This window comes from Arthrobacter sp. Soc17.1.1.1 (assembly GCF_036867195.1).
In the GTDB taxonomy this organism is placed as follows: domain Bacteria; phylum Actinomycetota; class Actinomycetes; order Actinomycetales; family Micrococcaceae; genus Arthrobacter_D.
Map to the genome: position 1 here is coordinate 1 of NZ_JBAJII010000003.1, position 115343 is coordinate 115343.

Below are 115343 nucleotides of genomic sequence, written 5' to 3' on the forward strand. Positions count from 1 at the left end.
TCGCCGACCCCCGCGCTGGCCGGGGGCGGACAGCTGGACGTAGATGCCATCTATGGCGCGCGTGATCGGCATGCTTGGATTATAGGGTGGCGGGCAACCCGTCCACGGGCAGCAGCGGCACCCGCGGAGACTGAAACGCAGCTCTTTGTTGCGTCTCAGCAGCTAAGTCACGGCATCAAGGTGAGCAGTGAAGCCTATCTTCCGTGGTGGATGCGGGGCAGGCTGCGAAAGAGCCAGGCGAAGCAGATGAGCGACATGTCCCCTGCAAATCCCGCCGCATTTCATGGGGTTGGATAAGCCCGCCGGTACATTGATTCAGGGCATACGTTTTGAGCTGCGGCCACTACCCGCGGCGGTCAACATACCGAGAGGCATCCCATTGAACAGGAAACGGTCTCAGGAGAACCAGGACCGTCAGGCACGCCTGGCCGCCATCCAGGCCGAGCAGCGTGCCAGTGAACGCAAGCGCAACGCCTTGATCTTCGGTGGGATCGGCGCCGTGATCCTCGCCGTCATCATCGCGGTGACTCTCGTGATCGTGAACCAGGTCCAGGTGAACCGTGAGCGTGAGGCAGCCGCCGCGCAGCCCATCGAAGGCATCGAAGAATACTCCGACGTCACGTTCAACCACGTTGAGGGCGCCGTCGAGTACAACCAGTCACCCCCGGTCGGCGGTGACCATAGCCCGGTCTGGACCAACTGTGGCGTCTACACCGAGCCCGTCCCCAGCGAGAATTCGGTCCACTCCATGGAGCACGGCGCCGTGTGGATGATGTACAACCCGAACATCGGGCAGGGAGACATCGACAAACTCACCGGCCTCGTCGGAACTCGCTCTCACGTGCTACTGAGCCCCTTCCCGGGCCTCGACACCCCGATCGCGGCCAGCGCGTGGGGCCTGCAGCTGAAGGTCGACTCCGCCGACGATGCTCGGCTCGGCACCTTCCTCGACAAGTACATCCAGGGCGAGCAGACCCGCGAGCCCGGTGCCACCTGCTCCGGCGGCATCACCCCAGCAGGCCAGGCCTCCTGAGGCTCCTCCATCCCGTTCTCTGTAGCGCCAGTCAGTGCCAGAATCCATGTTGCGTTTAGAGACCTTCGCACTGCTACCTACCGACAACGGACAAACCATAGTTATCAACCTCGCTGGCATATCAAAACATCGCATCACAAAACCAAAACTTGCGGGGACCTCCTAGTGAAGTTCGGCGCAAAACCAATGCACCCCGAAACGACGGAAATTCCCATGTCTCGGAATCCTGTTTTGCGCTGATATTCTCATGAGAACTCTGTCGCAGCGAATAAATAAATCAGAATAGAGGGTAAAGTATTCCAAGAGCCTACTAAAGTGCACCACCATTCACACCGGCGCGCAACCCGCCACTCAAACGCTCTACTACCCTCCTGCTCAACACTGTGAGCCATGCTTGGGTCGAATTGTTCGATGAACGGCGCGTGCCGTCTTTCAAACCGCCTACGAAAGTGACGCTGAATGCGTCAGAGTGGTCCCCCTCAATCATCCTGCGTACTTTGCGACCGCCAGTTGGCGCCTGATCATGTCACTCATGAAGTCGGTCACGGCCGTTTCCTCTCGGATCAAGCCCTACCCTCACAGACTGCTTTCCAGTCATCTTTCGGGGGCAGCACCTGCCGCCCCCGAAACGAAAAGCTCAAGAGGACTTCGGACCTTCAACCGGTGGAAGACAATGCCGAACGCCACCGCAATCACCACTTGAACCCAGAACAGTTGCACCGCTTAAGGTGATGGATTTAGTTGGTCGGCCAGACTTACAACGGCTATCGACCCTCACACTTCAGGTAAGTACCGGAGATGAGCGGTGACCGGCCCCTGCTACGACCCATCTAGATCTCCAGGATTACGGGCCGGAGAGGCACGTCGGTGGAGCGCGGTCAGTACGGCAATATCACTGTGAATCAGCTATCACACGCACTTGTCTTTCAGCAGCTGCAAGTGCAAAACCCCACAAACCCCCCTCGTGACTCCAGTAATTGACCTCATCTCAACGCATGTTGCAGATCTGTGTTGATGGCCTGTCCTCAAGGATGCGAGAACAGGTTAGAGGGTGCCGGGACAACAAGCAGGGGCTTGTTGGCCGGTGCGTGCTTTGTGGCTGTGCAACCCTTGAAGGGGCCCTTGCTATAGAAAAGGGCTCGCATCGTCGGGTCTGCGTAGTTCCGCCACCAATCAGCCATGCCCGTGCCCCCATCCAGCCGAAGGGTTTCCCAGGCCCTCCACAGGGCGCTGAGGCGGCTGACAGCCTCTGTGTGCGCCCACCAGCTGCTGCACCAGGTGAACTCCTTGTCATGCCCCATCGGATCCAAGGGGCGTGCATAGTGACTGACGAGGAAGTCAGTAACGAACACCTCGAGGTTCGGAAAGAACAGCCTGGGCTCATCCTGCGAGGCGTCAGCGCCTTCTGACGTCTCATCCTCGTCCCTGCCGTGGACGAGTCGGTCGAACTCGTCGTCAGGCTCGAACTTCTCGGGCTGAAATGGCGAATGCATCTCCATACGCGGCTACTCCTTCACCATGGCCGACCAGCGGTTCCCACCGGCAGGTACGGTAGTTGGTTCTTGCACCTCAACCACAGGTCCAGCTGCAGGTTTGACTGCAGGTTTAAGGGCAGCGGGAGGCGCGGACCGTATGGTCTCGAACCCCGCCACCTTGTCTGCGTAGGGCCGGTCGCTAATCGGCACTGTGCGGAGCAGGGCGGCGCGGGAGCCGGAACCGAGCATGACGGCCCGGCCCTTGGGCATCGCGGCGAGATCCGCGACGGAGAGGATGTCGTCAGTAGAGTCCTGGCGGCTCGTGGAGCGGCTGTCCTTCTGCCTCGAGGTCGACACCGCCGTGTACCGGTACTGGCCCACGAGGTCGGAGAGCATCTTCAAGAAGCCCTCTTCCTTCACGTTGCCGCCGTAGGTGAAGACGTTGGCCGTGGAAAACAGCTTTTTCATCCCTGACTCGCCCCACACATCCACCCCTTGAGACCAGGATTGTAGGAATGTAGAAACCACGATCCCTCGGGAACCGTAATGGCTGTAGAGGTCGGGCAGGTTCCCCCACCGGCACACGTTCGCAGCCTCATCGAGAACACAGACCATCGGAACAGCCAGGCGGCCACCTGGCTGGGTGGCCGCGTATTCTTCGGCTGCGGTCGCCGTGGCCACGGTCAGGGACGTCACCAGCGGACCTGCAGTGCCGGCGCCTTCCTTGGACAGCGCATAGAGGGTGTTCTTGCCCTTAATGAACTCCTCGGGGATGAACTGCGGCCGCGGATCATTCGGCCCGCTGGGGTTCACCCAGGGGGCGATCTTCTCGTTCTTCAGGCACGTGGCCATCTGCCGTGCGGTGCCGTAGACGCCTTCGCGCTGCTTGTCCGGGAGTGACATCGTGCTGCCCATGGAGTCGGCTTCTTTCAGCCACCCGGCCTCGAGGAGCAACGTGGAGGCTTCCCTTTCCTCGGGGTGGGACAGCCACGAGTGGACCTGGCTGATGGGCCGATCACCAGCCGCTGCAGCGAGCAGGTATCCGGCGAGCAGGTCCTTGCCGGCTGTGTCGAAGTACGCGTCAGCCTTGGCCCCTACGGGCCGGGAGCCGAGGGCGAAGTTGTTCGCCATCTCCGCGGCGCGTTCGGCGTCGATGACGTAGCTGAGGGGGTTCCACCACCAGGTGGGCTTTTCGTTCGCGACGCCCTGCGGGTCGAAGATCCACACGTCGCCATTCTCGGCGCGGATGTCGCGGGTCAAATCCGACAGGTCACGCTTGTTCGACGTTGCGATCACAGGGCCGGGTGCCTCGATGATCGAGGGTGCGGCCTGCGTCGTGGTCTTACCGGTGCGGGTGCCCCAGATGTGCAGGAGGGTGTCCTCCCACGACGCGTAGAGCGTGTTCCCGCCGCGCACCATGCGCCCGATCATCACGCCGGATGACTGGTCAGCACTGAGGCCGAAGCGGGCGGCTTTGGCTTTGACCTGCTTCTCGGTGAAGGGTGCAACGTCTTTCAGGGACGCCATCTTCACGGCGGCGCGGTCGTGCTTGACGATCTTTTTGCCCTTGCGGATGCTCATGACGATATACAGGACGAACAGTGCCAGGAGCACGACGCCTGCGATGATCGCCAGAGTGATCTCGGTGGAACGCCACGGCATGATGCCGGTGAAGTTACCCAGAGACCGCGGCCAGAACCCGGTCGGGATTCCGTCGGGCCTTGGTGTGAGCTGGTGCCCGAGGGTGTTCAGCCCGTACAACGCTCCCGGGACGCCGACGAGAGCGACGATAAGAATGACCAGCAGTGCGGCCTCGCCGCCGAGTCCGGACGTGTGTTTGCGGTCCAGTGAGCTCACAGCTCGCCTCGTTCCTCTGCCGCGGTTCGCTTGGCCTTGTGCCACTTCTTCTCGGTGTCGTGGACGCGCGACCGGCGCTCGGTGGGTGTGAACTCCATCGAGAACGGGATGCCGGCCCGGGAGCCGACCTTGATGAAGAACTTGCCCTGGCCTGGTGGGGGCTGGGTGGAACGGTCGTCGTTGTACCAGGCGGCGTTGTCGTCGTCCTCGAGCCACGCAGCCAGCTCATCGTCCGTGAACGACTGATCGGTCCGCCGGAACACGTCGTCGTTGGTGTAGCGCATCGCGTCCTCGCCGGCCCGGTTCCAGGCGGGTGGGTCCTGCCATGCTGCGAGCTGTTCCTGCTCCCGGTTGCTCAACGGCACCGACTGGGTGAGCAGCGGCATCTCGGAGCGGGCGAGACCGCCCAGGATCTTGATGCCGCAGCGGTCCATGATGCCCTGGGCTTTGTGCCGGTCCGCTTCGTCCTTGACGGCTTTGAGGTCCGATGGGGTGTGGGAGGCCATGATCTGCCCGACGCCCCACTCACGGTTCAGACGGGTGAGTGCGTTGACCTGATCCACGATGCCGGGACCGGCCGCGAGGGTGTTCCACAGCTCATCGAGGATCACCAGGAACCTTTGACGCTCGATCACGCCATCGTCAGCGAGCATGTTCGAGGTCGTGACGGTCCCGAACCCGGCCGACCAGCACGCCATGAGCGTTGCCGCCCGCAGGTCATTCTCGGCCTGCGAGATCCGGGACAGGTCAAACGCCATCGGCGTCGTCGCGTCGATCTTATGGGTGGACTGCTTGGAGAACATGTCCCCGAACGCGCCAGCGCCGCAGAGCGAGTTCAGCGAGGACTCTAGGCCTTCGGTGATCGTGTCGTACCGTTCGTCGCTGCCACGGTCCAGAGCGACCTCCCGCACCTGCGCGGGACGGCTTTTGAGGACGGCCCGCAGGTCGTCCATGAGGGGGACGGTGCCGGCGGGGTTGTGTTCGGCTTCGAGGACCATCAGGCACCGGTCGAGGATCGACTCCTCACGCTCGTCGAGGGGCTTCTTGCGCAGGATGGCGATGAGCGCGGCGATGAGTCCGCGACGTCGTGCGTGGAGTTCGGTGAGCAGTTCTTCCCGCTTTACCGGGGACAGTCGGGTCGCAGCTTCCAGGGCGCCGGCATCATCGAGGGGGTTGATGTGGCCGATGCCGCGACCGAGTGGCAGGCCCTTGCCGCCGAGCTGCACGATCATGTCGATGTGTTCGCCCTTGATGTCCCCGAGGATCATCGGATTCACCCCGAACGCGCACAGCCCGATTGCCATGCGGCGCAGCAGCGAGGACTTCCCCAGACCGGGGTTCGCCATGACGAACGCGGACGGGTTCGAAATCAGGCGGACGTTCTGGAACCACGAAATCGGGTCACAGCACACCGGCTCGTTCGAGAGCAGGTTCCGGCCCAGCGGCACACCTTCCAGGGGTGCGCCGCCGCCCATCGGGAACGGGTACAACCCGCAGACCTGATAGTTCGTGCCGCGCATCTCCTTCACCGGGTGCAGCAGCTGCGCCTCACCCATCCCACGGCCCTTGAACCCACGGGGCCCCGGACGCATCGCGGCCTTCACCGCAGTGCTGCCGGTCCGAGCCTTCTTCGCACCCTTGGTGCCGCTCTTGCCTCGGCCCTTCGCTTTCGACGGAGCCTTCGTGCCTAGCTTCGCGAGAACCCGAGCCCAGGCTCCGTCAGGAACCTGCCCCGGGCTGCCTGGGTTGAAGGAGCCGGCAGCGGGGTTGAGTGCGGCCATTAGAGTGCGTCCCTTACAGTCTTGGGCAGTGCCAGGTGGTCGGGAATGACGATGCCCAGCGGCAGTCCGGCGGCGAAGGTCGAGTCCTGCGCCCCGTAAGCCTCCTCGAGGCGGATACGAGCCGACGCGCCAAGGTTCTCGATCGCGGCCTCTGCCTCGGGCAGGTCCTCCTTGTGCCGGACAGTCGCGGTGACGATCATCGCGAAGTTCAGCAGACCTGCTCCGTCGGCCTCTTCCTCCGCCGTGGCTTTCGCCGCCCGCGTCTCACGGCTGTCCCGCGACGTCGCGCGGTTCCGTGAAGAGGCGTTGAACGTTGCGGTGTTGACGTCGTTCTCGACCAGCTGCGCGGCGCGCGCCGGGTCGATGGGACGGTAGAGCATCGTCACGCGCTTACGCACGACCTCAGGAGTCGGCGCGACGAGGGACTGCAGCACGTTCGCCTGAATGGTGGAGCGGGGCGGCACGGACATCGCCCACGTCTTCGACCACGCGTTGTTGTGGTGGTAGGTGTCCCAAAACGCGTCAGCGGCCTGCGGTCCCACCTCGTTCCAGTCCAGCTGAGGTGCCTTGCCTTCGGAGTGGGCGCGGTCGAACAGGATCGCCTCGGCCGGGTCGTAGGCCACCCGAATGACCTCGCACAGCTCCTGTGCGGACAAGGGGGTCGAGACGCCGGCCCCGGTATCCCCCAAGCTCAGGGTCAGGTTCGGCAGGCGCGCCGCGAGGTCGTTGGCGACCTCATCGGCCTTGCGAAGCTTCCCGCCCGGGCGCAGCGTGGCCTTGAACGTCACCGCGATGTACGCGCGGGTGACTGTCGCACCGGTGGGCAGGGCCCGTACGGTCTCGTTCATGATGTCGCGGGCGAACTGGGGTGCGTTCGGGTCCATCCGATTCTCGACCTTACGAGCGAGCCGGAACCCGGAATCCGGTGCGGTCTCGATCGTCGCGGACGCGGCAATCAGGCCGGGCTCGTCGGTAAGCATGCCCAGCCAATGCGACCACCGGTCGACCCAGCGGTTGATCTGCTCCTGGTCGACCATCCCGCCACCGTCAGGCTCGGAGCCGAGCACCACGGTGTAGTGGTTCTTCACCGGGATGTGGAGCAGAGCGAAGGGGCGACCGTAGCCGTCGGTGTGCTCACTGATGGTCGAGCGAGCCGAAATACCCGGCAGCTGCGTCGTTCCCGAGGGGACACGGCTGATCGGTCCCGCCCGGTACACGTTCGCCCCGGCATAGCGGGCGTTCATCCACCCGAAGCGGCGCATGATGCGCTCGATCATCGTGCGGCCGTGCTTGTTCTTTTGCATTGACAGCAGGATCAACAGTCCGATCAGCAGCTCGAAGACCAGGGCCAGCATCCACTGGCCGAGCATCATCAACACCACCCCGACGACGACGCCGAGGATCAGGATCACCGTGCCGGCCGTAGACAGCCCGGCCAGACCCTTGCTGGTCGGCAACCGGTAGTTGCCGTAGATGCGTGGTCGGACGTCGGGGGTCTTAGCTTCGGTTTGCGCCATCAGTGCGGTCCTCGTTCCCAGTGTTGTTCGAGACTTCGTTCTTCAACTGCTGTGCCTGCTTCTGAATCTGCGCAGCTCCCTGCCTCAGCGCAGCGCCCGCCGGGCCAGCTGCACCGGATGCACCCTTAGGTCCAGCTGCTCTCGCACCCGCCGGCCCTCCAGCTGTCTGGGGCGGAATAGCCCCCTGAGCCGAAGGCTTAGCCCCCGACTCCCCAGCTGACGGCGCGGGAGACTTCGGGAGGCTGCTCGAACCGCCCTGTCCGCTACCCGAACCGGTTTGAGCGCCTTCCTGGACGGCACCCTGGACGGCTTCGCCGCCCTTCTTGATTGCCTGCCCAGCAACCATCGCTGCAGCTACGGGAGGCGCGGCAGCAGCCGCACCAGCGCCTGCCCCTGCCCCTGCGGTACTGCCAGCCCCTGCCGTAGTGCTCGTTGCTGATCCGGTCGGGACTGCTTTCGAGCCGCCGCCGGTCACGTCTGCGCCCTTTGGTGCGGCACCGTCACCGCTACCGTCCCCGCCGCCCTTCGGAGCGGCTGACGACTTCTCCGACTTCGCCGGAGGTCCTTGCGGTGGTGCCTGGCTACCGAATCCTTGTCCTCCACGCGGAGTGCGGGACGCACCCTGCGGGATCGCCGCACCCAACGCAGCGAAGCCCATCGCGGCCCCACCACCGCCACCGGAGGACGCCATGGCGCCCAGCGCCGGGCTAAGAAACCCGATGAGAACCGGCAGAGCGACAACGGACGCGAGGATCAGCATGAGGCCAGCGGAGAACTGAAGGAGCGCCTGACCCGAGAACAGGCCAGAGGTCGTCATCTGGATCCCGGTCGCATAAATCAGTGCTGCGGCTGGCTTGTAGAAGGCAAAGGCGAGAGTCCACGCGATGATCTTGCTGAACCAGCTCTTACCCGTCTCGGTGTTCATGAACGCCGCCGACAGTGGCAAGACACCTGCGATGAGGAACAGCATCGCCGTGCGCAGGACCATGAGCATGATCTGCACGATGTTCACCAGGACCGCGAGCAGCCCACCGACGATGATGAGCATCTGGTTGCCCATCAGGAACGTCGCGCTGGACGTGCCAGTGTCCTCCATTCCCAGCAGCATCTGCACATCAGCCTGGAAATCATTCCCGACACCAGCCTGAATGATCTGCTCGGCCAGAGCATCGGTCGCTCCGAGGAGCACGTTGAGGAGGGCGACACCCGAGGCGGTCACGATAGCCAGCGTCAGGAGTCCCTTGAGAAGGTCCTGCGCCGGTTCGGCGCGCTGGGACCACACCATCCGGACGCCGGCGACGATCATGCTGATAGCCGCCAGCGCGAGAGTCAGATAGAAGGTCTGATCCTGCACGAAGCCAACGGCCGGAGCCGACGAGGCTGCGCGTCGAGGAACGATATAGCCGACGAGAGAGGTGGCCCCACCAACAAGGGTTGCCCCACCGAACACGATCGTGGCCGTGTTTACCAGGCCCGCACCATCCCCACGTCGAGCATTCGTCACCAGCGCGATGCCCAGCAGGATGATGGCGATCGTGCTGATGCCCAACCCGATCCACGTCGCATAGCCGAGGATCGTGGCAACCTGATCGTTGAATGCGCCCCCAGCAGGAGCGTCCGCGGAACCAGTCTGACCTGTTGTCAGGTCACCAGCGTCGATCGTCGTCCACAGCGTGCCGAGCTGCGCGATCGTCGCGACGAGGGCAGCCTGAACGGCATCAGCAATGGCTTCGATGGCATTACCAGCTGCACCAGTGATTGCGTTGGATACGCCTTCCTTGACGGTGCAAAGGGGATCAAACCCATCACAAACATCCTTGGCAACTTCAGCCACTGGTGGGACCCCACACAATGTAGCCCGACAGGTCGGATACCTGTCCTTGGACAGGTCCACTTGATCCGTCGTTGTTGTACCTCACGTACCAGTCACCTTCGTGCCATTCCATGATTCCGGAGGTTGTGAAGTAGATAAGCTCAGAGCCCGAGTCGCCTGAGTAGACAATCTCAACTGTCGCTTCATCCTCGGCATAAGACAGAAGGCGAAAGCCTTCGATCTTGATCGGGGGAGCAGCTCCGTCATCGGATGCAATGCGCTGCTCAATCCGGTCAACACCGATGTCCTTACCAGGGCCTTCGAGTGAAAGGGCTTTGGTGGTTTCCAAGAACAACTCAGCGTCACCCCCGGAGGCCAGCCTTCCAGCCAATGAAAGAAGTGCCCCCTCCGGTGTGTGGGAGTAGCAGGAGCGGACCCCTGTCTGACCATCAACGACACCGGGGCCGTGTTCAACCGACTTAGGTGCTGCAATGCCTCCAAGGAACTCCCACTCGACCCCTTCGGGTGCAGAGGTCAGAGTCGTTCCTCCCGTGGCGTCTAAACCGCACACGGATTCGTCCGATGCCACCTGTGACGCAGATGGAGCGGGTGCTGCCGACTGCGTCTGAGCCGGTGGTGCGGCATCGGATTCGTCGTCGTTGCCAACCCAAACGAAGAGGATGATCCCGACGATGATGAGCAGCAGGACGGCAACCGCTGACATGAGGAAGCGGGGTGCGGCCCACCAAACGTTCTCGGTTTCTTCGGTTTCGGCCATGACTACTCCTGTAGGTAGGGCTGATTCTGCAGGGTGGCTACGCCGTGCCGCCGCCGGAGATGAAGGTCAGCAGTGAAGCGCCGCCGGAGATGAGGGCGACGGCGAGGACGATCTTGATGATGCCGGAGATCTCCTGAGTGGTTTCGCCGCGGCTGGAGTCGAACGCCATCTTGCCGCCGACAACCAGCAGACCCAGGACGCAAATGCCCAGGGCAATCCACTTGCCGACACCGACCATCCGGTTCCACGCATCCCCGATACCGGGAGGGGCCAGCGGTCCGCTGTCGGGCAGGGTGTTGGCGTTGATCAGGACATCCTGTGCGATGAGCAGCAGTTGCATGGTTCTAATTCCTTCCAGAATCACGGTGTTCAATGACCTCACTGAGACTGGTGAGGACTTTCCTTGGCTCGCGAGCCAGCGACTCAGGGTCGACTGTGCCTTCGAGCCGAAGCTCTTCTATCCACGGCAGCGTCCACGTCTGTGGGACACCGCCGGCGGTGATGCGGGTCAGGTTGTGCAGGACCCTCGGCAGCTTGCCGGGTGCATCTGCAATCACGACGAGGCCGCGCAGTGTGATGGTCGGGTGCGAGCCTGCGGCCCAATCGCGGGCGGCGAGCTGAGCGGCTTTCAGCCCTCGATGGTTCTGCCGGGCGACGAGGAAAACATCGGCCGGTGGCACGGTCGGGTCAGCGTCCGAGCGAGAGGGCCAGCGGTGGTGGCAGGGGACGCCGCCCAGGAGGCCGGCCATGGTGTTCTCGCCGGCTCCGCCGTGCACACCAAGCCAAAAAACCTCGGGGTTGTCCGTGATGAAGCGGGCCATTCCTTCGCCAGCGGCGAGGCCAAGAATGCCCTGCTGCGGACCTGCGACACCGCGTAGAACCTCAACGGCGTCGCGAATTTCGGTTTCTGTCACGACGAGTGCCTCGACGGACTCGCGCGTGACGAAGTCACCCCAACGATTGTTCATTTAGCTATGCCCCCAGCGGCTTCCCATAGACTCGGCTTCGATCATAGTAGCTCACTTAATGAATGGAAAGGCCGTTGTGCGAACTGATGTGAACCCTAGTGAATCAAAACGCAATTTAGGGTATTGTTCCCGGCATGGGGGTTGGAGTGGTCATTGTGTCTAGAGCGCTTGATGTGCTTTTCGCTGACCTACCCGCGCGACTCAGTGTCGAACAGCTCACTGACGTTCTTGGTTTGTCTGACAAGACGGTCACGTACCGATGGCTGCGCGAGGGTCGGATACCTGCAATCAGGCTCGGCGGGACATGGCTCATCTTTCGCGATGACATCAAGGATCACCTCGAGGCGCACTACAACACGCCCGGCCCCAGCTCTGCACCGGAACCAGGTACAGAGTCCGATACCGAGGATGAGAAACCAGAGGATCTTGAGGGGACATGATGACGACGGAAGCGCTGGCCAGACCTGTATGCACGGCAACCATCGGCGATGACGACACCGTGAGCGTCACGGTCGATGGAGTCGACCAAGCATTCGGCTCCATGCCGGAAGCGATTGGCTTTTTCGCGAGCACGGCTGGCGATCTTGGCCGTCCCCTCAAAGTCACCGCCTACGATCCGTCATCGACAACGCAGCCGGAAACCTACCTCATCGTCAATGAGGACGGTTCTGTCGATGCAGACACCAGCGTGCCCGTGAAGAAGCGACCTCCCCGCCGCACCATTCCCCGTCCCGCCAAGGCCGCAGCTACAAGCCGGCCCGAGCACCCGGCAGAGCGTCCCATCACAGCAGACGTGGACCCGGCTCCCGTAGCCCCCGCACCTGTAATCAAGGATGCTCAGCCCGAATCAGCGGAGCCACAGGCCTCACGTCAGGTGCCTCAGCCGGCCGTTGACCAAACCCCTGACCTGCCCTCAACGGCATCCACTGAACCGGCTCGCACACCGCAGACCCCGCAAGCTTCGCAGGGTGCACCAGTGACGGTGCAGGTGGAGCCCGGCGATGAGCGGATCAAGCTACGCCCCGAGGTGAGGGCCGAGAAGACTGCAGCACCGGCCCGTGAGGGCTTCCGGGGCTGGCTGAACACCACCTTTAAGGCGAACCTCGCCGCGTCCCCTGCAGAGCAGGCAAGCAGGGCCCGCCGGGCACGCATCCAGCGGCCGCTAGAAACCCACTGCACCATGGCCGTGGTCCAGCTCAAGGGCGGAGCGACGAAAACCACCGTCGCCTATCACCTGGCCGCGACTTACGGGCGGATCCGCGGAGGGAACATCCTCGCCGGTGAGTTCAACGAGAACCAGGGCACCCTCGGTGAGCGAGCCCTGGCAGGCTCGCACGACCGCACCACGCTGGACCTGATCCGGAACCTCGGCACCGTCACCCGACGCACCAGCGACCTCGTGCGCTACATCCGCCCCCAGGGCGACGACAGGATCCACGTCCTCGCCTCCCCGCCCGAGGGAGCTGACCGCCGCCGCGTCGACGGCACCTCCGTGAAAGCCGCGCACGATGTGCTGCTCTCGCTCTACAACCTGATCCTTCTCGATACCGGCAACTCAGCCCAGGCATCGACCTGGCAGGCAGCCGTCGACGTCGCTGACTCGCTCGTGTTCGTCTCTCAGAACAAGGCCGATGACTTCCGGCTCCTCGAGGCGACCATCGAGGGCGTCAAAGCCCAGGGCCACGCCGCGAAGTTTGCCCGCTCGATCCTGGTCATCACCAACACCGCCCAACCCAACACTGAGCGCCTCGCCCAGCTGAAGGAGTACGGGGAGAGCATCGGCCTCGCGGCCGTCGTCGTCGTGCCGTTCGACCGGTCCCTGCAGGAGGGCCAGAACTTCGACTACGACGCCCTGAACCCGGCCACCCGCCGGGCCTACGAGGAAGCAACCGCCGCCCTCACCGACCAGCTCTAAACACACATCATCCGGTCTCACATTCGGTCTCTCAATCGGTCTCAGTTCAAACGCAGGGGTTAGGAAGGCATGGCAGGGGGGAAAGCCATCGGGTGCGGCATCGCCGCGCTCACCCTCGCGCCCATCGGCGCGGTCGTGGCCATGACCATGCTCGTCGCCGGCATAGCCGAGGACGAGGAAGCCAACCAGCTCGAACGAGCATCCTGCACCGTGTCCGCAGACACTCCCGGAGATGCGGGCGCGACGCCGGGTGCCCTGCAGGCTGTCCCCAACGGGTGGGGGCCCTTGGTCGACGCGGCGGCGAAGGAAGCAGGGCTTCCGGCCAGCGTTGTTGCCGCGCAGCTGAATCAGGAATCCGGGTGGAACGAGAACGCCACCAGTCCTGTCGGAGCGCAGGGCGTCGCCCAGTTCATGCCCGCAACGTGGGCGAGTTATGGCAACGGAGGCGACCCGTTCTCCGCGAAGGACGCCATTCCCGCCTACGGCCGGTACATGGCCGCGCTGAAGGGTGAAGTGCAGTCGATCGCAGGCAGTGATGCGAATCTGCTCGTGCAGCTCACCCTCGCCGCGTATAATGCCGGCCCGGGAGCCGTGCAGCAGTACAAGGGGATCCCGCCGTACCAGGAGACGCAGAAGTACGTCAGCTCCATCCTGGACTCCGCGCAGGGCGGGTTCTCCATGGACTGCAAGGCACCGACCGGTGGCAAGCCGTGGGACGGCGACCTCGGAGACGGCGAGTGGACCACTCCCCTGCCCGGAGGCGTCTTCACCTCCGGCTACGGGAAGCGCAACGTCATCGGCCTGCCTGCGTGGGCGCAGGATCACGTCGGCGTGGACATCTCGAGCCCCGGCGCCGGCTTCGGCAACGGCGGACCCGTCGTCGCGCCCACAGACTTGCGCGTCACCGGGTTCAATGACAAGGACGGGTGTGTGATCGCCAAGGAGGACGGCGACGATCCGGACTTCGGGTTCGCGTTCTGCCATCTCAACGCCTACTCCGTGAAGGTGGGCGACAAGCTCGAACGCGGCGACATCGTCGGCACCGAGGGCAACAAGGCCGACCTCGGCAGCGTTCCTACACATCTACATTTCGAGATTTATACACCCGAAGCACCAGACGTCACCTTCCCGTACGAGGGCTTCAACATCGACCCCGAACCGATCCTCAAAGAGAAAGGCGCGTGGCCATCATCATGACCCCGACCTCCACGCACCACCGACCCACACGCCGGCACCTGCGCCAGTCACGCCACACGGTGGCTGCTCTGTGCCTGGTGGCACTGCCCCTGACGCTTTCAGCCGTCGCCTGCAGCAACAACGAGGGCCAAGCAGGGTCAACACCTGAGCCGACGCCCACGACCATCTACGAGGGCTCCTACACGACGGCGGCCGCCGACGAGATAGCCGGCAACGGCACCTTCACCACGCCAGAGGACGCCGACCGGACCGACGTCGACTCCACGGCCGAGGTCGCCGCACTCATGCTGCACTCGTGGGACACGACGACCGATACCACCCAAACGGCCGCCGCCATCCGGGCAATTCCACTGATGAGCAATGAGTGGGCCTCCAACCAGGTTGAACCCGAGCGCAACGGTGCACAAGGTGAATGGCTGAAGCCATCAGAGCACCAGGCATACAGCGCACCCTCGATCGTCCCCGCCCCTGGCGACGTCTCCGAAGATGTGGCCGATGACAAGGCCATCCGTGCCTACGACGTCAGCTGGCGGTGGATCAGCCGCAACGGCACCGACCTCACAACCACCGGCCGACAGATCGTCACGATCTACCTCGAAAAGCACGACAACCAGTGGGACGTCGTAGGCCACCAGTTCCAGAACATGGGCCTGTGAGCAGCGTTCGGGAAGAAATAAACCGCGACACGCCCGAACTTTTCGTGCTTAAGCCGTTTCAGAAACCTAGAGTGAACAGTATGGCTATTCAGAGGCGCGCGTCAGGCGGACGACCATCTAAGGGCGACCGCCATGTACTGACTACTCGCATTCCCACAGCCGAAGCGGAGAAGCTCTTCGCCGTGGCTGATGCACTGGGGACGTCAGCTAGCTCCTTCATCGCCGAAGTGATGGCGGAGAAGCTAGCCTCCATAGATTTGGACAAGCTAAGCGGCCAGGAGGCGTTGCCCTTCAGCAAGGCCTCATAAAAAAGAAGGCCCGCCGTAGCGGGCCTTCTCATATCCAAGAATCCAAGCTTCACACCGTCTTATCCGCCAAGACTGCCGGTGAGTAGCTCAACCGAGTACGGCCTTTTCAGGTCGTGCCCTTAGTTGAAAGTGTACACCGAGTGCTCGAAGCACCTCCAGCTCTTTATGCTGCGCCACGCCGTGATGATTCCCACCATGGTGCTGCATGGGTCCTCGCACCGCTGATCGCAGGTCAGCCGTCCTATCGCCTCGGGCGATGGAAGGACGGCCGGTTCCAGTACCCGCAGCCCACCACTGCCCTGCGGATCACCGGGACGCTGCCGGCAAGACCGGCCGCCGTGATGATCCACGACGTCGACGGCACCGTCCGCACGCTCTGCCTTGACCTCGACACGTCCAGGGCACGGAAAGCCGTCGTCGACGACGACGCCAACCGCCTTGGGGGTCTCCTGCAGGCGGCCGGCCTCGCCTATGTCGAGGACCAGTCCCTCAGCGGTGGCCGCCACCTGTATGTGCCACTGCAGGAAGCAATCAGTGCGGCCGAGGCACGCCAGCTCGTCGAAGCCCTCGGCCGGCGCGCGCCGAGCCTGGACCCGAGCCCGCACCAGAACGTCGTCCACGGTTGCATTCGCGTCCCCGGATCCGCCCACAAGTCCGGCGGGCACCAAACGCTCATCACGCCGCTCACCGACGCCTACGGCATCCTCACCCGACGGAACCCCGCCACCGCTCTGGCCGCACTACGCAAAGCCCTCGCCCCCGAGCTCTACCGGCTCGAGCAGGACCGGCGACGCGCCCAGGCCCGCGCAGCAGCCGCCATGACCGCCCTGCACGCAGCAACCACACCGGGAACCAGGCCAAGCGTCGCCTCCATGGCCCGCAACGACTCTCCCCTGCGCACGGCCGCCCGCACCGGGCTGTACGACACGAACCGGTACGCCAGCGACTCAGAAGCCCGCATGGCCGTGCTGAACCACTTCGCTGCCTGCCACTGGACCGTCGACCAGGTCCGCGCCGGCATGGCCGGCCCCTACGCCGGCCTCGCCGCCCTCTACGGCACCAAAGCCGAGCGGCTCCTGCCCCTCGAATGGGCCAAAGCCCAGGCCTGGACCGCCACCCGAACCTCCACCAAAAACCCCGCCCGGCGTCCACGGGAAACGACCGCGCATAACTTCAACACAAGCCATACTTCAATCACGGGGGGCAGCCCCAGCTCATCACCGGACCTTAGCCACCACTCCATCCACCAGCTCGTGAACGATCTCGAGAATGTCCTCTACGCGATCCTTGATCAACGCCTTCAGGCCCAAGGCAGGGTCGGTATCAGCCTGCGGTTCCTCATCCGGTCCGTCCTGGCGTACATGCGCACGAACCAAACCAATGTCCTCGACGTCGGCTGCCGCACCTTCGCTGTGGCACTGGGCAAGGACCACGTCACTATCTCCCGCCTCCTGCCAACCCTCGAGGCCGTATCAGCAGGCATCCTGACCCGCATCGACCGTGGCCGCGGACGCAACGCTGACACCTACGTCGTACAGCTCCCCCGGCAGTTCGAACAGCTCGCCCGCGAGTTCACCTGGCGCAAGGGCAAGATCCACGCCATCCGGCCCGTCTTCCGGGTCCTAGGGGATGTTGCAGCCCTCGCCTACGAAGGCATCGAACGCGGCCGCCACTCCCCCACCACCGCAGACTTGGCCCGTACTACTGGAATCTCGCGCCGCGCCCTCAGCTATCACCTGGCACGCATGGAGGCTCTGCAGATGATCCGCCGGCACCACGGCACCTGGGAAATCGTGGCCACCACCGGCCTGGTGGAACTTGCGGAGCGTCTCGGCGCCACCGATGACCGTGAGCAGCAGATCACCCGCTACCGCAAGGAACGCGCCGCCTGGCACGCATGGCTCGACCGCCACCTACTCCCCCACCTCGAAGAACACGAGCTGTACGACCCCGAAGTAGACGAATACTGGCAACCGCCCATCGACGACGAACATCAACAACAACGAATCCTCTGGCACGCTGCCTGACCGTATTGCTCCCCCGTTCACCAGAGACACCGCACAGGGATGCAGAAACACGGGTGTCTGTACACACGGCTTTCTGTGTTTCAGTGATACGATCAAGCTATGAAAGTCGCCCTCGTGAATCTCAAAGGTGGAGTAGCGAAAACCACCAGTTCGATCTACATCGCGGCTGCGCTAGCCCGAAAAGGTACCGTCGTACTCCTCGACGGCGACCCCCAGGGATCTGCCTCAGACTGGACAGGCTTGGTCGAGGACAGCGGCGAGCCGATGCCTTTCACTGTGAAAGTCGTCAATCAACGCACCATGAAAAAAGCTGCCCAAGGCTTTGACTACGGCGTGATTGACACTCCCCCGGGCAACCCACAAGTCATCGACGCGGCCATCGCCACCGCAGACATCGTCGTGATTCCCACCGATGCGTCAGCCATGGACATTCAGCGGGTCTGGCCCTCAATCGAAGCAGCCGCACGAGCAGGCAAGCCGGCGGCCGTGCTTATCGTCCGTGCGCGTCTGAACACCAGAAGTCTCGCCATCGCTGTCGAAACCTTTGAGCAAGCTGGAGCGGCTGTCATCGACGCCTACATTCCCTTGCGCGAGGACATAAAAAACGCCTACGGCACCATCCCAACCAACCTGCACGGCTACGACCAAGTAGCGACCGACCTACTGGAGGTACACCATGGCATCGCCAGCTAAGAAGCCATCACTCGCAGAACGAATGGCACCCAAGACGGCCACAACCACTTCCGCAGCTCCAGGTAATGGGCCCTCCGTGTCGACATCCTTCAAGAGCGTCAACGAAGACTATGCCAAGCGCCTCACGCTCGACCTGACACTCGCGCAGCACCGCAAGCTGAAACTGCGCGCCATGGACACCGGAGTTCCCATGGCACAGATTTTGCGGGACTACATCGACGGAATCACCGACTAAAATCACCACTCCACGCGGGACATTCCCCCGCTACCCGGCTGTCCCGCCAGCACTCGATGTGGGCACGGAAAAGCAGGAACACGGAAAGACTGCAGGCGATCAGCTGTGGGGTTAGTACTCCCCCAGCCTTATGAGGGCCGGCCATATGGCCGGTCCTCACCTGTCGGTAGGACGATCCGCCACTCCCCCGTGGCGAAGCTTCAACCCGCAGCCGAGAGCATTTCTAACGCTCGACCAGCAGAACAAGGCATGCCGTGAACGGCGGGTCACAGAACTAAAGATCACCGTAGCCACAGATACACAGATACACCCCACCGGTGGCCCGCAGCATCATACTGATCTGTGGAGGCACATACACAGAAAAACTGAATCCTGTAAACACAGACCCCAAGGGTATGAAATGCAAATCAACCATTGCAGGAGTTAGCCGCGGAATCGGCATTCCCCAGTCAAGTGAGAGCCTGACATATGGCTGGCCCTCACTTGTTGGACGATAATCCCCACTCCCCCACGGTTCAGCACCACCCCCGCTGTTCAGGGCGTCCCTGAAGCTCTACCTCAGGACGTGACATGCAGCAGGTGCGTATACACAGAAACACAGAGTATCGTGAACAAGGAGTTCCATAGACACAGAAATACAGACGCGCGGCATGCGTCGAATTCAGGTCGCGGAAGGGCTGATGATCTGTGGATACGAATACACAGAAGCACTGCATCCTGTAAACACAGACCCTGAAGGTGTGAGATGCGGACCAGTGACAGCAGGAATGCCAGGCAGAGGAGGTCAGGCAGAGGAGGTCAGACTGCCAGTTGCGCCGATAGGTGGGCCAGAGGATGGAGCATTTAGGGCAAGGCGGAGCACGCACAAGCCAGATGAGCGACGGGGGAGTACGTGCCGTACCCTGTTGGACCCCGGGGAAACGGTCATATATCTTGCACAGAAACACGCTGATGCGGGGTATGTTTGCACAGAAATCTGTGTGGGGTTTACGGCTGTGGGCCCAACCAGCAACAACTCGGGCTCGTCGGGGATCTGTCATCCACTCCAGGACGCGGTTGCTCTGCACTTCGAGCTCCTGCCAGGAGTAATGTCGGTTCGATTCTGCGGGGCACTCGAGACGCCGCTCTTGATACACAGAAAAGCGTAATCACGGAACGGGCGGGTGCTGAAGTACGTGAAAACAGAAAGACGTAAACACAGAAGCGCGACAGGTGGGGGAGTGCCGCTTCGGGGGACACTGCTGTTGACTGTGTACTTCAGGCCTCACACAGGAACGGCATTCCATGTCGGGCCCTGAGTGTCTGAGAGCGGACCGGGGGAAGCTCATGTTGTAAACCGTGAGCATGGACCGGGCAGGCATAGTTGTCCAGGTTCGTTGCACCGGGGGAGTGGTATTAGTGAGTGACATGACATCGGCGGGCCATCCACGCGCCCCGCTCCCGCCGTCCGAGTGTTGAGTTGTCGCCACACTTCCGCCGCTCAGCAATCCGGCTGACACCAAAACTGAATTCTACATACACAGAAATAAAGATACACGGACGCCAATAAAACTGTGTTTCTGTATTGGTGCTGAGTCCGGGCACAATCGGCGAACGACCGCGCTGGCCAGTCTCACCTGCTGGGTACGCAGAAGACAATCCAGCTGAGAAGATCCCGCGAGATCACGTGGTGTGGGCTAGCTGCCGCCCTTCAAGGCGACACCGGAGGAGCTGATCAGCGGCACAGCGTTTGGTGGCTGGGATGCTGGGTATATGACAGACCAATCCCTTGAGGAGCAGCCCAGGCGGCTGCGGTTCCTGACTCTGCAGCGGGTAGCCGATGAGTTGAATACCAAGCACAACACCATCCGGGCCCTCATCGCTTCAGGGGAGCTGCCGGCCATCCAGATCGGCGGCCGCGGCCAGTGGCGCATCGAACGCGTCAAGCTCGAGGACTACATCAGCGCCGCCTATGCCAGAGCCCGCACTGACATTGCACGCGGCGCCATCGATGCTTCTGACAGTGCCGCAGAATGACGCAAGCCCCCGCCTGGGTTATTGCGGGCCTGGTGGTGGCTCTGCTGGCAGGCGTGGCGGTGGCGCTTCTCCAAGCCAACGGCGTGATCACTGATCCCGGGAGGCAGGTCTGCGAGACTGCGGTCCGTCGCAGGAACTGCGACTGATCCACGCGGCGCGCTGGTGCGCCGGGTCGACGACTCGTGGGCGGCTGCCAGCTACCGCTGGCCGGTTGATCAGCCGGCGGTGTCCGGTTCAGGCGCCCGGTGGCGCTGTAGCGGCGAGGAAACGCCCCTGGCGGTGAAAGCTCCTGACCTGTAGGACCGCCAGGACGGCGAAGGCCGCGAAGAAGGTCAGGTACACCCAGTCCAGGTTTCCCACGGCCTGGCCGATGAAGTAGGTGTAGGCGGGGACGATCAGGAGCGTGGTGGCGGCGTCCTTACGGCTGCGCACGGCAACGGCCCGTGCCACGCCGAGGTGATTTGCTGGTACCGGTTCCTTGCCGTTGATGCCGCGCATCAGGGCCTTCTGCTCGTCCTTCTCCAGGGGGAAGGTGATGGCAACGTCTGTGCCGAGTTTGACCCGGGGTTTGAGCCGCTGTGCGTTGTACACGAGCCCGCCGGTAAGAGCAGCGATGGCGAAAATGAACCACCCGGCCTGCACGAGAGTCGGGACCTGTTCTGGCCCGTCCGGAATGACAATGGGGCCCAGCAGGGACAGGAGAAGGACGATGGCGAGGGCGCCGAGCGGCAGATAGCGGGTGTAGTAGACCCGCAAGGCCGCACCCATGCCGTTGTCGGCGTAGCCTTGCGCGTAGCGCCCGGCTTTCGCCCACCGGGCATCGGCTGCCGTTCTTGGATCCTCCACCCCGGCCATCACCCCCCTGATCGATTGAGCCGGTCAGCTTCTAGTGGGCCTCGTTGTAGGCGTCGATGATGGACTGGGTGATGCGTCCGCGGGAGCTGGGGTTGTAGCCGTTGTCCTGCGCCCACTGGCGGATCTGCTGGGTGTCCTCACGCTTGGACCGGCCCGTCGAGGATGCGCCGGTAGCTTTCTGGCCGCCCTGGCCCCTGCGCCCGGTCTTGGCTTTACGGGCGTTGTCCACGTACTCGGACAGGGTTGAGCGCAGCTGCTGCGCGTTCTCCGTTGTCAGGTCGATCTCGTAGTCGGTGCCGTCGATCCCGAAACGGACCGTTTCCTGTGCGACGTCACCATTGAGGTCGTCGACCAATTGCACCTGTACGCGCTGCGCCATTTCTACTCCTGAGTTATTGGATATGAATCATTGATCCCCAGCCTTCCACCCTATCGTGTCGAAAAATGCGGTCTGTGCCTGCAATCTGTCCCGGTTTCATTCACGGAAGCCGTTGTTCTTCTTTTTGTCGCGATCGCCGTTGTGATGGTCGTCGTGATTGCTGTGGTTGGTGCTATTGGGTACGGGTGTAACCGAATTGAGCCACACCCAGCCCTCCCGCTGGATCTGAATGAGAGGTTCCAGGAAGCGGATCTTCACTGCAGTCCTGGTGTAGGCGATTGCGTGGGCCTGGATCCTGATGGCTTTGGAGGGGTCGCGGATCCACGCGTACACCCGGCGCGGTTCCGGGAAGTCGGTGGGCGGGGTGTTCTCGAGATCGAGTTCTGCGGCGGTGAGCATGATCAGCTCCTCGCGCATGACGAACTCCTCAATCCGATCGTCCATCAGCCTTGCGTACCGTTTCGCGTATCTCTTGTTCTGACCCATGGCCCTGCGATTCGCCTCGCGACCGGCTCGTCCTACCCAGTGACGTGGATGTGGTCGGTCAATGCGCTGAATGCTCAATGACTGATCAGTAGCCCTCTGTAGTCGTTAGTAGCCGTCGATGGTCGTGACGCGACGCAGCCGCCAGTCCTCCCACCGGGCATCGGCGTTCATGTCGAACTCCAGGACCGGGGACGCCGGCCCGGTCTGAGCCCGGAACCGCCAGAACCGGGTCGTCACAACACTGCCCAGACCGCTCAGGCCGCTCAGAGTGTTGTGCCCGCCCACGCTGCCGACGCTGCCATGGCGGGTCTGGCGAGCGTGGCTGTTGTCTGTGCCTGGGGGAGTGGTGTCGGATTCTGGCCAGGTGTCGGAGCTGGACCAGGCGAGGGGTTCGCCGATGACCTGCCAGATGCTGCCCCGCCAGCGCAGCGCCAACGGTGTGCCGGAAGGTAGGAACCGGACGGCTGCCGGCTCGTCCAGGACATGCCACGCACTTGCCCGTGCACCCTCGCGTGCAGCTTCCTGGGTCGTTTGCTGGGCTGTGTTGTGGGCTGGTTCTGTGGGTGGCGTGGTGTCCACTGGTTGCGCTGTCATCGGCTGCTTCTCCCTTGCCCTGGTGGTCCTTGTGCAGGCTTTAAAATAGAACACAGGTTCGATTATTTGGGAAGCCGGGATGCGGACGGGGGTGCGGGTTGCGGGTCATCCACCTGTGGGCGGGTGGAGCCCGGAGGAATGAGCTCAAAGCCGTCCACCTGTGGATGAGCCGCCCGCGACGCAAGTTGCGAACGTTGGTTACTGTCAACACCATGCATCGCACGCCGCCCGGGTCCAACGAAGGAGGGGTACGTTCGGTCCGTCGTGATCTTTTGCCGAGGTCGGACGCTGTGCAACGCTGGCCGGGGGACGGCCTGGGGTTGGGGGAGTAGCGGTGGCTGATCGGACAGGCGCGGGGCATCATGCGTTTTGATGACTTGATTCTGGCCGAGGACGACTATTCGCAGGGGGCGTGTGAGAGCCGGCAGGAGTGGCTGCTGATGTACTCCCGCGGGGTCCCGCCGGCGGTGATCGCCGCATGGTGCAGGGTCGACGTCCGCCGCGTCCACCGGACCATCAACCGGCAGGCGGAAAGGTGTCCGGGATGGTTCGGCCGGTGCTGGGTGCTCCACGACCAGCCCGCCCCCAGTGGCAACCGGCGCCGCCTCCGGCGGAGCCGGGAGCAGGTGTGGTGGGAGCACTACGCCCACATGAATTCGTATGTGGCCCGGGTGGGTGGGGTGCCGGCGCAGAACGACAGTACGGAGGCCCGGGTGTTGTACCGGTGGTTGGAGAACCAGCGCCGGAACCACGACATGGACCGGCTTGCCCAGGACAAGGTTGAGGCCCTGGACAGGCTGGGGGAGTGGATCGGTAGCCGGAAAGGCAACCCGGAGGAGTTGTGGGCGTTGCGTCTCGAGCAGGTGCAGCAGTTCCGGGACGAGGCCGGCCGGTTCCCGGTCTATGACCCGCAGCGCCACCCGGGTGAGAAGGTCCTCGCGGTATGGCTGGGCCGCCAACGCACCTGGTTGCGGAAGGGTCGGCTCCGCGCCGACCGGCAGGAGATCCTGCATCAGGTGTTGTCCGGCTGGGACAGGGTGGCCAGTGTTGGTGTGCTGTGCACCATCTAGGTGCGGCTGAGGACGATCAGCCAGGATCGATAGTGTTCCACGACAGAACCTCCTGCCTCCACGGCTGCTGCCGCCGCTTCGAGGACCTCCTGCCCATTCCAATCGCTGAACGTGCTGAAGAGATTCTGCACCTGTTGTGCATCAAGGGTCACTTCCCACCTGAACTCGCTGACCTCGTCGACACTGAAAAGGCCGGTCCGGACCAGCTCCCGTCCGGTGGTTCCGGCGTCCTCGGCGTCGGGACCTGGCCGTGGAGGTCCTGTCCGTGCGGCGACGATCCGTCCTATCTTGGTCCGGAACGGCGTCGGGTAGGTGGGATCGCCGAAGACGTTGCGCCATACCAGCAGCTTTCCCCCGGGGCGGAGGCTGGCGTGGACCTTCGGCAGCAGCTCATCGAGGTTCATCCAGTGGATGGATGTCGCGGCAACAGCGATGTCGAAGGCTTGTTCGGGCAGGTCGGCGTCTTCGGTGCGGCTCACGATGACCGATGCTGCCGGGTGATTCATCTTTAGCAGGGCTGCCAGACGCGCTCCGGGTTCGACCGCGGTCACCGTCAGACCGGCTTCAAGAAGCCGTCCGGTTGCCTGCCCTGTCCCGGCGCCCAGGTCCACGGCGTGACGGCCGGCTGTCAGTAGCCCGAGGTCCTCTAGCCTGTGCCACAGCGCCTCGGGGTAGGGCGGCCGGGCCTGCTCGTAGTTCGCGGCCTGGCGATCGAAATGCAGGGGGTCCACCATCGGCGCAACCTATCACCCCACATCCTGGTCCGGCCCAAGGGGTGGGCCAGCGTGCCCGGCCGCGGCGTTGTCCGCTTATAGGCAGACGCCGGCGGATGACGGGCGGGCTCCCCATCAGGCTTCTGCCTGGTTGGCAGCTGTCCCGTCGAACGTTTCCTTCCTCGGACGGGTCCAACTGCAGGGGACGCGGGGGGTTCAGGCGGGTCTAGGTGGGTTTAATGGTTCGCGGCACGGACGTGACGCCGGGGGCTCATCCACCTGTGGACGGCTTTGAGCTCCACCCTTCGGGCTCCACCCGCCCACAGGTGGATGACCTCAATGGGGCGACGTGGGCATGAACGGGAGGGGGGCACGCGGGGGTGTCAGTCGACGTGGGTGGCGGGGTTCCTTCGTTGCCGCGTGTGGTGGCTGGGATGCTGTGTACATGACAGACCAACCCCTCCAGGAGCAGCCCAGGCCGCTGCGGTTCCTGACCCTGCAGCAGGTGGCCGATGAGCTGAACACCAAGCACAACACCATCCGAAGCCTTATCGCCTCAGGGGATCTGCCGGCCATCCAGATCGGTGGCCGTGGGCAGTGGCGCATCGAACGCGCCAAGCTCGAGGACTACATTAGCGCCGCTTACGCCAAAGTCCGGATAGACGTCGCACGCGGCGACCTCGAGGTCGGCGGGACGTCTGCGCCCCTCACGCCGGAGTGAGCGGCCTCGATATGTACTACGGGCTGTGCCTGGTCGGGGGGCTAGGGCTGGCCATCTACGGGGCTGTTTCTATGCGCCGGCCTCGGCGGAAGCCTGAGACGCCGAACAGCTACCCGCAAGGCATGATCCCCATGATGCTCGGGAGTGCCCTGTTCTTCCTCGCCGTGTGGAACGCAGTAGGGCTCTAGGGTGCCGGAGTAACAGCATGGAGCCAGGCCCAGCCCTTTCGGTGAGTCGTGATCATGAGTTCCAGGAATCGGATCTTCACCGCTATGCGCGTGTAGGCGATCGCAAGGGCCTGGACCTGGATGGCCTTGCAGGGCTAGCGGACCCGCGCGTACGCCCGGCGTGGTTCCGGGAAGTCGGTGGGCCGGCAGTTCTCGACAGAAGCAAACGAGAGCGCCCATGAAGCTCCAGAGGTTGACCTCGCTGACCTTCGTCCGTCCAAGCAGGCCGAGGAAGAAGCAGGCAAGCCAGTCCCAGATGAGACGTTTAAGGGGTACACCGAGCGTCATAAGGACGACTAGGGGCATGATGTTGAGGCTTCAAGAAGCAAAGTTGATGCTTCTAGGGGCCTCAACACACCCGGAAGCCCCTTGAGTCCGTCAGGAAGCCCTACAGCGCCCCTACAGCGCCTCATAGTGTCTGATACTGCCGTGGTTCAGTCTGCACACCGTGGTTCAACGGTCCTCAGAGGCTCTACAACGGCGTGTTACAAGCCACAAACCTCTAGTTCCACCTGTCAACCGATGCTACAGTTTCAGTGTTGTCAGATTCAGCAGAGAAAAATTTCCATGGATTCATGGAAGTCAGAATCTTCGAAAATCTGACAGCAGGAAAAATCAGAGATGTTAAAACAGTGATGGCCCAAGCGCGAACTTGGACCATCACCAGATTGAGGGACTAGTTAAACAGGTCTTTCAGCTTCCAAGCAGAGTGCACAAGAGCCGTAATCACGTATACGACGTCGCCAAACAAACGTATACGCGGTGCGGCTCTTTGCGTTCCCGCAGACGTAGCCTTCATCACATGCTTTCCCATCCCACCCCCTTTCACTAGACACCGCCCCTGCCCAAGCGCGAGGGCGGTGCAGTCCCGGAAAGTGGAGACAGACCGATTCTACTGTGCAGATCGGATGATTTGGGGCGTGGTCACTTCCAAACTTGGACAAATTTCGCAGACGCAAGTTGGACAGAGAAAATTCGGCATCACGCTTGCCTTTTTTGCCTTGATCTGCTTTAGGCAGGGTAGGCAACATGGCGGCTGGCGGCTGGCGGCGGGTGAGGGTTTATCCGTCGAAGTGGGTGCAGGGGGGGTGCCTGTCCGATGGATGTAACAACTTTCGCGGCGACGGCGTTGAGTTTCATGTTCCGGCGGCTGGAGGCGGCTTTGAGGATGGTCATGGCCGTGTTGTGGCTGCACCGGTTCTGAACCATCGATCTCGTCGGTGTGCCGGTGTCCACGTTCCCGCCGCCAAGATTCAAAACCCGGAGGTTCACCTCGCGGAGTTGGTGCTCCTCGGCCCGAAACATAACTCGGGCCCCTAGTATTTACAGGGAATCGGCTGGCTGCACGGTGAATTTCATCTGCACAGGAATCGGGGGTCTCGTGGGTTTTTTGAGTTGGTTGCGGTCTTTATCGGGTGAAGCTGAGCGTCCGAAGGTGTTCTCATCCCCGGAGGCGCCGCCGGCTGTGGATCGCCCTCTTGCGGTACGCCGTGCATCGAATGCCCCTCCCGCACCCCAGAAGTCCAGCCGTGTTTCGGGTAAGGCGCGCTGGTATGGGTACGGCGAGGCGGCACGGGTCGGCGATTACCTGATCTCGGGTGGATTGATTTATGTCGGTTCAGTCCTGCCCTCTCCCAAGGGTGGCACGGAACCGTCCCTGATTAATCCCGCACTGAGGATTAATTCGCAGAACCCGGACTGGGCAGGGCAATCCCTGGACTACTGGCCTTCGTACGAATCCATCGCCCCGGCGGCGCGGGCCGCGTACCTCACTTGGCAGGCGGATGGACGGCGGTACCCTGAAGTGCCGATCGGCTATGTGTTCCTGTTCATGTACGGGCTTGAGCGGCGAGTCCTCATGGATATCGCTAAGGACCCTTCCCTGGCAGGTGAGCTGGTCCCGATCAGGGCTGAGATGCTCTCCTTGATCGAACTGCACGGTGACCGCAGCGATTCCTTTTCCGGGTATGCGTCCCGATTCCTGGAACTCATCGACTTCATTTTGATGCAGGCCCCCGCATCGGCGGAATGGGAACCGCCGGCCTTGACCGAGTCGCGGTGGCTGGTTCCGATCAGTCTCAGGGTCGGGCTGGGCGACCTGGCAGCGGACGGCAAACCGATTCCTGCGCAGTGGGCTCTGGCTTGGGCGTGGTTCCACCCCGACATCCCGGTGCGAACGCCTGCCTCCCGGTGCACCGAGGAGTTCACCCGGCTTTTCACTCTCAGGTACCGGCAGAAGTTCGCGGATGGGTTTATCGTGCGCCCGGGCAAGACCACAATTAAAACCAGCTATTACACGGCCAGTTCCCAGATCGGCCAGGCCAATCTGGAAATGGACAACATCCCGGATGTGTTCGCCCAGCAGGCACCGCTTAGGAAGCTCGCGGCACTCTTTGACAGTGTGACCGCTGAGCTGGAAGCCTACAGCCGGTGGCTCGGGCGCAACCCGGACAAGGCAGGAACCCTGGCCGCCGCCGCGCTTTTGCCGGGGGACCTGATCGACAGCAGTACCGGGGCCGTCCGGGACTTTCAAAACTGGTTGATGGAAAAACTAATACCTTCGGGGACTGCGCTGATCTCCGGAGCAGAGCTGTTCAACCACTGGCCCGCCGGTGTAACCGGCAAACTCAGCAAGCCCGAAACCGTTAATCTCGCGACCCTGCTGGACAGTTTGGGTGCCGCTCTGGAGCCCGATGTCCGCTTCGGGGGCGCTGCGGTCAGCGAGCTGACTCCAGTCGTGATCTTCCGGGTTCAACCCGGTAGCCCACACTCTCCAACCCCTGCCTACAGCACCGCCCTGACGATGATGCACCTGGCTGCTGCGGTGACCGCCGCCGACGGCCATATCCTGCCGGCCGAACTTGATCACCTCACCGCTCATCTGGAATCATCCCTGCAGTTGACCACGCCCGAACGCACCCGGCTCCGGGCGCATCTGCAGTGGCTTGGTGCCACCGGTGTGAAACTGACTGGACTGACCAAACGCTTGGAGAGCCTTTCGGGTGCACAGAAGGCCGCGGTGGGCGACATGCTCGTCACTGTCGCCGCAGCCGACGGACACATCGCACCGGCCGAAGTTACAACCTTGCAAAAAATCTACAAACTGCTGGGCCTGGAAGCATCAACGGTCTCCAGCAGGCTTCACGCCGCCCTGACGGGCTCCCTCGCTCCCGCTGGGGGGCCTGTGACGGTCCGACCCGCCGGAGAGCCGGAACCTGGCTACCCCATTCCCGTACCTCCGACCGCCGCCCCGGCCGAAACCGGCTTCGTGCTGGACCCGACGGTCATTCAAGCCAAGATGAGCGAAACGGCTGCAGTGTCAGCCCTGCTGAGCGGAATCTTCGACGAGGACCAAGCCCCGCCCACCCCGGGGCAGGGCGAACCGGAATGGCCGCAACAGCCCGGACCCAAGGAGCCAGCCGGGACCGGCTCTGGCGCTGCCTCCTCAGTGGCAGGCCTCGATCAAGCACACTCCTCGATGCTGCACGCTCTGGCAGGACGCAACCAGTTGGACCGCAACGAGTTCGACGACCTGGCCGCCCACCATGGGCTGCTGCCGGACGGGGCTTTGGACACGCTGAACGAAGCAGCCCTTGACGCCTCCGATGAACCTCTCATCGAAGGCGATGAGATCCTCACCATCAATGCCTACGCTCTGAAGGAGCTTCGCTCATGACCGGTCCCTCCGCTGCCGCCATCCGCCCCCGTGAACGGGACGCGCTGCTGCAGTCCCTGCGTGCAGGCGTGGTCCCGCGGATGGGTCAGCAGCATGTTCAGGTGGGCCGGGTCAACGAAGTGCAGGCGCTGCTGTCGGACATTAACCGCATCAATGACGGCGGATCCGGCAGCCGCTTCATCATCGGCGACTACGGCTCCGGGAAAACCTTCTTTCTGCACCTGATCCGCTCGATTGCCCTGCAGCAAAAACTCGTCACGGTCCACGCCGATCTCTCACCGGACCGGCGCCTGCAGGCCACCGGTGGGCAGGCCAGAAGCCTGTACGCCGAACTGATGCGCAACATGTCCACCCGAGCCAAGGCCGACGGCGGCGCCATGTCCAGCGTGGTGGAACGCTTCGTCACGCAGGCCCTTACAGAGTCCCGGGCCTCCGGCGAGGCCGTGGAAACCATCATCCGCCGCAACCTCGATCAGCTTTCCGAACTCACCGGCGGATACGACTTCGCCGAAGTGATCGCCAAATACTGGCAAGGACACGACACCGGGAATGAACAGCTCAAGGCCGACGCCGTTCGGTGGCTGCGCGGAGAATTCACCACCCGCACCGATGCGCGCGCCGCCCTGGGCGTGCGAACCATCGTGGATGACTCCAACTTCTATGACCAGCTCAAGCTGCTGGCCCTGTTCGTCCGTCTTGCCGGTTTCGGAGGTGTCCTGGTCTGCCTCGACGAAATGGTGAACCTGTACAAGCTGGCCAACAGCCAAGCCCGCAATTCCAACTACGAACAGATCCTCCGGATCCTCAATGACTCCACCCAGGGCACCGCATCCGGTCTGGGCTTCGTTTTCGGCGGTACGCCCGACTTCCTCCTGGATCCGCGCCGTGGCCTCTACTCATACGCTGCACTGCAGTCCCGGCTGGAGGAAAACAGTTACGCCGTCGACGGGCTCGTGGACTACTCCGGGCCCGTGCTGCGCCTGACCAGCCTGACCCCGGAAGACTTCTATGTCCTGCTGACCAAGCTCCGGCACGTCCAGGCCGGAGGGGAGGAATCGGCGTATCTCATCCCCGATGAAGGAATCACCGCCTACATGCATCACTGCGCCCAGCGCATTGGTGACGCCTATTTCCGCACCCCCCGCAACACCATCAAGAGCTTCCTGGACCTGCTCGCGGTACTGGAACAAAACCCCGGGCGGCAATGGGAAGACCTTCTCGTGGGAGTAAAACTCGAACACGAGTCCAACCCCGACCTCGCCCCCCTGGCACCCGCGGAGCCGACGCCACACCCCACGACGCCCACGCAGACCGTAGAGACAGCGGCCAATTCAGGGTCCGGCACTCCACAAGGCAATTCGCTGGCTGACAGGGACGATGACGAACTGTCCGCCTTCAGGCTGTGAGTTCATGAGCGATCCCGCCGCCGCGTTCGAAAGGCTGCACCGCCGTGTCCAGACCTGGATCTGGGAACAGAAATGGCAGCAGCTGCGGCCCGCTCAGGCCCAAGCAGTGGATCCCATCCTGGCCGCTGACACGGACGTCATTATCAGCGCCGCAACCGCCAGCGGGAAGACCGAAGCCGCCTGGTTGCCGATCCTCTCGGCCCTGGCCAGCGCAGCTGAGAACGGGCCCGTGCCCGCAGGGGTCAAGGCTCTCTACATTTCACCGCTGAAGGCCCTGATCAATGACCAGTACGAACGTCTCAGCAACCTCGCGGAACACGTCGAAGTCCCAGTACACCGCCGACACGGAGACGTCACCGGGGCGGCCCGCAAAACCCTCAGGGAATCACCCGACGGGCTGCTCCTGATCACCCCGGAATCGCTCGAAGCACTCTTCATCACTCAAGGCACCCGCATCCCGGCACTGCTGCACGGGCTGCAGTACATCGTGGTCGATGAATTGCACTCCTTCATCGGAACCGAACGCGGGGCGCAGCTGCAGTCCCTGCTCCACCGGGTGGAATTGGCGGTTCGCCGGAAAGTTCCGCGCATAGGTCTCTCCGCTACGCTCTCGGACCTGTCCGTGGCCGCGGACTTCCTCCGGCCGGACCGGGCCCTGCCGGTGTGCCTGATCGGTGGAACGGACGATGATCGTGCGGAGCTGCGCATGCAACTGCGCGGCTACCTTACCGCCGGCACCGGCCCTGATCCGGAAGCTTCCTCCCCGGGGGACGAGGAGGAAACGCAGAGCGACATCGATAAACGCGCGATAGCCGAACATCTCTTCCGTAACCTCCGCGGCCGGGACAATCTGGTCTTCGCCAACTCACGCGCCAATGTGGAAACCTATGCCGATCTTCTCCAAGAGATCAGTGAACACAACCGGGTAGCCAACGAGTTCTTCCCCCACCACGGGAACCTGTCCAAGGAATTCCGCGAAGATGTCGAATCCAAGCTTCGGAGGACCGAAACCCCAGCAACGGCCATCTGCACCTCTACTCTGGAGATGGGCATCGACATCGGATCGGCCGACACGGTCGCGCAGATAGGGTCTCCCGGCAGTGTCTCCGCCCTGCGCCAGCGGCTGGGCCGATCGGGACGGCGAAACGGTCCGGCGACCCTGCGCCTCTACGTGTCCGAACAGCCTCTGAACGAACGAACGCCGCCGGTGGATCAGCTGCGTACAGGAACCTTCGAAACCCTCGCGATCGTTGAACTGCTGCTCGAGAAATGGTACGAGCCCCCCAACACCTCCGGTCTGCACCTCTCCACCCTGATCCAACAAGTCCTGTCCGTGATAGCCCAGCATGGAGGCGCCCAAGCGGCCGAACTTTTCAGTGCCCTCTGCCAGGCTGGGCCGTTCCGGCATGTTGACCAAGGCATGTTCATCCAACTGCTCCGAACCTTGGGCAGCAAGGGGATCCTCACGCAGGCCTCGGACGGGACCCTGCTGCCGGGGCGAATCGGTGAGCGGTTGGTGAACCACTACAGCTTTTACAGCGCGTTCCAAACCGCCGAGGAATACCGCCTCGTGGCCTCGGGCCGGACCCTTGGATCCATTCCCATCGACCACCCGGTCACCGAAGGCAGCCTGCTCATTTTTGCAGGACGACGTTGGCGGGTCCTAGATGTGGACCTCGCCGGCAAAGTCATCAATCTCGCCAAGGCATCGGGCGGAAGACCTCCCACGTTTACGGGGGCGGGAGCGCGAATCGCCGACGGCATCCGCCGACGTATGCAGCGGCTCTATGAAAATGACACGGTGCCTGCTTACCTCGATCACACCGGCCGGCTCTTCGCTTCCCAAGGGCGCGAAGCCTACAGGCGCCTAGGTCTGCACCACCGGGCGATACTCCCCTGGGGCGATGACACGCTCCTCTTCCCATGGGCCGGGGACCGGATCATGAACACCCTCCATGTCCTGCTCTCCAGTGAAGGCATCGCGGCCAGCCAGGACGGGGTCGCTCTGAACTGCCGGAAAATCTCCCCCGCCGAACTCGCCGGTCTTCTCCACCAACTAGCAGCATCCGAGCAACCGACCCCCACCGGACTCGCCCAGACCGTACTGGTTAAAACCCAGGACAAACACGACGTCCACCTGAATGATGACCTGCTCACCCACTCCTACGCCGCCAGCTCACTGGACATACCGGGAGCATGGTCCACCCTGCAACGACTCGCTCAAATCGACCCCGACATACCCTCGGGCGAAAAACGCACCGGGCCTGCCAAACTCTTCCGGCCATCATCACCGGGGCTCCCGGTCGTGCCTGGGAAGACTCCCTTCGCGGTAATCGACGTCGAAACCACCGGATTCTCCCCACACAGGCACCGCGTCGTTGAGATCACGATCATCCGGCTGAATGCTGAAGGCGTGCGAGAGGGCAGCTGGACCACCCTCATCAACCCCTACCAACCCACCGGGCCCAGTCATATCCACGGCATAACCTCCGCAGACATCGCCGACGCTCCCGGCTTCGCCGACGTGCTGAATGAGATCGCCGCACAGCTCTCAGGTGCCGTTGTTGTTGCCCACAACGCCGCCTTCGACTTGAGCTTCCTGACAGCAGAATTCGAGCGGGCTGGCCTCACAGCACCGGCATGGCCGGTGCTGTGCACCATGCAGCTCAGCCGATACTTTCAACCCGGCGTCCCTGTCACTCTTGCTGCGGTATGCCAGCGGCTGGGAATCGATACCGGCAACGCGCACACCGCTTCTGCCGATGCGGCTGCTGCAGCAGAAATACTGCGGACCTACCTCCAGCAGATAGCGGACGAGAACCGGCACCTGTTCCAACCTAAGCCAGCAATCCTCCCTAATGCATGGAGCGACGAACGGGGTAGTGGAGGCTTAAGCCACCCGGGGAAACCGCGTGAAGACCAGCAGCACATCCTCTTTTGAGTTCGGGTTCCCGCATCCAGGACGGTCATTTCGGCCGTTGTGGCGCTGGTACCCAAGGCGTGAAGCTTGCTCAAAGGGGTGTGAAGAAGCACTTAATACATGCAGAGGTTTGACGACCTAGTTCTTGCGTCAAGTACGCCGGACAAAGAAGGGATCGACTATGTCGAGTAGGTCAGTCTCGCCAGCGGTCATTCCCGAACGATAGCTGACACGAGTCTATGGGTGTCGGTACATTGCAGAAATGGAGCGGGGCCACCACTGCAGTATGCTCAATTGATGAAAATTGGAGAGCGAATAGTTGGACTTGACCATGCCGTGACGACTGGACGGTATGCTTCATGGCATTTTGATGAGCTGGAGCTTCGTGCCTTCCTGCTGACGAGTGCGAAAGGTATGAGTGCCTGGTTCAAGTCAAAGGAGGAGGAAGCCGAGCGCGAGGTGCGGGGCTGTAGCGAACCAGACATTCACCAAGGTCCTGAGGCATACGACCACTTTATGGACGAGACAGGTATCTTCTGGGATCAGTACTGGCAGCAGCTGGCCGCGGCCGTGATCAAGGATGCCTTCACTCTCTTCGAGGTGTTCCTCGAGGAGTCGGCGCATGATCTGCTCCGCCGGTATGGATCCGGGCTAAAGAAGCTTTCCACCGAGGGAACATGGCTGCTCCAGCAGTGCAACGACTTTTACAGGGACTACTTGGGCGTCACTATCACAACGTCTGAGATTGATGACATCCAATGGATCCGGAACAAGCTGTCGCACCTTCGAAATTCCTTCCGAACAGTAGAGGGGAAAGGTGAGTTCGCCCAGAAGGTCGCGGCTCTCGGTATCCGCGGTGCAGAGACCAAGGACGAGGAGTGGTGGGGTCTTCCCAACCAGGAACACGACGGAAGTTCGCTGATGACGGGCTCCCTCGTGCTCACTCCTTTGGAGTCATGGCGCATCCTTGACATCATCAGGAAGAAGATAGAGGCACTCACCTTGGTGTTTCATGGCATCCAGTACGGATCCAACACGACGCCCGCCTTAAACGATCTGAGGGCAGGCAGAACCGTTCAGAGGAAGCGTGATGAGAAGCTTTTGTCCGTTCCGGTGCCGTAGGTTCGGCGAGTCAGGCGGTGATGCCGGCGACAGGACGTGGCATTCGACCGCAAACAAGATGATTCATCGAGCTGCAGCTATGTCGCCTCTGAGACGCCACGACAGTATTTACGTCGTCGTGCTCAGCTCGCGTTGACGTTCCCGCTACTGAACATATATGAAAACTAAGGTAGGGGACCCACATCGCACACCCACTAGGGAGGGCAGAGCTTAGTTCGTGTCGTAGCTAGTGGAAGCGGTCAGAGGGGGAGAGTTGATAGTGGTCAGCCGCGTCGACATCGCCGCGCACCAAGCCAACCATTCCGGTGCTTCACCCCGAGGACGGCCTAGAAGATGTTCAAGCGCATCTACAGCTGCCATGTACGCGTCGGTCGCATTCTCGACTGTGTAGGTCACAAACCTGCCTTCAAGTGCCACCCGGAACACCGGGTGACCCACCGGATCAACGAAGTCTGCCGAGGCGTGGACAGCCGCGTTTCGCAGCGCGAAAATTTGCTTTAGTGTGTTTTTAGTATTCGCGCTATTGGTGTTCGTGAGACGAAAAGCGCCGGTCCAAATCTGGTGATGACGAGCAGCCGCTGATGATTGACCGCCGTTGGATCTCACGATCGAAGGTCGTTGGACGTGGGGGTAACGCGCGACGACAGAGTTCGTGAAGGCTTCTAGCGTGAACGCAACTGCACAGATGCAAATCATGGCACTGCGGTACTCATGAAGGACAGCATTATCGAATTCCGAACCAGCATCGAGTCCCGGGTTGGCATCGCGCGCATCGCGGGCCGATGCCAACTCCTCACGGGCGGTTATCAACCACTGAGGCCATACTTCCGACCGAACAGTCACTCTGCCCGGGTGCAAGGCAGCGTCGTCAGCGTTGTAGGCGAAACTGTCGAGTCGGATCTGGCCATCCTCGAGGAGCCTTACCCCAACTCCCCGGCTAGGCTCCCCTATGTTCTGCATATTTGATCTCCGATCAACTCTGCTATGGCAAGATATCCTAGGTCTCCAAGAAAAGTATGAAAGCTATTCCTAGTGAGCACACTTTAACGACTTTGAACAAAAGAAGTCATTCGAAAGCATCCACCCCTAATTGCTTTGTTAACTCGAGATACGGTGATGGAGTTGTAACCCTCTGGCCATACCGGGTCTTACGTCGAAGTGCCCTAGACAGAAGAAGTACCCTTCGGGCTCTAGTGACAGCAACATAGAAGATGCGCAGTTCACTCTCGCGCTCTTTTTGCGACTTTGCCCGAAAATCGGGGATCTGGCCTTCGTTCAAACCGACAATCGCAACCGCACGAAACTCTCTTCCCTGAGCCTTATGTACTGTAAGAAGTTGAACACCCTGGGTAGCTGAACCTCGTTGCCGACGTGAGCAAAAAAGATGGAAGTCTGCCCAGGATCGAGATTCTCTATCTACAGATTCTAAGTATTCACTCCATGCGTTCTCTATTTCCGTAAGATCAGCACTCCACGAAGCGAGCCCCGATGTACCTGAGTCACGTTCAGTAATGAGGCTAGACAAGCTCAGCATGAATTGCAGTAGATTAGTTTCGCTAACCAGATCTGCTAATGCATTAACGAGTGGATTAGTATGAGCGCGAAATACACTGGCGACCTGATCGCGGGATTTCAGGCTATCAGGATCCTCATCGATAAGTCTTGCCAACTGCCATTGTGGTGCTACACGTCGCTCGGCGGCATTCAAGGCGATTAACTCTAACACTACTTTGCCCGCTAAACCCTCGAGCCAATCTCCGGCGTCGCTACTCGTTGAATGAATGATATTTCGCGCTGCTAGCTCTTTCGAGATTTCTCGAAGAGCTGAAGCAGACCGACCCAAAATAGCGATTTCTTCTGCTCGAACTGTTGGCGATTCTCCATTGGCGAGGGCGGCCTTGGGTATTCCATTGAGTATCAATCCACTCACCCAATCGCCTAGTTGCCTCGCCTCGTCACTCTCATCCTCCCCGCAAACCAACTGGATATGTCCTCGTGCTGCGTGGGGTTGCACATGCGACTGCTGCTGACCAAGTTCGCTCGCAATAACGCTTGAGAACTCGCTTATTAGTGCCGCTGATCTGAAATTCACATCGAGCGCGATGACTTCTGCCTGGTACCTCTGTGCGAACTGGTGCATCAACGATGGGTCAGCTCCTGCGAAACTGATTATGGACTGCTTATCGTCCCCGACAAGCATCGCCGCGGGACCCTCACCCGCCTCTCCTAACATCATGGTGAGGAGCCGATATTGAGCTGGTGTCAGATTCTGTGCTTCATCGACCACGACGTGCGTGTACGTGCGCCCTAGTTGTCTGCGAACCGATTTCAGCGTAAGTAGTTCGCTAGCCGCGTCAAGAAGACCCGGGTAGTCGAGAGCCGGAAGGCTGGCTAGCGCTCTACGCCAATCCTCCACCTCCGGACTTTCGATCAATCGTGCGCGGTCAAGATCGATGCGCCGGAGTTGCTCGAGGGGATCGTGAGCGGCCTCAAGGCCTTGACTGCCTAGCCACTGGCTGAACAGTTCAACTCGGTCCTCATCTCTCGACAGGATCTCCGGCTCGATAGGTAGTCCGATTCTTGTGGAATGCTGGCGAAGCAGTGAGTGCGCGAACCCGTGGATCGTTTCGGTTGTAACCCGCTCCGACTCAGCTCCAACACGCTTTCTGAATCGCTCAGCTAGCTCTTCCGCGCTTTTATTTGTATAAGACAAAGCAAGGACGCGCCCTAAACCCTGTTGCATAGTCAGCAATCGCTGTACTCGCCGCGCTAGCACCTCTGTCTTGCCGCTACCTGCGCCGGCTAGGACCACGATCGAACGCGCGTCTGAATCGATCGCTCTGTGCTGGAGAGAACTGAGGGAGACCTCGACACCATGGTCGTCAGATTGCATCATCAATTTTCCGAATCAGTTCTTGTAGTGGTGTCGGCCATGTTTGCCAGTCGTCGTACAACTCGATCATAGATCGTGCAAGGAACGTGCCCGAACTTCCTTTGAGCTTTTTCATTTGGTTCAACGTGTTCCCCGACAAGCCGGGCTGGATGGCTTGACAGGCTGCCAAACACATGTCTTGGTCAAACGTCATGAGCATAGATTCAATCGCCCCTGCCACAGGGCGACCCTCCCCGTCCATGCCATTGATCCAAATTACGTCAGGGGGCTTAACAGCATGAATACGCTGAAGCGACTGAACAGCAGTCGCTCCGTCCTGGTCACTATCTGCAAAAATAAAGCACGGCGTGTCTGTCATCACGGAGAACTTAACTGCGGCTGTAGCAAGCTCATTCGATAGACTTCCTGGGTCCACCACGGTGATACCGTGCGATTTTCCGCCAAGCGCGTGTCGGAGTGCAATGGGCAGGAAAGCTCGTTCGGTAGCTCCATCTCCAATCACTATGCAACTGGAGAAGAGAAGCTCCCCGAACGGCCGCTCGACCAGTCGTCGCAGCTTCTCCATCTCCTGTTTATGGAGACTCGGACGGAATGCGCGATGGACGGCCAACTCATCATCGGACGCTGGCCCAAGATCAACAATCTTGGTCGCGCTGCCTAGAGCCTGTACTAGACGAATTGAAGAGGGATCAACCGATGTGACTAGGTGGGCGGAGTGAGTGCTTACGACTTTCTGCCCTCGCATGCCCACCAAAAGTTCGGCCAGCTCCATGGCTGCTTGAGGATGAAGGTGTGCCTCTGGTTCCTCAACAAGAGTAATGGGTGTAGGAGGAACGGCGCTTCCATCGCGACTCAATCGCCGCTCGTAGAGGATGCCCTGCACCTGTAGCGACGATAGGCTTCGAGATCCAGCGCCATGGAAGCGGATAGGAAGTGGCCCTGCGCCGGTGTCTAAGTCGATAGATATGAGCCTGCCTAGTTCCTCAAGGTTTGTTGGAAGGGGATTGAGGGCTGGAGATCCCACACTTCCAACAAGTGAGTGCAGTCTTGCTAGCTCTGCGTCGACTGACTTCAACGTCTCACTGCCATCAAATATCTGCGAACTCAATTGACTAAGTTGTAACTCAAGGGACTCGCGATGGCTTTCTGGAATCTCGAGGTCTGAAAGCACTTTCCGTATTATTGACCCTTGCCGACCTAGCTCGTCGCGTAAGTCCCGCCCTGTATTTATCAAATCCACGGCGAAGGCTCTCCGTTGCCTAGCCGATAGGGCTGTCGGCGATATTACTTGCACCCATTTACTACTCGTGGTGTCGAATGTTAGAAAATAAGAGTCCGATCGTGCTCCAGTTCCGTCCCCCGACCGAGATATTCTAGTACGCCATGCTATCCGTTCGCGAATGGGTGTTTCACTCAACACCTGAGTTTTATTCTCAAACAGTTGCGTAAAACTCGGCTCGAACTCTTCATCATCTCCTGGGTCGGCGGGAGAACCAGGGGAGACGATCACATCGATTTCCGGCAAGGATTCGTTTCCGACAGTGAAATCGTCGGTATCGGCGGACCGCCCGCCAAGAGCAACTTGTAGAGCGGAAATAATTCTGGATTTACCTGCATTGTTACGCCCGGCCAGCACCGTCACCCGTGGTTCTAGCTCAACCTCGCAGGATGAGATTCCTCGGTAGTTTCGGATGATAATTTTCTCAATGTAAGGCCCGTTCGGACGAACAACATCCAATGGCCCGGCTGGCGTCGGGTTCATCCACCCAACATAGCCGTTCGTGGCTACCCGCGTATTCATCAACGCTAGCTGTCTTGGCGGTGACATCGACTTGGGCCCTGTCTGCTGTCAAGTTGTCATGAGAAACCTAATGGCTGATCAGAAGCGTCGATTGTAGTAGCTGCATGCCCCGCCAGAGTGAGCGAGATGAAGTTGAGTAGAGGTGTCATGAGACCGATGGGTTGCGAGACGAGAGGATGAGACACTGCCGCCGCCCGTTATCGTTCCTCCATTGTCTTGCTACCGTGGCTTCGCATCATGGGCAAACCTTGCCGAGAGGTCCAATCGTTGCGAGACGACGTGCAGCGACGCTGACGTAGTACAGATAGCGAGACTGGGAACAGCCGGAACCGTGGGACTCCCCTGTTCGTCTGCCGAGCCGTCAGTTCAGTCCAGCCAAAGGATCCTTTGATAGGACGAATCTGATGCTGAGTTGGTGGAGGAGAAGAACCCAGCCAACGCGGCAATCTCCATCCCAGCGCGTCGTCTCATTAATGCGTCTCACTTCCTCTATTCTCAGTAAAACTGAACTGTGCCTTTGATGAGCATGAGGAGTGTGGGAGTGGGAAGCATCGGATACGCCAGGGTCAGCACCTTGGAGCAAAACGCGGATCTGCAGCACGCGGCACTTACGGCAGCGGGTTGCGACCGGATCTTTACCGATCATGGCGTAAGCGGAACGAGGGCCAGTCGGCCGGAGCTCGACAAGCTGCTCGATCACTTGCGGAAGGGTGACGAGGTCGTGGTGTGGAAGCTGGACAGGCTGGGACGCAACACTCGAAATCTCCTCGCACTGATCGACGACCTGGAGCGCAGGGGGGTGCACTTCCGCAGCGTCACCGAAGGCATCAGCACCACCGGTCCCATGGGGAAGGCCATGCTCACGGTGATGTCCGCATTCGCCCAGCTCGAGCGAGACCAGCTCGCCGAGAGGACCAGAGCTGGCATGGCTGCGGCATCAGAACATGGGCGGAAGGCCGGCCGACCGGAAGTCACCATCGACCACGCCAAGGTCAAACGTGCCAGGGACCTAAAGGCCCAAGGCCTCGCTCCAGCGGACATCGGCAAGATCATCGGCGCGAGCCGCGCGACCGTGTACCGCTACCTCCACATCGAAGCTCGACAGGCTTCGCAATGACCAGGAGGACGTGATGATCCGGCTCATCCGCTGGCTGCTCACCTCGAGCATCCGGTACAGCTACCTATTCGTCCGCGCCGTCCTCCGACTTCCGCTGCTACTGCTGCCCATTCCATCGCGGGTCCGCAACCAGGTCGCCGGCGCCCTGGCGATCGCCCTCTGGTTCTTCCTGCTGCTCGTTCCAGTCGCCGTCTCCGACAGCCCATGGTGGGCCGAGTGGCTGGTCGCTGGCGCGGCCGCTCTGGTTATCGTCGGCGTGGTGCGAATGGAGGGCCGGCGGCCGATCCTCCGCCGACCTGTCCGGGTCCGATGACGTCCTCGCGGAGGTAGTCGGTGATGAGGCAGCGCAGGGGAGAGGCTGACCGGTTCTGGGAGAAAGTCGTCAAGGGCCCGCGGCCGCATGACTGCTGGATCTGGACCGGCGCCGTCGCCGACGACGGGTACGGACGGTTCTGGGTCGCGCGCGACGGCGCGCAACGCGCCCTGCGGCCGCAACGCTACGCCTACGAACACCTCACCGGAGAGACCCTGCACCCCGGCATCGCGCTCATGCATGTCTGCGACGTCCCGCTCTGCGTGCACGCCAGCATCGGGATCGACACGCACCTGCTGCCGGGAACGCAGGCGTTGAACATGCTTGACCGGTCCCAAAAGGGCCGGCATGCCAACGCCTCGACCTTCCGGTGGCGCAGCGTCGGCCGCGCCCAGTTCCGCGCCCAATCCGTCCAGCTGCGCACAGCTCTCCTCGAGCACGGATGGAACGAACCGATCATCCGTCCCCTACTCACCGGCATCGACCCCGAAGCCCCAACCCTGTTCTAGGGTTTCCCCAATTTGCACTATCAAGGTTGCTCGCAGTACACAGCTTCCGTACACGGCTCATGAGACACGACTACCGCTCCGGATGCAGCTACTGCTGGATGTCCTATGGACGGTCGTCTGTGAGAACCCGAGATTGAGGCTTGATCGGCAAACAATCGAGTCGGGGTTCGTTCACCCACAGGTGGACGGCTTTGAGCTCATTCCTTCGGGCTCTACCCGCCCACAGGTGGATGACCGACGTGGGGGCTGGTGCGCTGACTCTAGGGTTGTCGAGTGATTAGTGGTGGACAGGATCGGCCTCGCGGGGGCCTGGCGGCGATGTGCGTCGCGCAGACGACGAGCTGGGGGCTGCTGTATTACTCGTTGCCGGTGGCTTTGGTGCCGATCAGCGCGGACACTGGGTGGTCCGTACCTGCGATGACCGCAGCGTTCTCGGCCGGCCTGATCGTGTCGGCAATCGCCGGGGTCCGGGTCGGACGCTTGCTGGACCGCACGGGGCCGAAGCTCCTGATGACGGCGGGGAGCGTCGTTGGTGTCCTTGCACTGCTGCTGGTCGGGGCTGCATCAAACTTCGTCGTGTTTGCGGCCGCATGGTTGGTCGCGGGATTCGCGCAGGCCGCTGTGTTTTACCAACCGGCGTTCGTGGTCCTCACCCGCTGGTACGGAAGCCATCGGGTACGGGCGTTGACGACGCTGACCCTCGTGGCCGGGTTCGCGTCGACGATCTTCGCGCCCATCACGGCCGCCCTGGTCGACGGGCTCGGGTGGCGTACCGCCTACATCGTGCTAGCCGGGATCCTGGCCGTAGTGACGATCCCGCTGCACTGGTTCTTTCTCAACGCCCAGTGGACGCACCGAGCCACCGAGCTCTCCCAGTCCACGGATAGTGGGCCGGTGCAGGACGTTCGGGCTGTGGTGCGTAGTGCCCCGTTCCGGTTCCTACAGGCGACGATGGCTCTGTCCACACTTGCCCTGTATGCGGTGACGTTCAACCTGATCGCCCTGTTCCTCGAGCGGGGAGTGGATTACCAAACCGCTGCTGTCGCTTTCGGTTTGATCGGCGTGGGTCAGGTCATCGGGCGGGTCGCTTACTCGGCACTGCCCTCGAGCACCTCCACCATCACGCGAACCGTGGTCTTGACGGCTGCCGGCGCCGTAAGTGTGTGGGCTTTGGCCCTGGTGCCAGGGCCCACCGGCCTGCTCATCGTGGTGGCGGTCCTCGCCGGCATGGTGCGCGGCTGCAACACCTTGCTGCAGGCCACCGCCGTGTCCGAGCGGTGGGGCACCCGGAATTTCGGATCCCTGCAGGGTGTTTTCGCCGCCCCCGTCACCATCGTGGGTGCGCTGGCTCCCGCGGCCGGTCCAGCACTGGCCGTCGTACTCGGCGGCTACCCGGTCATGGGTGTGATCATGGCGGTCCTCGCCACGGTCGGCGTCGCAACCGCAACCCGCACCCGGACGACCGCCCAGCCGCAGAACTGACGTCCATGACCGCGGCCACGTTCGCCCGGACACGGTGACCAAGGGTGACCACGGGAGCGACCGTTCCCGTGGTCCTGCCGACTCCTAGACGCCGATGATGGTGAGCCAGCCGGCGAGGGCGAGGAGGGTGATGATCAGGACGGGGATGGTGAGGACGATGCCGGTGCGGAAGTACTGGCCCCAGCCGATGTGGATGCCCTTGCGGTCCAGGACGTGCAGCCAGAGCAGAGTGGCGAGACTGCCGATCGGGGTGATCTTCGGGCCGAGGTCCGAGCCGATCACGTTGGCGTAGATCATCGCCTCCTGCGTCAGCCCTGTGGCCCCGGCTGCTCCGATGGCCAGCGAGGCGATCAGGACGGTGGGCATGTTATTCATCAACGACGCGAGGACGGCGACGATCACACCGACGCCCAGGGCCGTGATGAGGACTCCGTTGGTGCTGATGTTCGAGAACACGCCGGCGAGTTCGTCGGTGAGGCCCTGATTCCTGAGCCCGTAGACGACGAGGTACATGCCGATGGAGAACAGGACGATCTGCCAGGGGGCTTCCCGCAGGATCCGGGGTACCGAGATCCGACCGTTCGGGAGTGCCGCAGCTCCACCAGTTGAGAGGGACATTCCGTCGCTCGCGTCCGCGTCGGAGGTCTTCATATCGGCGGTGGAATGAGCGCTGCTCGCGGTGCCGCCGGTGGAGCGGTGAGCTGCGCCGACGGTTTCGTAGTCGAGGTCCGCTGCCCGATCATCAGCATCAGCTGCAGGCGTCACCACCTGCTTTGTCGACGCTGTCACCGATGTGGTCACCGGTGCTGCCACTGAGGCTGCTACTGGGACTGCAGCCCGGGGGAACAGGAACGCGGGTTTGCGGGACGCGACGAGCATGAGGACCACGGCGCCGAGGCCTGCCACAGCCGAGAGAGGAATGTTGAGTGGCTCGGCGGCGAAGTAGCCGATGAGCAGGACACCGAGGATCACCCATCCGGTCTTGAACGTCAGGGGGTCCGCAATAGCTGATTTCGGTGTTCCCAGAACGCTCATGTCATAGGTACGGGGGATGGCTTTCCTGAAGAACAGGAACAGGACCCCGAGGCTCGCGGCCACCGACACGATGCCGACGGGAACCATGACGACGGCGTAGCGCGCGAAGCTGATGTCGAAGAAGTCGGCAGTGATGATGTTCACCAGGTTCGACACGACCAGGGGCAGGCTCCCGGCGTCGGCGATGAAACCACACGCGATCACGAACGCGAGGGACGCCTTGGCGGGGAACTTCAGGGCGATGAGCATCTGGATGACGATCGGCGTGAGGATCAGCGCCGCTCCGTCGTTCGCGAACACGGCCGCGATTGCGGCCCCGAGCAGCACGATCAGCGCGAACAGCAAACGCCCGTTGCCCCTGCCCCACCGGGCGACGTGCAGCGCCGCCCACGTGAAGAACCCCGACTCGTCCAGGATGAGGGAGATGATCACGATCGCGACGAACGCGAACGTCGCATTCCACACGATGTCCCACACCACCGGAATGTCGGACAGGCTCACCACCGTGGTCAGAAGCGCGAGGACCGCGCCGCCGAGGGCGGACCAGCCGATGCCGAGGCCTTTGGGTTGCCAGATGACCAGGGTCAGGGTGGCGAGGAAGATCAGAACAGCGACCACGGTCATGGCAGTCATAGCAGCAGGGCTCCTAACAGGAGGGCAGGAAAAAACGCACCGGTGAACTCGCTCATGAGCTCACCGGTGAGGAGGTGCTGGGGGTCAGCGTGTGGTGAGGGTGGTGTGAAGAGTGGTGACGCGCTCGAGGATGTCATCGCGGACCAGGCGCATCCGTTCGATACCGTCGATGCCGCGTTCGCTGGGTTCGTCGGTCTCCCACCGCTCGTACAGGGTGCCTTCGACCTCGTCGACCTGCGCCTCGGCGCCGAGGATGACGACGAGGTCCGCCTTCTCCTGGTCCTCGCGGGTGATCTGGCGGGGGACGTTCTGGCTGATGTCGACCCCTACCTCGGCCAGGACCTCGGCAGACAGGGCATTGACGGAGGATCCGGGCTTCGACCCGGCAGAGGCGGTGGTCACGGAGTCTCCTGCGACCTTGTCCATCAAACCGGCGGCCATCTGAGACTTCCCCCCGTTCTTCACACACACGAACAGGACAGAGGGCTTATCAGCCTTGAAACTCACAGGAATACTCACTTCTGGTCGGTAAGGAGGAAAGCAGGAATCAGGCAGGGGTCGGGCAGGCAACGGGCAGGACCCGGAGGGGCTGCTGGGGTGTTACTTGGGTTCGGTGAGGACGCCGGCGAGGGCGTCCAGGGCGCCGGGGACGATCGAGAAATACGCCCACACGCCGCGCTTTTCCCGGTGCAGGATCCCGGCGTCGACGAGGATCTTCAGATGATGCGACACGGTTGGCTGCCCGAGGTTCAGCGGCTCGGTGAGGTCACACACGCACGCCTCGTTCTCGGCGCTGGCAGAGATCAGTGAGACCAGGCGCAGCCGGTTCGGGTCGGCGATCGCCTTGAACTGCCTGGACAGCTCCTCAGCCCGCTGCGCGCTCATCGCCGGCGTCCCGGACGGCACGCAGCACGGGCCCTCATCAACCATCTCAGTGGTCGCGAGGTCCGTGGTTGCAGCCATGGTTCGGGGCTCGGAGATCGTCGTCATGCCACCCAGCATACCCGCACATTGACAACCATCGATATAGCTCCGCATACTCAATATCGAAGCTAGTCAATCTCTTCTGGGTGTCCGTACAGGCGCGTACCCGGGAGCTGTTCGACTCCTATCCACCACTTATCAGGACCCGTCCGGATTGTCGGCGGGGTGAGAACCAAAGGATTCCCCATGGCCACTGAAACAGCCACTGAAACAGCAGAGACCACCTCCAAGACGACGAACGCGACGGACACCGTGAGTGGTAAGAAGCCCTCGGTGCTGTTCGTCTGTGTCCACAACGCGGGCCGGTCTCAGATGGCTGCGGCGTATCTGCAGCATCTCTCCGAGGGCCGCATCGAGGTCCTGTCCGCTGGTTCTCAGCCTGCCGACCAGATCAACCCTTCAGCGGTGGAGGCGATGAAGGAGGAGGGTATCGACATCACTGCGGAGACCCCGAAGATCCTCACGACCGAAGCCGTGAAAGCCTCCGATGTCGTCGTGACGATGGGTTGCGGGGATGAGTGCCCGTACTTCCCGGGCAAGCGGTACGAGGACTGGGTCCTCGAGGACCCCGCCGGTAAGGGCGTGGAATCGGTCCGCCCGATCCGGGATGAGATCAAGGGCCGTATTCAGCAGCTCATCAGTGAACTTCTGCCCACCGATGCCGGCACCGGTATGCAGAGCGCCTGACCCTCAGCCCTTCCCGTTCGTCGCTTCCAGGATCCGAAAGGCACGCATCATGACAGAGCTGCAGCAGGAGAAAATCATCATCGTGGGATCCGGCCCTGCCGGGTACACGGCGGCGATCTACGCCGCCCGTGCCGGCCTGAACCCGAGGGTCATCGCCGGCGCGGTGACTGCAGGGGGTGCGCTGATGAACACGACGGAGGTCGAGAACTTCCCCGGGTTCACCGACGGCATCCAGGGACCGGAGCTGATGGAGAACCTCCGCGGCCAGGCCGAACGCTTCGGCGCGGTCATCGAGTACGACGACGCAGCCACGGTCGAACTCACCGGCACCCTGAAGACCGTCACCACCCTGAGCGGTCACACCTACCAAGCACCGGCGGTAATCCTCGCGACCGGCTCCGCCTACAAGGAACTCGGACTCGCGGACGAGAAGCGCCTCACCGGCCGGGGTGTGTCGTGGTGTGCGACGTGTGACGGGTTCTTCTTCCGCAATCAGAACATCATCGTCGTCGGCGGCGGGGACTCGGCCATGGAGGAAGCCCTGTTCCTCACCCGTTTCGCGGCCACCGTCACCGTCGTCGTTCGTGGCTCGAGCCTGCGGGCGTCGAAGATCATGGCGCAGCGGGCCATGGACAACGAAAAGATCCGGTTCGAGTACACCAGCGCCATCTCCGCGATCCACGGGGATGAGAAGGTCACCGGCGTCACCCTCACCGACACCATCACCGGGGACATCAGGGACCTCGCTGCGACCGGGATCTTCGTGGCCATCGGTCACCTGCCCCGCACCGACCTCGTCCAGAGCCAGGTCACCCTCGATGACGAGGGTTACATCGTCGTCGACGCACCCACCACCCTGACGAACCTGTCCGGTGTCTTCGCCTGCGGCGACGCCGTCGACCACCGGTACCGGCAAGCCATTACCGCCGCAGGATCCGGCTGCGCCGCAGCCCTGGACGCCGAACGGTACCTCGCCGCACTCGAGGACGCCCCCAGCATCGCCACCGCTCTCATCGAGGAGAACGCCCATGTCTGACACCACCACCAACTCAGCTACCAACGGCTCGACCGGGATCACTGATCTACCGGTCGCCGTCATCGGGGCCGGGCCAACAGGGCTGTCCGCGGCCGCGAACCTCCTCGAGCAGGGCCTGACCCCGATCGTGTTCGAGCAGGGAGAGAGCGTCGGAGCCGCTGTTCGGCAGTGGGCGCACATCCGCCTGTTCTCGCCCTGGCAGTACAACATCGACCCCGCCGCCCGACGCCTCCTCGAGACCGCCGGCTGGGCCGAGCCCCGCCAGACCGCCCTGCCCTACGGGCGGGAACTCGTGGAGGCCTACCTTGAACCCCTCGCCTGCCTCCCGGTCATCAAGGAGACCTTGCACTTCGACAGTCGCGTTACCGCGGTCACCCGACTCGGCATGGACAAGACCCGAACGAAAGACCGCGACACCACACCGTTTCTCGTCCGCGTCAGCAGCCCCGAGGGCACCACCGATCACCTCGTGCGCGCGGTCATCGACGCCTCGGGTACCTGGGACCAGCCCAACCCCCTCGGCCAGGCCGGACTGAAGGCTTCGGGTGAAGGCAGGGCATCCCGATTCATTACGAAGCCGTTGCCCGATGTTGTTGGCACCGAACGGGTCCGCTTTGCTGGTAGGACGGTCATGGTCGTCGGAGCAGGTCATTCCGCCGCGAACACCCTCATCAATCTCGGCCAGGTCGCCAGGAACGAACCCGGTACCCGCATCCTCTGGGCCGTCCGCGGCAGCGGATCCGCGCAGAAACTTTACGGAGGTGGGGACCTCGACGGCCTGCCCGCCCGCGGGCAGCTCGGCAGCCGCCTGCGCACCCTCGTCGGCGACGGCGTCGTCGAGCTCATCACCAACTTCACCATCACCAGCTTCAACACGACCGACACGGGTCTGGCCGTCACCGCGTCGACGCCGGACGGGCCCCGCACCATCGACGTCGACGTCCTCGTTCCCGCCACCGGATTCCGGCCGGATCTGAGCATGCTGCGCGAGCTGCGCCTGGAACTGGATCCCGCCGTGGAGGCACCGCGCGCCCTCGGACCCCTCATCGACCCGGAGTTCCATTCCTGCGGAACAGTCCCCGCCCACGGGGCCGACGTCCTGGCCCACCCGGAAAAGGATTTCTACCTCGTCGGAATGAAGTCCTACGGACGAGCACCGACGTTCCTGCTCGCAACCGGGTACGAGCAGGTCCGCTCCGTGACCGCCGCGATCGCCGGCGACACCGAAGCCGCATCCCGCCTGCAGCTCGAGCTACCCGAAACCGGGGTCTGCAGCACCGACCTCGGCGGATCCTGCGACACCCCCGCCGCAACCACACTCACCGCAAACACTGGGGCCGCCGGTGCGTCCTGTGGGACCGACGCAGCAGGTGAAGCGGCAAGCGACGCAGCATCTGAGATGGACGCTGTTGCTGGCGGGTGCTGCTCCGCGCCCGAGCCACAACTGGTCATGATCGGGTTCCCCACCGGCACCGCGCACGGCCGCTCCGGCGACTCCGACTACTGACACCGACCACCGATTGGGGCCGGCAGATTTGGACCATAGCCGGCAAGCAGGTTGAAGGAGGACCCGGCAGGCGGACCCGCCTACCGGTCAGAGCACCAGGAAGGACGGACACCATGAGCACGCTCTCGCCAGCTGATGATCCCACCGGCACCCACGAGCACGTCCTACACCGTATCTGCGACGAGCTCGCCGCCTCCTTCGATGGTGTGTTCGGGCCCGAAATGGTTGAACGCTACGTCTTCGAGTCCTACACGGCCCTCGCCCGCACAGCGAAGATCAAGACCTACCTGCCGATCATCACGCGCCGATTCGCCCGCGACCGGCTCAACGCCCTCGCCCACGCGCAGGGCAAACGCCCCAGCGGAGTTCCCGAAATCCTCTTCGTCTGCGTCCAGAACGCCGGCCGCTCCCAGATGGCTGCAGCCCTCCTCAAGGACCTCACCCAGGGTGCAATAAACGTCCGCTCCGCAGGCTCGATGCCGGCTGAGCACCTCGACGAGAACGTCGTCACGGCCATGAACGAGATCGGGATCAGCCTCGGCGAGGAGTTCCCCAAACCCCTCACCGACGACGTCGTCCGGGCAGCCGACGTCGTAATCACCATGGGCTGCGGGGACACCTGCCCCATCTACCCGGGCAAGAAGTACGAGGACTGGCAGATATCTGATCCCGCAACGATGACACTCGACGGAGTCAGGGAAGTCCGCGATGCTCTCCGAGCCCGCGTCGAAGGTCTCGTCTCACAACTCGTTAGCTAAGTTCCCGCTGTTTGGTGCCAGTTGTAGCTGCGAAGCCAACGCCACTTACCGCTGCACCGCACACGCTCGGCACGATACCGCCTCATTTGTCTGCCGTCAGACAGGTCGGCGACTCGGCTAGTGCTGAAACCCCGAGGAGTCAGAAAGACCTGCCGTGACAGCGGTGTGCTTGCTACACCGAGCCCCGCCCGGAGCAGTGGTGGCAGGGAGTGGTGGTGTCTCGTCGTGGTGTCTCGCATCCAACTATCGATTACAAGACAGGGAGGAGGAGACGCACCAGTTCGGTGCTCTCGAGTGAGTAGGTGGAAGTGCGATTAGCCCTGCTGGGTTCATGGTGCGAGTGCGGGGCGGCGTTGACGGTATTCGGTGGGGGTTGTTCCGCTCTGGCGTTTGAAGGCTGTGCTGAAGGCGTAGGCGTTGTTGTATCCGACGCTGTGGGCAACTGTTGCGACGGTGGTGTCAGGAGTGTGGAGTAAGTCGCCCGCGAGTGTGAGGCGCCATCGGGTGAGGTAGGCCATTGGTGGTTCTCCGACGCTCGTTCGGAAGCGGGCCGCGAGTGAGGCCCGTGAGATGTTCACCTGGCGGGCGAGAGTGTCCACAGTCCAGGGGGCCGCGGGCTCGGAGTGCAGGCACTCAAGGGCGCGGACAATCAACGGGTCATTGCAGGTGAGCCAGGTGGCTTCGACCGGGCGGTCAGGGTCGGCGATCCAGCTGCGGATGGTGTTGACGACGAGGACGTCGAGGAGGCGGTCGACGACGATCTGGGCTGCTGGGTCCTCGTTGGCGAGCTCACGCCTCAGCAGGTGGATAAGGGTGTTGTCGGCACGTTCGCGCGGGACGACAGCGAGACGAGGTAAGGCGCGTGTGACGAGACCGCCGGCGTTGTCAGGGCGTTGATACGTGCCGACAAGGATCGCGGTTTCCCCGTCCACCGCATTGCCCCATCGACGGACGCCATGCCGGAATTCTTCGCGGAGGTCTCGACCGTCGAGGGTGGTGCAGTGCTGTCCGGTACCGATCTCGATCGAGGGCGTGCTCGTGGCTGCGTCGGTCACTGCATAGGGCTCAGGGCCGCGTATCAGAGCTACATCGCCGGCGTTGAGGCGCGTCCCGTCCACGCGGGCCTCCCCACGGGTAACGACCAGGACGGTGAGAGCGGCACCATCGCGGACGGTAATGCCCCAGGGGGCACTCATACTCATGGCGAGAGCGAAGGCGTTGGCTGCTCGAGGGCCATCAAGGAAATGCGTCAGCGGATCCACGCGGGCAACGCTAGACGATAACGAAGGTCATAGCGAGCTTCGCCCATTCACCATCTAATCTCCTGCCGCTGTACTGGATGTATGACTACTCTCATCCTCGGCGGGGCCGGACGATCCGGCTCCCGCATCATCGACCGACTTGTCACCGCCGGACTACCGGTACGGTCCGCATCACGCCGCACCGGCTTCGATTGGGATGACCGCTCCACCTGGGAAGTCTCCTTACGCGGCGCCTCCGCGGCCTACGTCTGCTTCACGCCCGACCTCGCCTTCCCCGGGGTGCCGGAAAAGATGAAAGCGCTGGGCGAGCTAGCGGCGAAAGAAGGCCTCGAGCGGCTGGTTCTGCTCTCGGGCCGCGGAGAAGAAGGCGCTCGGATGAGCGAGGAAGCACTGCGCAAGGGCGGCGTGCCGACCACGGTTCTACGCTGTTCGTGGTTCCAGCAGAATTTCTCAGAACATTTCCTCACCGGCCCAGTCCGCAGGGGTCACTTGCGCCTACCCGCCCCTGATGTTCCGGAAGCTTTCGTGGACTTGGAGGACGTAGCCGACGCGGCAGTCGTTGCCCTGACCAGAACACCCCCGGAAGATGCGACGTACGAGCTATCAGGGCCGGAACTGCTGACCTTCGCCCAGGCAGCTGCAATCCTGGGTAACGCTTGCGGTAGACCGGTCGCCTTCGAGGCGGTTGACGTGGTGACTTTCGTTGACGATCTTGCAGCCGACGACGTACCGACCGCCGAAGCCGAACCGCTGGCCTACTTGTTCACCGACATTCTTGATGGACGCAACGCATCATTGGCAGATGGCGTCGAACAACTGCTCGGCCGCCCTCCCGCATCCTTGGCTTCCTACGCGCGGCGGACCGCCGACTTAGGAGTCTGGTCATGATTCAAGTCACCGCAGTAGTCGGAGCCGGGGTGGTCGGCGGCATCTATGCGGCCTTCTCGACTATGGTCATACCCGCACTCGGACGGCTCAACAAACACGATGCAACTGCCGCGATGCTCCTCATCAACCGCAAAGCCGAACGCGGCACCTTCATCCTGCTCTTCGGATCCGCCACCGCAGCTGCCATCGGCCTAGCGATCAGCGCGGTACCGCGCGGCGCAGTCACCGACATGGTCATCGCCGGCACATCCCTGGCAAGCACCGTCGTGACCATGACCATCAATGTCCCCCTCAACCGCCAACTCGCACGAGAAGGTGCAGACTTCTGGGCCGAGTACCGCCGCCGCTGGACAACCGCAAACACGGCACGAGCCGCACTCGCCACAGCCGCGGTAGTTGTTGCGAGCACCCACTGGATCCATAACACCGAAAGCAACGCATAGCGCCGTGGTCTACTGCCTCTTCAAACCCCTAGATTTTCGAGACTCGGGCGTACCTGCTCGGGGTGGTGCCGGTGATGCGGGTGAAGTGGGCCTGATCGGCGTAGCCCAACAGTACGGAGGTCCCGGCGAGAGTTCCTTGTAAGGGATCAGTGCTGCCTGGCTAAGTGATGCTAGGTGTTAGCCCTCGCACTCGGCGCAGTACTTATCGCCGTTCACCTCACGCGCTAGCTGGGTGCGGTGATGGACGAGGAAGCAGGACATGCACGTAAATTCGTCCTCCTGCACGGGGACCACGGTCACCGTGAGCTCGTCCTCGAGGATGGCACCTGGTAGATCGAAACCCTCGGCCGTATCCGTGTCCTCGGCGTCGATGACGGAAGTCTGAGTAGTGCTGCTGCGCTGGGCTTGAATCGCCTCGAGCGATTCGTTCGCCGGCATGTCCTCGGGCTTGACGCGTGGCTCGTCGTAGTCGGTTGCCATGGTGGTACTCAGTCCTTCTGTAGTGGGGGAGACGCAACAGAGTACATGCGCAAACAGGGGCTCTTGGTTATCAAGTCCAAGAACATGACCGACGCCACCTGCTGTACTGTGCCCAATCCTCTGCCTCACAAACCCCTGTCACCAGCACGTCACAGACGAAACATGGTGAGGCAAGTTGTCGAGACAGACGACAGCGCATGAGTCCTGACCCGCACTCGTGGAGGCTGTGCACGTCCACCGTTCGCTCGAGGTGAGCTATCCGGTGCGGTGACTCAAGGTGGGTGTGTGCAGGCGGTCCTTCGCTTCCTGCTGTCCAGGTGTGTGCGGGAAAAGCAGCGGAGCGTGGGGGAGCTTTTGCCGTGCACGGGTGGTCAGGAGGAGCGTCGACCATTGACTCGGTGGTAACCCGGCTTGCTTATGGGTGTTGGGCCAGTCCTAGGGCGCGGCGAGGGTCTGGAAGGTTGTTCCGTTGTCGCTGGAAACTTCGATACCTTCGGCGGTGGCGACCCAGATGCGGTGTGTGTCATCACCAGTGTGGGCTGCGGCGATGGCTGCCGGTTTCCCCTGAACGGAGCCTTGCTGTGGCCAGGTGAGGCCGGCATCGACGCTGGTGTGGACTGTTCCGTCGGGGGTGACGCCGATGGCGGTGTCGCCGGCGAAGGTCGTGAAGATCAGCAGGGGAGCGTCCGGCACGTTCTCCCAGGTTGTTCCGCTGTCCTCGGATCGATACAGGCCTTTTTCGGTCGTGGCCAGAACGGTGCCATTGCTGGCGGCGGCCAGGTTGTAGGCGGGGATATCGTCGGCTGTGACGGTCCAGTGCTGCCCGTCGGGGCTGGTGACAATCCGTCCTTCGTGACCGATGAGGCCGTCACTGGTCGCGGCGAGGGCGTGGAAGTCCGTTTCGCCCTGCCGGGACACAGGTTCCCAGGTGCGGCCGTCGTCGGTGCTCGTGATCAGACCGACAGGGTCAGGTAGGTCGGTGCCCGGCCCGGGGTGTCCTGATGCGTACAGGGTTCCGTCGCTGGTGGTGGTGAAGCCCATGAGATCGATCGTCGGCCCGATCCGCTGCGCAGGGGATCGGCTGACATCGAACAGTCCGTCGTGGGTGGCGAGCAGGATGCGGTTCGTGCCCGGATCGACGCTCATGCCGTGGACATGCCCGGACGGGTAGTCCGGCGCTGACGCGGACTCCGTTGGTGCATCCGCTGGTGCGTTCTGGGAGGTCGAGGCCGGGGTGGTGCAGGCGCTGAGCAGTACGGCGAGGGCGGTGATCGAGCCAAGGTGTGCGATGCGGGACAGGGACGAAGACAACAGGCAGTCCTTAGAAGATAGCGTCGAAAAAACAGTCGATACAGGAACGGTCGCTGAGTAACTGACCGGTGATCCGAGGAATCGGGGAGTGGTCAAAACGGTGCCGGTGTGGAGGGAACGGGGCCCCCACACCGGCACCTGTCAGAGGGCAATCACATGCCTCGAATCAGGTCCTTGGAGGACACCAGATCAGAGGGTGGACTGCGTGGTGGAGCTGGTGCGGTCAGAGGCCCGCGAGGAGCTCTTTCATCTGGTCAATTTCGGCCTGCTGGGTGTCGACGATGGTTTCGGCCAGCTCGATCGCTTCGGGGTTCTCACCGTCGTTGATCTCGGTCTGGGCCATGCCGATCGCGCCCTCGTGGTGGGCGGTCATGGACTCCAGGAACAGGCGGGACGCCTCGGTGCCTTCGGCGGATTCGAGGTCGGACATCTGGTCCTCGCTCATCATGCCGCCCATGCTGCCCATGGATCCTGCGTCAGAGTCGGAGCCCATGTTGCCCATGTCGTGGCCCTCGGACCCATCGTCGGAGCCGCCTTCGGGCTCCATGGGCTCACCCCAGGCTTCGAGCCAGCCGGTCATCGTTTCGATCTCGGGGCCCTGGGCGTCCTTGATCTTCGTGGCGAGGTCCGTGATTTCGGGGCTGATGCCGTCCTTGGTGAGCATCATGTCGCTCATCTCCACGGCCTGCTGGTGGTGGGGAATCATCATCTGCGCGAACATGACGTCCGCGTCGTTGTGTTCCTCAGACACGGCATCAGCACTGGGGGTCGCTGACGCGTCAGCGGACGGCGAGGTTTCAGCAGCTGCGCTCGAGGCAGGAGCAGCAGCTTCGGTGCTGGTCGTGTCGGTGCTGGTGGTGCTGCCGGAGTCGGTGCCGCAGCCGGAGAGAGTGAGTCCGGTTGCGAGGCTCAGTGCGGCAAGGGAAAGGTAATGCTTCATGATGGTCAGATCCTTCAAAGCTCAAAGTGGGTGTTGTGTCAGTCGCTCACCCCGCCCGGACAGGGCCAAGGGATGAGGCAGTGCCGGCTGCGCCGTCAATGAACATCGAGACGTCGAGGGCGCGCGAGCATACGAGAGAGCTGGCCCTGCCACCGGTTATGCCGGGGTGTGGGCCGCGGATTCTATGTGCGACTGATGCAGAGTTGAGTCAATGAAGGAGTAGGAGCTGGTCGGGATGCCCGGTGCGAGACGGGTGGTCCGCGGCGGAGCAGTGAGGACGTGAGGGCGCGTCCGGTCGGGGTGAGGAGCCAGGCGATACCGACGAGGACCATGGCCAGCACACACATGCTGAGTGCCATCTCGTCCGCGCAGTCCCCGCCGCACCCTGCAAGCACTCCCTGATCTGATGAGTCGCTGGCCTGCGTCAGGGCGGGCAGTAGTTGCGTAGTGGGCTGGTTGTGGTTGTGGTTGTGGCTGGACGACACTGTGGCGGAGGCGAGATGGACATCCGTGGTAATCAGCGTCGTGGGGCCGGTGGTGTGGTGGGTTGTGGCTCCGTGGCCGCCCATCCAGACGTGCATGGCGAGGATTCCGACGATCACAGCGGTTAACCCGACGAACGAGAGCATGGCAGGAAGCAGAGAGGTCAACGGCGACCGGAGCGTGGCGCGATGATGCATTCCGGTGTTGATTTCCGTCCTCACCGACCCCACCTTCCTTTCGCTTCCGGTACTGCCGTTCATGCGCTTGATGTCACTTCACGCCAGGTCACACCACGTCGGATCGTTCATTCGGTGCTGGTGTTCCGCGTTCTTGTCTTTCCTTCCAGCGTAACCAGATGCCGCTGCGAGCATTGACCCTGATCAACGAACAGATCGTCGAGCAGGTTCGATGCTCGGGTGAAACACTCACTGGCAGCGGTGACTTCAGTCGGCGCTGATCCGTTGTGGGCTGAGATCGATCCGCCGCAGCAGTTGGGCGTTGAGGGCGACAACGATGGTTGACACGCTCATCAGGACTGCGCCGGCGGCGGGGGAGAGGAGGATCCCTGCGAATGCCAGGACTCCTGCGGCCAGGGGGACGGCGAGCACGTTGTACCCGGTGGCCCAGATGAGGTTCTGGATCATCTTGCGGTAGCTCGCCCGGGACAGGTCGATCAGGGCCAGAACCGATCGTGGGTCGTTTCCGGCGAGAACCACGCCGGCGGACTCCATGGCGACGTCGGTTCCGGCGCCGATGGCGATGCCGACCTCGGCGCGGGCCAGGGCCGGTGCGTCGTTCACGCCGTCGCCGACCATCGCGACCTTCAGGCCGCGGGACTGCAGCTCGGTGACCTTGGTGTCCTTGTCCTGCGGCAGGACGTCGGCGAACACCTCGTCGATGCCGAGTTCCTTACCGACGACGTCGGCGACCTGGCGTGCGTCCCCCGTGATCATTGCGACTTTCACCCCACGGGCCTGCAGCGCCTTGACTGCTGCCCTGGATTCCTCGCGGACCTTGTCCTCGAGCCGAACCGCACCGATCACCGAGCCGTTGCGGATGACGTGGAGCACAGACGCACCACGGCCCACCCATTCGTCCACGGTCGTGGCGATGTCGGCCGGAGTGGTGAGGCCGAGCTCTGCGAGCATGTTCGGTCCGCCCACCGCCACGTCATGGCCGCTGACGGTGGCCCGGACACCGCGGCCGGTCATCGAACTGAATCCGGTCCCCGTGTAGCCAAGATGCGTTGCTGCGGAGTTGGATTGTGCGGCGGTGACGATGGCCCGGGCGACCGGGTGTTCACTGTCGGCTTCCGCGGCACCGGCCAGAGCCAGGAGCTCTGGCTCTGTGACACCGGTGACAGTGGTGGTCGCGGTGACGGCGTGCCGGCCCTCGGTGAGGGTGCCGGTCTTGTCGAACAGGACGACGTCGACGGTGCGCATGCGCTCCAGGGCGATCCGGTTCTTAATCAGCACCCCGGTCTTCGCGGCCCGCTCGGTCGAAATAGCGATCACCAAGGGGATTGCCAGGCCCAGGGCGTGGGGGCAGGCAATCACCAGGACGGTGACAGTGCGGATCACTGCATCATCCGGGCTCCCCAGGAGCATCCAACTGATGAAGGTCAGGATGCCGGCGCCGAGGGCGAAGTAGAACAGCAGGGCTGCAGCCCGGTCCGCGAGTGCCTGCGCCCTCGAGGAGGAAGCTTGCGCTTCGGCGACCAGACGCTGGATCCCTGCGAGGGTTGTTTCCGACCCGACAGCGTTCACTTGCACGCGGACCGCGTTATCAGTGGCTACTGTGCCGGCGACGACGGTCTCACCGATGGTGCGAGACACGGTGCGGGATTCGCCGGTGATCATCGACTCGTCGAACTCGGCCGTCCCGTCGGTGATTTGCCCATCGGCCGGTACACGGGCGCCGGAGCGTACGAGCACCACGTCACCGACGACCAAGGCACTGACCGGCACGGTCTCGGTGCCAGTGCCGGTCACTCTGTCAGCCTCGTCGGGGAGCAGGGCCGCCAGGGCATCCAGGGCCCCGGCGGCCGAGCCGAGGGCACGCATCTCCATCCAATGCCCGAGGAGCATGATGACGACCAAAAGGGCGAGCTCCCACCAGAAGTCCAGATCAAACCCGCCGATGCCGAGGGTCGTGATCCAGGAGGCGATGAACGCGACGCTGATCGCCATCGCGATCAGCAGCATCATGCCCGGCTGCCGGGACTTCAGCTCCGTCAGCCCGCCCTTCAGAAACGGTGCACCACCGTAGACGAAGATGACCGTACCCAGGATCGGAGCGATCAACGCAGAGCCGGGAAACTCGGGCGGCATGGCCCCGAACAGCATGGTGAACATGGGGCTGAAACCCACAACGGGGATCGCGAGGACCAGGTTGATCCAGAACCGGTTCTTGAACATCGCGGTCGAGTGCCCGGCATGCTCCCCATGGGAGTGCACCTGATGATCATCGTCCATCCCATGACCTTCATGACCCGCATGTCCGTGGTGATCCGCGTGCTGACCACTCGCAAGTTGTTCCTGGGTGGAAATTGCTGAGTGGGCGTGCTCGTCGGGCATGGCCTGACCGTGCGTTGATTCCGGTCGGCCCGGGTGATGCTGCTGGTTGTTGATGTTCTGGTTCTTGCTCATGATGACTCTTCCTTGGGCCCCTCGAGTAAAGGCGTGCTCGTGCCTAGGCGCGGTGGCTACTAGGCGGTCGCGAGCTGATAGCCGGCCTTCTCGACGGCGTCCTGAACGGACGACTCGACGAAGGGCTGGCTGCTGGTAACACTGACGGTTGATACGCCGCCAGGAACGAGAGCAACCTGGACATCCTCCACGCCGTCCAAGGCGCTGATGGCGCTGCTGACGCGGGCGGCGCAGGAACCACAGGTCAGGCCAGCCACTGAATAGTCAGCAGACACGCTGCCTTCGGTTGCCGGTTGCGCTGCAGTCACCTGCTGAGACGCGCAACACGCACATGAGCCACCCGTAGGAGGGGTTGCGTCGGAGTTCTGGATTCCGCTGATGTCGGTGAGGTTCATCGGGGTCCGGACAGTGTCGGTCATGGTGGTCTCCTGCAGTCGGTGAGCAGCGAAATTGTTGAGGGAGTCGCAGCGCAGAAAGGGAAGCCTTGATGAGGCCCGATTCCATCGCGCGGTGCAGTCGACCTGTACGGCGTATATCCCGGAAGCGGGAGACTACCTTCTGAGGTAGCACCAAATTTATACCCCCCGGGGGTATGGGTCAAGGTGTAGTAAGTCACAGGGGGAGTCCGCTGGTATCTGGTTCTGGGCGCGCGAGAAGAAGGTTCGGAGCATAAGATGCGTGCTGCTTGTGGGTCTGGGTGTGGGGCTCAGGTAGTGGTGGGTGTTAGCGCAGGAGCCGGCTGATGGCCTGGGTTGCTTCCTCCACCCTTGCGTCGACAGCAGCGGATAAGGCGCTGGTCACAGCTTCGTGGGCTGCGTCGACGACGAAGTGCTGCAGGTGGTCCTCCAGCAGGTCAAGGCTGACGGCGCGCATGGCGCTGTTGACGGTGGTCGCGCACACATCAGCACAGTCCGAGTCGGTGCGGATAGCACGCTGACCAGCATCACGTCTTCGGGCTGCTGGCACAGGCTGGTAGAAGGAAACCCCGGATCTCCTGCTCACCTCGAGGTGTGGTCATCGCCGCGCATTCGGACCGCGACCACGATGCCGGAGGCCGCTGTGAGTACGGCGACGGTAGTGATGGCTGCGGGGATCCCGTACCGGTCTGCGAGGAGTCCCGCGAGGAGGGCTCCGATGGCGAAGCCGCCGTCACGCCATAACCGGTAGATCCCGACGGAGCGGGCCCGCCACAGGGGGTGTGCGACGTCTCCGATCGCGGCCAGCAGTGCGGGGTAGACCATGGCTGTTCCTAGTCCCAGGAGGATCGCGGCGAACAGCCAGGGTCGAAACGTGTGGGCTGCGGCTACTGTTGCGAGTCCTGCGGCTTGGACGAGCATGCCGGCGACGATGAGCCATTTGCGGCCCCACTTGTCGGAGGCTGCCCCGGTGACGAGTTGTCCTGCGCCCCAGACCGCGGGATAGACGGCGGCAAGGATCCCTACCTGGTGCAGGCTCAGCCCGGAGCTGATGAACAGGACGGGGAAGAGACCCCAGGCGAGGCCGTCGTTGAGGTTGTTGACCAGTCCGGCCTGGCTCGCCGCGGAGAGCGAGCGGTCTTTGAAGCTGGTGAGCGCGAAGACCTGTCCCGTGGTGAGGTCGGCGTGCGCACCGCCTTGCGCACCGCCGGGTACATTTCCGCGTGCATGGATATAGGTGGCGTCGTGTTGGGAGGCTTCGGTTTTTGCGTGGTGGTGGGTTTCGCGGACGAAGAGGACGGATAGGCCCAGTCCGAGGGCGATGTAGGCGGCGCCGAGGAGGAATGGGCCGGGCCGCAGCCCGTGTTCGGCGGCGATGTAGCCGGTCGCGAGGGCTGTGATGGAGACTCCGAGGTAGCCGGCTGCTTCGTTCAGTCCCATGGCGAGGCCGCGTTGCTTCGGGCCGACGAGGTCCATTTTCATGATGACCGCTGTGGACCAGGTCAGGCCTTGGCTGACGCCCAGGAACACGTTCGCGGCCACGATCCATGCCCAGGTCGGCCCGAGGATGAGCATGAGTGGGACGGGGATCGCGACAAGCCAGCCTGCGACGAGGATGGGTTTGCGGCCGTATCGGTCCGAGAGGGTGCCGGCGAAGTAGTTCATCGCGGCCTTGGAGAGGCCGAAAGCGATGATGTATGTCAGCGCGCTTGTGTATTGGTCCAGGTGGAATGTCTGGGAGGCAAGAAGGGGCAGGACGGTGCGTTCCTGGCCCAACGTCCCGCCGACCAAGGCGTTGACTGCCACGAGCAGCATGAACTGCGCCAGGTTCTGCCGTAGCCCGAGCACCGCGCCCCGTGATCCTGATTGGTAGCGCGGGTGATAGCGCGGGTGATTGCGCGGGTGATGGTGTGGGTGTGTGCTGCCCGGCATGCGTGGTGCTCCGTTCAGGTGGCGGGCGTGGAAGAGCCCGGGCGCGTGGGGGCGGGCCCGGGCTCAGTGCCCGGAGCCGGTGGAGGCCGGCCCCGGGCGGTCTAGGGGGATTAGTTCGCGGCGGGTGCGTCCTGGTGGGCCTGCTGGTAGGCGTTCCAGGCGTTGTAGCTGCCGTCGAGTTCGACGATGTCGTAGCCTGCCCGGCGGAGCGCACTGGCGGCGACGGAGTTCCTTAGGCCGCTCTGGCAGTAGGTGACGATCGTTCCTTCGGTGGGGAGTTCGTCGAGGTGCCACATGACGCGGCCGCCGTTGAGCTGGTGGGCTCCGGGGACGTGGCCTGCGCTGTGTTCGGTGCGGTTGCGGACGTCGAGGATCATCGCGGCGTCGACCTCTGGAAGGTCTTCGGGCTGCACGAGGGCGGGTGTGGTGGTGGGCAGCCCGTCGATGTTGGTGACGTATCCGGCGACGTTGTCGATGCCGACGCGGACGAGGTGGTCCCAGATCTCCTGTGCGTGGTCCTGGCTGGTGGCGAGGAGGACGAGCGGGTTCTTGTCGGTCTCGGGGTTCACGACCCACGCCCCGTAGGTCGCGATCGCAGCAGCGGTGGGGATGTTCAGGGAGCGAGTCACCGTCCCGGTGTGGACCTCGTTCGCGGAGCGGGTGTCGATGAACGTCATCGTGTCCGCGGCGATACCAGCGGCGATCTGGTTCTTGTCGAGTTCGGTCAGGGGTGCACGCTCACCCATGACGGCCGGTCCCTGCCGGTTCTCGCGCTTCATGCGTCCGAAGTAGGCGTGGGCGTCGGGCTGGCCGTCGAGGAGTTCGTTGATGAAGCCCTGCTCGTCGTTCGCGGCGAGGTAGGGGCCCCACCAGGAGTAGAGGCGCTCGTATCCAACGGTGGTGGACGGGATCGCGCCGAGTGCTTTGCCGCAGGCGCTGCCCGCACCGTGGGCGGGGTGGACCTGGACGTGGTCGGGCAGGGTCAGGAACTTCTCCTGCAGACTCTTGAACAGCTGCTTCGCACCCTCGAAACGGGTGTCCACGCCGCCGGCGGCCTCGTCGAGAAGGTCGGGGCGGCCGAGGTCGCCGGAGAACACGAAGTCACCTGAGAGCAGGTAACCGGGTGCGTCGCTGAACGCGCCGTCGGTGACGAGGAAGGACAGGTGCTCGGGGGTGTGTCCGGGGGTGTGAACGGCCTGGATGCTGATGTTGCCGACGGTGATCTTGTCGCCGTCGAAGAGGCGCTTGCCCTCGAACTCGTACTGCCAGTCTTCTCCGCCTTCACCGGAGACGTAGATCTCCGCCCCGGTCGCCGCGGCGAGTTCGCGGGTGCCCGAGAGGTAGTCGGCGTGGATGTGGGTCTCGGTGACGGCGACGATCTTCATGTTGTTCTTCGCCGCGAGGTCCTGGTAGACCGCGATGTCGCGGCGGCCGTCGACCACGACGGCGGTGCCGTTGGCCTGGCAGCCGATGAGGTAGCTGGCCTGGGCGAGGTCTTCGTCGTAAATCCGTTCGATCAGCATCTGGTGCTCCTTCAATTCGAGAAGTTGGATACCCCCTGGGGTATCGCTCTGGTGTCTAGCGTAATACCCCTAGGGGTATTACGCAAGGCGGGAGATGCCTGCGGGTCAGGGTGCTGGGAGGAGGGTGCGTGACCGGGCCCGGGACGGGCCGGGTCCGGGCACGCACCCGGCTTGTGGGGTCCGTCGCCGCGTCTTCAGCGGCCTGCCCAACCTGCCTAAACCTGCCCGGTTGGCCCGGTGTGCCTGGTCTGCCTGGCCTGCCTGGTGTGGTGGGGGCGGCGTGTAGATGACGGGGTGGCCGCCTCGGTACCATTCGGTGATTCCGCCGGCGACGTTGACGGTGGCGTAGCCGCCGCTGGTGAGCATCCGGGCGGCCTGGCTGCTGCGCTTACCGGAGCCGCACAGCAGATACACCGCGGTGTCGGGTAGGTCGGGTAGGTCGGTGAGGCGGGAGGGCAGTTCCTCGAGTGGGATGTTGAGGCTGCCGGGGATGAAGGCCGTGGAATACTCCTGCCTGCTCCGGACATCCACCAGTGCGACACCGGGCCAGAGTTCAGCCAGGCTGTCGGCCGTGATCGCGCGCAACGGCCCGGGGGCCAAGCCCCTGTCAGGCGTTGTGTGGTGTGGCATCCGCGCGGAGTGTGTCCAGGTCCAGGTTTTTCACGGCCTGGACGAGTTCTTCCAGTCCTGCGGCGTTCAGGGCTCCGGGCTGGGAGAAGACCAGGGTCTTGTTCTTGAAGGCCATCAGGGTGGGGATGGAGGTGATGTTCGCGGCGGCGGCGAGGGCCTGCTCGGCTTCGGTATCCACCTTGGCGAAGACGACATCCGGGTGCCTTTCGGCAGCGGCACCGTAGGTGGGGGCGAACATGCGGCAGGGCCCGCACCATGCTGCCCAGAAGTCGACGAACACGATGTCGTTGCTCTCCAGGGTCTGCGCGAAGCTCTGTTCCGTGACGTCGATCGTGGTCGTCGTGGTGGTCGTGGTGGTCGTGGTGGTCGTGGTTGTCATGGTCGTGTTCTGTCCTTTCCGGGTTCTTTTGGGGCGGGGCGTGGTCGTACGGCGGGTTCAGGTAGTGGGCAGGCCCGCACGGGTCCAGGCGGTCATGCCACCGGCCATGGTGTCGGCGCTGAAACCGGCGCTGTTGAGGGCGTCCGCGACGCGGGCTGAGCGATTACCGCTGCGGCACACCACGATGACCGGGGTGTTCTGCTCGAGCTCATCAACGCGAGTGGGTAAGTCACCCATGGGCATGTGCAGGGCGCCGGGGATCATGCCTTCGGCGACTTCGAAGTCCTCACGGACGTCGAGGATCTGCGCTGACGGGCGGCGGGTATTGGTGTCATTGATCGTGATCTCTGCCATGGAGAGGTCCTTTCTGGGTGGGATGGGGTCGAACGCTGTAGGTGAGGTGGTGTTGGGATGGATCAGGCGGGTGTGGGTGTGTTGCGGCGCCGACCCCGCCGGCCCTGATCGTCCTGATCGTTACCGGTGCGGTGGCGGTTGCGGGTGTTCAGGGGGCATGCCGGGATGATGAATCGGCAGGCAATGAGAGCGGCGAGGGCGACGCCTGCGACGATTGCGGCGAGGACGAGGCGGCTGTCCGCGGGTGCCTGCTGGATGAGGACGAACGCACCCATGACCAGAACGAACCAGCCGAAACCCTTGCGCAGGGCAGCTTCGGGGATCCGGCCGGCGAGCTGGGCGCCGATCAGGGACCCAACGATCGCAGCAGCGGTCACGGCCAAGGTCAGCGGCCAGTTGATCTCCACGGTGGTGAGGTACCCGGCGAGGCCCGCGAAGGACTTCATGGAAATCACGACCAGCGACGTGCCGACGGCCACCGACATCGGCAGTCCACCGAGCAAGGCCAGGGCGGGGACGACGAGGAACCCGCCACCGGCCCCGACGAGGCCGGTGACCAGGCCGACGACCACACCATCGAGGATGACCCGCTTCAGGGGCAGCTCACGCTTCACACCCTCAGATGGGGTGGAGCTGGTGGTTTTTTTGCGGCCGCGGATCATCGCGATCGAGGTGGCGACCATCATGAGGGCGAATGCGACGAGCAGGATCTGTCCGGGGATGTACCCGCCGAGCAGCCCGCCGATGAACGCACCAGCCATGCCGGCGGCGCCGAAGATCAGGCCGGTCCGCCACATCACGCGTCCGTTCCGGGCGTGGCTGATGACGCTGATCGCCGAGGTGACACCGACGACGAACAGGGACGCCGCGATCGCTTCCTTGGCCTCGAACCCGGCCACGTACACCAGGATCGGGACGGTCAGGATCGACCCGCCACCGCCCAGGACACCCAGGGACAGGCCGATCAGGATCGACAGGGCCAGAACGAGGATCAGGGTCAAACTCACGCCACACCAACCGTTTCATCAGCCTTGCCGTCAGCCGAGTTCGCGGCCTGGGTGCTCTGGGCTGATGTGGCCGAGGTGGTGGTGGGGAGGGTGTGGATCGCGGATTCGCGGGTGGGTTCCTGGGCTGCCTTGTTCCACGGCATGACGGACAGGGCCTTGCCCATGGCGCAGGTGTTGGTCGCCGCGGAGAACGTGAGCCCGGTACCGATGACGCCGGCGATGGTGCGGACCTTGGGGGAGACGAACCGTCCGCCGGCGAGGCCGGCGATGACGAGGGACCCGGCGACCATGCGGACTTGGCGCTCGAGGTCCCAACGTGCCTTGCCGCGCACGACGTCGCCGCCGGCTGCGGCGTACCCGGGCACTCCGCCGGTGAGGACGTGGGCGGTGCTGATGCCCGAGGCGGCCAGGCGCTGCCGGGCCTGCTCCGCACGCACCCCGGACTGGCAGGCCAGGACGACCCGTGAGCCCAGGCGTGATGCGACCTCGTCGGTGTGCTCTGACAGCAGCGGCAACGGCACGTTGTAGGAGCCGGGGATGTGCATGGACTCGAACTCGGCCGCGGACCGCACGTCAATCACCACGAGATCCTGCCGCCCGCTTTCAGCGTTCTGGCCGTCGAGCCAGGAGCGCAGTTCCTCGGGTGCCAGCGCCGTAATGGCAGGGGCAGCAGGGGCAGCAGGGGCGGCGGTGGTGGCGGGAGCGGTGGCAGTGGGGGTGGGGGTGTTCATGGGAACCTTCCGGTCGGTGCTGAAGTGGATACCCCCAGGAGTATTCCGCATACCCCTGGGGGTAGTCAAAATACGGGTGGGGGTATAAGCTTGAGGGAGTAGAAACGACCTTTGGAGAACACCATGCAGCTGGACCCGACCGAACTGACCCCCGTCATCAACCGCATGAAGCGAGCACAAGGCCAGCTGGCCGCAGTGGTCCGCATGCTCGAGGAAGGCCAGGACTGCAAGGACGTCGTCACGCAGCTTTCCGCGGTCTCCAAAGCACTCGACCGGGCCGGCTTCGCAATCATCGCCAGCGGCCTCGAGCAGTGCATCGTCCAAAAGGACGCCAGCCTGGACAAGAAGGAACTCGAGAAGCTGTTCCTCACCCTCGCCTGAGATACACCCATGAGCCTGGTATCAGGCCCATGCTCGGGAATTCACTCGACAGCCCGCACCCCGTGTAAAGGAGATCCGATGACCTACACCCACTCGATCGCTGTCCCGCTGTCCTGGGAGGACGCAGTGCAGGGCACGCGTGAAGCCCTCGCCGCGCAGGGATTCGGGATTCTCACCGAGATCGACGTCCGATCAACCTTCACCACGAAGCTCGGCGCCGAGGCTGGGGACGCGGTGGGGGACTACGTCATCCTCGGCGCGTGCAACCCGACCCTGGCCAGCAAGGCACTGGCTGCAGAGCCGTCCCTGGGAGCGCTGCTGCCCTGCAACGTCATCGTCCGCCGCAGCGTCGACGCGCAGGTGACGACGATCGAGGCAATCGACCCGCTGACGATGCTGGAACTCAGCGACAGCTCCGCCGTCCGCGAGGTAGCCCAGGACGCGGCTGCCCGCCTGCGCTACGCCCTCACCAACCTCAGTGAACTCGGAACGGCAACCCGGCCAAGCAGCTAAGAACACAGGCAGCTATCGGCGGGGGTCCGGAAGGGCCCGCGCTGATGGTTGCCGACCGGGCTCGTTGTCCAGAAGGGACAAGAGGGATCGGGCGTTTGGCGGGGGTAGGCAAGCCATTCCTGCGTGGTACGGACGCCGCTGAGGTGGTTGACTGCTCGCCATGACCGACGCCCAGCAGACGCGTATCGAGCCGCACGACACCGGAATCGCCGCACGATTGAACTGGTTGCGTGCCGCCGTTCTCGGCGCCAACGACGGCATCGTATCGACCGCCGCCACCGTCATCGGTGTCGCAGGAGTGACGAACACCCTCACGCCGATCCTGGTCGCCGGCACAGCTGCCGTCGTCGGCGGATCCGTGTCGATGGCACTGGGCGAATACGTATCGGTCAGCAGCCAACGCGACAGCCAGGAAGCGCTCATCGCCAAGGAACGCCAGGAACTCGCCGACGACCCCGACGGTGAACTCGCGGAACTCGCCGGCCTTTACGAGGAAAAAGGCTTGTCCCCGGACACCGCCCGGCAGGTCGCCGATGAACTCACCGCGCACGATGCCCTTGCAGCTCATCTCTCCGCCGAACTGAACATCGATGAGCTCGAGGTCGCAAACCCCTGGCACGCAGCCCTCGCCTCCGCGGCTGCCTTCGCTGCCGGAGCTGTCCTGCCACTGCTGGCCATCCTGCTCTTCCCCGCCGGCATCAGGATACCCGCCACCTTCATCGCCGTCCTGATCGCCCTGGCCATCACCGGCGCCCTCAGCGCCCACGCCGGCGGCAGCTCCCGACGCAGGGCCGTCATCCGCCTCGTCCTGGGTGGGGCACTGGCCATGGGATTCACCTACCTCATAGGGAACCTCCTCGGAGCCACCGGCATCGCCTGACAAGCGGCGACTCCACCTGCCTGGTCTGAGGCGGCACCATCGTCGGATCCGCCGCGTCCTTCAAATCGGTTCACTCTGACATGGCGTCTCATCCGATCAGCACGTCATCTAACAGGTAGTAGCTGCACCAATTCTCAGGCGTGGCCTACTCTGGGTGCACTGGTCTCAAACCCTTGTCGTGCCGACTTCACGGTCGGGTATCTCCATGGAGGAGTGCGTCTAATGGATCAGTTCACCGTCCGTCGGGAAGCCAACGTGTTGTTCCTGCGCTGGGCGCCGGGGGCGCACATCACCTACCTTGTAGCGGTCGAAGCAGCACGGGCCCTCAGACACATCAGCGACGGGGGGACGTTGCCCCTGGTCGTCTCCATGGCCGGCATCGACGGGCTGGCATTGAAGGCCCGCATGGGAATGAACACGTACCCCGGGTTCAGTGCTGTCGCACTGATCGGTGACAGCTCGGTCGATGAGGTTCTCGCTGGATTCTCCCACCAGTCCCTCACCGACACCCGTTACTTCACCAGCGAAGAAGCCGCCCTGGCATGGCTTCAGACGAGAACCGGAACGGACACTGCACCGGCAAGACGCACGGGAATGTCATTGACGGATGAGCAGGAGGAATCCGCAGCCTGAGAAAACGCCAGCGGCTTCTGTAAGTGAGCCAGCGACAGAAGGAGATCGCTACTGAAGGTCAACGAGGAGTTCGCACACGCCTTCCATGAGCAGCATGTGCTCCAGGTCCGGCAGCGGCATCAGCCCATACAAGAAGGCTTCCACGTCGATCTCGTCGAGCCGACCGGTAAACGCGATGTACTGCAACCACACGCCCCACGGATCAATGCCCTAATTTTCGATGAAAAGACGGGGTGCAGATCCCGCCAAATCTATAGTTCTACAAACCAACATTTGTAGAACTATCTGTGGGCATGTACTACTGCTTATGCGACCCACGGGATGGAGCTCACCCACAGGTGGACGGCTTTGAGCTCCACCCTTCGGGCTCCACCCGCCCACAGGTGGATGACCCAACGCGCCAGTCTTCAACGCCTTCGAAAGCCTTATTGGCCGTGCCGGATTAACTTAGGTCGTATTGTTCACGACCACGCTGGTAGGAGGCTGTGCACGCCTACCGCTCGCTCGAGGTGATGTGTGACGTGTCGGTGAGGTGGTGGGTGTGTGCAGGCGGGCTTCTGGTTCCTGCTGTCCATGTGTGTGCGGGACAAGCAGCGGAGCGTGGGGAGCTTGTGCCGTGCACAAGTGGTCAGGAGGCGCGCCAACTACATCACCCCTGTCGACCCGCCCCGACCGTTTAAGAGCCAGTTCTTTTGCACCACTCGAGCTCGCGCTTTTTGGCTCTCTATCCAAGTGCGAAACGTGTATTGTCATAACGCGAGGGTGAGACGGATTCTGCGACCCTCCGAACTGGGGAGGGAACATGGAACGACCGGAACGTCTCGAAGGCGTCGAGGAGCCGCGGCTGGTGCCTGACGGGGTTCTGATCGGATACGCCCGCGTGTCTACTACGGACCAGAACCTCGAGGCGCAGACCCGTCAGCTGGTCGACGCCGGTTGCTACGACGTCTACGCGGACCACGGCAAGTCCGGCGCGACAATGACCCGCCCCGAGCTGGAGAGTTGCCTGCGGGCGCTGCAGCCAGGCAACACGCTCGTGGTAACCAAGCTCGACCGGCTCGGCCGGACAGTGCGCGGACTCGTGGAGCTTCTGGACTCTCTGCACGAGCGGGGCATCATGTTCCGATCCCTCGGTGAGGGCATTGACACCACTACGGCTTCGGGCCGGCTGATGTTCACCGTCATCGCGGACGTCGCGGAGATGGAACGCGAGTTGATTCGGGAACGGACGAAGGCTGGACTCGCCGTCGCTACAGGCAAGGGCGGTCGACCGCCACGCCTTCAACCCCACGACGTCGTGGAAGCGCGTCGGCTCAGGGAGGAGAAGTGGACTGTCGAAGCCATCGCCAAGAAGTTCAAGGTCCACCGCTCCACGATCATTCGCGCACTGCGCACCGATGGTCTCGCTGGTGCCGCCTACAAGGGTCAGCCCAGTGGTGATTAGAGGACTGAGGCTGATGTCTGTGAACCCTTCCCGATGAGTGGTCGGGCGCTGGGTACGGTGGGGGCAGGATTCGACCGGCACCAGGGGGACCGAAGATGGCGCGATCGCGCAGGCGCAACCAGATTGATGGACAAGCAGCTCTCGACCTAGACGCATTTCTTTTCGCACCACCAGAGGAGGTTCTTGATGAACAAGTACGGCAAGTTCGCGCAGGAGACGTGGAAGATGACCGCGCCGTCGCAGTACGCCCTGATCCCGGACCCGGAGGAGTGGTTCCGGAAGCTGGGGGAGGAAGCGGAGCAGAGGGTCGAGGATCTGACGCGGGAGATAGCGGGCCCGGACTCGACGACCGACTCGTTCTTGGAGAAGTACGGACGCTTGACGGCCTCGAGGATGCAGGCCGAGGAAATCGTTCGGGCCGAGATGCTGACTCCGAGCGAGATGGAGACGGAGGGCGACGAGACGGACGAGGAGGAGACGACCAGCTCGATCTTGCTGGAGCACCGGAAGGAAGTGAAGCGGATCCTGCAGGAGGGGATGGAGGAGGTCAGGGCCGAGGAGCTGGCCTATCAGGACGCGAGGGACAACTCTCAGAGCTGACGCCCGCGGTTGAAGCGGACGTCCGCTTCATTCCGGTACGCCAGGAGGACCTTGCACCGTCCGGTGCCCGTGCGCGTTTCCAGGCCAACGTTGCTGCGCTGCGTGTTCTGCGCGAGCTGCAGGAGCAGGATCGGGCGGCCACCGCGCAGGAGCGTGCCGTGCTGGCACGGTGGGGGAGCTGGGGTGCCACAGGTGTGGCTGAGGTGTTTGATGAGACCCGGATCGAGTACGAGGCTGACCGCGCCCAGCTGCGCGAGCTGCTGAGTGAGGACGAGTACCGGGCCGCGAACCGGACGGTCATCAACGCCCACTACACCGACCCCGCCCTTGCTGCGGAACTCTGGCAGACCCTGAACACTTTGGGCTTCACCGGTGGCCGCGTGCTCGAACCGGGATCAGGTGCCGGCACCTTCATCGGCCTCGCACCCGAGACGGCGACCATGACCGGTGTGGAGCTGGACCCGATCACCGCGGGCATCTCCCAAGCCCTCTACCCGGACGCTGACATCCGCGCCGAGTCCTTCGCTGACACGCGCCTGCCTACCGGTTACTTCGACGCTGCCGTCGGCAACGTCCCGTTCGCCAAGACCAGGCTGCACGACCCGCGACACAACGCGGGCAACCACTCGATGCACAACCACTTCATCATCAAGTCCCTCGACCTCACCCGACCAGGTGGCGTCGTCGGCGTCATCTCGTCCGCGTTCACCCTGGACGCGCAGAACCCGGCAGTCCGCCGCGAAATCTACGAGACAGCCGACCTGCTCGGCGCAGTCCGCCTGCCGACCGGTGCGCACCGTCGCGCCGCCGGCACCGACGCCCTCACCGACGTCCTGATCTTCCGCAAACGACTCCCGGGAGAGGCACCGCTCAGCCCGCAGTGGCTGGAGTCGCGTGTCCTGTCCGTAGGCGACAACCAAGACGCCGAGGTCGACGCGAGCCAGGACGTGGCCCGGATGAACGCCTACTTCATCGAGAACCCGCAGCGGGTGCTGGGTGAGCCCGTGGTGGGTAACGGCATGTACGGGTCAGCGACGCTCACCGTGCGCAACGAGGACCTGTCCGCCGTACCGGAGCAGCTGCACGACCAGCTGCGGGACATCGCCCTCACCGCCGTCGACGCCGACAGGGGAGCCGCAGAGCGTCAGGACGGGCAGGTCATCGAATCTGCCGCCATCGTCCCGGCAGGCAGTGACCTGCAGGTCGGCCATATCGCAGCCGTCCCGGACGGCACGTTCACCCAGGTTGGGATCGACGGCACGGTGGTTCCGCTGGTCGTGCCACGGACGGCGGCCGCCGAGTTGAGGTCACTGCTGAACCTCCGAGATGCTGGACGGTCGGTCCTCGTGCTCGAGGCGACCAATGTGGAGGACACACCCCAGCTCGGTGCTGCACGGCAGGATCTTCAAAGCTCCTACCAGGCGTATGTGGCCACCTACGGGCCGATCAACCGGTTCTCGGAACGGCGAACCGGTAGGACCAATGACGCTGGTGCGGACATCATGGCCAGAGTCACGCCGAAGGCCGTCGCGCTGATGAAGGGCGACCCGTTTGGTGCGCTCGTGAAGGCGTTGGAGAACTTCGATGAGGGTAGTCAGACGGCTACGCCGTCGGCCCTGCAGCGCGAACGCCAGGTCCAGCCGCGCCAGCCCATCCGCGGTGTCGACACCCCGGCTGAGGCGCTGGCTGTCACCTTGGACAACACCGGTGAGGTCGACCTCGCAGAGGTTGCTCGGCTGCTCGGCATCGAACGTGATGCCGCACGGCAGGCGCTGGGCGAGCTGGTCTATGACGTGCCAGGGGAGCCGGGTGCTTTGGAGACGCGGGCGGAGTACCTCAGCGGCAACATCAGGGAGAAGCTTGATCGTGCCGTGGAAGCTGCAGCCGAGGACGAGCGGTACAACCGCAATGTTCAGGACCTGCGCAGTGCGATGCCGCTTCCTCTGGGTGCGGATGAAATTGAGGCGCGCATCGGCTCTGTGTGGATCTCGGCCGAGGTGCATCAGGAGTTCCTGCAGCACATCACCCGCGACCCACGGGCCCGTGTGGATCGGATCACCGGCGCGAACTGGGATGTCCAGGCCAACAGGCACAGCTTCACCGTCCGCAATGACTGGGGAACGGAGAGGATGCCGGCGGGAGAGATTTTCAAGGACCTCCTCGAACAGAAGCGAGTTCAGGTCACCGACCCTGACCCTGATCCGCAGAGCCAGCGGCGCATCCTGAACCCCACCGAAACCGCTGCAGCGCAGGAGAAGGCTCAGCTGATGCAGGACCGTTTCGGGGAGTGGGTGTGGGAAGACGCCGACCGTGCTGTGGCTTTGACGGACGAGTACAACCGACGCTTCAACTCGCTCGTGCTGCGCGACTACACCGTCGAAGGTGAGCGGTTGACCCTGCCCGGGCTCGTGAAGAACTTCGAGCCTCGGCCGCACCAGCTGGCCGCTGTGGCTCGCATGATTTCCGAGCCATCGGTGGGACTCTTTCACGAGGTAGGGGCTGGCAAGACCGCCGAAATGGTGATGGGTTCCATGGAGCTGCGCCGGTTGGGCATGGCCCGTAAGCCCGCGGTGATCGTGCCGAACCACATGCTCGACCAGTTCGCCCGGGAATGGTTGCAGATTTACCCTCAGGCGCAGATCCTCGCCGCTTCCTCGGCCGACCTCGCCGGCGAGAAGCGCCGGGAGTTCGTGGCCCGCGCGGCCGCGAACGACTGGGACGCGATCATCATGACCCGCACTGCGTTCGAGCGCATCCAGCTCTCGGACGAGTCGCAGGTCGCGTACTCCAATAGGGAAATTGAACGGCAACGCGCCGAGCTGAACGCAGCGAAGCAGCGTGCCGACGCAGCAGGCCAAAAAATGCTCTCCGTAAAGAAGATCGAGAGCCGCCTGCAGGCGCTCGAGGAGCGGACGAAGGCCAAGCTGGACCGGCCAACCGATCCGGGGATCACGTTCGAGCAGACCGGAATTGACTACCTGCTCGTGGACGAGCTGCACGACTTCAAGAACCTCGAAACAGCATCGAACATTCAGGATGCCGCTATCGACGGGTCGAACCGTGCCACGGACCTCCACTCCAAGGTGGAGTACCTGCGCAGCGTCCACGGGGATCGGGTGATTACCGGTGCGACTGCGACGCCGATCGCCAACAGTGTCACGGAGATGTATGTGATGCAGCGCTACCTGCGTCCTGACCTGTTGGAGCAGGCTGGCATCAATGACTTCGACACGTGGGCTGCGACCTTCGGTCAGGTTGTCACCGAGATGGAGATGACCGTTGCCGGCGGCGACAGCTTCAAGATGAAGGAACGGTTCTCGAAGTTCCAGAACGTGCCCGAGCTGCTGAAGATGTTCCACACTTTCGCGGACGTGAAGACCGCTGAGGACCTGCAGCTGCCGGTACCCGACATCGAGCAGCGCGACGACGAACGACGGCTGCCACGCATGGTGGCCGTCGAACCGACCATCGAGCTCGAGGCGTACATCGCAGATATTGCTGACCGCGCCGAAAAGATCCAGGCACGTCTGGTCGATCCGACCGAGGACAATATGCTGAAGATTTCTACGGACGGCCGGAAGGCTGCCCTAGACATGCGCCTGGTCGACCCCGACCTCGACGTGCTGATCGGGGAGACGAAGATCAGTGCGACAGCGGACCTCCTAGCGAAGGTCTACGAGGAGAACAAGGACCGCATTTACGACGACCCGGCGACGAAGGAACCACACCCCACACCGGGCGCTTTGCAGATCGTGTTCTGCGACCTCGGCACACCGTCGGTCAACTGGAACGTGTACGGGCAGCTGCGTGAGGACCTGGTGCAGCGTGGGGTTCCAGCAGAGAAGATCCGGTTCATGCACGAAGCCAAGAACGACGCCGAGAAGGGCCGGCTGTTTGCGGCTTGCCGGACAGGGGACGTCGCGGTGCTGGTCGGCTCGACCCAGAAGATGGGCGTAGGCACGAACATCCAAGACCGTGCCGTTCACCTGGTCGACCTCGACGCGCCGTGGCGGCCGGCCGATGTCGCGCAACGCCATGGCCGCATCATCCGGCAGGGGAACCAGAACCCCGAGGTGGCCATCTCACAGGTGGTCACCAAGGGATCGTTCGACACCTTCATGTGGCAGACGTTGGAGCGCAAGAGCAAGTTCATCGACCAGATCATGCGCGGCCGCCTCGACGTCCGCGAGATCGAAGACGTGGGAGACAGCACCCTGTCCTTCGCGGAGGTCAAAGCCATCTCCAGCGGTAACCCGCTCATCCTGGAGAAGTCCAAAGCTGATCAGGAACTGACCCGCCTGCGGCGCCTCGAACGTGCTTGGCACCGCAACCAGGCGGCACTCACCCGCCGTAAGGACAGCTCACTCGTCCGAGGTCGCGCATTGGTCGCCGAACTGCCCGCGCTGAAGGAAGCCGCCGCACGCACAACCCACGATTTTGGCGGCGACGCGTTCCGTATGACCATCAACGGTAGGACCGTCGACAAGCGCACTGACGCAGTGGAAGCGCTACGCACGTGGGCGGACAGGAACGCCGCAGGACGACCCCCTATCCAGGGGTCGAAGGACCTTGGTGTGATGGCATCCATTGGTGGTCACGACATCAGGTTCGTGCAGGGCCAGGCGAACATGGTGGAGATGGGCGCATCCCGCGTCGAGTTGCAGATCGAGGGCGCGCCTGGCGTCGCGGTGGAGCTCAAACGAAACGATGCTCTGTTCCCGACTGTCGGGGTCGTTCAGCGCCTCGAGAATCAGATCACGCGCCTGCCTGACGAGGTGGTCAAGCGCGAGCGGCAGCTGGAGGAAGCACGGCAGGAGTACCGCGACGCGGCAAACGCACTGAAGCAGCCATTCAAGCACACGGAGGCACTTGAGAAGGCCAAGTGGGAAGTCGAGAGGATCAGTCGTGAGATGCGTGGAGAAGACGCCGCGCAGATAACGCTCACCCCTGAACTGGAGGATCTAAAGCGCCACATGCGGATGGCCTTCCCAAACTCTCCGAAGCCCGGACAAGCAGCTGACAGAACGGGAGCGCAGCCCCGGCCGAGCCATCTGCCGGGCCGGAACATTGAGCAGTCGGGTGGATTTGAACGCTAGGGTTCACACATAGAAAGAGGGCGGTTCCTACCGGGTAGGGACCGCCCTCTCGTCGTCTACGGTCAGCTGTTCGCCGCAGTGCTGGGGGCCGGCGAGGCTGCTTCCTCAGAGTTGGCAGAGCGTCGTGAGCGACGCTTAGCAACACCGCCGGCCTCCAGGCCGAGCTTCTTCAGTTCGTCCTCACTCCATCCGTCCTTCGTTGCTCGGACGTATGCCTTCTTATCTTCACGTTCGGCGTCGGCGAGCTGCTCGCGCAGCTCGTCTACGCGCTTCCGGGCGATCACCAGATCGGTGACAGATTCGATACGGGAGTCGAGGAGTTTACGTGCCTGGTCTTTGGTGGTTTCGAGGTCGATGGTAGCCATGCTCATCAGCCTAACCTTTGCCTATTGGGGTGCACAGACAGCCGCCACGGGGTGCAGTTTCTACCGGCCCGCTGGGTAGTCGTGGAGGTACCCGTTAGCGGGATCGTTGAACCAGTCCTCAATGTCGCCGGAGTCATACCGGACGGTGTTCCGTCCGAGTATGAAGTAGGGCGGTCCGAGGTTGGCCCGGCGCCATTGAGCTAGCTCTTGGCTTGTCACTCCGTACAACTCAGCCACGTCCTTCGGTGTCATCATCGTGCCCACCATGAGTCCCTCTTTCATCTTTGCCCCATTCCTTTCGGCAATGCCGTCATCACTTGGACGCGAAGTGAATTGGCAAGGTGGAGAGGTCGGACCGTGGAATACCGGAGCGAAGCGAGGATATGCCGCGAAAGCCGTCCTCGGAGCCTTGCCAAGAGAAGGGCGGACAGTACATTCACAAGCCGAAACGGAACGGCGCAGCCGTGAGGGTCAATCCAGACGCGAAGCGTCTCCCGAAAGATGGAACACCCCACGCGGCACACCCCGCCAGGAAGAGAGTTCCCAATTACCTACGGAGCAAGCTATGCGTTTATGTGCCATAAATATCGATTCCGCTGGCGCCTGAGGCTGAGCGGTGACACACTTGGGGTGTGGGGCCTCCGTTCGAGGGGCGCTGCGCTGGGCCTGAAGGGAGGACGAGCGATGAGCGAAAGTCAGGAGCAGGAATCCGCTGCGCGTCCTCCTAGTGCCGGCAAGCGGCACGTGTGGTCCTCGCGGCGCAAGCGCATTGAGGGTAAGACCGTGTACGTGCGGGTCTCGATGTCCGAGATGGAGCGTGCTCAGCTGCTGCAGCTGGAAGCTCAGACTGGTTTGTCGCCGTCGGCGATCCTCGTCGACGCAGCTCTCGGTTCGGGGGACCCGGCGGTGCTGACGGTGAAGAAGCAGGAGGTTGTGACCTTGCTGGCGATCCGTCGTCTCATCGCGACGGCGGCCAATAACATGAACCAGATCGCGCGCCACGCGAACGCGACCGGTGAGGTCAAGGACTACGCCGCTGCAGCGATGCAGGAGACCCGTCAGCTGATGCGGCAGATCGAATCGAAGATGTACGAGCTGAAGCCGTGATTCCGAACATCACGAAGGGCTCCCGGACCGTCGGCCTGATGAAGTATCTGGTCGGTCCAGGAAAGAGCAACGAGCACACCGACCCGCACCTTGTAGCCGGTAGCCCGACGATCATGGCGTGGTTCGGAGACGCGCAGCTCAACGATCAGTCGGCGGTTCTCGCGGCACAGGAAATTGACCTCAACAAGCGGATCAATGACGTCGAGATGGACCAGCACGTCTGGCACTGCTCTCTGTCACTACGTGCCGATGAACGGCCTGTCAGCGACCGTGAGTGGGCGGACATGGCGGAGAAGTTCATGGACGACATGGGCTTCACCGAGACGAGCGGGAAGGCCGCGTGCCAGTGGGTCGCCGTACAGCACGGCACGAGCACCGCCGGCAACGACCACATCCACATCGTCGCCTCCCGCGTCCGTGAGGACGGCACGAAGTGGAGCGACTGGTCAGACTTCCCGAAGGCGCAGACCGCCGCCCGGAACCTCGAGAAGCAGTTTGGACTCATCGAGCTGGGACAGCACTCCGAGCGCGGACTGAAGCCAGCCGAACAGCTGGCAGACCGACAGGTGGGAGGAGCTAAGGAACCAGCCCGACACCGCCTCGAGCGGACTGTTCGCTCCAGCGCCATCGCTTCCCTCTCCGAAGCTGAGTTCGTGCGCCGGCTTCGCTGCCAGGAGCTACTCGTCAGCGCCCGCTTCGCTGACGGCGGCCGCTCTGTCGTCACCGGCTACTCCGTCGCGGAGCGACCAACCAAGGGCATGGACCCCGTGTGGTTCGGCGGCGGGAAGCTCGCAAAGGACCTGACCCTGCCGGCGCTGCGCACCGCGTGGACCGACACCCCGGAAGCGTCCCAGGAAGCGGCCGAAGAATGGTGGGCAGCCAAGCGCCACCAAAGGGTCGTGCATAACCAAGCACCCGACATGAGACGCGGCATCCGTGCATCCATGGTCGGCGGGGTAGCTGTCGATGAGGTGGCGGCCAGAAAGCTTGCACTGGACATGGCAAAGGCACGCAGAGTTATGTCCCAGGTCGACCCGAGTGATCACCAGACATGGGCGCACGTTGCCCGTGAAGCCGCTGGTGTATTCGGTGCTTGGTCGAAGGCCACTGAGGCTGAGCCCGGGCCGCTGGCCCACGCCTCGCGTGTGCTGGCCCGTTCGGCACATCGGTCAGGGGTGACCATCAGCGAACCCGTGAAGCCAGCACTGCGGATGTCCGGCACCACAGCGTTCCTCCTCGCGGCCGCCACCGCCCCGTCACCGGTCGCGCAGACGCTCATCATGCAGCAGATGCTCCGCACCATCCGGCTCCTGCACGACATGCAGGCCAGCAATCAGGAGCTGCGCGAAGCAAATCTCCTGACCGAGACGGTGCGTGAGCACCTGAGCATCGTCGGAGCACCGCTGCCCGACGTCCCCGAACCGCGACTGCCAGCAGCATTGACCACTCAGGAGCACACCGCCGGTGTGGAACGGAAGGCGGTGCCGTCCTTGACAGAGGCCAAGCGCCCGCTGCGAGGACAGCGACCTGCGGAGAACTTCGAGACAGAGCTGCACGTGCCGGATCAAGGGATAGGGAGATAGCGCATGAACCATGACACACCCGATGGGGCAGAGGGGCTGTTCCGACCGCAGTTGCAGTCAGCCCTTGCCGTCGCAGGCAGGCTCGGCGAAATACTCGCCCGTCAGCGCGCAGAGCGGAACGAGCAGATGCTGCGCGCCCAGGACGCCGAGCGTCGACAGCTCCAGGAGCGGTTCGAAGCCGAACGAGCCGTCATGCGGACCCAGCTCGGAGCTGTCCACCAGCCGCAGTTCTGGGAAGCGGCCAGACCTGAGGACATCGCCTCCCAGCACGCCCTCGCACAGCAGTGGGAGCCGTTCGATGACATGGCCCGCCTTTCCCGCGAACACATACACGACGAGATCCGCACACGGTACAACCTGACTCCTGAGGAGTACCTCGAGGAGCACCGACAAGTACCACTACAGGTGGCAGCGGACGCTATCTCCGACGGTCCCGGAGCAGGCAATGATCAGGACGCCCAGCGTGACCACGCAAAGGCCCAACGACAGTCAGCGGTCGTCGCGGCCGGGGACCTGCAGAATGACCTCGACACGCAGCAAGCAGTAGCTAGAGCCGAGGAACTGTGGGACTCAGTGGACCGCAGGGAGAAACTCGCAGAGTTCCTCACCGAACGAGTTGGAACCACAGACATCGGACGCGAAGGAGTAGTCGCCGTTCTCGCAGCCGACCTCAGCAATGGGACACCACCATCGGCTGCGGTGAAGGCTGGCAGGCGCCCGGTTCGCCCCCATGATGTGCCTGAATCAGATCTTGAGAAGGAAAAAGGCTTTGGGGTGGGCTAGGCCCGAGACGGTGAACGCCGGATGGAGGGAAGCAAAAAGGGGGAGTGACTTTGGGATTGTGCGTGGAGGTCACTCCCGCAGCCAGGTTGAGGGTGCCGACAAGTGACCCTCGGGTAGCAGGGGAACGTTGTGAAGAGGGCCAGCTGTTATCTCAGTAGCCGGCCTATTGCCTTGGTTGCTTCCTGGATTTTTGCGTCGACGGCACCTGTGCTCGTGGAATCAGCTGTGTCGTTTGGGCGTGCGGTTTCATGGGCAGCATCTGCGACGCAGTGGGCGAGATGACTTTCCAGGAGCCCGAGGCTGAGGGCGTGCATAGCGCTGTTCACGGCGGCAACCTGCGTGAGGATATCGATGCAGTATTGGTCCTCATCAACCATGCGGGCTATTCCGCGGACCTGACCTTCGATGCGCTTGAGTCGGCGCAAATAGGCGCTTCTATCGGTCGCGTATCCGTGCTGATGGGGTGCTGCCTCATCGGGCGGGTCCGTCTGGTGGGCTGGTTGTGCTGCGGTAGTAGTGCTGACGCTGACTTCCGGTGCGATGTGGGTGGTCATGGTCGTTCCCCTCATCATCGTCGGCGCATTACTGCCCGGTGTAGGTTGCCGTCGATGCGGTCCTGGGTCATGTGAAATGCATGGCCCTCACCAGTATCCGCCAGCGATAGCGGGCGGTTGAACGAATAACAGGGCTAGAAGTTCCACGAGCGCCCAGTATCGAGTAATTCGTCCGCGTGTCGTGGCAACACGCTCAGTCTCGTTACGCGAACGTGACATCAAATACCATCCTGGGGTATTCTCCTCAGGTGATCCCGGCACCCGTCGAGATCGCTCTCCCGCGCAGAATGCCGAGCCCTGCCGCTGCTCCCGGGATCCGTTCGTACAATCCATATGGCAGGGACGGGGGAACCACGTTTCCACCGGGTCACCGCACGTTCGTGTGTTGACCCTCGGGGTTAAGTCGATCTATCAGCTCATTCCTGCACGGCGTCGCTGCGTGCTGCCATAGGACTGGATTGAGGACGGCCGGGTGACTCCCATCCGAACCCGACAGCTCACCCCGCAGGCATGGGAGAGGCAATCACCATGTCACGTCCGTCCATTTCTGCGCGCCACCGCGCTGTCGTCACCCACTCCATCGCCCTCGAGGGCCTGTCGTATTCCGCGAAGACCGGCGCTGTAGCGCTGGGCAAGCCGGCCATCATCGCAGCTGCTACCGGCGGCCTCGTCTTCGCTGTTGGAGCCCCTGCGGCCCAGGCCGGCACCTACACGCAGGACACCTCCAGCACCCTCACAGCGCAGGCCCCCGCCGCAGCTGCTGCAGGCGTCTACACGGTTGCCTCCGGTGACACCATGGGTGCCATCGCCGCCAAGCACGGCGTGAACCTCGATGCGCTGCTGGCAAGCAACGGCCTGTCCTACGCATCGGTTATCTACCCGGGCCAGCAGATCCAGCTTTCCGGCGGTGCCGCTGCCAGTGTCTCTGTCAGTGCAGCCGCGGTTCCCGCTGCCGCCCCCACCGGCCAGGTCTTCTACAGCGCCCCTGCCGCAGCACCCGCTCCCACGGCAGCCCAGCCCACGTACTCCCTGACCTCGGCCACTGTCGCCCCGATCGCCCCGGTGGCTCCCGCAGCCCCGAGTGTTCCCGCCAGCGGCGTCGGTGCGGCGATCGTGGCATCGGCCTACTCCCAGATCGGGTCCATCCAGGACTGCACTGTTCTTGCTGAGCGGGCACTGCGCTCGATCGGCAAGAACGTCGGAGACCTCGGCCCCATGCAGTTCCTGCAGTACGGAACTGTCGTCGCCACCCCGGCCCCCGGTGACCTCGTGGTCCGTCCGGGGCACGTCGCAATCTACGTCGGTGGCGGCAAGGTCATCAGCAGCGGCATGAATGGTGCGAACCTCACCATGGAGCACCCCCTGTCCGACCTCGCCGGATCGACCTTCGTGCGCGTCGCAGGCTAACTTCACCCTCTGGTGAAGTGGTCGCCCTCAAGCTGAGATAGCGGTGAGCGCCCTGGACGGGGGCACTCACCGCTATTTCATTGTCTGCTTGTCTCTTAGTGCGCTTCAGTCGCTACCTGTGTGGATGCCACTCCGGGCTGAAGGTCCGGCACGGATTGCTAGCACTGTTCGTTAGGTGTCTGCTTCCATTTTTGGGACTGCGGAGGGTGCGGAGTGCCGGTACCCGATCCGTGGGGATGAATGAGCTAGACGTTGGCGAGACCGTGAAGTTGGGATGGTTGTACATCAGTGAGTGATCCGTGGGTGAGTGGACCGGTGTGGATACCGGAGGCCCCGCCGTCGTGGGCAACCTACCTGGCGCCGACCCTGCAACCGATCCCGCTGATCCCCGGAATCGCTTTGGTCCTGGGTGTGCTGTATCTGGCTGGCGCGATCCGCCTGTGGTCGATGGGTCGTTCCTGGCCGCTGTGGCGGACGGCGATCTTCTTGGCGGGCTGCACCATCATCATGATCACCATGGGTGCCGGAGTCGAAGGCTACGGTCTGCGCATGTTCTCCGTCTTCATGTTCCAGCAGCTGACGCTCATGATGGCCGTCCCCCCGCTTCTGGTCCTGGGTCGGCCCGGCACCTTGTTGCTGCGCGCCACCCCTCACCATGGCGTTGGGCGCCCGATCCTCCGGCTCGCTCACGCGGGACTGCGCTCGAGATCCGCTCGGATCGCCCTTCATCCGGCATTCATGATCCCGGTGTTCCTTGTCAGCTTCTATGGGGTCTACCTCAGCGGTATTGCCGACGCGATGCTGCCGTCCTGGTACGGGCACATCACCCTTGAACTGCTGTTTCTGATCTCCGGGGTGCTCTTCACCGTCCCCGTGCTATCGACGGACCCTCTACCGGTGAAACAATCCCACTTCGGCCGGTTCCTCGACATCTTCGCCGAAATGCCCCTCCACGCGTTCTTCGGCGTCGTCCTGATGATGGCGACCACCCCTGTCGTCGATTTCTTCGGCACCCTGCCCGCAGGGTGGGACGTGGACCCGCTCACCGATCAGGGCATCGCCGGCGGCCTGGCCTGGTCCTACGGGGAACTTCCCTCGGTGCTGATGCTCCTGATCATCATGGTGCGCTGGCAACGCGACGACACCGTGACCTCACGGGCTATCGACCGCAAGCACAATCGGGAGGGAACCCCGGAGCTCGACGCGTACAACGCCTACCTCGAGCAGCTCAGACAACGCTCCGAACACCACGATCGCCGGCGATAGGAACCCCTTGACCCGCGAGCAGTACGACTGACGCAGCATCCCTCATCATTTGGCCCCTGGAGCTCTTGTGCCTCGGATTTAGGACGTTGGTGCTCGAAGGGAAGGCCTGCGGATCGCTAGCTTGCGACGAGTCGAACCGCCTCGCGGAAGTCATCTAGTGACGTCAAAGCATTGTGGTTCTGGTCATCGAGAAGGATCAGCGCGGGGGCTCGGGTCACGCCGACACCAGCAGCTTCGATCCGGTCGGCCTCGATGAGTGACTGCACCTCGGGGCTTCGCATGTCGGCTTCGAATCGTGCGCTGTCGAGACCTAGCTCACGGGCCACGCCCAGATAGGTGTCCACGGTGGCAGGGGTGTACAGGCGGGGAAGTTCCTGGGCGTCCGGGCTCAGCGTGATTGCTTCCAGGAAGGGAAGGAAGCAACCCTGACGCTCGGCGGCTTCCAGGGCCGTGGCACCCAGATGCGCCTGTTCATTTGAGGGCAGGTGACGCGCGACGAAAGTGACGCGTCGGGAGTAGTCCGCCCGGAGGTTGGAGAGGAACTCCTGGATGGAGATGGTGCCAGGCGCGTACAGGTCGATGAATTGCACCAGAACAGCCCGCTCGTGGGAGGCGCGCGAGACCAAGCGGTCGCTCGCGACGATCGCGCCCCGCAAGGCATTTTGTTGTGTCGCTCGTTCGGTCGAGCTCGAAGCGGACGTTGGCCGAGGGCCGGGGGAGTGCCTGGCGGTCGCGGGCGACGGTTCAGGGTCCCGGTCCAAGTCGTCGCGATCGTTCGACAGGTACCCCTTGACGCCAATGAAAAAGGCAATGGAACCCAGCACCACGATGATGGCCAGAGGGATCATTGCTGCAAACCAGGGGTTCATGAAAAAGGTGCCGATCCTGTCACATCCCACGACCGCGAACAGGTGAGCCTGTTCAGGTACGCCAGACGAGCCGTATATCGGAGCGTTCAGCTCCGAGATGGTGCCACCATGACCCATCGAATACATCTTACCGTGAACTATTTCGCAGAGCTTTCCCCACAGGACAGCACATCAATCCGCACCGAGCCTCAACCATCACTTACCGGCCAGCAGGTAGGGCAGGTGTAAAAGGCGGGTGCCTGTGCATGTGAGGCGCGGTGGGACAGGCCGCACGGAAGGGGCGGTGAGAGACGTTCGGGTTTCACCGTCTGGCCCTGGTGTAATCAGACGCGTTTGGCGTAGACGACATAGTTGTCGTCGAAGAGTCCGGTGTCGGGGTCGTAGCCGTCGCAGGTGATCAGGCGAAGCTCTGAGCCCGCGGTGTTCCCGTACACGGTCAGGGTGGGGAAGTTGTCCTTGGGATATTGCTCGCCGCGTTCGACGGCGAAGCTCGCCGTCGTACCGTCTTCGCGGGTGATGTCGATGATGTCGCCGGCCTTGAGCGTGCGGAGGTTCGCGAAGACGCCGGGGCCGCCGTCGGTGGCGTTGACATGCCCGAGCAGGACCGCTGGCCCTTGCTCGCCGGGGGTGGGGGACTGGTTGTACCAGCTGGCGGGGGCGCCAGGTCCGTCCGGTGGTACCTCGAGGGAACCGTTCTCTCGCAGCCCCAACGCGAGGAGGTCCGATCCGGCGCCGATGGCCGGAATGCTGAAGGAGACGGGAGCCGATTCCGGCAAAACATCCGGGGCGGCCGCGGTAGCAGGTGCCGGGGTCGCGGGTGTACTGGGCGCCGACGCCGGGCTCGAGGCGGAGGCATCCGCGGTGGGGGTGGCAGTGCTGCTGGGTGAGGTGCTGGGTGGTGTGCTGGTCTCTGCCTGCGGGGTGGCTGGCGCACCACATCCGGTGAGGAGAACAGCAGCGACCGCCGTCGAAACCAGAAGGTTTCGACGGCGGCCGCTGGGTGAACTAATCATGGTCTGAAAGGTATCCGATCAGTTCAGTGGTGCTGTGGTCAGGCTAGTTGGAGCCGCGACGACGGACAACGAACGTTCCGCCTGCTGCTGCTGCGAGGACCAGGCCGCCGGCGAGGGCGTACATGCCGACGCTGCTGTCGGTGTCCTGCGCGACACCGGTGTCGGCGCCACCGTTGGGCATGGCGCCCATCTGGGAAGCGGCGAGGTTTCCACACAGGGCCGGGGAGGTGGCGCCGAGGGGAAGCTTGGGGTCGAGGTCACTGGGGGAGTTGAACACTTCCTCGGAGACGCCGGCCGTTGCGGGATCCAGGCCGTGGACGACGACGACGGCGGTGCCGGCGTCCAATGCGTCCTGGGTTCCCTGGTTGATCTCGAAGGAACGCGAGATGGTGTAGCTGCCACCCTGGCCGCCGAGGGCGAGGTTCAGGCCCTCTTCGGGTCCGGTGGCACCGCTGGTGGTCAGCGTCGACTGGATTCCACCGTACTTGCCGGCACCTTCGGTGACGCTGACGATGCCGTCGCCGTTGGCGTCATCGGCGCTGGTCGGGCAGGTTCCCATGGCCAGGCCGTGGATGTGCTGGACGTGCGGGTAGGGGCCGTCCATGAAGGTCTCGGCGAGGCCGTTGACCTGAAGGTTGACGGTCGCGGTGGTGCCCTGGACGTCAACGGTGACGGTGCCGGTGCCGGTGGTGCCGTTGAGCTGGCCCAGCGTGGACGAGTAGGAGCCGGCTGCGTGGTCAGCCATAGCGGGGGCTCCGGCCATGGCGACGACGCCAAGAGCCAGGGTCGGAACTGCGAGAAGTCGCATCTTCTTGTTCATGGGGAACATCCTTCACTGTGCGGTGAGTCCGCGACCGTGGCGGGCGCGTCTGTATGTGATTCGGCACACTCGCCGTTACGGATGGGAAAGATGCGTCTGTTCTTTTTCACCTCGGTTTTTCGGATCACTTCTGCGCACGGACGCTCCGCCGGTGAACCTGACCAGCCCTGGTCGGGCCGGGCTGGTCAGGGGTGGTCAGGGTGTCTGGCGGCTGTCGGTGCGGTGAGCTTCTTGCGCAGGACGATGCGGGCGTCCCTGATCCGGGTTTTGACCGTGGCCAGTGGTACGGACTGCCGGGCAGCGACCAGTTCGTAGGTCAGCCCGTCGTAGAAGGCGAGGTAGAGTGCTTCGCGTTGTTTGGGTGCCAGGTGTTTAAGGAGCGCCCTGACACTGTCGTGTTCAACGGTGTCCAGCGCAGTTTCTGATGTCTGGTCGTACTCGCGGGTGAAGTTCCGGATGAAGTAGTCGGTGTCGTGTCGTGTGGTGCGTTCTTCGCTGTCCCGCCTATCCAAGGCGCGACGATGGGCCATGGTCACGATCCAGGTGTCGGGATGACCGCGCTCAGTGTCGTAGGTGTCGGCCTTGCGCCAGATCTCAAAGAGGACTTCCTGTGTGACTTCCAGTGCGATGTGGGGGTTGATGAGGACCTTGGCGCTTACCGCGAAGATCCTTGGCCCCATCAGAGTCAGCAGCATCTCGAAGGCCGCTTCATCCCGGGCCGCGACGCGCTCCATGAGCAGGCGCAGCCGGACTCGCAAAGGTGGTTGCCGTGCAACGGCATCGGCATCCTCAGTCAACTCGCCCACGATCTCCCTTTTGTCGGACGCGCATCAGCCTAGGAGCATCCCAGCTGACCCGTGATCATTGAGATGGTCCAGGCCCAACCCCAAGCCCAGATCCGGTTCCAACTCTTCCACGGACCGGTCATGGGTTCCTCAGAGGAGGTAACGGATCATTTGGTACGGGCCATTAGGGAACATTCCGGTGGATCTTCCAGCCCACACACAGGTACAGGTCATAACGTCGATGCATCCTCATGTGCGAGGGATGGGGTCAGGTGCCTGACAGCTGACCCCAGACGGCGCCCGGGGTGGGACAGACTGTTCATGGTGTTCCACCCCGGCTCCGCCCCCTTCGATCAGGGCCGCAGGTAACCCTTCCACATCTTGGGTTCTGATCTGACGATCGAACCAAGCCTTCGAGGTGGGTGGTTCGAATCACATTGGTCAGGGTTCCGGGCCTCGCCGGGGACTTCCGCACCACCAGGGGCTGTTCTCGCATGAACACACCGCACCATCGAACGATCCGCCTCGCGACAGGCGCACTCCTCATCGCCGCCCTCGCAGGATGCGCGGTCACAGAGGAAAACCCTCTTAACGTCAACGCGGCAAATGCAAACAATCAGGGCGCTACAGGTGAGCAGGAGGGCAGTTCTCCACTGCCCTCAAGCAGCGATACCGCAATACCGGACGGTTCAGCAGACGGTGGCGCGACCAGCGCCGCCGACGGTACGGAAAACGATGCGGCAACTTTCATCACCGAAAGCCTTGATGATGATCCCCTGAACATTCGTGCCGATGGCGCCACGCTGTGCGGCGTGCAGCCTCAGGACAGTTTCCTGCAGTACACGATCATGCTGTATAACCCGACACTTGAAACGTTCACCTTCGACAGCATTGACCTCGTCGACGCGCAGGGATTGCGACAAGTCGATGCCAAGGTGGCACCCGCGAACCGGGAGGGCCACGGCAACCACGGCGCTTCGCCCGCACAAGCCTCCGAGCACGGAAATGCGACCCACAACGCCACTCCCACCCCGTCGCCCTCCGCGTCGGAACCCAGCACGTTCTCGGTCACGCCGGTCCCAGCTGTTGGATACAGCTTCGAACCGGACCAGCACATCAACATCGTGGTATCCGTAGCGCTCAACGATGCCGCTACCCGTGGCACCGCCGATGACATCCTCGTCGGTTTCTCAACGGCGGGACGCCAGTTCTCGGTGCCCCATGACCTGAACATCACGATCGACAGGACCACCTGCTCCTGACAAAGGAATCCCTCTCTCGGGGACATGCTGCATCAGGGGACGATGGCTTTTCGCCTGGACTGACAAGACCCTTGTAGCTCAATGAAGGCAGGGATAACGAGTACCTGCGGGGGAAAGATTCCTCCCAGCACGCCACCTCTGTTTAGGTACGGCTAAAAATGCTAGCGTCGGCTCATGTTCCGGCAGCATTCCGCACCCATCTCTTCCGAGGAGTCCCTCGAGGCTGGTCCTGCGCCAGAGGTACCCCTCCGTGGGGGCAGGACGATCTGGCTGCTGGGACCGGCACTGGTAGCCGGGGTTGCTTACCTCGATCCAGGAAATGTCGCGAGCAACATGACCGCCGGAGCGCTCTACGGATTCCTGCTGGTCTGGGTGGTCGTCCTCGGAAACGTCATGGCCTGGCTCGTGCAGTATCTTTCCGCGAAGCTCGGCATCGTCACCGGCAAGAGTCTGCCGGAAATACTGGGGGAGCGGATCAGCTCACGCTGGGCGCGACGCGGCTTTTGGTTGCAGGCCGAGCTGGTTGCCATGGCGACAGACATCGCAGAGATTCTCGGCGGGGCCATCGCTTTGAACATCCTGTTCGACCTTCCCCTGGTCGTCGGCGGGCTCATTACCGGGGCAGTGTCTCTTGCCGTTCTGCAGCTCCAGGGCCACGGCCGGCACCAGGTCTTCGAACGGCTCATCATCTCGATGATGTTCATCGTCGCGATCGGCTTTTCCGCAGGAGTGTTCCTCAGCCCGCCGGAACCGACCGACGTCGCCGCAGGTCTCCTACCGGCCTTTGATGGCAGCCAGTCCGTCCTGCTGGCCGCGTCCATCCTTGGTGCGACGATCATGCCGCATGCGATCTACGCCCATTCAGCGTTGGCACGCGACCGCTTTCCGCGGCGTCCCCAGACAGCGGTGCCACGGCTACTCAGTGCCACCCGCTGGGATGTCACAATCGCTTTGACCATTGCTGGCGCAGTCAACCTCGCCATCTTGCTCCTGGCTGCCACGTCCCTGCAGGGCCGCGACGATACGGGAACGCTGGAGGGCGCCCACGGGGCGATCGCCGAGGTTCTCGGTCCTGTCATCGCGACGCTCTTCGCGATCGGGCTGCTCGCGTCGGGTCTGGCATCGAGCTCCGTCGGCGCGTATGCGGGAGCCGAAATCATGCACGGCCTGCTGCGGGTGAAGATTCCTCTGGGCACGCGGCGCATCATCACCCTCATTCCGGCGCTGTTGATCCTTGCCTTCGGGGTCGATCCGACGCAGGCGCTGATCCTCAGCCAGGTAGTGCTCTCATTCGGCATATCCTTCGCCCTGATTCCCCTGGTCTACCTCGGCACGCGCGCCGACATCATGGGAGATCACCAAGACAGGTGGTGGACGACCCTGATTGGCGCTGTCGTCGCAGCCCTGCTGGTGACACTGAATCTGACACTGCTCTACCTGGTGTTCACCGGTAGCGGATGACTCCACCGCGAGGCGGCATCAGAGGAAAACCAGGCCGACCAGCCGCGCGCAGCCTCGACGGCCACAGGCCGGTTCTGATACATCGCAGGTAAGGTCCGTCGATGGTCGGGGCTCAAATCCCACGTCAATCATCGATCGCTAATACGGCCGAATCAGCGCCTGTAGCCTGTTGCGTGCAGGTGACGTTCTCATGGTCAGCCCAAGGACCGGCCACCATCAGCCAACTGGCAGACGGATTGGCAGACCGACAGACAGACCGACAGACAGACCGACAGGCAGACCGCCCAGGCCACCGACAGCTCACGACAGCTCACGACAGCTCACGACATGGAACCTGTTTACTGATGACGACACAACGGCAAGGAACCCTGCCCAACGCGGCGGTCGAGGACTACCTCAAGACCATTTATCAGCACACGGAGTGGCAGGACGAGCCCATCCCTCCTTCGGTGTTGGCGTCGAAGCTCGCGGTCGCTCCGGCATCGGTGACCGGCATGGTGAAAAAGCTTGCCGCTCTGGGGCTCGTCGATCACGTTCCGTACGGACCCTTGAATCTCACCGAGGCAGGGGTCGCGCGCGCGATAGCGGTCGTGCGACGGCATCGGCTCATCGAGACCTGGCTTGTCCGGGATCTCGGTTACGCCTGGGACGAGGTCCATGATGAAGCCGAGCTACTCGAGCATTCCGTCTCGGACCGCCTACTTGAGGCGATCAACGCGCGTCTAGGCCATCCCACTCATGATCCTCACGGGGACCCCATCCCCGACGCCGCTGGTAGAGCGCCGGTATCCGCGTTCGTTCTCCTCGATGATCTCGGCCCCGACCGGCAGGGCATCGTGCTGCGTATTGACGACAGGAAACCGGAATTGCTGCGGCTCCTGGCCGTACACAACATCCGCCCCGGCAGCGCCATCACCGTGCACGAACGAAGCGAGTACGACCTCACGATCTCCACCGAACCATCCGGACCGCGCCCTGTGATGCGCCTCAGCATCCCTGACGCGCAGCGGATCTGGGTCCAACGGCCTTCAGAGGCGGAACATCACTGACCGTGCAGGCCGGTCCCTGCGGTGCGCCTAGCAGTGGTCGTGGCGGCCTGTCGCTGGCTCGAGTTGCAAGGTGGAGTGGCGGATATCAAAATGTTCGCTGATGCAGGCGTTGAGCTCGGCCAGGATTCGTTCGGCGCGGCCGCTGGTGAACGCGTCAGCGTCTATTTGTACGTGCGCGGTCAGTGCCGGCAGGCCTGAAGTAATCGTCCAGGCATGCAGATCGTCCACGAGGACGACGCCGGGTACTTCTTCCATGTGCCGGCGGACCTCGGCGAGATCCGTTTCCTCCGGCGTCGCCTCCAAAAGCACCAGGACCACGGCCTTGAGGAGGCTGTATGCGCGGGGGAGGATCAGGATGCCGATGGCAATGCTTGCTAGGCCGTCGGCGCGCGCGAATCCGGTGAGCCCGATGACGAGGGCCGCAACGATGACAGCAATGGATCCGAGCATGTCGCCCAGGACCTCGAGGTAGGCGCCGCGGACGTTGAGGCTTTCCTTTTGCCCTCCCATGAGCAGCCGCAGGGCGAAGAAGTTTGCGATCAGCCCCAGCGCCGCCGCGATCAGCATGATGGGGGCATCGACCTCCACGGGCGTGAGGAAGCGCTTCGTTCCTTCGATCAGCATCAGTACGCCGATGACGCCAACGATGAGGCCGTTGACGAGGGCCGCGAGCACCTCGACCCGCTTCCACCCGAAGGTGCGTCGCTCTGTTGCCGGTCGGGCCGCGAGCCAGGTGGCGAAAATGGCGATAGCCAGGCCAAAGGAGTCACTGAGCATATGACCGGCGTCGGCCAACAGGGCCAACGACCCGGACACTACAGCGCCTACCACCTCGATCAGCATGACCGAGAGCGTGATGGTCAGGGCGGCGACGAGCCGGCCCCGATGCGCACCTCCAGCTGTCAGACCATGAGAATGCCCATGCCCGCCACCAGAGCTCCTGCCGCCACCGTCTCCGTCGTGCTTGCCGGCGTTTCCGCCAGCGCCACGCCCGTCATCGGATCCCGCGTGTCCCGAGTGACTGCCGTGCCCGGCGCTCATGCCGACACCACGGGATCCGGGAGAGCGGCATCTTCTGTAGATCGACGCCCAGTGGACACCGGAGGCGCCGTATCCGCCGCAGGTGTGAGCAGGGGCTTGTCGTGGTGCCCAGGGTGGGAGTCGTCCTGAGTTTCCGGGGTGACGAGACGTTCACCGGCATGCAGGAGATCATCCAGGCCGGGATGGGCAAGCCGGTACAGGGTCGCTCGCCCATCGGGAGTCGCCGCAACGAGCCCGGCGTCCCTGAGCAGTGCCAAATGCGCCGAGACCGTTGATTGCGCGAGGCCAAGGTGTGCCGACAGCTCACCGACCCGGTGGGGGCCATCTGCCAGGCAGTGAATCAGTGTCAGCCGGGAAGGTTCGGACAGGGCCCGGAAGATGCGCGCCACATCCTCGTGTTGGTGCATCTCGTAGTTGATCGCCATATGACGTTTATATCGTTAAGTAGCGATGATATCAAGGTGGGGGCTGCACTACTCTTCGGCTGATGTCTGGGGTGGGTTGGTGAGGTGGTGCAGCAACCGGTCCTTCAGTTGCTGTCGTAGACGTCGGCGTGCCAGAAGTGCGGCCAGGGCGGCGGCCCAGGCGATGCACAGGCAAGCCAGCGCGGCGTAGAAAATGGCGGAGACAGGAGGCTCCACGGAATCCGTGTCACTGACAAGCAATGGTCCGAAGTACCACAGGAGAAAGACCGCGCTCATGAACGCTGCAAGAGCCGCTATGAGCATCAAGGGTTGCCGGCGGGAACGCGTTCCATTGGTTGCCAACCCGATGGGCAGAAGAAGCAGGCCGGTGAACGTGAGCAGGGGGCCGAAAGCAAGAAATGTGGAGGACAGTGCCCCAGCGAGCATCAGCAGCAGTGCAATGGCCACGATTCTGCGGTGCACCAAGGGCAGTCGGATGGCCTTCGGGCCGGCGGTGAGCAGCGCCTGGGCAAGATGTGCAGTGATCTGGTGCTGGCTCGGAATGGGATGCGTGGCATGGTGCGTACCGGGCTCCAGTGAGCCCGTGAGGGTACCTGGGATGGTGCTAGCCGGTTCGTCTGATAGGGGTGCTGGGGGAGTGTCTGCTGGAACGATCGTGTTGTCGATGAGCAGTGCAGGCAGGTTCTGCGGGACCGGCTTGGGCGGGGCTTTCCGGGCGGCGCTTCTGACGAGGGTGATATTGGCGTAGGGCGCAAGATCCGTCAGGGATCGTTCGGTTCGTTGCCGGAGCTCCACCATGTCAGCGTCGGTGCGGGCGAAGAGTAGTTCGATGTTCACGAAGTAGGTGACCTTCAGACAGTGATGCGGGATGGGGCAGGTGCTGCGCACTGATCTTTGGTAGGTACCTCTAAGGCCTGCTTCCCGCGTCCGCACGAGAGGCGGACGCGGGAGCAGGCGCCGGAGGTCGGGGGGGTTGTGCTCTTAGCGTTTGTTCAGGAGGCGTCGCGTGAGCAGCGCCAGGACGCCTGCGATCAGGATGCCGCCGATGGCCAGATAGATGACGAAGTCCGGCAGTCCGGTGGAGGAACCGGCCGGATCGGCGGCCTGTGGCGATGCGGATGCGGTATCGCCGGTTTCTGCGCTTGGGGCGCTTGACTCGGCCGCTGGTCCCGGGTTGTCTGCGGATCCTGTCTGAGCGGTGGTGCTCGTGAAGGAGTATGTCCCTTCGATGGGGTGGTCGTCGGAGGACACGACCCGCCATTGTGCTGTGTAGGTGTCGGCTGGTGCACCTGATCGAAGGGCCTGTCTCACCGTGTTGTTCACTACTTCGGCAGGGCCTTGTGACCATTTGGTGCCGGTGCTGTCCGAAACGATGATGTCCGCTCCGATGCCCGAGGGCGGGTTGGTGAAGGTAAGGACGATTTCAGTGGGAGCCACCTCAGGACTCGCGTCCGCCGCGGGAGAGCTGGCAGCCAGCTCATCATGCGCATTCGCTGCACTAACTGGCCCCAGCAGCAACAGGGTAGAGGCCAGAAGGAGGGCTGCCATCCGTGCGAAGCGCCCCGACCGAGGGCGAGAGGCAAAGACCACCGTGGAGGTGGAGGTGGAGGTGGTGCGTGGTTGTGGTGTCATGAGTGTTCCTTCCGGACAAAGCCAGGATGGGGTGACGTGAGAGACGGCACCCCACCCTGGCTTCAGCGCCGCTAGTTCTGGCGCTGACCGCGGGTACGGGCAAGGGCCAGGGCGCCGATCAGGAGTCCCAGGACGCCTGCGCCCAGACCGATCCATCCGACAGTGGTGCCCGTCATGTCGGTGGTGGTGGAGGCCTGCTCGGTGTCGACCTCGGTGGTGCCCGCCGCTGCTTCCTCGGTGGCTTCGGTGCTGGCCGCGCCGTGAGAGTCCGTGCCGTCGGATGCGGTCGTGACGAAGGACGGTGCCGGGTTCTCGGGCTCTTCCTCACCTTCGATGGCCGGTTCGTCCCAGACACGGACGGTCCCATCCGCGTAGGACTGCGTGACGGGAAGCTGGACTGTGGTGCCGGCCTCCGGGAGTGTTCCCACAGAGAGCGAGAACGTCTGGTACTGCTGGGCGTTGAGCTGGTGCTCCTCGTCCTTGGCCGTCCAGATCACGGTCAGCGGCGCCTCGGTCAGTGTCGCGCCGTCTACCTCGACCGAAGCGGGCAGATCTCCCCGGATCACCTCGGAGGTCCATCCCTCGACGGGCTTCACACGGACGGAGGTGAAGGGCGTTTCGGTGGGAAGTGCGACCTCGATCTTGTTCGTGGTGGTGTCGGTCGATTCGCTGGGAACGCTGAACGTCAATTGGGAGTAGCCGCCTTCTGTCGTCGATGCCGGTTCGACGCTCACGTGCGCGGAGGCGGCTCCGGCGCCGACGAGCAGCAGACCCGACGTCGCAGCGACAGCGGCGATACGGCGAAGGGTCCGGCGGGCAGGGCGGCCGGCAGCGCCTGCCCGGCGGACAATGCCGGTGCGGGTACGAGCGGAACCGTCGCATGACGGGTCGACGGGCAGGGCAGGAATGAATGAAGCAAGCATGGGGGTGTGCCTTTCGTGGGCCCCAGCGACAAGTGAGCCGCGGGCGCTGAACAGTGATGGGTTGAAGGGGTCGCGCAGGCAACCGACCGATCACGTGCATGCACGAAGGATCAGCCGACCGCTACTTTCCAAAGCATGAGCCCCGGGGGACCTCGTCGCACATCGGCAGGCAGATTCCGTCGGGCGGGAGGAGCGACAGGCCGTTCGGCGTATTCAGGCAGCTTTGGCCGACCTGTTACCGGCACCGTCACCGGGAGCCCAATCAAGGGCCGCAGCCAAGCCAGAAGAGACCAGAAAGTGTCCTCACCCCGTGAGAGGACCCACACCATTACGACGACGGCCAGCAGGTGTCCGATCACCATGACCGGCGCCGCGCCACTATCGATTAGATGCGGAACAAGGTGCTCGGATGCCGACCCCACCGGTGAGCACTGCGTCACGAACGCCGCATGATCCACCCCGGCGCCGTGCGTGCCCTGGGGTGCACAGGACGCCGGGCCGGCGAGCATCTCAAAGGCATGATGCAGCAGGACCTGCCCGCCCACGAGCAGCCCGCCCAGGACCGGGAGGGACAGCCTGCGCCCGGCTAAGAAGGCGACCGGCACCAGGGCGAACACTGCCAGCCCAGCGAGGAGGGGCCAGGCAGGCAAGGAGCCTTCACCTGTTACATGGGCGCCGAGCGCGAGGGACATCATGCAGGAAGTCACGATGATGGATCGGATAAGGCGCACCGAAGCAGTGACCTGCATGCCGCCGTCCTTTCCCGTCCCCATCAGTTGTTGACACTCCACTTAACGCCCGACCGTGCTCGTTCTTGCCCTGCTGACCTTACCGTCACGCTCGTGCCGTCCGGTGCTGTCTCTTCGTTCCCGGACGCGTTGCGGACCGCCCACATCTACGGCACTTTCGATGTAGAGGGGCTGCCAGCGCCAAGACGTCTGGGTGGTCTGCAGGAAGGAGTCGCATCCACCGGCACTCTTATGTGCGAGACCCCTGTATGCCCTGCTCATCCTCAATACAGACCACGGTGTATCATTTTGGGTGTGAAAACTTTGCAACAGCCAGCCGTCCTCGCGAAGTTCGGGTACGCCCTGTCCGATCCGACCCGCGCACAGGTACTTCTGACACTGAGGAAGGGTCCCGCCTACCCCAGTGACCTGGCTGAGCTGGCTGGGGTGAGTAGGCAAAGCCTGTCGAATCATCTGACGTGCCTGCGGGGCTGCGGGTTGGTTGTCGCCGTTCCCGAGGGTCGCCGAGTCCGGTACGAGCTGGCCGACAAGAAGCTGGGTGTCGCGCTCACAGCCCTGCTCAATGTCGTTGCCGTCGCAGACGCCGAGTGCTGCTGTACCACCAGGGAGGGCCACGTCGCCGGAAAGGCCTGCTGCTGATGAGCACTCACACCCCACCCGCAACAGTGCAGCCAGCACGCCCCACCCCGACCGTGGAGCGACGCGCAGTCCTGTCCCGGCGTATCCGCCTCTTCGTGGCCGCAACGATCACGTACAACGTCATCGAAGCGGTCATCGCGATCAGCGCCGGTACGGTCGCGTCCTCGAGCGCCCTGATCGGGTTCGGACTGGACTCGATCGTGGAGGTGCTGTCCGCGGCGGCCGTAGCCTGGCAGTTCGCCGGCCGCGACCCGGAAGCGCGTGAGAAGACCGCGCTGCGCCTGATCGCGTTCTCCTTCTTCGGCCTCGCCGCATTCGTGACCTTTGACGCCGTCCGGACCCTGCTCGGTGCGTCCGAACCCCAGCACTCCCTGGTCGGGATCATCCTCGCCGCAGTGAGTCTGGCCGTCATGCCGTTCCTGTCCTGGGCGCAGCGCCGGGCCGGGCGCGAACTCGGCTCCCGTTCCGCCGTCGCGGACTCCAAGCAGACCCTGCTGTGCACCTACCTCTCCGGCGTCCTGCTGGTGGGCCTGTTGCTCAACAGCACGCTCGGCTGGTCCTGGGCCGACCCGATCGCCGCCCTGGTCATCGCCGCCGTCGCCCTCAAGGAAGGCCGCGAGGCGTGGAAGGGTGACTCCTGCTGCGCACCATCGTTCGGAAACCTCGATGACGACGGACGCGTTGATACCTGTGGAAGCACCCCGGACGGCGGCACTGACTCGTGCTGCAGCACCGACATCACGGCAAGCTCGACCACTTCAAACACCACCACTTCCCCGGGGACCTCGCCGTTGACACTGACGGCACCGCCCACAGGGCCCGGCACCATAGCGAACAGCACGGCAGGCACCACCGCAGCCGTGACAGCAGACCCCGTCGCAGGCGGGACGTCGACGACCGCGAAGGCGTCCTGCACCTGCTGCACGCACGATTAGAACACCGAGCAAGACCAGATCCACCATGAGTTCCCTGCACTCGGCGGGGAATGAGCACGACCACGCAGTTCCATGACGAGGAGACACCACCGTGCCGACCCCCGCCCCCGCACCGACCACCACCCCTGACGCGAAAAAGGGCATGAGCCTGCAGAACCGGGTCGTGATCGGACTGCTCGCCGCCGTCGCTCTCGCCATCGGTTTGGTGATCATCTTCAACGCGCTCGGCAAAGATGAGGGTCAGGCCACCGGCGCGACGTCCACCGCGGCCGACGTCGTCCGTGAGGACAGCCACCGCCTGTCCCAGGCGCCCGACGAGAAGGCCGTCCTCGTCGAGTTCCTCGACTTCGAATGCGAGTCCTGCCTCGCCGCGTACCCGCTCGTGGAGGAGCTTTCCGAGGAATACGGGGAGAACCTCACCGTCGTCGCCCGCTACTTCCCGCTGCCCGGACACCCGAACTCCGAAACCGCAGCCGCCGCCGTCGAGGCCGCCGCGCAGCAGGGTAAGTTCAAGGAACTGCACTCGGTGATGTACGAAAAGCAGACCGAATGGAGCCACACCAACGAGGACCGTTCCCCGGTCTTTCGTGGCTACGCCGAGGACCTGGGTCTGGACATGGCCGCCTACGACGCGGCCATTGCCGATCCCGCCACCATGGAACGCGTCAACATCGACAAGAACGACGGCATGGCCCTGAACGTCGAAGGGACCCCAACGTTCTTTCTCGAAGGCCGGAAGATCCAGCCCGCCACGGCCGAGGAATTCCGCAGCCTCATCGAAACCGCCATCGAGGACTAAGGACCATGGTTCACACCAGCAGCGACGTCGGAGCGTCCCCAGGAAGCGGGCAGGATGAGCTGTCCGCCGTACCCGGATTCGCCCGCAGGACACCCTTCGGAATCATGCTCGTCGTCACCGGTGTCATCGGATGGGTCGCCGCCGGGATCCTGATCCTTGAAAAGCTCGAGCTCTACCGGAACCCGGACCACGTCACGAGTTGTGACATCAACCCGTGGGTGTCCTGCGGGCAGGTCATGGAGACCTGGCAGTCCGAGCTTTTCGGCTTCCCCAACCCCTTCATCGGGCTCGTCGGCTTCACGATCATCATCACCACCGGCATGGCCCTGCTCGCCGGCGCCCGGTTCAACCGCTGGTACTGGGCCGGCCTCCAAATCGGAGTCACCCTTGGGGCGGTATTCGCGACCTGGTTGTGGAGCCAGGCGCTGTTCGAGATCTATATCCTCTGCCTCTACTGCATGATCGTGTGGGCAGCCATGATCCCTCTGTTCATCCTCACCACCGTCCGGAACTTGGTCCACGGTGTCATCCCCGCCCCCGCCGCCCTCACCCGCGGCCTCGCCGCGTGGGTCGGACCAATCATCGTCCTAGCCTGGATTGCCGTCGCCGCATCCGTGTTCTTCCGCTTCCTCCACGTCTTCACCTAAAGCCACCGCCACCCGCCCCCGCGCCTCCGTAGACTCACCCAGCCCCGAGTAGTTGATGGAATTGAGGCCACCCATGTCCCTGCAGGCAACATCACTGCTCGCGCTGGTCCTCTACGCCATCGGCGTCATCACCACGTTCGGGGTCCGGTCCTGGATTCACCGGCGCAGAACCGGATCCACCGGTTTCCAAGGCATCAGCGGAACCCCCGGGTCCCTCGAATGGTGGGGCGGCATCCTCTTCATTGCAGCTATGGTGCTCGGCGCCGCAGGTCCCGCCCTGGCCGTCGCCGGCGTCCTCCTTCCACCCCGACTGCCCGGACTTGCCTGGGCCGGGTTCATCGTCGCCGTCATCGGCTTTCTTGGCACGTTAGCCGCCCAAAGCGGGATGGGCGCTTCCTGGCGCATTGGCGTCAATCCCACCGAACGCACCGACCTCGTCACCACCGGCTTGTTCGCCGTGGTCCGCAATCCCATCTTCACCGCCATGCTCACAGCCATGACCGGCATTGCGCTCATGGTCCCTACTCTGGTCAGTGCGGCCGCACTGGCCTGCCTGTTCCTCGCCGTGGAGATTCAGGTTCGATTCGTCGAAGAGCCCTACCTGAACCACACCCATCACAGCGCCTACGCCACGTACACAGCGAGGGTTGGTCGTTTCCTGCCCGGCATCGGCCGCACGGTTGATTGAGGTTCCGTCGTGGAACGACCAGGCACGCACACAGGTGGTCCTTAGTCACGAAGCAGTTGGCAGTACGTGTGGCGGCAGGAAAGCCATTCCTGAGGTCATTGGTCGGAAGGTTGATGGTGCTGGCGCAGGCCTCCGAGCGGAGGCGCCTGCGCCAGCACCAGCACCAGCACCAGTGGTGTTGCTTCTATGCAGTGCTGGTGGCGTCCTGTACTTCGCCGACGAGTTCTTCGAGGATGTCTTCGAGGAAGAGCATGCCGGTGGTGTTGCCCTCCGCGTCGAAGACCCGGGCAACATGCGCGCCCGTCCGGCGCATGGTGGCCAGGGCGTCCTCGAGGTCGCTGCTGCGGTACGCGGACGCGAGCCTGCGGATCCGCTTGGCCGGCACCTGGGCAGTGAAGGCTTCCGGGGTGGAGAGGTCGGTGACGTCCTTGAGGTGCAGGTACCCGGCCGGTTCCCCGTCGCGGGTGAGGATGTACCGGGAGTACCCGTGCTCTCCGACGGTGCGCTGAATATCGGCCGGGCTGACCGTCTCGGGCAGGTGCACGATGTCCCCGATGGGTACTTCGACGTCGGCGACGGTCTTCGAGGTGAACTCGAAGGCGTTCGTCAGGGTGCCGCTGCCGTCCGCGAGCATCCCCTCCCTGGTGGATTGCTCCACGATGGTCGCGACCTCATCGAGGGTGTAGGCGCTGGTCGCCTCGTTCTTCGGTTCGACCTTGAACAGGCGCAGGATTGCGTTGGCGATGCCGTTGAGCGACCAGATGACAGGTTTGACGACCTTCGACACGAACACCAAGGGCGGTGCCAGGATCAGGGCCGCCCGGGTCGGGACGGAGAAGGAGATGTTCTTCGGGACCATCTCACCGAGGACCACGTGCAGGAACGTGACCAGCAGCAGGGCGATGATGAACGCGATCACGCCGATGGCCTCTGCTGGGATCGGGGTCAGGGCCAGCGGGTACTCGAGCAGGTGGTGGATCGCCGGCTCGGAGACGTTCAGGATGACCAGGGAACACACGGTGATGCCGAGCTGGCTGGTCGCCAGCATCAGCGTGGCGTGTTCCATCGCCCAGAGGGTGGTTTTCGCGGCCTTGCTGCCCGCGTCGGCTTTCGGCTCAATCTGGGAGCGTCGGGCGGAGATGACGGCGAATTCGGCGCCGACGAAGAACGCGTTGACGGCCAGGAGGATGACCAGCCAGATCAGTCCGGGCAGGTACTCACTCATGGGTCAGGTCCTTCGTCAGCTCATCGATTGTCCGGTCGTGACGGGTTTGCGGATCGTCAGGGTTCTGTGGGTAATCGGCGGGGTCCGTGGGCGTGAACCGGATCCGTTCAACGTGGGATCCGAGGACCCGTTCGACGCGCAGCACGCCGTCGTCGAGGTTCACTTCGTCCCCTAGTTCCGGGATGCGGTCGAGTTCGTCGGTCATGTAGCCGGCGAGGGTGTCGTAGTCCTCGCCCTCGGGCACATCGATGCCGGTGCGCTCTTTCAGCTCGTCCGGGCGCAGCGAGGCGTCGAAGGTGATCGACTTGCCGGTGCGGATGACACCGACGCGCGTGCGGTCGTGTTCATCCTCGAGTTCTCCGACGATCTCCTCGATGAGGTCCTCGAGGGTCACGATGCCCGCGGTGCCGCCGTGCTCGTCGGTGACGATCGCGACCTGCAGGCCTTGCTGACGCAGCAAGCCCAGGAGCGTGTCCACGCTCATCGATTCCGGCACCCGCAGGGGTTCGAGCATCAGCTTTTCGGCCGTGGTGATGTTTCGTGCATCCAGTGGAACAGCGAAAGCCTGCTTGAGGTGGATGACGCCGCGGATGTCGTCGTTGTCCTGTCCGATGACGGGGAAACGGGAGTACCCGGTCGTTACCGCGGTCGCGACGATCTCGGCGGCCGTGTCCGTGGTCCGCACCGACGTCATACGCACCCTGGGGGTCATGACGTCATCGGCCGTATGGTCGGAGAACAGCAGGGTGCGGTGCAGCAGTTCGGCGTGGTCCTGGTCCAGGAAGCCTTCCAGAGCGGAGCGGCGGACCAGTGAGCTGAGTTCCTCGGCGCTACGGGCACCGGAAAGTTCTTCCTTCGGTTCGATACCGAAGGATCGGATGATCTTGTTCGCGGTGTTGTTGAACAGCAGGATCACGGGCTTCAGGACTGTAGTGAACAGGGCCTGGAAGGGGACGACGAATTTCGCCGTCTGTCGGGGCAGGGCCAGGGCGAAGTTCTTCGGCACCAACTCACCGATGACCATGGAGAAGATCGTGGCGAGGAAGATCCCGACGACCGCTCCGATACCCGGCACGATGGCCTCGGGGACGCCGGCACCGAGCAGTGGCCCGCGGAGCAGGGAGCTGATGGCGGGCTCGAACGTGTATCCGGTGAGCAGTGTGGTCAGGGTGATGCCGAGCTGGGCGCTCGAAAGATGCGTCGAGGTGATCTTCAACGCCTTGATAGTGGGCTTCAGGCCCTTTTCGCCACGGGCGTCACGGGCTTCAAGCTCGCCTCGGTCGAGATTCACGAGCGCGAATTCGGAGGCCACGAACATGCCGGTGCCGACAGTGAGGATCAGGCCGACGCCGATCATGACCAACTCATACATGGTGCGCCCCCCATCCTCGATCGGCCGACAGTGCGGCATTCAAGCGGGTGAGGGGCATGGGTCTATGCGTCGGGGGGTCATCCATAATGCCAACCAGTCTAACGAACAGCGAGCAGCGCTGTCGGATCGCGGAGGTGATCAGGGTTGCGCCTAGGGCCCAATTCGGGGCGTTTTCGATAGGATTTATCTATTCCGAGCCAATCTCAAGACCACCAATTCCTAGGCCTTTCAAAACGCCGATAACCATCGTTCTGTCAGCTCGCTGACTGCCGGGCTGCAAGACCTGCTCACGAGGCAGCCGTTATCTGCCGACGGATGGCCGTAATTTGTGAGCGAATCTCAGGGGTACAGAAACACAGAACCACAGACTTACAGAGTCCCCAGTGTGGATCTCAATAGCGCCACAGGCCGTGGCGCTATTAAACAATCAGTAACCCCCTGTCGGTTACCCTCGTGAACCCGAGGTGCGGGAGGCTGGGCAGCAACGATACGAAGCGTGGAAGACCCAAGGCCCGTACGCCTTGGGGAAGGAACTCCCACCTCAACTAGGGTGGGTTCATGCCTGAGCTCGAGCCGGATCTCCCGGGTGATTACGCTGCCGCCCTCACCGCCCTGAAGGTTCTCGTGCGCGAAGCCCAGCACCGGGCGCAGCGTGTGGTGAACACAGCCATGATCGAGCTGTACTGGAACATCGGCCGGTCCATTCTCGACCGGCAGGCGGACGAACCATGGGGGAGTAGGGTCCTTGATCGCCTGGCACGGGATCTGAAGGCGGAGTTCCCGCACATGAGGGGCTTCTCCCGGACGAACCTGTACAACATGCGGGCCTTCGCCGCTGCCTGGGACGGCTCGGATCCAATTGTCCAGACACCGTCTGGACAATTGAGCTGGAGCCACAACGTCACCCTGCTGAGCAAGGTCGACAACCAGGACCTGCGCACCTGGTACGCCGCCCGGGCGGCCCAGCACGGCTGGTCCGTCGCCGTGCTCGAACATCAAATCCACACGAATCTCCATGGTCGGATCGGCGCGGCACCGAACAACCTTGAAGCGCGACTCCCTGGCGAGGGGACAGACCTCGCACGGGAAGTAGCCAAGGACCCCCTGGTGCTCGACTTCCTCGGCTTGACCGAGGAAGCCCAGGAACACGCCATCGAGGAGGCCATGACCCTCCGCATGGCCCAGACCTTGACGGAATTCGGGCCGGGCTTCGCGTTCGTCGGCCGCCAGTACAACCTGAACATCGACGGCGATGACTTCTACATCGACCTGCTGCTCTATCACGTGCCCTCCGACCGGTACGTGGTCGTGGAACTGAAGGCCGGCAAGTTCAAACCAGAGAACCTGGGCCAGCTCAACTTCTATGTCGCAGCAGTCAACGACATCCTGCGGCTCCCACGACAGGCAACCACCGTCGGGATCCTCGTCTGCGGATCGAAAAACGCCCGCACCGTGCGTTATGCCCTCGAGGGCTCCACCCAGCCCCTGGCGGTCTCGTCCTACACCTACGACGCGCTTCCGGCCAATGAACAGGCCACCCTGCCGTCGCCAGCCGCCATCACCGCCGCCCTCGAGCACGAGACACTCGACGTCCCCCACATTCGACACCCCTCATCCGGCGCAGCGGACGCAGAATAAGGCGGCCAGACCGGCCCCAAAAGACCACCCGCCAGGAAGCTATAAGTCCCTCTCGCACAGCGCCGCAAATCGCCGATAATTTATCTTATGTCAACTTATGTTGACGTCCGGGTCCGCCCAGTTGGACGTTCGGGGAGTCTCGACCCCAATGGTTGTCGATGTCAATGTCAGGGGCTGAATCAAGGGCTGAGAACACTTGGTAGGAAGGTCAGGGGTTGTCTGGCTCGGGGGTGTGTCCGCGGGTGCTAAATACGGTTCCCAGGACCAGTAGCCCGACACCGACGGAGACAAAGACATCAGCAAGGTTGAAGGTGGAGAACCAGGAGACGTAAAGGTAGTCGACCACGCCACCGCCGACCAGCCGGTCGAGGAAATTACCTAGTGCCCCACCAATCAGCAGAGACCCTCCTACTTGACCCAAGCGGCCCAGCGTCTTGATCGATGCCAGGAGGAACCATGCCAGTCCCGCGATGATTGCTCCAGTGCCCAGCAGGATGACGATCGGCGGAAGATTGGCTCCGAAGCTGAACGCGACACCCGGGTTGAAGTGCAGCCGCAAGTCCACGAATCCACCTTCGATGGTTTGCCCCTCACGCAGCTGTCGCTCGACGATGGCCTTCACGGCGAGGTCGGCGCCGGCCAGGGCCAGAGAACCGACCAGCATCCACACCCGGGCTCTGTTGCGGGCTTTCAACGCAGCAGACGTAGCGGATTTGTCCTCACTCATCACGTTCTCCCGTTGTTGCTGCTACGCGCAATCCGAACAGTCTGGAAGAAAACCCAACGCCCTGATGCGGTAGGTAGGTGCACGCCGTCACAGGCCGAACGCTCCACCACTGATAAGAATGAACAGACCAAGAGCAATGAGGACGACCGGGAACAGGATGTGCTCCCAGCGTTCGAGGGCCTCAGCGACAGGACGTCGTGTGGCTACGAACTTGGCGAGCCACACGAGGACGATCACCAGGGCGAGGAAGACCACACAGTAGGCGACGACGGAGGTCGGCCCAACGTTCAGGAAGACCGGGACATAAACCCCGATATTGTCGCCGCCGTTGGCGAAGGTCACAGCAGCGACAGTGAAGACACCGACCTTCTTGCCGGCAACTTTCGCCTCGTCGTCGTCATCATCGTCGTCTCGGTTGCGCCATACCTGCCATGCAACCCGAAGACCCAGCAGCAAAGGTATGAGGCCGAAGTAGGGAATGGCCTCCTCGGGAAGGAAAGCACCTGCGCCGAGGGAGACGAGAACCGCGGCGCCCAGGATCCCGATGAAACCGAGGTACTGCCCGCCGAGGATTCGGGCTGTGGTTCCTCGTTGTCCCGCTCCGCGGGCAAAGAACAGGGCGAGGACGATGATGTCATCGATGTTGGTGAGAAAGAACAGGCCGATGGCTGGAAGAACTGAGGACAGAATCACTCGGTCACCACCGCCTTTTGGCACCCCGGCAGAGAGCATCCAGCATCCAGGCACGGTGCTCCCTCATTGACGGCGAGGCTCACCTCAACCAGGGAAGTGAGAACCTTAGCCAGGTGTGGGTCAGCGATTTGGTAGCGCGTCTGCCGGCCCTCAGAGTGAGCGATGACGATGCCGCAATCCCGAAGACAGGCGAGGTGATTCGAGACATTCGACCGGGTAAGTTCCAGTTCACGGGCAAGGTCCGCCGGATAGGCGGGATGGTCGAGCAGGGTCATAAGGAGACGGGACCGGGTCGGATCGGCCATCGCCCGTCCCAGCCTGTTCATCACATCGAGGTATCGTTCATTAGTCAGCACGCGCTGTACTATACATGAATGGCTGAATTGGCAAGGAAGGCTGATGACGTCACGGATGTCTCCGTGCCGCTCTCCTGACATCGACCACGGCACCGAACTGCAGCACTGGAGCGAAGCTTTCTGAATCAGCGCCGTCACTGTCCGCCGGTAGAATGAAGCAAGGCCAGGCCATTGAGAACGAATGATGTAGCAGGAGCGTTGGGAGGGTCATGCATCAGATGATGCTCTTGAATCCCTCCGCCGTTCCCTCGCCCGCCCGGTGGCACCTGCGGGTCGTGGTTCTCCTGTTGGGCATCACGTTCCTGCACGTATGGGCCGGGCCCGCGCTCTCGACCAGCAGCGGCGTACCCGCACAAGCTGCCTCCATGACGACCATCACGCAGCAGGTCTCCGTAGCCCCCGCAGCCCTGACACCTGGCGAGGTCTCTCAACAGGCTCCGCCGCCCCTTGTCGCGCCGAACTTTAGTCAGGATGTTCTCCTAGGAGATGTGTGTGCTGCCGCCTGCCCTGATGGGCATTTGGTAGCGACCGCGTTGTGTTCGATGGTCCTGGTCGTTGCCGGCCTCATCGGCCTTTATTGTCTGCGCGCCATGGTTCTTCTCCCCGGCAGTACCAGGACGCGCGAGCTCCGACCGCCGGTTGCGTCCCCTCTGCGCTCGGCCGGCGTCTGCCTGCTGCAACTGTCGGTCAGCCGCATCTAGGATTCAGCGCCCTCCCCGAGCCCGCCTCACTTTTCCGCCAGGTTCAATGACTGCCGGATAAGCCCTGCCTACTCTTCACACGACTGCACGCTCTCTTGCTGCGCTGCCGTGTCCCAAGGACCCCACCTATGACTTCCCCCTATCACCTCCGAACCCACCACTACCCGGTGACCACCGTGGCCTCGCAGGTGTACCGCTGATGACCATCGGCGAATACTTCGCGGACAGCGTCCAATCCGGAGCGCTGCTGGCCGCAATACCTTTGGCGATGATCGCAGGGCTCGTGTCCTTCCTCTCCCCCTGCATCCTCCCGCTCATCCCGGGCTATCTGGGCTATGTCTCCGGACTGGCAGAACCCGGCCGCCCGGACAACCGGCGCCGCCTGCTGACCGGTGTCGCCCTATTCATCCTCGGCTTCGCCCTCGTGTTCACCCTCTACGGCGCCGCATTCGGTGTCATTGGCTCCTGGCTTCTACGCTGGCAGGACCCGCTGATCCGAGTCCTCGGCGTGTTCGTCATCGTCATGGGACTGGCACTGGTTGGCCGGCTTCCCTTCCTGCAGCGGACCGCGAAAATGTCATGGCGGCCCCGCACCGGTATCGCCGGCGCACCCCTGCTCGGCGTGGTCTTCGGTCTGGGCTGGACGCCCTGCATGGGTCCCACCCTCAGCGCTGTCCTGGCCCTGAGCACCACCACCGGCACAGCGTGGCGTGGAGCGCTTCTAGGGTTCGTCTACTGCCTCGGCCTGGGCATACCGTTCATCCTCGTCGCGCTCGGAGTGCAGTGGGTCACAACCGCCCTGTCCTTCGTTCGACGCCACATCCGCGTCTTCAACCTCATCGGCGGCGCCCTGCTCGTCGGGGTCGGAGTCCTCATGGTGACCGGCGTCTGGATGCTGTGGATTTACCAGCTCCAAAACCTCGCAGGCACCTTCCTCACCCCCGTCTGATGCTTCCAGCGAACGCATCCCCTCCCTCGCGCACACCACGATCGAAAAGAGATCGCCCCATGAGTGCTCCCGCCCGCACGAACGCACATCGGCCCTACGCACCAGGTACTCCATCGGCAGGTACTCCATCGACAGGTACTCAGTCGGCGCCGCACACGCCCCTACGGGAGGCGGCGGCGCCAAGTAGATCGCGCCCCCGTGCCCGCGCGTCGACCCTCATCGCTTTGCTGGTAACGGCGGCGCTTTTCATCACGGGATGCTCGGCGCAGAACAATTCTCTTGCCGAGCAGGCCAATGCCGGTGACAACAAGAACTACATCGCCGGGGACGGGTCGGTCGCCGAATACGCTCCCGACACCAGAAGCGAACCCGTAGACATCACGGGCGAGCTCTACGACGGCACGACCGTCGACTCCAGCCAATGGGCCGGCAATGTCACGGTCCTGAACGTCTGGTACGCGGCCTGCGCTCCCTGCCGGGTCGAAGCACCGATGCTGCAGACATTAAGCACCTCCTTCGCACCCGAGGGTGTGAAGTTTTACGGCATCAACGTTCGCGACGAAAAGTCCACGGCCGAGGCGTTTGAACGGAACTTCGGCATCACCTATCCCAGCTTTGGGGACCGCGACGGCAAGCTGCTCCTGAGCCTGACCAGCTACGTGCCGCCGCAGGCCGTGCCCACGACCCTGGTCCTTGACCGGCAGGGGCGCGTCAGCGCCCGCATCCTCGGCGTTGCCGACGAAAGCACGCTCAAGACCCTGATCGCAGATGTGCTGGCCGAAGACAGTCCTACGACGCCTAGCTCGCCCACCACGGCAGGAACCGATGATGCCAGTTAACCCTTCAACCGGACGAACCTCCGGACAAGAACCCCGGCAGACACCCGCTCAGATACCCGGTCAGACACCCAGGCAGAGCCCGGAGGACGCTCCCGGTCAGGCGCCTGACCAAGGCCTCGATTCGAGGCCGGAGCAGACACCCGATATTTCAGTGTCCAGTTTGAGTGCCGGTGAAATGCTTCGCTGGGTGTGGCGGCAGCTCACCAGCATGAGAACGGCCCTGCAGTTACTGCTGCTGTTGGCCGTGGCCGCCGTCCCTGGATCCCTCTTCCCGCAACGCCGCGCCAATCCTGCTGTGGTCACCCAGTACCTGAAGGACAACCCCGACACCGGCCCCTGGCTTGACCGCCTACAAATGTTCGACGTCTTCTCCTCGGTCTGGTTTTCGGCGATCTACCTCCTTCTCTTCACCTCCCTCGTCGGATGCGTCCTGCCCCGCACCAAAGCCCACCTCAAGGCACTGCGATCAGCCCCCCCACGCACTCCCCGCCGGTTCGCGAGACTCCCCCACCACGGCACCATCGTTTTGAGCGATGGCGGCTCGGGAACGTCCGCCCCCGACCCGACCGCGGCAATCAAAGACGCCGCGGCGATCCTGCGGAAGCTCCGGTACAGAGTCGACATCCGCGACGCCGGCACGGACACCCCGTCCGTCGGTGCCGAGCGGGGATTCATGAAGGAAGCAGGAAACCTGCTGTTCCACACCGCTCTGATCGGCGTCCTGGTATCCGTCGCCATCGGCGGGATGTTCGGCTACCGGGGGCAGAAACTCATCATCGAAGGAGAAGGGTTCACCAACGCCCTCATCGGGTACGACTCCTTCTCCCCCGGCACCAACTTCAACCCCGACACCCTCACCCCGTTCGCGCTGACCCTGGACGACTTCGATGCCAGGTTCAACCGGGACGAACAATCCACCTACGGTCAGCCCCTGGACTTCACCGCGCGGATGACCGTGCAGGAAAGCCCGGACCAGCCCGCCGGGGACCGGGTTCTGAAGGTCAACTCCCCCATCGGCATCGGCGGCACCAACGTGTATCTCGTCGGGAACGGATACGCTCCCGTGGTCGAGGTCCGCGACGGGGAAGGGAACATAGCCTTTTCCGGCCCCGTGCCGTCACAGCCAACGGATTCGGCCTACACATCGACGATCGTCATCAAAGCGCCTGACGCGCAACCGGACCAGCTCGGATTTGTCGGCTTCTTCCTGCCGACCGCCGTCATTAACAGTGAAGGTCTGGCCTTTGGTTCCGACCCGGATCCCTTCAACCCGCGGTTGAATCTCAACTCCTACTACGGTGATCTCGGCCTTGACGATGGAACGCCGCGGTCCGTGTACCAGCTGGACACCACGAACCTCACCCAACTCAACGGGCGGGACCTGAACGCAGGTGGCATTGTGCTCGAGCCCGGGCAAACCTACGAGCTGCCCGACGGGCGAGGATCCATCACATTCCAGGATCTGAAACGCTTCGTTGCCCTCGACATCACCTACGATCCCGGCAAAATCGGTGCCCTGATCTTCTCCACCCTCGCTCTGACCGGACTCATCCTCTCGCTCATCACCGCACGTCGGCGCGTATGGATCAAAGCAAGCGCAACACCAGAAGGCATGACCACCCTCGAGTACGGGCTTCTCGCCCGAGGAGAAGACCCTGGCCTGCGGAACGAGACCACCAAACTCGAGCAGGCACTGTCATCCCGCTGGGGCATCACCCCGAGCAGCGACGAGCAAAAGAAGCTTGCATCATCACCTGACACCCCGCCGCACCCGTGACCGCAGAGAAATCGATCGCTACGAGAACCCGACAATCCGCCGGGCCGCTCCTGATAACCCTTGGGCTCCTGACCGGCATCGCGCACTTCCTCCTGAGTTCGCCACAACGCCAACCCCACATGTCAGCCCTGTGGGACGCAGTGACCGGCTACCCCGCCGCCGCCCTGCTATCCATCTTCGGAATCATCCTCACCCACAAGCCTCGCCGCACACGCTCCAGAGCGGCAGACGCCGCCCACCACACAGACCGGAAGACGCTCATGTATCAACCACACGAAATACCCGGCCTCACCCCACAGCACACGAAATCTGCAGGGCAGGCGGGCGAGGTCCTGTACGAAGAACGCCTCTACCCGAACGCCTGGATCTGGATCATCACCATCGGCTTGTCCCTCGTGCCAGCTGTGATCTTCGCTCCAATCGACATGCTGATCGGCGTCCTCGCGTCCGTAATGACTCTGATTGTTCTGATTTTCGCGCTGCACACCTCTACGCCCACGATCCGCGTCACATCCACCGAGTTGCGCGTAGGACGAGCAACCATCGAACGCCATTATCTGGGTCGAGCCCAAGGTTTTGTCGGTGAAAAGGCCACAGCACAACGGGGGACTCGCTTGCATGGCTTGGCCTATCTCTGCATTCGCGGGTGGGTCGACGGAGTGGTCCGCCTTGAAGTATTGGATGAGGAGGACAAAACACCCTATTGGCTTTTCTCTTCCCGTCGGCCACAGGTGCTTAGCCAAACTTTGAACGACACCCGGTTCCGGCCTGAACAAAACCGCTCGAGCTGAGGGGGTTCGATACGAGCCCGGTGGGGAGCTAGTTGTGCCCCTGTCTACCTTCTGACAAAGGACGGTTAGCGCCAGATTTTTTGGGATAACGGGAGCATTATAGATATGAACGATGATCTTCCAGCATCTCCCCTCCCGTGGGTACTCGAGAGGACGTGATACGACGGACAGATGAGTGAGAATGCGGTTGACGAAACTTCTCGCGGTGAAGTCAGGTTAAGTTTAAAGCCCGGTTTCTTGTTCACGACCAAATCAGAGGATGGTTGGTTGCCCGAAGGGGTGACCGCATCCGCTTCTTAGCCCTCTTCCTGAGAGCGGCGGTTATCGTGGTTTTCTCAAATAGCCCGATCTCCGAACGATGCTCGCGCACCGCGATCCTTGGAAGGATACGAGGACAGTTGGTACGCCCAGCTGCTGGCAGTGGGCTAGAAGTCGGTGTCATAATCGTTTCGGTCGTTGGTGCCGATCGAACCTTAAGCGCACAGTACTTGCCGGAGGCCCTTCATCAGGACCGTTCTTGCGCCGCAGCCGGCCAGTTGAAGCCATCCCGCTTCGGCCGCGGCTTCACCATGAGGGGATCGGCATGACTTCAACACTTTCCCGCACCACTTCTGCCGCGGGTCACGCATTTTCGCCGCGACGGCCAGCGCACTCTGCTGATCCCTGGCACTGGTCCGTCACCGGGGCGTCGCTGCTCGCCGTCCTCGCTGCCGGGACCGGCCTCAACGGCGTCCTCGAACCTTGGACGTGGCTGCTGCCCGTCCTCGGCACCCTCGTCCCGGTGCTCCTGGCCATGGCGCTGACCCGGGCGCTGCGCCTGAACGGCGTCCTCACGGCCCTCGTGGGTGTGCTCGCCCTGATCGGTGCCCTGACCGCGCAGTTCGTCCCCCGGCAGAGCATCCTCGGCATCGTGCCCGGGCCGGGTACCTCGCTCGAGCTCCGGCGCCTCCTCGCGCAGGCGGAGGAGACGGTCGTGTCGCAGGTGGCCCCCGTGCTGCCGGGTGCCGGCATCGTCCTGATCGTGTGCGCAGCACTGGGGCTCGTGGCCATCATCGTGGACATCCTCTCCACCACCATGCGCATGCCCGCGGCCGGCGGGCTCGGGCTCTTCGCGATCCTGATCACCCCGGCCGTCGTGAAGCCCAACGGCGTGGGGATGGCCGCCTTCCTCGTCACGGTGCTGGCGTTCCTGCTGCTCCTCGCCGTGGCGCAGTGGCGGGAGAACCGCCTGGCGTCCGGTGGGGCCAGGGCGTCGTCGGGCTTCGCCGGACGCAGCGCCATCATCGGTTCGGCGGCCCTCGCCGTGACCGTGATCCTGCCGATGTTCGTGCCCGGCTTCAACTCCGGCGCCTTCCCGCAGGGCGCCCGCCTCAACGTGTGGGGCAACGCGACCGGCCTGAACCCGGCCGTGACGCTCGGCAACGACCTCCGCAACCCCACGGGCTTCGGCAGAATCGCGTACTCCACCAACTCGGACGCCCCGCTGTACCTGCGGGCCGTCACCCTGGAGAACTTCGACGGCCGCCGCTGGGAACCCGACCAGCGGCTCGACGACCGCCAGGACGGCGTCGCCGAGATCGGCAGCGAGGACGGCTCCCCCGCCTCGGCGCCCGACGGTTCCACCGTGTTCACGCGCGTCAGGACGCAGAGCTACGCGAGCCCCTGGCTGCTCTCGCCCTACGCGCCGGTGGGCATCTCCAACCTCGTGGGCAACTGGTCGTGGGACCCGGCGAACCTGTCCGTCCTCGCGACCGACGGCGGATCCACGGCGCGCCAGGACTACCTCGTGCAGAGCAGGGCCGCCGAGCTCACGCGGGAAGGCCTCGGGGCCATCGGTCCGTCGGACGACGAGGCCGTCCCGGAGGTCTTCACGCAGCTCCCGCAGGACACGCCCGAGGTGGTCCGCACCCGGACCAGCGAGGTCACGGACGAGTTCGTGAACCCGTACGACAAGGCCATCGCCATCCAGAACTACCTCCGCGGCCCCGACTTCACCTACTCGGTGGAGGCACCGGTGGACGGCGGGTACGACGGCAGCGGCATGGACGTCATGGCGCGGTTCCTCGATGCGAAGTCCGGGTACTGCGTCCACTACGCCGGCACCATGGCCGTCATGGCCCGGGCGGCGGGCATCCCCAGCCGCGTGGCCATCGGCTACACGCCGGGCAGCCCCACGGGCGACACCACGGAGGGTCCGGGCGGCACCGAGCTGCGCGAGTTCGTCGTCGACTCCCGCAACGCCCACGCCTGGCCCGAGCTGTACTTCGAGGGTGTGGGGTGGGTGCAGTTCGAACCGACGCCCTCACGCGGCGTGGTGCCCAGCTACGCCCAGCAGTCCTCCACGCCGGTGGGGCCGCGTGCGGACGACATCGACGCCCTGAACCCCGGCGCCCGCACCGACCCGGGCGAGCAGACGTCGTCGTCGGCCGAGCCGTCCGGCTCCGCCGACGGGTCGGGTACCGGACCGCAGGACGAGGCGACGCCGGCCACCGGCGCGCTCGCCCTGGCGGGCATCGGCCTGCTGGCGCTCCTGCCGCTGCTGCTCCGGAGCTCGAGGACCCGGTCCCGGCGCCGCGCCGTGACGGTCGGCGAGCTCTCGCCGGGTGCGGCCGGGGCCGCCACCGCCGCCTGGGCCGAGACGACGGAGATCGCCGGCGACTACGGCTACCGGCTCGGACCCACCGACACCCCCCGCACCTTCGCCGGTCGCCTCGCCCGGGACGCCGGGCTGGCCGGCGAACCGGTCGCCTCGCTCGGCCGGCTGCAGTCGGCCTACGAGCACGAGGAGTATGCGGACCACGATCCCGCAGCCACCGCGGGCGGTCCGGGGGCGTCGCCCGTGGCGACGCTCGCACGGCCCGCGGCAGTGCCCCGCTGGGACGACGTCGACACCGTGACGCGAGCGCTCCGGCGCGGCAGTCCGTGGGGCCGGCGGGTCAGGGCCCGCCTGTTCCCGCAGTCGCTGCTCAACAGGTTCAAGGGTAATCCCCGTCGATAAAAACGATATGGCCTGAACCCGGAGAAAGTGACGTGTGACGAGCCCCGCTTCTGACTGCCGAGGCGCTCCAATCATGGGTTTGCGGTGTCGTCATTGACCTCGCAACGGTTGGCAGGGAGAGGAGTTACGCGCTCCTAGCCCCGCGTCACAAAAAACTTCTCTTGCGTTGCAAGTGATACCTGATGGGGACTGCCCGGGCTATGAGTGACTGGATAAGGTTGAGCATTCCCCCTGCAATGAGGTAGCTAACTGCACTCACCTGTCGGCTGGGGCTCCCGTGAAAGCTCGGGCCTCCCGTATAAAAGCAGGTGGCGCTGGTGAGGAAATGAGTAGCTCCTACTCGTGGCCTTCAGACAGGAGCGCCCTAGATTGGGCAACATTGCGTGACGCCGATGATGGTCGACGGGGTAAGTGACCTGAGGTGGTAGAGCACGAAGTAGTGCACAGCGATGCGAAACCACGCACGTTTGGGTCACTCCGCGACCGTGCAGGTCCAGAAGAGCCCGGATCCGAGATGGGGTCAGACCACATGGAATATTCGTCAGGAACCGCGCAGCCAATGCATAGGCAGGCACACAGGACGACGGGTCGCTGGGCCGCCTGGGCGATCACGGCCCTGCTAACTCTGACGATGGGAATCGTCAGCCCTAGTGTCGCTCCCCCCTCGGCTCAGGCTGCCGAACCTACCGTCGTGTCCCTGACCTTCGATGACGGCTGGGCAGACCAGGTTACCGGGGCGCAGATCCTGAACAAGTACGGGCTGAAAGGGACTTTCTACGTCAATTCGGGGTCCTTTGACAGCCCGGGCTACATGTCGCTGGCAAGCGTCAGGGAGCTGGCGGCCGCCGGCCACGAAATCGGCGGTCATTCCGTGACCCACCCCGATCTGGTGACCTTGCCGGCCGACGAGACGAGACGGCAGATCTGCAATGACCGGGTCAACCTCACCAATCTGGGATTCCGCATCACGAACTTTGCCTACCCGTTCGCCTCCAGCGCGCCAGCCATCGAGACGATTGTGAGGGACTGCGGGTACAACAGTGCCCGCGGGTTGGGGGACATCAAGACACGCTTCAGCTGCGCAGCCTGCCCTCTCGCGGAGAGAATTCCCCCGGCCAACCTCTACAACACTGCCGCGCCGGACCAGGTCGAGAACACCTGGACGCTGGCGGATCTGCAGAACGTCGTCACTCAGGCCGAATCTGTGGGCGGCTGGGCACAGCTCACCTTCCACCGCTTCGAAAGCCCCGCAACTAATCCTCTGGCCATCACCCCGGCCCTGCTCGATCAGTTCGCCGCATGGCTGAAGACCCGCCCCGCAACGACCACTGTCAAAACTGTTGATCAGGTCATCGGCGGGACGGTCAAACCCGCCATATCCGGTCCCGCCGTGCCACCCCCACCCACTACCGGGAACCTTGTCAGGAACCCGAGCCTGGAAACTCTCACCAATGGTGTCCCGCAGTGCTGGAACGCGGGAGGCTATGGCACCAACAGCCCGACCTTCACCGTCGTGAGTCCCGGTCGCACCGGTCAGCGCGCCCAGCAATTGGTTGTAGGCGGCTACGTGGACGGCGACGCGAAACTGATCCCTTCCCTGGACCTGGGCGGTTGTTCCCCGGCAGCGACCGCCGGACGCACCTATAACCTGGGCGCTTGGTACAAGTCCACTGCACCCACCCAGTTCACGCTCTACTACCGCTCGGGGGCAGGTTCCTGGCGGTACTGGACCTCCAGCCCCTGGTTCGCTGCCTCCGCCACCTATCAGAAGGCCAGCTGGACCACGCCGCCGCTGCCAGCCGGCGCCAACGGCCTCAGCTTCGGCCTCAACCTGTTCAGCAACGGCACGCTCACCACCGACGACTACGAGATGTTCGACACCGCCACCGTGGTTCCGCCGCCGCCCCCGCCTGCCGGGACCAACCTCGTGAAGAACCCCAGCCTCGAGACGGCCGGCACGGGCGCGTTCCCGCAGTGCTGGCAGTCCGCAGGCTTCGGCGCCAACACCCCGGCGTTCAGCACGGTGGCCGCGGCACGCACCGGCACTAAGGCGGAGCGCCTCACCATCACCGGCTACTCCAGCGGCGACGCAAGATTGCTCCCGTCTCTCGACGCCGGCACCTGTGCGCCGGCCGCAACCGCCGGCAAGACCTACTCCGTGCGCGCCTGGTATACCTCGACGGCGATCACCCAGTTCGCCCTCTACTATCGGAACGCCTCCGGCAACTGGGTGTACTGGACGTCCGGGCCGTGGCTGCCCGCGGCGGGCACCTACACCCAGGCCAGCTTCACCACACCGGCGCTGCCTACTGGAGCCACCGCCATCAGCTTCGGGCTGAGCCTGTTTAGTAACGGCACCGTCACTACCGACGACTACGCCATGTACGACACCGTCGGAGCACCACCGCTCTAGCCCACCCATGACGTCGACACCAACACACCGCGCCATGCGTCGGTGTCGACTCACAACAAGAAGAGTGCTCCACCTGAACAAAACGGCGTCTCTTCGAAGGCATTGATTCTTCCTGAGAAGCTACCGTCGCCGTGACTATCGAACGCCGAGACGTCAGATCCTTCGAACCCAACCGGTAGTCACCACCGATAGCACGACACCGCGACCCTACGGACTCATATGGAACTACCAGGCCACCGCCCCATGCCGTCATCGCAGTTCGTCAGCTTGGGCACGGAGCGCCTATCGGGTGTTTGTGGGAGGGCCCAGCTGCGGTCATTGCTCAGCATTCCCCAGGTCGGCACCTCAATCATCACGGTGATCCTCGATCAATCAGGAAGCGACCAGTAGACCGCCGCCGATTACTCGGCAGTCGGGCACTGCTTCATGAGACCAATTCGCGTCATTGTTCTACCGCTTCGCGTAGGCGATAGAGCTTCAGAGGTTCGAGTAGCGTCTCACCTTCCTCACCATCGATGGCTCCGTCCGCTGACCCTGCCAAGCCCTGCAGTAATCCCGCCATCCAGCGAAAACCTCACCCTCCTCGCCGAGACCGCCCTACACCGACTCATCACTACTTTGAAGCCTCAGCCACAACTCGACCCGCAGCACATCGCAGCGCCATACGGACTCCCAGGATCCGCAGACACGGCAGCGTCACCCTCTGAACAACATCCCGTCCAAAGACATCGACTAGGACGGCTCGATCAGCGCCAATAAGGATGTCTTGGCCACAGGATCCTTCCACAGAAGACGCCCAGCGAAGGTTGCCATGCTGTGCTTACAGCAACCAAAGGACCTTTCATGAACGAACAGCCAAGCTCGCAGCGCAATCCTGACAACCCGCTTCCACAGGCACAGCAACCTTCGCCGCCAGTCACCACAGGCACAAACGATCAGCAGCCCATGAATGATTCGACCGGGAAAGCTCAGCAGATTCCTGGTACTGAAAACAGGTCATCCGAGCCAGTCTCCGGGTCACCCACCGAGACGACACAGCACCCCCTCCCGGGGCCGCCAACCGCGAAACACTCAGCGGTCCATGGGCAATCACCAGAGGACTTCCAGTCAGGACCGCATGGGGCAAAGGCCGACCCGCCTCCAACCCATCCAGATCACCAGCCCTTCTATGCCGAGGAGAGTGACTACGACCAGCCAGGGCAGCCCCCGGAAGGCCGGACCGCCGCCAAGGACCGCAAGCGCGTCAGCCTCGCAACCTTTGCGGCAGGCATCCTTGTCGCAGGGCTAATCGGCGGTGGCGTGGCCACCGCTGGCGTCAACGCGTTTGACGACGGAACGACGACGAGCACCTCACAAGCAGGGTCCGAGTCAATCGTGGTCAACAACACTGACGACGTGAACACCATCACCGGCGCAGCCGTCACCGCATCCCCGAGCGTGGTCACCATCGCTGTGAACGGCGGGAGCGGCAGCGGTTCCGGATCGGGCATCATCCTTGACACGAACGGATACATCCTCACGAACACGCACGTGGTCACGCTCGGCGGACAGGTGTCTGACCCCTCGGTGGAAGTCAAGCTCAACGACGGACGCGTCTTCACCGCGACAGTGGTAGGAACGGACCCACTCAGCGACCTCGCCGTCATCAAGATCGACGCACCGGACCTGACCGCGGCAACCCTCGGCAACTCCGACGAACTCAACGTCGGCGACACCGCAATCGCCATCGGTGCCCCGCTGGGACTAAGCGGCACCGTCACGGACGGCATCGTCTCGACCCTCAACCGGACCATCAGCGTGGCTTCCGCGGCCGTGCCGGAAAACACCTCGGACAGTACCGAACCCGAGAACGGCGAGGGCTTCAACTTCCTGCCCCCGGATGGATTCAGCGCCCA

The 115343-nt window shown here is 63.3% G+C and carries 106 protein-coding genes, 1 pseudogene and 1 riboswitch (1 of these 108 running past the window's edge); of the genes and pseudogenes, 54 read left to right on the forward strand and 53 right to left on the reverse strand.

What is annotated here, in order from left to right; translation table 11 throughout:
* Window positions 1–379: 379 nt before the first annotated feature.
* A complete protein-coding gene (locus V6S67_RS18605; protein WP_334211818.1) occupies window positions 380–1033 on the forward strand; it encodes a DUF3105 domain-containing protein in 654 nt (217 codons plus the stop codon).
* Window positions 1034–2058: 1025 nt separating this feature from the next.
* Here V6S67_RS18605 and V6S67_RS18610 read toward each other — a convergent pair.
* The 8 genes from V6S67_RS18610 to V6S67_RS18645 all read right to left on the reverse strand — a co-directional run bounded on the left by V6S67_RS18610 (window position 2059) and on the right by V6S67_RS18645 (window position 11222).
* Entirely contained in the window at window positions 2059–2532 is a 474-nt protein-coding gene (locus tag V6S67_RS18610) for a DUF4913 domain-containing protein (protein ID WP_334211819.1), read from the reverse strand.
* Window positions 2533–2538: 6 nt separating this feature from the next.
* Window positions 2539–4365 carry a type IV secretory system conjugative DNA transfer family protein gene (locus V6S67_RS18615; protein ID WP_334211820.1) on the reverse strand — a complete coding sequence of 609 codons (1827 nt, stop codon included), beginning with the start codon at window positions 4363–4365 and terminating at the stop codon, window positions 2539–2541.
* Window positions 4362–5921: an ATP/GTP-binding protein gene (locus V6S67_RS18620; protein WP_334211821.1), complete on the reverse strand. Its 1560-nt coding sequence runs from the start codon at window positions 5919–5921 to the stop codon at window positions 4362–4364. The genes V6S67_RS18615 and V6S67_RS18620 overlap by 4 nt, the downstream gene beginning before the upstream one ends.
* Before the next feature lie 224 nt (window positions 5922–6145).
* Window positions 6146–7663, reverse strand: a complete 1518-nt coding sequence (locus tag V6S67_RS18625; protein WP_334211822.1) for an SCO6880 family protein — start codon at window positions 7661–7663, stop codon at window positions 6146–6148.
* Window positions 7644–9497, reverse strand: a complete 1854-nt coding sequence (locus tag V6S67_RS18630) for a hypothetical protein (protein ID WP_334211823.1) — start codon at window positions 9495–9497, stop codon at window positions 7644–7646. Before V6S67_RS18630 ends, V6S67_RS18625 begins: the two co-directional genes overlap by 20 nt.
* Window positions 9490–10254 (reverse strand): hypothetical protein, encoded by a 765-nt coding sequence (locus V6S67_RS18635; RefSeq protein WP_334211824.1) that lies wholly within the window; start codon window positions 10252–10254, stop codon window positions 9490–9492. Before V6S67_RS18635 ends, V6S67_RS18630 begins: the two co-directional genes overlap by 8 nt.
* Window positions 10255–10291: 37 nt before the next feature.
* Window positions 10292–10594, reverse strand: a complete 303-nt coding sequence (locus V6S67_RS18640; protein WP_104181678.1) for a hypothetical protein — start codon at window positions 10592–10594, stop codon at window positions 10292–10294.
* A 4-nt stretch (window positions 10595–10598) separates the two neighbouring features.
* Window positions 10599–11222, reverse strand: coding sequence for a DUF6668 family protein (locus tag V6S67_RS18645; RefSeq protein ID WP_334211825.1), 624 nt, complete (start codon window positions 11220–11222; stop codon window positions 10599–10601).
* Between the two features lie 134 nt (window positions 11223–11356).
* On the opposite strand from V6S67_RS18645, the gene V6S67_RS20035 reads away from it, so the two are divergent.
* From V6S67_RS20035 to V6S67_RS18680, 8 genes are all read left to right on the forward strand, one after another.
* On the forward strand, window positions 11357–11662 hold the full coding sequence (locus tag V6S67_RS20035) for a helix-turn-helix domain-containing protein (protein WP_104181676.1): 306 nt from the start codon (window positions 11357–11359) through the stop codon (window positions 11660–11662).
* A 536-nt stretch (window positions 11663–12198) separates the two neighbouring features.
* Entirely contained in the window at window positions 12199–13137 is a 939-nt protein-coding gene (locus V6S67_RS18650; protein WP_334211826.1) for a MinD/ParA family ATP-binding protein, read from the forward strand.
* Between the two features lie 69 nt (window positions 13138–13206).
* Entirely contained in the window at window positions 13207–14334 is a 1128-nt protein-coding gene (locus V6S67_RS18655; RefSeq protein WP_334211827.1) for a transglycosylase SLT domain-containing protein, read from the forward strand.
* A complete protein-coding gene (locus V6S67_RS18660; RefSeq protein WP_334211828.1) occupies window positions 14319–14990 on the forward strand; it encodes a hypothetical protein in 672 nt (223 codons plus the stop codon). The genes V6S67_RS18655 and V6S67_RS18660 overlap by 16 nt, the downstream gene beginning before the upstream one ends.
* 649 nt (window positions 14991–15639) lie before the next feature.
* Window positions 15640–17325 carry a hypothetical protein gene (locus V6S67_RS18665; protein ID WP_334211919.1) on the forward strand — a complete coding sequence of 562 codons (1686 nt, stop codon included), beginning with the start codon at window positions 15640–15642 and terminating at the stop codon, window positions 17323–17325.
* A gap of 99 nt (window positions 17326–17424) precedes the next feature.
* Window positions 17425–18018: an AAA family ATPase gene (locus V6S67_RS18670; protein ID WP_133083020.1), complete on the forward strand. Its 594-nt coding sequence runs from the start codon at window positions 17425–17427 to the stop codon at window positions 18016–18018.
* 76 nt (window positions 18019–18094) lie between these two features.
* Complete coding sequence (locus tag V6S67_RS18675) at window positions 18095–18253, forward strand: hypothetical protein (RefSeq protein ID WP_334211829.1); 159 nt, start codon at window positions 18095–18097, stop codon at window positions 18251–18253.
* A gap of 1752 nt (window positions 18254–20005) precedes the next feature.
* The gene (locus tag V6S67_RS18680; RefSeq protein WP_334211830.1) at window positions 20006–20269 is read left to right on the forward strand and encodes a helix-turn-helix domain-containing protein; all 264 of its coding nucleotides are present in this window, start codon (window positions 20006–20008) and stop codon (window positions 20267–20269) included.
* Window positions 20270–20503: 234 nt separating this feature from the next.
* Here V6S67_RS18680 and V6S67_RS18685 read toward each other — a convergent pair whose 3' ends face one another.
* The 4 genes from V6S67_RS18685 to V6S67_RS18700 form a co-directional block, all read right to left on the reverse strand.
* On the reverse strand, window positions 20504–21124 hold the full coding sequence (locus V6S67_RS18685; protein WP_334211831.1) for a hypothetical protein: 621 nt from the start codon (window positions 21122–21124) through the stop codon (window positions 20504–20506).
* Window positions 21125–21155: 31 nt separating this feature from the next.
* The gene (locus V6S67_RS18690; protein WP_334211832.1) at window positions 21156–21503 is read right to left on the reverse strand and encodes a histone-like nucleoid-structuring protein Lsr2; all 348 of its coding nucleotides are present in this window, start codon (window positions 21501–21503) and stop codon (window positions 21156–21158) included.
* 96 nt (window positions 21504–21599) lie between these two features.
* On the reverse strand, window positions 21600–21920 hold the full coding sequence (locus tag V6S67_RS18695; protein WP_334211833.1) for a hypothetical protein: 321 nt from the start codon (window positions 21918–21920) through the stop codon (window positions 21600–21602).
* A 174-nt stretch (window positions 21921–22094) separates the two neighbouring features.
* A complete protein-coding gene (locus V6S67_RS18700; RefSeq protein WP_334211834.1) occupies window positions 22095–22583 on the reverse strand; it encodes a hypothetical protein in 489 nt (162 codons plus the stop codon).
* Window positions 22584–22945: 362 nt separating this feature from the next.
* On the opposite strand from V6S67_RS18700, the gene V6S67_RS18705 reads away from it, so the two are divergent.
* A complete protein-coding gene (locus tag V6S67_RS18705; protein ID WP_334211835.1) occupies window positions 22946–23653 on the forward strand; it encodes a helicase associated domain-containing protein in 708 nt (235 codons plus the stop codon).
* Here the strand turns inward: V6S67_RS18705 and V6S67_RS18710 are convergent.
* Complete coding sequence (locus tag V6S67_RS18710) at window positions 23650–24264, reverse strand: class I SAM-dependent methyltransferase (protein WP_334211836.1); 615 nt, start codon at window positions 24262–24264, stop codon at window positions 23650–23652. The two genes, V6S67_RS18705 and V6S67_RS18710, sit on opposite strands and share 4 nt — an antisense overlap.
* Before the next feature lie 547 nt (window positions 24265–24811).
* On the opposite strand from V6S67_RS18710, the gene V6S67_RS18715 reads away from it, so the two are divergent.
* From V6S67_RS18715 to V6S67_RS18735, 5 genes are all read left to right on the forward strand, one after another.
* Complete coding sequence (locus V6S67_RS18715) at window positions 24812–25087, forward strand: helix-turn-helix domain-containing protein (RefSeq protein WP_334211837.1); 276 nt, start codon at window positions 24812–24814, stop codon at window positions 25085–25087.
* 1662 nt (window positions 25088–26749) lie between these two features.
* Window positions 26750–28990, forward strand: coding sequence for a tellurite resistance TerB family protein (locus tag V6S67_RS18720; RefSeq protein WP_334211838.1), 2241 nt, complete (start codon window positions 26750–26752; stop codon window positions 28988–28990).
* The gene (locus V6S67_RS18725; RefSeq protein ID WP_334211839.1) at window positions 28987–30396 is read left to right on the forward strand and encodes an ATP-binding protein; all 1410 of its coding nucleotides are present in this window, start codon (window positions 28987–28989) and stop codon (window positions 30394–30396) included. The genes V6S67_RS18720 and V6S67_RS18725 overlap by 4 nt, the downstream gene beginning before the upstream one ends.
* A gap of 4 nt (window positions 30397–30400) precedes the next feature.
* Entirely contained in the window at window positions 30401–33337 is a 2937-nt protein-coding gene (locus tag V6S67_RS18730; protein ID WP_334211840.1) for a DEAD/DEAH box helicase, read from the forward strand.
* A 276-nt stretch (window positions 33338–33613) separates the two neighbouring features.
* Window positions 33614–34438: a hypothetical protein gene (locus V6S67_RS18735; protein ID WP_334211841.1), complete on the forward strand. Its 825-nt coding sequence runs from the start codon at window positions 33614–33616 to the stop codon at window positions 34436–34438.
* A gap of 210 nt (window positions 34439–34648) precedes the next feature.
* Here V6S67_RS18735 and V6S67_RS18740 read toward each other — a convergent pair whose 3' ends face one another.
* The 3 genes from V6S67_RS18740 to V6S67_RS18750 all read right to left on the reverse strand — a co-directional run bounded on the left by V6S67_RS18740 (window position 34649) and on the right by V6S67_RS18750 (window position 39093).
* Complete coding sequence (locus V6S67_RS18740) at window positions 34649–35248, reverse strand: hypothetical protein (protein ID WP_334211842.1); 600 nt, start codon at window positions 35246–35248, stop codon at window positions 34649–34651.
* Between the two features lie 256 nt (window positions 35249–35504).
* Window positions 35505–37334: an ATP-dependent helicase gene (locus tag V6S67_RS18745; RefSeq protein WP_334211843.1), complete on the reverse strand. Its 1830-nt coding sequence runs from the start codon at window positions 37332–37334 to the stop codon at window positions 35505–35507.
* Entirely contained in the window at window positions 37321–39093 is a 1773-nt protein-coding gene (locus V6S67_RS18750) for an ATP-dependent nuclease (protein ID WP_334211844.1), read from the reverse strand. The genes V6S67_RS18745 and V6S67_RS18750 overlap by 14 nt, the downstream gene beginning before the upstream one ends.
* Window positions 39094–39673: 580 nt before the next feature.
* On the opposite strand from V6S67_RS18750, the gene V6S67_RS18755 reads away from it, so the two are divergent.
* The 4 genes from V6S67_RS18755 to V6S67_RS18770 all read left to right on the forward strand — a co-directional run bounded on the left by V6S67_RS18755 (window position 39674) and on the right by V6S67_RS18770 (window position 42553).
* On the forward strand, window positions 39674–40249 hold the full coding sequence (locus tag V6S67_RS18755) for a recombinase family protein (protein ID WP_334211845.1): 576 nt from the start codon (window positions 39674–39676) through the stop codon (window positions 40247–40249).
* Between the two features lie 13 nt (window positions 40250–40262).
* A complete protein-coding gene (locus V6S67_RS18760; RefSeq protein WP_334211846.1) occupies window positions 40263–40562 on the forward strand; it encodes a hypothetical protein in 300 nt (99 codons plus the stop codon).
* Window positions 40563–40585: 23 nt separating this feature from the next.
* Entirely contained in the window at window positions 40586–41071 is a 486-nt protein-coding gene (locus V6S67_RS18765; protein WP_334211847.1) for a hypothetical protein, read from the forward strand.
* A gap of 318 nt (window positions 41072–41389) precedes the next feature.
* Window positions 41390–42553: an MFS transporter gene (locus V6S67_RS18770; protein ID WP_334211848.1), complete on the forward strand. Its 1164-nt coding sequence runs from the start codon at window positions 41390–41392 to the stop codon at window positions 42551–42553.
* Window positions 42554–42637: 84 nt separating this feature from the next.
* Here V6S67_RS18770 and V6S67_RS18775 read toward each other — a convergent pair whose 3' ends face one another.
* From V6S67_RS18775 to V6S67_RS18785, 3 genes are all read right to left on the reverse strand, one after another.
* On the reverse strand, window positions 42638–44221 hold the full coding sequence (locus V6S67_RS18775) for an arsenic transporter (protein ID WP_334211849.1): 1584 nt from the start codon (window positions 44219–44221) through the stop codon (window positions 42638–42640).
* A gap of 84 nt (window positions 44222–44305) precedes the next feature.
* Window positions 44306–44740: an arsenate-mycothiol transferase ArsC gene (locus V6S67_RS18780; RefSeq protein WP_334211850.1), complete on the reverse strand. Its 435-nt coding sequence runs from the start codon at window positions 44738–44740 to the stop codon at window positions 44306–44308.
* 81 nt (window positions 44741–44821) lie between these two features.
* Window positions 44822–45211: an ArsR/SmtB family transcription factor gene (locus tag V6S67_RS18785; protein ID WP_442884918.1), complete on the reverse strand. Its 390-nt coding sequence runs from the start codon at window positions 45209–45211 to the stop codon at window positions 44822–44824.
* Window positions 45212–45391: 180 nt separating this feature from the next.
* Here V6S67_RS18785 and V6S67_RS18790 point away from each other — a divergent pair, with 180 nt between their 5' ends.
* From V6S67_RS18790 to V6S67_RS18805, 4 genes are all read left to right on the forward strand, one after another.
* Window positions 45392–45892: an arsenate reductase ArsC gene (locus V6S67_RS18790; RefSeq protein WP_334211851.1), complete on the forward strand. Its 501-nt coding sequence runs from the start codon at window positions 45392–45394 to the stop codon at window positions 45890–45892.
* Between the two features lie 49 nt (window positions 45893–45941).
* Window positions 45942–46928 (forward strand): thioredoxin-disulfide reductase, encoded by a 987-nt coding sequence (gene trxB, locus V6S67_RS18795; protein WP_442884920.1) that lies wholly within the window; start codon window positions 45942–45944, stop codon window positions 46926–46928.
* Window positions 46921–48435: an NAD(P)-binding protein gene (locus tag V6S67_RS18800; protein WP_334211852.1), complete on the forward strand. Its 1515-nt coding sequence runs from the start codon at window positions 46921–46923 to the stop codon at window positions 48433–48435. Before trxB ends, V6S67_RS18800 begins: the two co-directional genes overlap by 8 nt.
* Window positions 48436–48548: 113 nt before the next feature.
* Window positions 48549–49193: an arsenate-mycothiol transferase ArsC gene (locus tag V6S67_RS18805; protein ID WP_334211853.1), complete on the forward strand. Its 645-nt coding sequence runs from the start codon at window positions 48549–48551 to the stop codon at window positions 49191–49193.
* A gap of 329 nt (window positions 49194–49522) precedes the next feature.
* Here the strand turns inward: V6S67_RS18805 and V6S67_RS18810 are convergent, their stop codons facing one another.
* Complete coding sequence (locus tag V6S67_RS18810; RefSeq protein ID WP_334211854.1) at window positions 49523–50455, reverse strand: AraC family transcriptional regulator; 933 nt, start codon at window positions 50453–50455, stop codon at window positions 49523–49525.
* An 81-nt stretch (window positions 50456–50536) separates the two neighbouring features.
* Between V6S67_RS18810 and V6S67_RS18815 the strand changes: the two genes are divergently transcribed.
* Window positions 50537–51343 (forward strand): SDR family oxidoreductase, encoded by an 807-nt coding sequence (locus V6S67_RS18815; RefSeq protein ID WP_334211855.1) that lies wholly within the window; start codon window positions 50537–50539, stop codon window positions 51341–51343.
* Window positions 51340–51786: an anthrone oxygenase family protein gene (locus tag V6S67_RS18820; protein ID WP_334211856.1), complete on the forward strand. Its 447-nt coding sequence runs from the start codon at window positions 51340–51342 to the stop codon at window positions 51784–51786. The genes V6S67_RS18815 and V6S67_RS18820 overlap by 4 nt, the downstream gene beginning before the upstream one ends.
* 177 nt (window positions 51787–51963) lie before the next feature.
* On the opposite strand, the gene V6S67_RS18825 is transcribed toward V6S67_RS18820, so the two are convergent.
* The 14 genes from V6S67_RS18825 to V6S67_RS18890 all read right to left on the reverse strand — a co-directional run bounded on the left by V6S67_RS18825 (window position 51964) and on the right by V6S67_RS18890 (window position 64620).
* Complete coding sequence (locus V6S67_RS18825; RefSeq protein ID WP_334211857.1) at window positions 51964–52266, reverse strand: DUF4193 domain-containing protein; 303 nt, start codon at window positions 52264–52266, stop codon at window positions 51964–51966.
* 435 nt (window positions 52267–52701) lie between these two features.
* A complete protein-coding gene (locus tag V6S67_RS18830; protein WP_442884930.1) occupies window positions 52702–53577 on the reverse strand; it encodes a F510_1955 family glycosylhydrolase in 876 nt (291 codons plus the stop codon).
* A gap of 223 nt (window positions 53578–53800) precedes the next feature.
* The gene (locus V6S67_RS18835; RefSeq protein ID WP_334211859.1) at window positions 53801–54517 is read right to left on the reverse strand and encodes a DUF305 domain-containing protein; all 717 of its coding nucleotides are present in this window, start codon (window positions 54515–54517) and stop codon (window positions 53801–53803) included.
* A gap of 182 nt (window positions 54518–54699) precedes the next feature.
* On the reverse strand, window positions 54700–55119 hold the full coding sequence (locus V6S67_RS18840; RefSeq protein WP_334211860.1) for a hypothetical protein: 420 nt from the start codon (window positions 55117–55119) through the stop codon (window positions 54700–54702).
* Window positions 55120–55443: 324 nt separating this feature from the next.
* Window positions 55444–57576, reverse strand: a complete 2133-nt coding sequence (locus V6S67_RS18845; protein ID WP_442884932.1) for a copper-translocating P-type ATPase — start codon at window positions 57574–57576, stop codon at window positions 55444–55446.
* 131 nt (window positions 57577–57707) lie between these two features.
* Window positions 57708–58067, reverse strand: coding sequence for a heavy-metal-associated domain-containing protein (locus V6S67_RS18850; RefSeq protein WP_334211862.1), 360 nt, complete (start codon window positions 58065–58067; stop codon window positions 57708–57710).
* A gap of 304 nt (window positions 58068–58371) precedes the next feature.
* The gene (locus V6S67_RS18855) at window positions 58372–58650 is read right to left on the reverse strand and encodes a metal-sensing transcriptional repressor (protein ID WP_334211863.1); all 279 of its coding nucleotides are present in this window, start codon (window positions 58648–58650) and stop codon (window positions 58372–58374) included.
* The gene (locus V6S67_RS18860) at window positions 58647–59996 is read right to left on the reverse strand and encodes an MFS transporter (protein WP_442884922.1); all 1350 of its coding nucleotides are present in this window, start codon (window positions 59994–59996) and stop codon (window positions 58647–58649) included. Before V6S67_RS18860 ends, V6S67_RS18855 begins: the two co-directional genes overlap by 4 nt.
* 110 nt (window positions 59997–60106) lie before the next feature.
* Window positions 60107–61519, reverse strand: a complete 1413-nt coding sequence (locus tag V6S67_RS18865) for an MBL fold metallo-hydrolase (protein WP_334211864.1) — start codon at window positions 61517–61519, stop codon at window positions 60107–60109.
* A gap of 105 nt (window positions 61520–61624) precedes the next feature.
* Window positions 61625–62149 (reverse strand): rhodanese-like domain-containing protein, encoded by a 525-nt coding sequence (locus V6S67_RS18870; RefSeq protein WP_334211865.1) that lies wholly within the window; start codon window positions 62147–62149, stop codon window positions 61625–61627.
* The gene (gene trxA / locus V6S67_RS18875; protein ID WP_334211866.1) at window positions 62127–62528 is read right to left on the reverse strand and encodes a thioredoxin; all 402 of its coding nucleotides are present in this window, start codon (window positions 62526–62528) and stop codon (window positions 62127–62129) included. Before trxA ends, V6S67_RS18870 begins: the two co-directional genes overlap by 23 nt.
* 57 nt (window positions 62529–62585) lie before the next feature.
* Complete coding sequence (locus tag V6S67_RS18880) at window positions 62586–62882, reverse strand: rhodanese-like domain-containing protein (RefSeq protein ID WP_334211867.1); 297 nt, start codon at window positions 62880–62882, stop codon at window positions 62586–62588.
* 62 nt (window positions 62883–62944) lie between these two features.
* Window positions 62945–63889: a sulfite exporter TauE/SafE family protein gene (locus tag V6S67_RS18885; protein WP_334211868.1), complete on the reverse strand. Its 945-nt coding sequence runs from the start codon at window positions 63887–63889 to the stop codon at window positions 62945–62947.
* Window positions 63886–64620, reverse strand: coding sequence for a rhodanese-like domain-containing protein (locus V6S67_RS18890; RefSeq protein ID WP_334211869.1), 735 nt, complete (start codon window positions 64618–64620; stop codon window positions 63886–63888). The genes V6S67_RS18885 and V6S67_RS18890 overlap by 4 nt, the downstream gene beginning before the upstream one ends.
* Window positions 64621–64743: 123 nt before the next feature.
* On the opposite strand from V6S67_RS18890, the gene V6S67_RS18895 reads away from it, so the two are divergent.
* The 4 genes from V6S67_RS18895 (at window position 64744) to V6S67_RS18910 (ending at window position 67027) form a co-directional block, all read left to right on the forward strand.
* On the forward strand, window positions 64744–65001 hold the full coding sequence (locus V6S67_RS18895; protein WP_158505439.1) for a metal-sensitive transcriptional regulator: 258 nt from the start codon (window positions 64744–64746) through the stop codon (window positions 64999–65001).
* Window positions 65002–65079: 78 nt separating this feature from the next.
* Window positions 65080–65514 (forward strand): DUF302 domain-containing protein, encoded by a 435-nt coding sequence (locus tag V6S67_RS18900; RefSeq protein ID WP_334211870.1) that lies wholly within the window; start codon window positions 65080–65082, stop codon window positions 65512–65514.
* 160 nt (window positions 65515–65674) lie between these two features.
* Window positions 65675–66394, forward strand: a complete 720-nt coding sequence (locus V6S67_RS18905) for a VIT1/CCC1 transporter family protein (RefSeq protein WP_334211871.1) — start codon at window positions 65675–65677, stop codon at window positions 66392–66394.
* A 222-nt stretch (window positions 66395–66616) separates the two neighbouring features.
* Complete coding sequence (locus V6S67_RS18910) at window positions 66617–67027, forward strand: DUF7793 family protein (RefSeq protein WP_334211872.1); 411 nt, start codon at window positions 66617–66619, stop codon at window positions 67025–67027.
* 48 nt (window positions 67028–67075) lie between these two features.
* Here V6S67_RS18910 and V6S67_RS18915 read toward each other — a convergent pair whose 3' ends face one another.
* Complete coding sequence (locus V6S67_RS18915; protein WP_334211873.1) at window positions 67076–67213, reverse strand: hypothetical protein; 138 nt, start codon at window positions 67211–67213, stop codon at window positions 67076–67078.
* 616 nt (window positions 67214–67829) lie between these two features.
* Between V6S67_RS18915 and V6S67_RS18920 the strand changes: the two genes are divergently transcribed.
* The 3 genes from V6S67_RS18920 to V6S67_RS18930 all read left to right on the forward strand — a co-directional run bounded on the left by V6S67_RS18920 (window position 67830) and on the right by V6S67_RS18930 (window position 74167).
* Entirely contained in the window at window positions 67830–68471 is a 642-nt protein-coding gene (locus V6S67_RS18920) for a recombinase family protein (protein ID WP_334211874.1), read from the forward strand.
* A 186-nt stretch (window positions 68472–68657) separates the two neighbouring features.
* Window positions 68658–69071 (forward strand): TnpV protein, encoded by a 414-nt coding sequence (locus V6S67_RS18925; protein ID WP_334211875.1) that lies wholly within the window; start codon window positions 68658–68660, stop codon window positions 69069–69071.
* 203 nt (window positions 69072–69274) lie between these two features.
* Complete coding sequence (locus tag V6S67_RS18930) at window positions 69275–74167, forward strand: helicase-related protein (protein WP_334211876.1); 4893 nt, start codon at window positions 69275–69277, stop codon at window positions 74165–74167.
* A 62-nt stretch (window positions 74168–74229) separates the two neighbouring features.
* Here the strand turns inward: V6S67_RS18930 and V6S67_RS18935 are convergent, their stop codons facing one another.
* Window positions 74230–74532 (reverse strand): hypothetical protein, encoded by a 303-nt coding sequence (locus V6S67_RS18935; RefSeq protein ID WP_334211877.1) that lies wholly within the window; start codon window positions 74530–74532, stop codon window positions 74230–74232.
* Window positions 74533–74592: 60 nt separating this feature from the next.
* Window positions 74593–74814, reverse strand: coding sequence for a helix-turn-helix transcriptional regulator (locus tag V6S67_RS18940; protein ID WP_334211878.1), 222 nt, complete (start codon window positions 74812–74814; stop codon window positions 74593–74595).
* 402 nt (window positions 74815–75216) lie between these two features.
* Between V6S67_RS18940 and mobC the strand changes: the two genes are divergently transcribed.
* From mobC to V6S67_RS18955, 3 genes are read left to right on the forward strand one after another with little or no spacing between them, the layout of a single operon-like run.
* A complete protein-coding gene (gene mobC / locus V6S67_RS18945; RefSeq protein WP_334211879.1) occupies window positions 75217–75639 on the forward strand; it encodes a plasmid mobilization relaxosome protein MobC in 423 nt (140 codons plus the stop codon).
* On the forward strand, window positions 75636–77222 hold the full coding sequence (locus V6S67_RS18950) for a relaxase/mobilization nuclease domain-containing protein (RefSeq protein WP_334211880.1): 1587 nt from the start codon (window positions 75636–75638) through the stop codon (window positions 77220–77222). Before mobC ends, V6S67_RS18950 begins: the two co-directional genes overlap by 4 nt.
* A gap of 3 nt (window positions 77223–77225) precedes the next feature.
* Window positions 77226–78005, forward strand: a complete 780-nt coding sequence (locus V6S67_RS18955; RefSeq protein WP_334211881.1) for a hypothetical protein — start codon at window positions 77226–77228, stop codon at window positions 78003–78005.
* A 146-nt stretch (window positions 78006–78151) separates the two neighbouring features.
* Here the strand turns inward: V6S67_RS18955 and V6S67_RS18960 are convergent, their stop codons facing one another.
* The gene (locus tag V6S67_RS18960) at window positions 78152–78559 is read right to left on the reverse strand and encodes a metal-sensitive transcriptional regulator (protein ID WP_334211882.1); all 408 of its coding nucleotides are present in this window, start codon (window positions 78557–78559) and stop codon (window positions 78152–78154) included.
* 313 nt (window positions 78560–78872) lie between these two features.
* Window positions 78873–79085, forward strand: a riboswitch (cyclic di-AMP (ydaO/yuaA leader).
* A 2-nt stretch (window positions 79086–79087) separates the two neighbouring features.
* Between V6S67_RS18960 and V6S67_RS18965 the strand changes: the two genes are divergently transcribed.
* Both V6S67_RS18965 and V6S67_RS18970 read left to right on the forward strand, forming a co-directional pair.
* A complete protein-coding gene (locus tag V6S67_RS18965) occupies window positions 79088–79966 on the forward strand; it encodes a C40 family peptidase (RefSeq protein WP_334211883.1) in 879 nt (292 codons plus the stop codon).
* A 288-nt stretch (window positions 79967–80254) separates the two neighbouring features.
* Window positions 80255–81232: a cytochrome c oxidase assembly protein gene (locus tag V6S67_RS18970; RefSeq protein WP_334211884.1), complete on the forward strand. Its 978-nt coding sequence runs from the start codon at window positions 80255–80257 to the stop codon at window positions 81230–81232.
* 116 nt (window positions 81233–81348) lie between these two features.
* Here V6S67_RS18970 and V6S67_RS18975 read toward each other — a convergent pair whose 3' ends face one another.
* The 4 genes from V6S67_RS18975 to V6S67_RS18990 form a co-directional block, all read right to left on the reverse strand.
* The gene (locus V6S67_RS18975; RefSeq protein ID WP_334211885.1) at window positions 81349–82227 is read right to left on the reverse strand and encodes a DsbA family protein; all 879 of its coding nucleotides are present in this window, start codon (window positions 82225–82227) and stop codon (window positions 81349–81351) included.
* 197 nt (window positions 82228–82424) lie between these two features.
* A complete protein-coding gene (locus tag V6S67_RS18980; RefSeq protein ID WP_334211886.1) occupies window positions 82425–82877 on the reverse strand; it encodes a class F sortase in 453 nt (150 codons plus the stop codon).
* 280 nt (window positions 82878–83157) lie between these two features.
* Entirely contained in the window at window positions 83158–83934 is a 777-nt protein-coding gene (locus tag V6S67_RS18985; RefSeq protein WP_334211887.1) for a hypothetical protein, read from the reverse strand.
* Window positions 83935–84119: 185 nt separating this feature from the next.
* The gene (locus tag V6S67_RS18990) at window positions 84120–84740 is read right to left on the reverse strand and encodes a sigma-70 family RNA polymerase sigma factor (RefSeq protein ID WP_334211888.1); all 621 of its coding nucleotides are present in this window, start codon (window positions 84738–84740) and stop codon (window positions 84120–84122) included.
* A gap of 473 nt (window positions 84741–85213) precedes the next feature.
* Between V6S67_RS18990 and V6S67_RS18995 the strand changes: the two genes are divergently transcribed.
* The 3 genes from V6S67_RS18995 (at window position 85214) to V6S67_RS19005 (ending at window position 88491) form a co-directional block, all read left to right on the forward strand.
* Window positions 85214–85981: a hypothetical protein gene (locus V6S67_RS18995; protein ID WP_334211889.1), complete on the forward strand. Its 768-nt coding sequence runs from the start codon at window positions 85214–85216 to the stop codon at window positions 85979–85981.
* A 174-nt stretch (window positions 85982–86155) separates the two neighbouring features.
* Window positions 86156–87442 (forward strand): Nramp family divalent metal transporter, encoded by a 1287-nt coding sequence (locus V6S67_RS19000; protein WP_334211890.1) that lies wholly within the window; start codon window positions 86156–86158, stop codon window positions 87440–87442.
* A 344-nt stretch (window positions 87443–87786) separates the two neighbouring features.
* Complete coding sequence (locus tag V6S67_RS19005; RefSeq protein WP_334211891.1) at window positions 87787–88491, forward strand: metal-dependent transcriptional regulator; 705 nt, start codon at window positions 87787–87789, stop codon at window positions 88489–88491.
* 27 nt (window positions 88492–88518) lie between these two features.
* Here the strand turns inward: V6S67_RS19005 and V6S67_RS19010 are convergent, their stop codons facing one another.
* From V6S67_RS19010 to V6S67_RS19035, 6 genes are all read right to left on the reverse strand, one after another.
* Entirely contained in the window at window positions 88519–89532 is a 1014-nt protein-coding gene (locus tag V6S67_RS19010) for a cation diffusion facilitator family transporter (RefSeq protein WP_334211892.1), read from the reverse strand.
* Window positions 89529–89957, reverse strand: a complete 429-nt coding sequence (locus V6S67_RS19015) for an ArsR/SmtB family transcription factor (RefSeq protein ID WP_334211893.1) — start codon at window positions 89955–89957, stop codon at window positions 89529–89531. The genes V6S67_RS19010 and V6S67_RS19015 overlap by 4 nt, the downstream gene beginning before the upstream one ends.
* A 48-nt stretch (window positions 89958–90005) precedes the next feature.
* Entirely contained in the window at window positions 90006–90794 is a 789-nt protein-coding gene (locus V6S67_RS19020; RefSeq protein ID WP_334211894.1) for a hypothetical protein, read from the reverse strand.
* Window positions 90795–90938: 144 nt separating this feature from the next.
* Entirely contained in the window at window positions 90939–91589 is a 651-nt protein-coding gene (locus V6S67_RS19025; RefSeq protein ID WP_334211895.1) for a copper resistance CopC family protein, read from the reverse strand.
* A gap of 71 nt (window positions 91590–91660) precedes the next feature.
* The gene (locus V6S67_RS19030; RefSeq protein ID WP_334211896.1) at window positions 91661–92512 is read right to left on the reverse strand and encodes a YcnI family copper-binding membrane protein; all 852 of its coding nucleotides are present in this window, start codon (window positions 92510–92512) and stop codon (window positions 91661–91663) included.
* 110 nt (window positions 92513–92622) lie between these two features.
* Window positions 92623–93261 carry a hypothetical protein gene (locus V6S67_RS19035; RefSeq protein ID WP_334211897.1) on the reverse strand — a complete coding sequence of 213 codons (639 nt, stop codon included), beginning with the start codon at window positions 93259–93261 and terminating at the stop codon, window positions 92623–92625.
* Window positions 93262–93555: 294 nt separating this feature from the next.
* On the opposite strand from V6S67_RS19035, the gene V6S67_RS19040 reads away from it, so the two are divergent.
* From V6S67_RS19040 to V6S67_RS19060, 5 genes and pseudogenes are all read left to right on the forward strand, one after another.
* On the forward strand, window positions 93556–93900 hold the full coding sequence (locus V6S67_RS19040) for an ArsR/SmtB family transcription factor (protein WP_334211898.1): 345 nt from the start codon (window positions 93556–93558) through the stop codon (window positions 93898–93900).
* Window positions 93900–94553, forward strand: a pseudogene (locus V6S67_RS19045) (cation transporter); the annotation flags it as partial. The gene V6S67_RS19040 and the pseudogene V6S67_RS19045, both read left to right, overlap by 1 nt.
* Before the next feature lie 373 nt (window positions 94554–94926).
* Window positions 94927–95634 carry a DsbA family protein gene (locus V6S67_RS19050; protein ID WP_334211899.1) on the forward strand — a complete coding sequence of 236 codons (708 nt, stop codon included), beginning with the start codon at window positions 94927–94929 and terminating at the stop codon, window positions 95632–95634.
* 5 nt (window positions 95635–95639) lie between these two features.
* Window positions 95640–96281 (forward strand): vitamin K epoxide reductase family protein, encoded by a 642-nt coding sequence (locus V6S67_RS19055; RefSeq protein ID WP_442884926.1) that lies wholly within the window; start codon window positions 95640–95642, stop codon window positions 96279–96281.
* Window positions 96282–96354: 73 nt separating this feature from the next.
* Window positions 96355–96969 carry a methyltransferase family protein gene (locus V6S67_RS19060; RefSeq protein WP_334211900.1) on the forward strand — a complete coding sequence of 205 codons (615 nt, stop codon included), beginning with the start codon at window positions 96355–96357 and terminating at the stop codon, window positions 96967–96969.
* A 184-nt stretch (window positions 96970–97153) separates the two neighbouring features.
* Here V6S67_RS19060 and V6S67_RS19065 read toward each other — a convergent pair whose 3' ends face one another.
* Window positions 97154–98194 carry a hemolysin family protein gene (locus V6S67_RS19065; protein WP_334211901.1) on the reverse strand — a complete coding sequence of 347 codons (1041 nt, stop codon included), beginning with the start codon at window positions 98192–98194 and terminating at the stop codon, window positions 97154–97156.
* Window positions 98187–99566 carry a hemolysin family protein gene (locus V6S67_RS19070; protein ID WP_334211902.1) on the reverse strand — a complete coding sequence of 460 codons (1380 nt, stop codon included), beginning with the start codon at window positions 99564–99566 and terminating at the stop codon, window positions 98187–98189. The genes V6S67_RS19065 and V6S67_RS19070 overlap by 8 nt, the downstream gene beginning before the upstream one ends.
* A gap of 558 nt (window positions 99567–100124) precedes the next feature.
* Between V6S67_RS19070 and V6S67_RS19075 the strand changes: the two genes are divergently transcribed.
* Entirely contained in the window at window positions 100125–101204 is a 1080-nt protein-coding gene (locus V6S67_RS19075; RefSeq protein ID WP_334211903.1) for a PDDEXK nuclease domain-containing protein, read from the forward strand.
* Window positions 101205–101412: 208 nt separating this feature from the next.
* Here the strand turns inward: V6S67_RS19075 and lspA are convergent, their stop codons facing one another.
* From lspA to cmtR, 3 genes are all read right to left on the reverse strand, one after another.
* Complete coding sequence (lspA, locus tag V6S67_RS19080) at window positions 101413–101931, reverse strand: signal peptidase II (RefSeq protein ID WP_334211904.1); 519 nt, start codon at window positions 101929–101931, stop codon at window positions 101413–101415.
* An 87-nt stretch (window positions 101932–102018) separates the two neighbouring features.
* A complete protein-coding gene (locus tag V6S67_RS19085; protein ID WP_334211905.1) occupies window positions 102019–102624 on the reverse strand; it encodes a cadmium resistance transporter in 606 nt (201 codons plus the stop codon).
* Window positions 102621–102980, reverse strand: a complete 360-nt coding sequence (gene cmtR / locus V6S67_RS19090) for a Cd(II)/Pb(II)-sensing metalloregulatory transcriptional regulator CmtR (RefSeq protein ID WP_442884927.1) — start codon at window positions 102978–102980, stop codon at window positions 102621–102623. The genes V6S67_RS19085 and cmtR overlap by 4 nt, the downstream gene beginning before the upstream one ends.
* Window positions 102981–103345: 365 nt before the next feature.
* Between cmtR and V6S67_RS19095 the strand changes: the two genes are divergently transcribed.
* The 8 genes from V6S67_RS19095 to V6S67_RS19130 all read left to right on the forward strand — a co-directional run.
* Entirely contained in the window at window positions 103346–103681 is a 336-nt protein-coding gene (locus V6S67_RS19095; RefSeq protein ID WP_334211906.1) for a hypothetical protein, read from the forward strand.
* 199 nt (window positions 103682–103880) lie between these two features.
* Window positions 103881–104630: a cytochrome c biogenesis CcdA family protein gene (locus V6S67_RS19100; protein ID WP_334211907.1), complete on the forward strand. Its 750-nt coding sequence runs from the start codon at window positions 103881–103883 to the stop codon at window positions 104628–104630.
* A gap of 218 nt (window positions 104631–104848) precedes the next feature.
* Window positions 104849–105469, forward strand: coding sequence for a TlpA family protein disulfide reductase (locus tag V6S67_RS19105; protein ID WP_334211925.1), 621 nt, complete (start codon window positions 104849–104851; stop codon window positions 105467–105469).
* A gap of 175 nt (window positions 105470–105644) precedes the next feature.
* On the forward strand, window positions 105645–107246 hold the full coding sequence (gene resB, locus V6S67_RS19110) for a cytochrome c biogenesis protein ResB (protein ID WP_334211926.1): 1602 nt from the start codon (window positions 105645–105647) through the stop codon (window positions 107244–107246).
* A gap of 140 nt (window positions 107247–107386) precedes the next feature.
* Window positions 107387–108037, forward strand: a complete 651-nt coding sequence (locus tag V6S67_RS19115; RefSeq protein WP_334211908.1) for a DUF3093 domain-containing protein — start codon at window positions 107387–107389, stop codon at window positions 108035–108037.
* A gap of 583 nt (window positions 108038–108620) precedes the next feature.
* Window positions 108621–111035 carry a transglutaminase family protein gene (locus tag V6S67_RS19120; protein ID WP_334211909.1) on the forward strand — a complete coding sequence of 805 codons (2415 nt, stop codon included), beginning with the start codon at window positions 108621–108623 and terminating at the stop codon, window positions 111033–111035.
* A gap of 559 nt (window positions 111036–111594) precedes the next feature.
* Window positions 111595–113448 carry a polysaccharide deacetylase family protein gene (locus V6S67_RS19125; protein WP_442884934.1) on the forward strand — a complete coding sequence of 618 codons (1854 nt, stop codon included), beginning with the start codon at window positions 111595–111597 and terminating at the stop codon, window positions 113446–113448.
* An 843-nt stretch (window positions 113449–114291) separates the two neighbouring features.
* On the forward strand, window positions 114292–115343 hold the 5' portion of the coding sequence (locus V6S67_RS19130) for a S1C family serine protease (RefSeq protein ID WP_334211911.1). The gene runs 535 nt beyond the window's last position; only the first 1052 of its 1587 coding nucleotides appear in the window; the start codon lies at window positions 114292–114294; its stop codon lies beyond the right edge, outside the window.

Excerpts from the sequence above, each read along its gene's own strand:
- V6S67_RS18845 (WP_442884932.1), bottom strand. The coding sequence starts at position 57,576 with ATGCCCGACGAGCACGCCCACTCAGCAATTTCCACCCAGGAACAACTT.
- V6S67_RS18730 (WP_334211840.1), top strand. The coding sequence starts at position 30,401 with ATGAGCGATCCCGCCGCCGCGTTCGAAAGGCTGCACCGCCGTGTCCAG.
- V6S67_RS18925 (WP_334211875.1), top strand. The coding sequence starts at position 68,658 with ATGAACAAGTACGGCAAGTTCGCGCAGGAGACGTGGAAGATGACCGCG.
- V6S67_RS19000 (WP_334211890.1), top strand. The coding sequence starts at position 86,156 with ATGTTCCGGCAGCATTCCGCACCCATCTCTTCCGAGGAGTCCCTCGAG.
- V6S67_RS18670 (WP_133083020.1), top strand. The coding sequence starts at position 17,425 with ATGAAAGTCGCCCTCGTGAATCTCAAAGGTGGAGTAGCGAAAACCACC.
- V6S67_RS19120 (WP_334211909.1), top strand. The coding sequence starts at position 108,621 with ATGACTTCAACACTTTCCCGCACCACTTCTGCCGCGGGTCACGCATTT.
- V6S67_RS18935 (WP_334211877.1), bottom strand. The coding sequence starts at position 74,532 with ATGGCTACCATCGACCTCGAAACCACCAAAGACCAGGCACGTAAACTC.
- V6S67_RS18900 (WP_334211870.1), top strand. The coding sequence starts at position 65,080 with ATGACCTACACCCACTCGATCGCTGTCCCGCTGTCCTGGGAGGACGCA.
- V6S67_RS18610 (WP_334211819.1), bottom strand. The coding sequence starts at position 2,532 with ATGGAGATGCATTCGCCATTTCAGCCCGAGAAGTTCGAGCCTGACGAC.
- V6S67_RS18725 (WP_334211839.1), top strand. The coding sequence starts at position 28,987 with ATGACCGGTCCCTCCGCTGCCGCCATCCGCCCCCGTGAACGGGACGCG.
- V6S67_RS18835 (WP_334211859.1), bottom strand. The coding sequence starts at position 54,517 with ATGAAGCATTACCTTTCCCTTGCCGCACTGAGCCTCGCAACCGGACTC.
- V6S67_RS18995 (WP_334211889.1), top strand. The coding sequence starts at position 85,214 with ATGAACACACCGCACCATCGAACGATCCGCCTCGCGACAGGCGCACTC.
- V6S67_RS18985 (WP_334211887.1), bottom strand. The coding sequence starts at position 83,934 with ATGAACAAGAAGATGCGACTTCTCGCAGTTCCGACCCTGGCTCTTGGC.
- V6S67_RS18625 (WP_334211822.1), bottom strand. The coding sequence starts at position 7,663 with ATGGCGCAAACCGAAGCTAAGACCCCCGACGTCCGACCACGCATCTAC.
- V6S67_RS18815 (WP_334211855.1), top strand. The coding sequence starts at position 50,537 with ATGACTACTCTCATCCTCGGCGGGGCCGGACGATCCGGCTCCCGCATC.
- V6S67_RS18905 (WP_334211871.1), top strand. The coding sequence starts at position 65,675 with ATGACCGACGCCCAGCAGACGCGTATCGAGCCGCACGACACCGGAATC.
- V6S67_RS18735 (WP_334211841.1), top strand. The coding sequence starts at position 33,614 with ATGAAAATTGGAGAGCGAATAGTTGGACTTGACCATGCCGTGACGACT.
- V6S67_RS18665 (WP_334211919.1), top strand. The coding sequence starts at position 15,640 with ATGATCCACGACGTCGACGGCACCGTCCGCACGCTCTGCCTTGACCTC.
- V6S67_RS19075 (WP_334211903.1), top strand. The coding sequence starts at position 100,125 with ATGCCTGAGCTCGAGCCGGATCTCCCGGGTGATTACGCTGCCGCCCTC.
- V6S67_RS18645 (WP_334211825.1), bottom strand. The coding sequence starts at position 11,222 with ATGAACAATCGTTGGGGTGACTTCGTCACGCGCGAGTCCGTCGAGGCA.
- V6S67_RS18965 (WP_334211883.1), top strand. The coding sequence starts at position 79,088 with ATGTCACGTCCGTCCATTTCTGCGCGCCACCGCGCTGTCGTCACCCAC.
- trxB (WP_442884920.1), top strand. The coding sequence starts at position 45,942 with ATGACAGAGCTGCAGCAGGAGAAAATCATCATCGTGGGATCCGGCCCT.
- lspA (WP_334211904.1), bottom strand. The coding sequence starts at position 101,931 with ATGAGTGAGGACAAATCCGCTACGTCTGCTGCGTTGAAAGCCCGCAAC.
- V6S67_RS18910 (WP_334211872.1), top strand. The coding sequence starts at position 66,617 with ATGGATCAGTTCACCGTCCGTCGGGAAGCCAACGTGTTGTTCCTGCGC.
- V6S67_RS18685 (WP_334211831.1), bottom strand. The coding sequence starts at position 21,124 with ATGGCCGGGGTGGAGGATCCAAGAACGGCAGCCGATGCCCGGTGGGCG.
- V6S67_RS18745 (WP_334211843.1), bottom strand. The coding sequence starts at position 37,334 with ATGATGCAATCTGACGACCATGGTGTCGAGGTCTCCCTCAGTTCTCTC.
- mobC (WP_334211879.1), top strand. The coding sequence starts at position 75,217 with ATGAGCGAAAGTCAGGAGCAGGAATCCGCTGCGCGTCCTCCTAGTGCC.
- V6S67_RS19060 (WP_334211900.1), top strand. The coding sequence starts at position 96,355 with ATGTCCCTGCAGGCAACATCACTGCTCGCGCTGGTCCTCTACGCCATC.
- V6S67_RS18865 (WP_334211864.1), bottom strand. The coding sequence starts at position 61,519 with ATGCTGATCGAACGGATTTACGACGAAGACCTCGCCCAGGCCAGCTAC.
- V6S67_RS19095 (WP_334211906.1), top strand. The coding sequence starts at position 103,346 with ATGACGACCATCACGCAGCAGGTCTCCGTAGCCCCCGCAGCCCTGACA.
- V6S67_RS18635 (WP_334211824.1), bottom strand. The coding sequence starts at position 10,254 with ATGGCCGAAACCGAAGAAACCGAGAACGTTTGGTGGGCCGCACCCCGC.
- V6S67_RS19100 (WP_334211907.1), top strand. The coding sequence starts at position 103,881 with ATGACCATCGGCGAATACTTCGCGGACAGCGTCCAATCCGGAGCGCTG.
- V6S67_RS18785 (WP_442884918.1), bottom strand. The coding sequence starts at position 45,211 with ATGACGACGATCTCCGAGCCCCGAACCATGGCTGCAACCACGGACCTC.
- V6S67_RS18770 (WP_334211848.1), top strand. The coding sequence starts at position 41,390 with ATGTGCGTCGCGCAGACGACGAGCTGGGGGCTGCTGTATTACTCGTTG.
- V6S67_RS18680 (WP_334211830.1), top strand. The coding sequence starts at position 20,006 with ATGACAGACCAATCCCTTGAGGAGCAGCCCAGGCGGCTGCGGTTCCTG.
- V6S67_RS18890 (WP_334211869.1), bottom strand. The coding sequence starts at position 64,620 with ATGAACACCCCCACCCCCACTGCCACCGCTCCCGCCACCACCGCCGCC.
- V6S67_RS18860 (WP_442884922.1), bottom strand. The coding sequence starts at position 59,996 with ATGCCGGGCAGCACACACCCACACCATCACCCGCGCAATCACCCGCGC.
- V6S67_RS18955 (WP_334211881.1), top strand. The coding sequence starts at position 77,226 with ATGAACCATGACACACCCGATGGGGCAGAGGGGCTGTTCCGACCGCAG.
- V6S67_RS18820 (WP_334211856.1), top strand. The coding sequence starts at position 51,340 with ATGATTCAAGTCACCGCAGTAGTCGGAGCCGGGGTGGTCGGCGGCATC.
- V6S67_RS19010 (WP_334211892.1), bottom strand. The coding sequence starts at position 89,532 with ATGAGCGCCGGGCACGGCAGTCACTCGGGACACGCGGGATCCGATGAC.
- V6S67_RS19065 (WP_334211901.1), bottom strand. The coding sequence starts at position 98,194 with ATGAGTGAGTACCTGCCCGGACTGATCTGGCTGGTCATCCTCCTGGCC.
- resB (WP_334211926.1), top strand. The coding sequence starts at position 105,645 with ATGCTTCGCTGGGTGTGGCGGCAGCTCACCAGCATGAGAACGGCCCTG.
- V6S67_RS18760 (WP_334211846.1), top strand. The coding sequence starts at position 40,263 with ATGATCCGGCTCATCCGCTGGCTGCTCACCTCGAGCATCCGGTACAGC.
- V6S67_RS18705 (WP_334211835.1), top strand. The coding sequence starts at position 22,946 with ATGCGTTTTGATGACTTGATTCTGGCCGAGGACGACTATTCGCAGGGG.
- V6S67_RS18690 (WP_334211832.1), bottom strand. The coding sequence starts at position 21,503 with ATGGCGCAGCGCGTACAGGTGCAATTGGTCGACGACCTCAATGGTGAC.
- V6S67_RS18695 (WP_334211833.1), bottom strand. The coding sequence starts at position 21,920 with ATGCGCGAGGAGCTGATCATGCTCACCGCCGCAGAACTCGATCTCGAG.
- V6S67_RS18975 (WP_334211885.1), bottom strand. The coding sequence starts at position 82,227 with ATGTATTCGATGGGTCATGGTGGCACCATCTCGGAGCTGAACGCTCCG.
- V6S67_RS18895 (WP_158505439.1), top strand. The coding sequence starts at position 64,744 with ATGCAGCTGGACCCGACCGAACTGACCCCCGTCATCAACCGCATGAAG.
- V6S67_RS19005 (WP_334211891.1), top strand. The coding sequence starts at position 87,787 with ATGACGACACAACGGCAAGGAACCCTGCCCAACGCGGCGGTCGAGGAC.
- V6S67_RS18750 (WP_334211844.1), bottom strand. The coding sequence starts at position 39,093 with ATGAACCCGACGCCAGCCGGGCCATTGGATGTTGTTCGTCCGAACGGG.
- V6S67_RS18825 (WP_334211857.1), bottom strand. The coding sequence starts at position 52,266 with ATGGCAACCGACTACGACGAGCCACGCGTCAAGCCCGAGGACATGCCG.
- V6S67_RS18805 (WP_334211853.1), top strand. The coding sequence starts at position 48,549 with ATGAGCACGCTCTCGCCAGCTGATGATCCCACCGGCACCCACGAGCAC.
- V6S67_RS18880 (WP_334211867.1), bottom strand. The coding sequence starts at position 62,882 with ATGGCAGAGATCACGATCAATGACACCAATACCCGCCGCCCGTCAGCG.
- V6S67_RS18850 (WP_334211862.1), bottom strand. The coding sequence starts at position 58,067 with ATGACCGACACTGTCCGGACCCCGATGAACCTCACCGACATCAGCGGA.
- V6S67_RS18620 (WP_334211821.1), bottom strand. The coding sequence starts at position 5,921 with ATGGGTGAGGCGCAGCTGCTGCACCCGGTGAAGGAGATGCGCGGCACG.
- V6S67_RS18655 (WP_334211827.1), top strand. The coding sequence starts at position 13,207 with ATGGCAGGGGGGAAAGCCATCGGGTGCGGCATCGCCGCGCTCACCCTC.
- V6S67_RS18765 (WP_334211847.1), top strand. The coding sequence starts at position 40,586 with ATGAGGCAGCGCAGGGGAGAGGCTGACCGGTTCTGGGAGAAAGTCGTC.
- V6S67_RS19025 (WP_334211895.1), bottom strand. The coding sequence starts at position 91,589 with ATGACACCACAACCACGCACCACCTCCACCTCCACCTCCACGGTGGTC.
- V6S67_RS18715 (WP_334211837.1), top strand. The coding sequence starts at position 24,812 with ATGACAGACCAACCCCTCCAGGAGCAGCCCAGGCCGCTGCGGTTCCTG.
- V6S67_RS19070 (WP_334211902.1), bottom strand. The coding sequence starts at position 99,566 with ATGTATGAGTTGGTCATGATCGGCGTCGGCCTGATCCTCACTGTCGGC.
- V6S67_RS18800 (WP_334211852.1), top strand. The coding sequence starts at position 46,921 with ATGTCTGACACCACCACCAACTCAGCTACCAACGGCTCGACCGGGATC.
- V6S67_RS19035 (WP_334211897.1), bottom strand. The coding sequence starts at position 93,261 with ATGCAGGTCACTGCTTCGGTGCGCCTTATCCGATCCATCATCGTGACT.
- V6S67_RS19030 (WP_334211896.1), bottom strand. The coding sequence starts at position 92,512 with ATGCTTGCTTCATTCATTCCTGCCCTGCCCGTCGACCCGTCATGCGAC.
- V6S67_RS19125 (WP_442884934.1), top strand. The coding sequence starts at position 111,595 with ATGCATAGGCAGGCACACAGGACGACGGGTCGCTGGGCCGCCTGGGCG.
- trxA (WP_334211866.1), bottom strand. The coding sequence starts at position 62,528 with ATGACAACCACGACCACCACGACCACCACGACCACCACGACGACCACG.
- V6S67_RS18940 (WP_334211878.1), bottom strand. The coding sequence starts at position 74,814 with ATGAAAGAGGGACTCATGGTGGGCACGATGATGACACCGAAGGACGTG.
- V6S67_RS18790 (WP_334211851.1), top strand. The coding sequence starts at position 45,392 with ATGGCCACTGAAACAGCCACTGAAACAGCAGAGACCACCTCCAAGACG.
- V6S67_RS20035 (WP_104181676.1), top strand. The coding sequence starts at position 11,357 with ATGGGGGTTGGAGTGGTCATTGTGTCTAGAGCGCTTGATGTGCTTTTC.
- V6S67_RS18640 (WP_104181678.1), bottom strand. The coding sequence starts at position 10,594 with ATGCAACTGCTGCTCATCGCACAGGATGTCCTGATCAACGCCAACACC.
- V6S67_RS19055 (WP_442884926.1), top strand. The coding sequence starts at position 95,640 with ATGGTTCACACCAGCAGCGACGTCGGAGCGTCCCCAGGAAGCGGGCAG.
- V6S67_RS18870 (WP_334211865.1), bottom strand. The coding sequence starts at position 62,149 with ATGCCACACCACACAACGCCTGACAGGGGCTTGGCCCCCGGGCCGTTG.
- V6S67_RS19015 (WP_334211893.1), bottom strand. The coding sequence starts at position 89,957 with ATGGCGATCAACTACGAGATGCACCAACACGAGGATGTGGCGCGCATC.
- V6S67_RS18960 (WP_334211882.1), bottom strand. The coding sequence starts at position 78,559 with ATGACCACCCACATCGCACCGGAAGTCAGCGTCAGCACTACTACCGCA.
- V6S67_RS18700 (WP_334211834.1), bottom strand. The coding sequence starts at position 22,583 with ATGACAGCGCAACCAGTGGACACCACGCCACCCACAGAACCAGCCCAC.
- V6S67_RS18920 (WP_334211874.1), top strand. The coding sequence starts at position 67,830 with ATGGAACGACCGGAACGTCTCGAAGGCGTCGAGGAGCCGCGGCTGGTG.
- V6S67_RS18775 (WP_334211849.1), bottom strand. The coding sequence starts at position 44,221 with ATGACTGCCATGACCGTGGTCGCTGTTCTGATCTTCCTCGCCACCCTG.